General features: G+C 41.4%; 110 protein-coding genes, 6 pseudogenes, 1 CRISPR repeat array and 3 riboswitches (2 of these 120 only partly in view). Of the genes and pseudogenes, 45 read left to right on the forward strand and 71 right to left on the reverse strand.

Annotation, left to right across the window (positions count from 1 at the left end; genetic code table 11):
- Positions 1–17 carry the beginning of a uracil-DNA glycosylase gene (locus MUO15_RS11985; RefSeq protein ID WP_245029513.1) on the reverse strand. It extends 622 nt beyond the left edge of the window, so the window shows 17 of its 639 coding nt (coding positions 1–17); its start codon is at positions 15–17; the stop codon falls past the left edge of the window.
- Between the two features lie 195 nt (positions 18–212).
- Here MUO15_RS11985 and MUO15_RS11990 point away from each other — a divergent pair, with 195 nt between their 5' ends.
- Positions 213–2,363: an MMPL family transporter gene (locus MUO15_RS11990; protein WP_245029514.1), complete on the forward strand. Its 2,151-nt coding sequence runs from the start codon at positions 213–215 to the stop codon at positions 2,361–2,363.
- 41 nt (positions 2,364–2,404) lie between these two features.
- Here the strand turns inward: MUO15_RS11990 and MUO15_RS11995 are convergent, their stop codons facing one another.
- Positions 2,405–3,394, reverse strand: a complete 990-nt coding sequence (locus MUO15_RS11995) for a sodium:calcium antiporter (RefSeq protein WP_245029515.1) — start codon at positions 3,392–3,394, stop codon at positions 2,405–2,407.
- A 158-nt stretch (positions 3,395–3,552) separates the two neighbouring features.
- On the opposite strand from MUO15_RS11995, the gene MUO15_RS12000 reads away from it, so the two are divergent.
- On the forward strand, positions 3,553–3,834 hold the full coding sequence (locus tag MUO15_RS12000) for a hypothetical protein (RefSeq protein WP_245029516.1): 282 nt from the start codon (positions 3,553–3,555) through the stop codon (positions 3,832–3,834).
- A 189-nt stretch (positions 3,835–4,023) separates the two neighbouring features.
- Here the strand turns inward: MUO15_RS12000 and MUO15_RS12005 are convergent, their stop codons facing one another.
- The 12 genes from MUO15_RS12005 to MUO15_RS12060 form a co-directional block, all read right to left on the reverse strand.
- Positions 4,024–4,257 carry a hypothetical protein gene (locus MUO15_RS12005; protein WP_245029517.1) on the reverse strand — a complete coding sequence of 78 codons (234 nt, stop codon included), beginning with the start codon at positions 4,255–4,257 and terminating at the stop codon, positions 4,024–4,026.
- A 210-nt stretch (positions 4,258–4,467) separates the two neighbouring features.
- Positions 4,468–5,805 carry a copper amine oxidase gene (locus MUO15_RS12010; RefSeq protein ID WP_245029518.1) on the reverse strand — a complete coding sequence of 446 codons (1,338 nt, stop codon included), beginning with the start codon at positions 5,803–5,805 and terminating at the stop codon, positions 4,468–4,470.
- Between the two features lie 140 nt (positions 5,806–5,945).
- Positions 5,946–6,758 (reverse strand): anti-sigma factor, encoded by an 813-nt coding sequence (locus MUO15_RS12015; protein ID WP_245029519.1) that lies wholly within the window; start codon positions 6,756–6,758, stop codon positions 5,946–5,948.
- On the reverse strand, positions 6,751–7,314 hold the full coding sequence (locus tag MUO15_RS12020) for an RNA polymerase sigma factor (RefSeq protein ID WP_245029520.1): 564 nt from the start codon (positions 7,312–7,314) through the stop codon (positions 6,751–6,753). The genes MUO15_RS12015 and MUO15_RS12020 overlap by 8 nt, the downstream gene beginning before the upstream one ends.
- Positions 7,315–7,576: 262 nt before the next feature.
- Positions 7,577–9,268, reverse strand: a complete 1,692-nt coding sequence (gene acsA, locus MUO15_RS12025) for an acetate--CoA ligase (RefSeq protein ID WP_396266223.1) — start codon at positions 9,266–9,268, stop codon at positions 7,577–7,579.
- A gap of 13 nt (positions 9,269–9,281) precedes the next feature.
- A complete protein-coding gene (locus MUO15_RS12030; protein ID WP_245029521.1) occupies positions 9,282–9,995 on the reverse strand; it encodes an ABC transporter ATP-binding protein in 714 nt (237 codons plus the stop codon).
- A gap of 15 nt (positions 9,996–10,010) precedes the next feature.
- A complete protein-coding gene (locus MUO15_RS12035) occupies positions 10,011–10,844 on the reverse strand; it encodes an ABC transporter permease (RefSeq protein WP_396266224.1) in 834 nt (277 codons plus the stop codon).
- Positions 10,845–10,868: 24 nt separating this feature from the next.
- Positions 10,869–11,852 carry an aliphatic sulfonate ABC transporter substrate-binding protein gene (locus tag MUO15_RS12040; RefSeq protein ID WP_245029522.1) on the reverse strand — a complete coding sequence of 328 codons (984 nt, stop codon included), beginning with the start codon at positions 11,850–11,852 and terminating at the stop codon, positions 10,869–10,871.
- A 19-nt stretch (positions 11,853–11,871) separates the two neighbouring features.
- A complete protein-coding gene (locus MUO15_RS12045; protein WP_245029523.1) occupies positions 11,872–13,659 on the reverse strand; it encodes a PLP-dependent aspartate aminotransferase family protein in 1,788 nt (595 codons plus the stop codon).
- Positions 13,660–13,786: 127 nt separating this feature from the next.
- Positions 13,787–13,895, reverse strand: a riboswitch (SAM riboswitch).
- 61 nt (positions 13,896–13,956) lie between these two features.
- The gene (locus tag MUO15_RS12050; RefSeq protein ID WP_245029524.1) at positions 13,957–15,117 is read right to left on the reverse strand and encodes a trans-sulfuration enzyme family protein; all 1,161 of its coding nucleotides are present in this window, start codon (positions 15,115–15,117) and stop codon (positions 13,957–13,959) included.
- A gap of 72 nt (positions 15,118–15,189) precedes the next feature.
- A complete protein-coding gene (locus tag MUO15_RS12055; protein WP_245029525.1) occupies positions 15,190–15,783 on the reverse strand; it encodes an NUDIX hydrolase in 594 nt (197 codons plus the stop codon).
- A gap of 117 nt (positions 15,784–15,900) precedes the next feature.
- Positions 15,901–18,036, reverse strand: a complete 2,136-nt coding sequence (locus tag MUO15_RS12060) for a bifunctional diguanylate cyclase/phosphodiesterase (protein WP_245029526.1) — start codon at positions 18,034–18,036, stop codon at positions 15,901–15,903.
- Positions 18,037–18,161: 125 nt separating this feature from the next.
- On the opposite strand from MUO15_RS12060, the gene MUO15_RS12065 reads away from it, so the two are divergent.
- Positions 18,162–18,338: a hypothetical protein gene (locus tag MUO15_RS12065; RefSeq protein WP_245029527.1), complete on the forward strand. Its 177-nt coding sequence runs from the start codon at positions 18,162–18,164 to the stop codon at positions 18,336–18,338.
- 48 nt (positions 18,339–18,386) lie between these two features.
- On the opposite strand, the gene MUO15_RS12070 is transcribed toward MUO15_RS12065, so the two are convergent.
- Complete coding sequence (locus MUO15_RS12070; RefSeq protein ID WP_245029528.1) at positions 18,387–18,860, reverse strand: hypothetical protein; 474 nt, start codon at positions 18,858–18,860, stop codon at positions 18,387–18,389.
- Between the two features lie 87 nt (positions 18,861–18,947).
- Between MUO15_RS12070 and MUO15_RS12075 the strand changes: the two genes are divergently transcribed.
- Both MUO15_RS12075 and MUO15_RS12080 read left to right on the forward strand, forming a co-directional pair.
- On the forward strand, positions 18,948–19,646 hold the full coding sequence (locus MUO15_RS12075; protein WP_245029529.1) for a hypothetical protein: 699 nt from the start codon (positions 18,948–18,950) through the stop codon (positions 19,644–19,646).
- A 98-nt stretch (positions 19,647–19,744) separates the two neighbouring features.
- Positions 19,745–20,377 carry a hypothetical protein gene (locus MUO15_RS12080; protein ID WP_245029530.1) on the forward strand — a complete coding sequence of 211 codons (633 nt, stop codon included), beginning with the start codon at positions 19,745–19,747 and terminating at the stop codon, positions 20,375–20,377.
- Between the two features lie 21 nt (positions 20,378–20,398).
- On the opposite strand, the gene MUO15_RS12085 is transcribed toward MUO15_RS12080, so the two are convergent.
- Positions 20,399–21,184: an alpha/beta fold hydrolase gene (locus tag MUO15_RS12085; RefSeq protein WP_245029531.1), complete on the reverse strand. Its 786-nt coding sequence runs from the start codon at positions 21,182–21,184 to the stop codon at positions 20,399–20,401.
- A gap of 195 nt (positions 21,185–21,379) precedes the next feature.
- Between MUO15_RS12085 and MUO15_RS12090 the strand changes: the two genes are divergently transcribed.
- Positions 21,380–21,964, forward strand: a complete 585-nt coding sequence (locus MUO15_RS12090; RefSeq protein WP_245029532.1) for an SCO family protein — start codon at positions 21,380–21,382, stop codon at positions 21,962–21,964.
- A 281-nt stretch (positions 21,965–22,245) separates the two neighbouring features.
- Here the strand turns inward: MUO15_RS12090 and MUO15_RS12095 are convergent, their stop codons facing one another.
- Entirely contained in the window at positions 22,246–22,782 is a 537-nt protein-coding gene (locus MUO15_RS12095; protein WP_245029533.1) for an RNA polymerase sigma factor, read from the reverse strand.
- Between the two features lie 267 nt (positions 22,783–23,049).
- On the opposite strand from MUO15_RS12095, the gene MUO15_RS12100 reads away from it, so the two are divergent.
- Positions 23,050–24,330, forward strand: coding sequence for a helix-turn-helix domain-containing protein (locus tag MUO15_RS12100; RefSeq protein WP_245029534.1), 1,281 nt, complete (start codon positions 23,050–23,052; stop codon positions 24,328–24,330).
- Positions 24,331–24,343: 13 nt separating this feature from the next.
- Here MUO15_RS12100 and MUO15_RS12105 read toward each other — a convergent pair whose 3' ends face one another.
- Positions 24,344–24,904 carry a GDSL-type esterase/lipase family protein gene (locus MUO15_RS12105; protein ID WP_245029535.1) on the reverse strand — a complete coding sequence of 187 codons (561 nt, stop codon included), beginning with the start codon at positions 24,902–24,904 and terminating at the stop codon, positions 24,344–24,346.
- Between the two features lie 79 nt (positions 24,905–24,983).
- On the reverse strand, positions 24,984–25,886 hold the full coding sequence (locus MUO15_RS12110) for a DUF1002 domain-containing protein (RefSeq protein WP_245029536.1): 903 nt from the start codon (positions 25,884–25,886) through the stop codon (positions 24,984–24,986).
- Positions 25,887–26,066: 180 nt separating this feature from the next.
- On the opposite strand from MUO15_RS12110, the gene MUO15_RS12115 reads away from it, so the two are divergent.
- Both MUO15_RS12115 and MUO15_RS12120 read left to right on the forward strand, forming a co-directional pair.
- Positions 26,067–26,438 carry a DoxX family protein gene (locus tag MUO15_RS12115; RefSeq protein ID WP_245029537.1) on the forward strand — a complete coding sequence of 124 codons (372 nt, stop codon included), beginning with the start codon at positions 26,067–26,069 and terminating at the stop codon, positions 26,436–26,438.
- 60 nt (positions 26,439–26,498) lie between these two features.
- Positions 26,499–27,023 (forward strand): type 1 glutamine amidotransferase domain-containing protein, encoded by a 525-nt coding sequence (locus MUO15_RS12120; RefSeq protein WP_245029538.1) that lies wholly within the window; start codon positions 26,499–26,501, stop codon positions 27,021–27,023.
- A 209-nt stretch (positions 27,024–27,232) separates the two neighbouring features.
- On the opposite strand, the gene MUO15_RS12125 is transcribed toward MUO15_RS12120, so the two are convergent.
- The 7 genes from MUO15_RS12125 to MUO15_RS12155 form a co-directional block, all read right to left on the reverse strand.
- Positions 27,233–27,730: a GNAT family N-acetyltransferase gene (locus tag MUO15_RS12125; protein WP_245029539.1), complete on the reverse strand. Its 498-nt coding sequence runs from the start codon at positions 27,728–27,730 to the stop codon at positions 27,233–27,235.
- Positions 27,731–27,837: 107 nt separating this feature from the next.
- Positions 27,838–28,011 carry an asparagine synthase gene (locus tag MUO15_RS12130; protein ID WP_245029540.1) on the reverse strand — a complete coding sequence of 58 codons (174 nt, stop codon included), beginning with the start codon at positions 28,009–28,011 and terminating at the stop codon, positions 27,838–27,840.
- Between the two features lie 97 nt (positions 28,012–28,108).
- Positions 28,109–28,231: a manganese catalase family protein gene (locus tag MUO15_RS12135; protein WP_245029541.1), complete on the reverse strand. Its 123-nt coding sequence runs from the start codon at positions 28,229–28,231 to the stop codon at positions 28,109–28,111.
- 101 nt (positions 28,232–28,332) lie between these two features.
- Positions 28,333–29,199 carry a manganese catalase gene (locus tag MUO15_RS12140; protein WP_245029542.1) on the reverse strand — a complete coding sequence of 289 codons (867 nt, stop codon included), beginning with the start codon at positions 29,197–29,199 and terminating at the stop codon, positions 28,333–28,335.
- A 129-nt stretch (positions 29,200–29,328) separates the two neighbouring features.
- Complete coding sequence (locus MUO15_RS12145) at positions 29,329–29,883, reverse strand: spore coat protein (RefSeq protein ID WP_245029543.1); 555 nt, start codon at positions 29,881–29,883, stop codon at positions 29,329–29,331.
- A 414-nt stretch (positions 29,884–30,297) separates the two neighbouring features.
- The gene (locus MUO15_RS12150) at positions 30,298–30,855 is read right to left on the reverse strand and encodes an NAD(P)H-dependent oxidoreductase (protein ID WP_396266227.1); all 558 of its coding nucleotides are present in this window, start codon (positions 30,853–30,855) and stop codon (positions 30,298–30,300) included.
- Positions 30,856–30,955: 100 nt separating this feature from the next.
- Positions 30,956–32,116: an acyl-CoA dehydrogenase family protein gene (locus MUO15_RS12155; RefSeq protein ID WP_245029544.1), complete on the reverse strand. Its 1,161-nt coding sequence runs from the start codon at positions 32,114–32,116 to the stop codon at positions 30,956–30,958.
- A gap of 343 nt (positions 32,117–32,459) precedes the next feature.
- On the opposite strand from MUO15_RS12155, the gene ehuB reads away from it, so the two are divergent.
- The 5 genes from ehuB (at position 32,460) to MUO15_RS12180 (ending at position 37,322) form a co-directional block, all read left to right on the forward strand.
- Entirely contained in the window at positions 32,460–33,341 is an 882-nt protein-coding gene (gene ehuB, locus MUO15_RS12160) for an ectoine/hydroxyectoine ABC transporter substrate-binding protein EhuB (RefSeq protein ID WP_245029545.1), read from the forward strand.
- 112 nt (positions 33,342–33,453) lie between these two features.
- The gene (ehuC, locus tag MUO15_RS12165) at positions 33,454–34,092 is read left to right on the forward strand and encodes an ectoine/hydroxyectoine ABC transporter permease subunit EhuC (protein ID WP_318036231.1); all 639 of its coding nucleotides are present in this window, start codon (positions 33,454–33,456) and stop codon (positions 34,090–34,092) included.
- Positions 34,089–34,799, forward strand: coding sequence for an ectoine/hydroxyectoine ABC transporter permease subunit EhuD (gene ehuD, locus MUO15_RS12170; RefSeq protein ID WP_245029546.1), 711 nt, complete (start codon positions 34,089–34,091; stop codon positions 34,797–34,799). Before ehuC ends, ehuD begins: the two co-directional genes overlap by 4 nt.
- Positions 34,796–35,572, forward strand: coding sequence for an ectoine/hydroxyectoine ABC transporter ATP-binding protein EhuA (gene ehuA, locus MUO15_RS12175; protein WP_245029547.1), 777 nt, complete (start codon positions 34,796–34,798; stop codon positions 35,570–35,572). Before ehuD ends, ehuA begins: the two co-directional genes overlap by 4 nt.
- A gap of 487 nt (positions 35,573–36,059) precedes the next feature.
- A complete protein-coding gene (locus tag MUO15_RS12180) occupies positions 36,060–37,322 on the forward strand; it encodes a CYP152 family fatty-acid peroxygenase CypC (RefSeq protein ID WP_245029548.1) in 1,263 nt (420 codons plus the stop codon).
- 157 nt (positions 37,323–37,479) lie between these two features.
- Here the strand turns inward: MUO15_RS12180 and MUO15_RS12185 are convergent, their stop codons facing one another.
- On the reverse strand, positions 37,480–38,658 hold the full coding sequence (locus MUO15_RS12185) for an IS256 family transposase (RefSeq protein WP_245029549.1): 1,179 nt from the start codon (positions 38,656–38,658) through the stop codon (positions 37,480–37,482).
- A 583-nt stretch (positions 38,659–39,241) separates the two neighbouring features.
- Complete coding sequence (locus MUO15_RS12190; RefSeq protein WP_245029550.1) at positions 39,242–40,093, reverse strand: LysR family transcriptional regulator; 852 nt, start codon at positions 40,091–40,093, stop codon at positions 39,242–39,244.
- Between the two features lie 113 nt (positions 40,094–40,206).
- Between MUO15_RS12190 and MUO15_RS12195 the strand changes: the two genes are divergently transcribed.
- Positions 40,207–41,418, forward strand: coding sequence for an MFS transporter (locus tag MUO15_RS12195; RefSeq protein ID WP_245029551.1), 1,212 nt, complete (start codon positions 40,207–40,209; stop codon positions 41,416–41,418).
- A 338-nt stretch (positions 41,419–41,756) separates the two neighbouring features.
- Here MUO15_RS12195 and MUO15_RS12200 read toward each other — a convergent pair whose 3' ends face one another.
- The gene (locus tag MUO15_RS12200) at positions 41,757–42,644 is read right to left on the reverse strand and encodes a LysR family transcriptional regulator (RefSeq protein WP_245029552.1); all 888 of its coding nucleotides are present in this window, start codon (positions 42,642–42,644) and stop codon (positions 41,757–41,759) included.
- 119 nt (positions 42,645–42,763) lie between these two features.
- Here MUO15_RS12200 and MUO15_RS12205 point away from each other — a divergent pair, with 119 nt between their 5' ends.
- Both MUO15_RS12205 and MUO15_RS12210 read left to right on the forward strand, forming a co-directional pair.
- Complete coding sequence (locus MUO15_RS12205) at positions 42,764–43,768, forward strand: YeiH family protein (RefSeq protein ID WP_245029553.1); 1,005 nt, start codon at positions 42,764–42,766, stop codon at positions 43,766–43,768.
- Positions 43,769–43,793: 25 nt separating this feature from the next.
- Complete coding sequence (locus MUO15_RS12210) at positions 43,794–44,075, forward strand: GNAT family N-acetyltransferase (protein WP_245029554.1); 282 nt, start codon at positions 43,794–43,796, stop codon at positions 44,073–44,075.
- Positions 44,076–44,370: 295 nt separating this feature from the next.
- On the opposite strand, the gene MUO15_RS12215 is transcribed toward MUO15_RS12210, so the two are convergent.
- From MUO15_RS12215 to MUO15_RS12225, 3 genes are all read right to left on the reverse strand, one after another.
- Complete coding sequence (locus tag MUO15_RS12215; protein WP_245029555.1) at positions 44,371–45,525, reverse strand: AI-2E family transporter; 1,155 nt, start codon at positions 45,523–45,525, stop codon at positions 44,371–44,373.
- Positions 45,526–46,226: 701 nt separating this feature from the next.
- A complete protein-coding gene (locus tag MUO15_RS12220; protein ID WP_256464126.1) occupies positions 46,227–47,243 on the reverse strand; it encodes a thiazole biosynthesis adenylyltransferase ThiF in 1,017 nt (338 codons plus the stop codon).
- Positions 47,244–47,443: 200 nt separating this feature from the next.
- Entirely contained in the window at positions 47,444–47,596 is a 153-nt protein-coding gene (locus MUO15_RS12225) for a hypothetical protein (protein ID WP_245029556.1), read from the reverse strand.
- Between the two features lie 304 nt (positions 47,597–47,900).
- Between MUO15_RS12225 and MUO15_RS12230 the strand changes: the two genes are divergently transcribed.
- Both MUO15_RS12230 and MUO15_RS12235 read left to right on the forward strand, forming a co-directional pair.
- Positions 47,901–48,452: an NADPH-dependent FMN reductase gene (locus tag MUO15_RS12230; protein WP_245036009.1), complete on the forward strand. Its 552-nt coding sequence runs from the start codon at positions 47,901–47,903 to the stop codon at positions 48,450–48,452.
- Between the two features lie 181 nt (positions 48,453–48,633).
- Entirely contained in the window at positions 48,634–50,139 is a 1,506-nt protein-coding gene (locus MUO15_RS12235) for a UDP-N-acetylmuramoyl-L-alanyl-D-glutamate--2,6-diaminopimelate ligase (protein ID WP_245029557.1), read from the forward strand.
- A 122-nt stretch (positions 50,140–50,261) separates the two neighbouring features.
- Here the strand turns inward: MUO15_RS12235 and MUO15_RS12240 are convergent.
- Together MUO15_RS12240 and MUO15_RS12245 are read right to left on the reverse strand one after the other, a co-directional pair.
- Positions 50,262–50,408: pseudogene (locus MUO15_RS12240) on the reverse strand (4Fe-4S binding protein); the annotation flags it as partial.
- Positions 50,368–51,041, reverse strand: a pseudogene (locus MUO15_RS12245) (FAD-binding oxidoreductase). The pseudogenes MUO15_RS12240 and MUO15_RS12245, both read right to left, overlap by 41 nt.
- Before the next feature lie 130 nt (positions 51,042–51,171).
- Here MUO15_RS12245 and MUO15_RS12250 point away from each other — a divergent pair.
- The 5 genes from MUO15_RS12250 (at position 51,172) to katA (ending at position 55,621) form a co-directional block, all read left to right on the forward strand.
- A complete protein-coding gene (locus MUO15_RS12250) occupies positions 51,172–51,423 on the forward strand; it encodes a class I SAM-dependent methyltransferase (protein ID WP_245029558.1) in 252 nt (83 codons plus the stop codon).
- Positions 51,424–51,841: 418 nt separating this feature from the next.
- Positions 51,842–52,870, forward strand: coding sequence for an AimR family lysis-lysogeny pheromone receptor (locus MUO15_RS12255; RefSeq protein WP_245029559.1), 1,029 nt, complete (start codon positions 51,842–51,844; stop codon positions 52,868–52,870).
- Positions 52,871–52,881: 11 nt separating this feature from the next.
- Complete coding sequence (locus tag MUO15_RS12260) at positions 52,882–53,094, forward strand: hypothetical protein (RefSeq protein WP_245029560.1); 213 nt, start codon at positions 52,882–52,884, stop codon at positions 53,092–53,094.
- Between the two features lie 353 nt (positions 53,095–53,447).
- A complete protein-coding gene (locus tag MUO15_RS12265; protein WP_245029561.1) occupies positions 53,448–53,918 on the forward strand; it encodes a DinB family protein in 471 nt (156 codons plus the stop codon).
- A gap of 239 nt (positions 53,919–54,157) precedes the next feature.
- Positions 54,158–55,621, forward strand: a complete 1,464-nt coding sequence (katA, locus tag MUO15_RS12270; protein WP_245029562.1) for a catalase KatA — start codon at positions 54,158–54,160, stop codon at positions 55,619–55,621.
- A 79-nt stretch (positions 55,622–55,700) separates the two neighbouring features.
- Here the strand turns inward: katA and MUO15_RS12275 are convergent, their stop codons facing one another.
- Positions 55,701–56,606 (reverse strand): formate/nitrite transporter family protein, encoded by a 906-nt coding sequence (locus tag MUO15_RS12275; RefSeq protein ID WP_245029563.1) that lies wholly within the window; start codon positions 56,604–56,606, stop codon positions 55,701–55,703.
- A 121-nt stretch (positions 56,607–56,727) separates the two neighbouring features.
- Here MUO15_RS12275 and MUO15_RS12280 point away from each other — a divergent pair, with 121 nt between their 5' ends.
- Entirely contained in the window at positions 56,728–56,904 is a 177-nt protein-coding gene (locus MUO15_RS12280) for a hypothetical protein (protein WP_244751273.1), read from the forward strand.
- Between the two features lie 36 nt (positions 56,905–56,940).
- Here the strand turns inward: MUO15_RS12280 and MUO15_RS12285 are convergent, their stop codons facing one another.
- The 7 genes from MUO15_RS12285 to MUO15_RS12315 form a co-directional block, all read right to left on the reverse strand.
- On the reverse strand, positions 56,941–57,531 hold the full coding sequence (locus MUO15_RS12285; RefSeq protein WP_245029564.1) for an NADPH-dependent FMN reductase: 591 nt from the start codon (positions 57,529–57,531) through the stop codon (positions 56,941–56,943).
- Complete coding sequence (sfnG, locus tag MUO15_RS12290; RefSeq protein ID WP_245029565.1) at positions 57,528–58,616, reverse strand: dimethylsulfone monooxygenase SfnG; 1,089 nt, start codon at positions 58,614–58,616, stop codon at positions 57,528–57,530. The genes MUO15_RS12285 and sfnG overlap by 4 nt, the downstream gene beginning before the upstream one ends.
- Before the next feature lie 585 nt (positions 58,617–59,201).
- Positions 59,202–59,301: riboswitch (SAM riboswitch) on the reverse strand.
- A 227-nt stretch (positions 59,302–59,528) separates the two neighbouring features.
- Positions 59,529–59,978 (reverse strand): DUF4064 domain-containing protein, encoded by a 450-nt coding sequence (locus MUO15_RS12295; protein WP_245029566.1) that lies wholly within the window; start codon positions 59,976–59,978, stop codon positions 59,529–59,531.
- Between the two features lie 22 nt (positions 59,979–60,000).
- Positions 60,001–60,957: an ABC transporter permease gene (locus MUO15_RS12300; protein ID WP_245029567.1), complete on the reverse strand. Its 957-nt coding sequence runs from the start codon at positions 60,955–60,957 to the stop codon at positions 60,001–60,003.
- Complete coding sequence (locus tag MUO15_RS12305; protein WP_245029568.1) at positions 60,950–61,870, reverse strand: ABC transporter ATP-binding protein; 921 nt, start codon at positions 61,868–61,870, stop codon at positions 60,950–60,952. Before MUO15_RS12305 ends, MUO15_RS12300 begins: the two co-directional genes overlap by 8 nt.
- 104 nt (positions 61,871–61,974) lie before the next feature.
- Positions 61,975–64,200 (reverse strand): SCO7613 C-terminal domain-containing membrane protein, encoded by a 2,226-nt coding sequence (locus MUO15_RS12310; RefSeq protein ID WP_245029569.1) that lies wholly within the window; start codon positions 64,198–64,200, stop codon positions 61,975–61,977.
- 38 nt (positions 64,201–64,238) lie between these two features.
- Positions 64,239–65,405, reverse strand: coding sequence for a hypothetical protein (locus MUO15_RS12315; RefSeq protein WP_245029570.1), 1,167 nt, complete (start codon positions 65,403–65,405; stop codon positions 64,239–64,241).
- A 165-nt stretch (positions 65,406–65,570) separates the two neighbouring features.
- Here MUO15_RS12315 and MUO15_RS12320 point away from each other — a divergent pair, with 165 nt between their 5' ends.
- Positions 65,571–66,707 (forward strand): conserved virulence factor C family protein, encoded by a 1,137-nt coding sequence (locus MUO15_RS12320; protein ID WP_245029571.1) that lies wholly within the window; start codon positions 65,571–65,573, stop codon positions 66,705–66,707.
- A gap of 13 nt (positions 66,708–66,720) precedes the next feature.
- Positions 66,721–67,149: a BrxA/BrxB family bacilliredoxin gene (locus tag MUO15_RS12325; RefSeq protein ID WP_305853245.1), complete on the forward strand. Its 429-nt coding sequence runs from the start codon at positions 66,721–66,723 to the stop codon at positions 67,147–67,149.
- Between the two features lie 264 nt (positions 67,150–67,413).
- On the opposite strand, the gene MUO15_RS12330 is transcribed toward MUO15_RS12325, so the two are convergent.
- From MUO15_RS12330 to MUO15_RS12340, 3 genes are read right to left on the reverse strand one after another with little or no spacing between them, the layout of a single operon-like run.
- On the reverse strand, positions 67,414–68,499 hold the full coding sequence (locus tag MUO15_RS12330; protein WP_245029572.1) for a Ger(x)C family spore germination protein: 1,086 nt from the start codon (positions 68,497–68,499) through the stop codon (positions 67,414–67,416).
- A complete protein-coding gene (locus tag MUO15_RS12335; protein WP_245029573.1) occupies positions 68,489–69,607 on the reverse strand; it encodes a GerAB/ArcD/ProY family transporter in 1,119 nt (372 codons plus the stop codon). The genes MUO15_RS12330 and MUO15_RS12335 overlap by 11 nt, the downstream gene beginning before the upstream one ends.
- A complete protein-coding gene (locus MUO15_RS12340; protein ID WP_245029574.1) occupies positions 69,600–71,135 on the reverse strand; it encodes a spore germination protein in 1,536 nt (511 codons plus the stop codon). The genes MUO15_RS12335 and MUO15_RS12340 overlap by 8 nt, the downstream gene beginning before the upstream one ends.
- Before the next feature lie 466 nt (positions 71,136–71,601).
- On the opposite strand from MUO15_RS12340, the gene MUO15_RS12345 reads away from it, so the two are divergent.
- A complete protein-coding gene (locus tag MUO15_RS12345) occupies positions 71,602–72,588 on the forward strand; it encodes a DUF3231 family protein (RefSeq protein WP_245029575.1) in 987 nt (328 codons plus the stop codon).
- A gap of 330 nt (positions 72,589–72,918) precedes the next feature.
- Positions 72,919–74,580 carry an IS1182 family transposase gene (locus MUO15_RS12350; RefSeq protein ID WP_245029576.1) on the forward strand — a complete coding sequence of 554 codons (1,662 nt, stop codon included), beginning with the start codon at positions 72,919–72,921 and terminating at the stop codon, positions 74,578–74,580.
- 199 nt (positions 74,581–74,779) lie between these two features.
- On the opposite strand, the gene mscL is transcribed toward MUO15_RS12350, so the two are convergent.
- Entirely contained in the window at positions 74,780–75,262 is a 483-nt protein-coding gene (gene mscL / locus MUO15_RS12355) for a large conductance mechanosensitive channel protein MscL (protein WP_245029577.1), read from the reverse strand.
- A gap of 141 nt (positions 75,263–75,403) precedes the next feature.
- Positions 75,404–76,234: an ABC transporter ATP-binding protein gene (locus MUO15_RS12360; RefSeq protein ID WP_245029578.1), complete on the reverse strand. Its 831-nt coding sequence runs from the start codon at positions 76,232–76,234 to the stop codon at positions 75,404–75,406.
- Between the two features lie 236 nt (positions 76,235–76,470).
- On the opposite strand from MUO15_RS12360, the gene MUO15_RS12365 reads away from it, so the two are divergent.
- Positions 76,471–77,259 (forward strand): class I SAM-dependent methyltransferase, encoded by a 789-nt coding sequence (locus MUO15_RS12365; protein ID WP_245029579.1) that lies wholly within the window; start codon positions 76,471–76,473, stop codon positions 77,257–77,259.
- A 99-nt stretch (positions 77,260–77,358) separates the two neighbouring features.
- Here the strand turns inward: MUO15_RS12365 and MUO15_RS22185 are convergent.
- The 3 genes and pseudogenes from MUO15_RS22185 to MUO15_RS12380 all read right to left on the reverse strand — a co-directional run bounded on the left by MUO15_RS22185 (position 77,359) and on the right by MUO15_RS12380 (position 80,634).
- Positions 77,359–78,587: pseudogene (locus tag MUO15_RS22185) on the reverse strand (dicarboxylate/amino acid:cation symporter).
- Positions 78,588–78,683: 96 nt separating this feature from the next.
- Positions 78,684–79,937: an MFS transporter gene (locus MUO15_RS12375; protein WP_245029580.1), complete on the reverse strand. Its 1,254-nt coding sequence runs from the start codon at positions 79,935–79,937 to the stop codon at positions 78,684–78,686.
- A 76-nt stretch (positions 79,938–80,013) separates the two neighbouring features.
- The gene (locus MUO15_RS12380; protein ID WP_245029581.1) at positions 80,014–80,634 is read right to left on the reverse strand and encodes an ArsR/SmtB family transcription factor; all 621 of its coding nucleotides are present in this window, start codon (positions 80,632–80,634) and stop codon (positions 80,014–80,016) included.
- A gap of 129 nt (positions 80,635–80,763) precedes the next feature.
- Here MUO15_RS12380 and glsA point away from each other — a divergent pair, with 129 nt between their 5' ends.
- Together glsA and MUO15_RS12390 are read left to right on the forward strand one after the other, a co-directional pair.
- On the forward strand, positions 80,764–81,708 hold the full coding sequence (gene glsA / locus MUO15_RS12385; protein ID WP_245029582.1) for a glutaminase A: 945 nt from the start codon (positions 80,764–80,766) through the stop codon (positions 81,706–81,708).
- 100 nt (positions 81,709–81,808) lie between these two features.
- Positions 81,809–82,470, forward strand: a pseudogene (locus tag MUO15_RS12390) (DUF421 domain-containing protein).
- A 456-nt stretch (positions 82,471–82,926) separates the two neighbouring features.
- Here MUO15_RS12390 and MUO15_RS12395 read toward each other — a convergent pair.
- From MUO15_RS12395 to MUO15_RS12405, 3 genes are read right to left on the reverse strand one after another with little or no spacing between them, the layout of a single operon-like run.
- The gene (locus MUO15_RS12395; protein ID WP_245029583.1) at positions 82,927–83,910 is read right to left on the reverse strand and encodes an NAD(P)/FAD-dependent oxidoreductase; all 984 of its coding nucleotides are present in this window, start codon (positions 83,908–83,910) and stop codon (positions 82,927–82,929) included.
- 17 nt (positions 83,911–83,927) lie between these two features.
- Positions 83,928–84,950, reverse strand: a complete 1,023-nt coding sequence (locus tag MUO15_RS12400; RefSeq protein WP_245029584.1) for a FecCD family ABC transporter permease — start codon at positions 84,948–84,950, stop codon at positions 83,928–83,930.
- Positions 84,950–85,990, reverse strand: coding sequence for a FecCD family ABC transporter permease (locus MUO15_RS12405; RefSeq protein WP_245029585.1), 1,041 nt, complete (start codon positions 85,988–85,990; stop codon positions 84,950–84,952). Before MUO15_RS12405 ends, MUO15_RS12400 begins: the two co-directional genes overlap by 1 nt.
- Before the next feature lie 202 nt (positions 85,991–86,192).
- Between MUO15_RS12405 and MUO15_RS12410 the strand changes: the two genes are divergently transcribed.
- The gene (locus MUO15_RS12410) at positions 86,193–87,149 is read left to right on the forward strand and encodes an ABC transporter substrate-binding protein (RefSeq protein ID WP_245029586.1); all 957 of its coding nucleotides are present in this window, start codon (positions 86,193–86,195) and stop codon (positions 87,147–87,149) included.
- Positions 87,150–87,215: 66 nt separating this feature from the next.
- On the opposite strand, the gene MUO15_RS12415 is transcribed toward MUO15_RS12410, so the two are convergent.
- Positions 87,216–87,491, reverse strand: coding sequence for a GNAT family N-acetyltransferase (locus tag MUO15_RS12415; RefSeq protein ID WP_245029587.1), 276 nt, complete (start codon positions 87,489–87,491; stop codon positions 87,216–87,218).
- Positions 87,492–87,880: 389 nt separating this feature from the next.
- On the opposite strand from MUO15_RS12415, the gene MUO15_RS12420 reads away from it, so the two are divergent.
- From MUO15_RS12420 to MUO15_RS12440, 5 genes and pseudogenes are all read left to right on the forward strand, one after another.
- Positions 87,881–88,198: a PadR family transcriptional regulator gene (locus MUO15_RS12420; RefSeq protein ID WP_245036013.1), complete on the forward strand. Its 318-nt coding sequence runs from the start codon at positions 87,881–87,883 to the stop codon at positions 88,196–88,198.
- Positions 88,198–89,376: a chromate efflux transporter gene (gene chrA / locus MUO15_RS12425; protein WP_245029588.1), complete on the forward strand. Its 1,179-nt coding sequence runs from the start codon at positions 88,198–88,200 to the stop codon at positions 89,374–89,376. Before MUO15_RS12420 ends, chrA begins: the two co-directional genes overlap by 1 nt.
- 132 nt (positions 89,377–89,508) lie before the next feature.
- A pseudogene (locus MUO15_RS12430) lies at positions 89,509–92,303 on the forward strand (EAL domain-containing protein).
- Between the two features lie 17 nt (positions 92,304–92,320).
- Entirely contained in the window at positions 92,321–93,955 is a 1,635-nt protein-coding gene (locus MUO15_RS12435) for a thiamine pyrophosphate-binding protein (RefSeq protein WP_245029589.1), read from the forward strand.
- A gap of 165 nt (positions 93,956–94,120) precedes the next feature.
- Entirely contained in the window at positions 94,121–94,648 is a 528-nt protein-coding gene (locus MUO15_RS12440) for a PCYCGC domain-containing protein (RefSeq protein WP_245029590.1), read from the forward strand.
- 24 nt (positions 94,649–94,672) lie between these two features.
- Here MUO15_RS12440 and MUO15_RS12445 read toward each other — a convergent pair whose 3' ends face one another.
- The 6 genes from MUO15_RS12445 to MUO15_RS12470 form a co-directional block, all read right to left on the reverse strand.
- Positions 94,673–95,191 (reverse strand): RNA polymerase sigma factor, encoded by a 519-nt coding sequence (locus MUO15_RS12445; protein WP_245029591.1) that lies wholly within the window; start codon positions 95,189–95,191, stop codon positions 94,673–94,675.
- Positions 95,192–95,214: 23 nt separating this feature from the next.
- The gene (locus MUO15_RS12450) at positions 95,215–96,723 is read right to left on the reverse strand and encodes a lysoplasmalogenase (protein WP_245029592.1); all 1,509 of its coding nucleotides are present in this window, start codon (positions 96,721–96,723) and stop codon (positions 95,215–95,217) included.
- Positions 96,675–97,184 carry a hypothetical protein gene (locus MUO15_RS12455; protein WP_245029593.1) on the reverse strand — a complete coding sequence of 170 codons (510 nt, stop codon included), beginning with the start codon at positions 97,182–97,184 and terminating at the stop codon, positions 96,675–96,677. Before MUO15_RS12455 ends, MUO15_RS12450 begins: the two co-directional genes overlap by 49 nt.
- Positions 97,159–98,058, reverse strand: a complete 900-nt coding sequence (locus MUO15_RS12460; protein WP_245029594.1) for an ABC transporter ATP-binding protein — start codon at positions 98,056–98,058, stop codon at positions 97,159–97,161. The genes MUO15_RS12455 and MUO15_RS12460 overlap by 26 nt, the downstream gene beginning before the upstream one ends.
- Positions 98,051–98,428, reverse strand: a complete 378-nt coding sequence (locus tag MUO15_RS12465; RefSeq protein ID WP_245029595.1) for a GntR family transcriptional regulator — start codon at positions 98,426–98,428, stop codon at positions 98,051–98,053. The genes MUO15_RS12460 and MUO15_RS12465 overlap by 8 nt, the downstream gene beginning before the upstream one ends.
- A gap of 356 nt (positions 98,429–98,784) precedes the next feature.
- Positions 98,785–99,387 carry a flavin reductase family protein gene (locus MUO15_RS12470; RefSeq protein ID WP_245029597.1) on the reverse strand — a complete coding sequence of 201 codons (603 nt, stop codon included), beginning with the start codon at positions 99,385–99,387 and terminating at the stop codon, positions 98,785–98,787.
- A gap of 181 nt (positions 99,388–99,568) precedes the next feature.
- Here MUO15_RS12470 and MUO15_RS12475 point away from each other — a divergent pair, with 181 nt between their 5' ends.
- Both MUO15_RS12475 and MUO15_RS12480 read left to right on the forward strand, forming a co-directional pair.
- Positions 99,569–100,978 carry an alanine/glycine:cation symporter family protein gene (locus tag MUO15_RS12475; RefSeq protein WP_245029599.1) on the forward strand — a complete coding sequence of 470 codons (1,410 nt, stop codon included), beginning with the start codon at positions 99,569–99,571 and terminating at the stop codon, positions 100,976–100,978.
- A gap of 196 nt (positions 100,979–101,174) precedes the next feature.
- A complete protein-coding gene (locus tag MUO15_RS12480) occupies positions 101,175–101,756 on the forward strand; it encodes a CDP-alcohol phosphatidyltransferase family protein (protein WP_245029601.1) in 582 nt (193 codons plus the stop codon).
- A gap of 63 nt (positions 101,757–101,819) precedes the next feature.
- Here MUO15_RS12480 and MUO15_RS12485 read toward each other — a convergent pair whose 3' ends face one another.
- Entirely contained in the window at positions 101,820–101,969 is a 150-nt protein-coding gene (locus tag MUO15_RS12485; RefSeq protein ID WP_245029603.1) for a hypothetical protein, read from the reverse strand.
- Between the two features lie 250 nt (positions 101,970–102,219).
- Here MUO15_RS12485 and MUO15_RS12490 point away from each other — a divergent pair, with 250 nt between their 5' ends.
- The 3 genes from MUO15_RS12490 (at position 102,220) to MUO15_RS12500 (ending at position 104,664) form a co-directional block, all read left to right on the forward strand.
- The gene (locus MUO15_RS12490) at positions 102,220–102,573 is read left to right on the forward strand and encodes a hypothetical protein (RefSeq protein ID WP_245029605.1); all 354 of its coding nucleotides are present in this window, start codon (positions 102,220–102,222) and stop codon (positions 102,571–102,573) included.
- 68 nt (positions 102,574–102,641) lie between these two features.
- Positions 102,642–103,820 carry an IS256 family transposase gene (locus MUO15_RS12495; protein ID WP_245029549.1) on the forward strand — a complete coding sequence of 393 codons (1,179 nt, stop codon included), beginning with the start codon at positions 102,642–102,644 and terminating at the stop codon, positions 103,818–103,820.
- A gap of 22 nt (positions 103,821–103,842) precedes the next feature.
- On the forward strand, positions 103,843–104,664 hold the full coding sequence (locus MUO15_RS12500) for a glycoside hydrolase domain-containing protein (RefSeq protein WP_245029607.1): 822 nt from the start codon (positions 103,843–103,845) through the stop codon (positions 104,662–104,664).
- An 80-nt stretch (positions 104,665–104,744) separates the two neighbouring features.
- Here the strand turns inward: MUO15_RS12500 and thiS are convergent, their stop codons facing one another.
- The 5 genes from thiS to MUO15_RS12525 form a co-directional block, all read right to left on the reverse strand.
- Positions 104,745–104,948, reverse strand: a complete 204-nt coding sequence (thiS, locus tag MUO15_RS12505) for a sulfur carrier protein ThiS (RefSeq protein WP_245029609.1) — start codon at positions 104,946–104,948, stop codon at positions 104,745–104,747.
- Positions 104,948–105,532 carry a thiamine phosphate synthase gene (locus MUO15_RS12510; RefSeq protein ID WP_245029611.1) on the reverse strand — a complete coding sequence of 195 codons (585 nt, stop codon included), beginning with the start codon at positions 105,530–105,532 and terminating at the stop codon, positions 104,948–104,950. Before MUO15_RS12510 ends, thiS begins: the two co-directional genes overlap by 1 nt.
- Positions 105,533–105,545: 13 nt before the next feature.
- Positions 105,546–106,649 carry a 2-iminoacetate synthase ThiH gene (gene thiH / locus MUO15_RS12515; protein WP_245029613.1) on the reverse strand — a complete coding sequence of 368 codons (1,104 nt, stop codon included), beginning with the start codon at positions 106,647–106,649 and terminating at the stop codon, positions 105,546–105,548.
- Entirely contained in the window at positions 106,636–107,433 is a 798-nt protein-coding gene (locus tag MUO15_RS12520) for a thiazole synthase (protein ID WP_245029615.1), read from the reverse strand. The genes thiH and MUO15_RS12520 overlap by 14 nt, the downstream gene beginning before the upstream one ends.
- Positions 107,434–107,521: 88 nt before the next feature.
- Positions 107,522–107,625: riboswitch (TPP riboswitch) on the reverse strand.
- Positions 107,626–107,697: 72 nt separating this feature from the next.
- Positions 107,698–108,408: an SDR family NAD(P)-dependent oxidoreductase gene (locus MUO15_RS12525; protein ID WP_318036156.1), complete on the reverse strand. Its 711-nt coding sequence runs from the start codon at positions 108,406–108,408 to the stop codon at positions 107,698–107,700.
- Positions 108,409–108,619: 211 nt separating this feature from the next.
- Here MUO15_RS12525 and MUO15_RS12530 point away from each other — a divergent pair, with 211 nt between their 5' ends.
- Positions 108,620–109,030 carry an RDD family protein gene (locus MUO15_RS12530; RefSeq protein WP_245029617.1) on the forward strand — a complete coding sequence of 137 codons (411 nt, stop codon included), beginning with the start codon at positions 108,620–108,622 and terminating at the stop codon, positions 109,028–109,030.
- Between the two features lie 51 nt (positions 109,031–109,081).
- Here MUO15_RS12530 and MUO15_RS12535 read toward each other — a convergent pair whose 3' ends face one another.
- Entirely contained in the window at positions 109,082–109,660 is a 579-nt protein-coding gene (locus tag MUO15_RS12535; protein ID WP_245029619.1) for a cell wall hydrolase, read from the reverse strand.
- A gap of 158 nt (positions 109,661–109,818) precedes the next feature.
- Positions 109,819–110,142, reverse strand: coding sequence for an EamA family transporter (locus MUO15_RS12540; protein ID WP_256464127.1), 324 nt, complete (start codon positions 110,140–110,142; stop codon positions 109,819–109,821).
- A gap of 344 nt (positions 110,143–110,486) precedes the next feature.
- On the opposite strand from MUO15_RS12540, the gene MUO15_RS12545 reads away from it, so the two are divergent.
- Positions 110,487–111,017, forward strand: a complete 531-nt coding sequence (locus MUO15_RS12545; protein WP_245029623.1) for a YceI family protein — start codon at positions 110,487–110,489, stop codon at positions 111,015–111,017.
- Positions 111,018–111,284: 267 nt separating this feature from the next.
- Positions 111,285–112,045: direct repeats of the CRISPR family, unit length 36 nt; unit sequence GCCATAATTCCCCTGTAAACTTTGGTATGATACGAT.
- 151 nt (positions 112,046–112,196) lie between these two features.
- On the opposite strand, the gene cas2 is transcribed toward MUO15_RS12545, so the two are convergent.
- The 3 genes and pseudogenes from cas2 to cas9 form a co-directional block, all read right to left on the reverse strand.
- Positions 112,197–112,505 carry a CRISPR-associated endonuclease Cas2 gene (gene cas2 / locus MUO15_RS12550; RefSeq protein ID WP_245029625.1) on the reverse strand — a complete coding sequence of 103 codons (309 nt, stop codon included), beginning with the start codon at positions 112,503–112,505 and terminating at the stop codon, positions 112,197–112,199.
- Positions 112,506–112,509: 4 nt separating this feature from the next.
- A complete protein-coding gene (cas1, locus tag MUO15_RS12555; RefSeq protein WP_245029627.1) occupies positions 112,510–113,412 on the reverse strand; it encodes a type II CRISPR-associated endonuclease Cas1 in 903 nt (300 codons plus the stop codon).
- Positions 113,402–115,343, reverse strand: a pseudogene (gene cas9, locus MUO15_RS12565) (type II CRISPR RNA-guided endonuclease Cas9) (it continues 1,276 nt past the right edge of the window). The gene cas1 and the pseudogene cas9 overlap by 11 nt, the downstream one beginning before the upstream one ends.

The following is a 115,343-nucleotide window of genomic DNA, read 5'->3' on the forward strand; positions in this document are numbered from 1 at the left end:
CAATCCGGAAGTTCCATATATTCCACCTCCTTCCACCTCAGGTCATCCATAATTTGGATGACCTGAGGTGGAATTTTATTCTATTTTTAAGGTTTCCCTGTTATCGTGTGGTTTACACTTTATCGTACATCTGGGTTATTGTTTTCCAATTTCAGTGAAAGAGGGTATGATTTGTGTGGTAGATTTATTTAATAGAAGGAGTTCGATAGGTCATGAGAAAGATTGCTTCACTCATTGTCCGTGCTCATAAAATCTTGATCGCTTTTTGGATCGTGGCCGCCGTTGGTATGAGTTATTTTGCGATTCAGCTACCTTCATTATTAGCAGGGGACGGTTTTAGAACGGACGGAGAATATGAAAAAGTAGAAGACATTTTAAGTGAAACATTTGATTTCCCTTCTTCAACCCTTCTCGTTCTTTTTGAACAAGACCCTGACGAATCAAATGAAGAATTTCAATCCACCATCTCAACTAAACTAGCTGATATCGATGAGTTATCTGAGGTCTCAGCTATGCAATCACCACTTGATGATAAGTCGATGCGAAAGAAACATCTCGCCTATGCAACGATTAATTTTGACGATGAATCACTAGATATGTCGGAAGTTATTCAAAAGGTCAAAAACATTACAGAAACAAACGATAACATTACAATAACAGGAGCTCCCGTCATTTCTGAGGACATCAACAAAGCAAGCCAAAATGATTTAAAGCGCGCTGAACTCATCGGCCTGCCTTTTGCCCTGCTTATTCTGTTGATTGCCTTTGGAACAGTTGTTGCCTCTTTATTACCTCTCATTATTGGTGGTACAACAATCGTGATCGGCTTCGGCGTGCTGGCTCTCGTCGGAGGGGAAATGGATCTATCCATTTTCATCCTAAATATAGCCCCAATGATCGGACTTGCCTTAAGCATTGATTTTGCCCTGTTATTTATTAACCGCTATCGGGAAGAATTGCACAAGCAGGAAAAAGCCCCAGCTCTTATTACGACAATCGAGACAGCTGGCCGGTCAATCCTATTCTCTGCTGTTTGTGTATTTATTGGACTTGGAGCCATGAGTATCATTCGAGTAGACATTTTCACCAATATTGCGATAGGCGGCACAGTCGTAATATTGGCAGCCGTTCTCAACTCACTCACATTGCTGCCTTCCTTGCTCTATATATTAGGACCGCGCATTCATAAATGGCGCATTATTCCTTCTGAAAAAGATACAACACCACGATGGCGCAAGTTTGGCCGTGGTGTAATGAAACACCCTGTCATCATTGCTGTTGTTAGTTTGGTTATTTTGTTGATTGGGATCATTCCAGTAACAAATATGAATCTATCTATTCCCACGATCACGGCCCTGCCAGAAAGTTATGACTCAAGGGCAGCCTATGAACAGATTGATAAGGAATTTATGGGTGAAGGCAAGAGCACGGCCTATGTGATTGCTGAACGTGAAGGAGGCTGGCTTGAAGCTGATGGCTTAGAGCAAATGAAACAAATTCAAGATAAACTGAACAACCCCGACATCGTCGAATCGACTCAAACGTTATACACGACAAGTAATATTGAATCAACTGACAAACTCGCGGCTTCACTCGAACAGCCTCAGACTAGAGAACAGCTTGAACCAGCCATTAACCAATTTATTGCAGGAGACCAGTTGATGATCCCAGTCAGTCTCACGGTTACAGCGAATTCAGAAAAAGCACAAGACCTGCTTCTTGAATGGAGTACGTATGAATGGGACGTTCCCACGATGTTTGGCGGACAGCCCAAGTTCAATCAAGAAATTTACACTGAAATTTTTGACAAAATTGGCATCACCCTTGCGATTATCCTCATCTCAACATTTATCATTTTAACCATTGCGTTCAAATCAATCGTTATTCCGTTAAAAGCGATTTTAATGAACATCATTGGACTAACGTCGACCTTTGGTGTCTTAGTATGGCTCTTCCAGGGTGGACATTTTGGAATGAACGAAACAGATATTTCCTTAATCCTTCCCGTGATCGTATTCAGCCTCGTATTTGGCCTGAGCATGGACTACGAAGTGTTCCTCATTTCCCGCATCCATGAGTTTTATCAAGAAACGGGCAACAATACGACCTCAACGATTGAAGGACTTGCAAATACAAGTAAAATTATCACTTCCGCAGCATTAATTATGATCGTGATTACAGGTGCGTTTGCTTTTACAGGTGTCGTCCCCGTTAAACAAATCGGTGTTGGCTTTGCGATCGCCATCTTCATTGACGCTACAATTGTTAGATTGCTTCTCGTTCCAAGCTTAATGAAGCTGCTTGGCGACTGGAATTGGTGGCTGCCTTTTCGCAGGAAAAAGAAGCAGGTGAAATCTCATTAAGACAACAAGTGCGCTGCAGCTTGAACGGCAGCGCACTTGGCTTAATTAAGTTGGAAGACCGCGTATGTCGTCACAAAATAGCACAAGATAATTAGAAGGGAAGGCATCATGTAACTCCATGTTGATCTAGCTTTTCGGCGCGTAATACTATAAATAATAAGTAGCATAAACACAACCGAGGCTCCGCCTGTAATTAAATTTGCAGAGCTTGATTCCTTTAACAAATTCCCTTGAAGATAAATGATATCCGTAAAAGCTAAAATCATTAGGTTAAACGCATTACTTCCTATTAAAGAACTAACGCCCAAATTAAAGTTTCTAAGCTTTAATGCAATGCCTACACTTACTGCATCAGGCAACGATGTACTAATCGCCACAAGGAAAGACCCTACAAACGAGGCACCAAGACCAGTAATCACAGCAAGTCTCTCTGCAGCAACTGTTAAAATAGTACCCATGATCATAATTCCAACGGCAGCTAAAATAAAGCGATTCAACACCTGTTTATACGTATAATCTGTGTACCTGCGATTCTCCACTTTCACTTTTCGGCCCTGGTAGTCTGTCCGACGGTTTATCCACCTTGTCCCAATAAAATAGAGTAACGTCATGATGATCGTCGTATAACTTATATGATAAAAATGTGCTGGAAGAGTCAGCATTAATCCCGCCAATACAATAAGTGTCATCATAACAACAAGCCAACCGTACAGTTTACTCTCTTGCGTTGTATGATTCATGATTTGATGACGGCGATAAACAAGATCAAATACGGCAAGTCCCATTAGGTTAAATAAGTTACTGCCGATTAAATTTCCTACTGCAAGATCAGGAGAGTCTATGGCAATGGCTGTTATGCTTGACGTTAACTCAGGCAGGGAGACAGCCACACCAATGATTACTCCCATAAAGGCGGAGGAAAACTGACTTTTCTCTTTTACAGCATCTCCAAACACAGATAGCCTTGAAGCTATAAAAAATGTTGCCGCACCTGATATCAAAAATAATAATATAATCAATAAACTGCTCATCTATCTGTCTCCTCTAATGATTGTCCTGTTTTGTAAAGCTTCCCTGTATTAAACTCGTTCAAACTAAGAAAAAAACACCTGCAAAACGGTAATTTGTTTCTATATAAACTTGAAAAAAATGACACAAGAGCAGTATGATTATAATGGGGAGGTCAATTATGCCACTGCTACAAACCTTATTTATAGTTGCTCTTATCATTAGTTTATTCTTTGTAATTAAAAGAGCGAAAAAATACAAACAACGTACCGGCACTTATGGATCACTTAAGATGTACTTTTCTTCCATATGCCTTTACATGGTAGGTATCGTTTGCTTTATTGCCATCACCTTCGATCTGCTAGGTATAGGAAGCTGGATAGTAACAACCGCCTTGCTCATACTTGCCGCTTACTTCACTAGGTACCTGAATGAAGAGGAAAAGAAAAGGTACGTACCATGAGCATCGTGTATTGGATTTTTATCTTGCTCGTCGTTATAGCTACCTTTTATATCATTTTTAAAAAACTTACTCGGCAAAGTTACATCATTATTTCTGTGATTGGGATTTTATACGTTGTGATTCTCGCTTTTTCCTTTCTCTACAATTAAAATAGCCAGACCCGACTTATACTTCTCGGGTCTGGCTATTTTAATTTCCTTGTGTCGTTTCCCTACGCTGTCTATTCACGGCTTCACGTATATGATAAAGCTCAGCATACATCGCTGCCACGAATACACCAATAATACTTAGAAACATGGATAGGATGAAAACAGATCCATCAAGGTCAAAGCCAAGCACGGCACTAAATCCTACAATTGCTCCAATAATGATGCCCCAACCTGTAATGATCAATATTTTTTGAAGTGTCACCGAATAAAACAATAAACTCACCTCTCTACAAATGTCCTCTACTACATTTATACCCAAGTTCCAAGCGAACAACACATTTATGATATGTATAAACCTTCCACCTCAGGTCATCCATTTTATGGATGACCTGAGGTGGAAGGTTTTGGTTTATGACTAGAAGAAACAAAAAGGCTGCCTCCGATTAGGGGAGCACAGCCTTTTGAATCTTTCAAATCTGTTTTCTTATTGTTGTTTAGATTGTTTACGAAGGAATACTCCAGCTGCACCAACTAGTGCCAAGATGGAAGCAAAGATCCATAGGTCACCGTTTGCGGCTGTACCACCCATACCTGTTTTCGGCATGTCAGATGGCATATTCTCCATAGCAAATTTGTCTGGGAATTGGCTAACAATTCCTCCAGATAGAGCTTTAGAAGTCATAAACATATGGCCATAAGAATCTCTTAGTGTTTCATAGGCTTGCTTATAATCTTCTGCTGCATATTGATCAAACGTTCCAATTAAATAACCAACGTGTTCTTGTAGTCCACTTGATAGCACATCAGCTGGTACTTTACCATCCGTTGCTGTAGCAATGAATTTAGAGAATTCTGCACGATAATCTTCTAATGCCTGCAGTGCTTCTTCTTTTTGTTCTTCATCTCCAGCAGCTGTTCCTTTTACATACGTTACGAAGTCAGCGATGTGTCCAGACCACATTTCTTTAAATTTCTGTCCAGCTTCTTCACCATATACTGATGCAATCGCTGCAGATAGATCATCTGTATTAGCCGCTAGTGCTTCAGCAGATGCTTGGAAGTCCTCAGAACCATCTAAGCCATTTTGCATAGCCATCATAGCTAGTCCGGCATGTTCACCTAGCAGGTGGTTTAGGTTAGAACGAAGGTCAGCAGCCGGCGTAACAGCTTTTGTATTGTTGAATTTATCTGGGAACTGATTGACAATGGCTTTAGACAATCCTTTACTTACCCCATACATATGCTCGATAGCTTGACGTTCTTTAGCATAAGCTTCGTCATAATTACCTGCAACGTAAGCATCAAATGCTCCAATTAACTGATTGACATGCATTTGCAAGCCTTCAGCCAGCCCCTCAGCTTTCACTGCACCATCTGTTGCTGTTGAAATAAATTTAGAGAAGTCCTGACGATATTGTTCTAATTCATCAAGTGCTGCTTGCTTTGCTTCTTCATCCCCACTTCCAGTTGCTTTCACATAATCAACGAAATAGCCAATGTGTTCGCTCCACATATCCTGGAATTTCTGTCCCGCTTTGTCACCATAAACAGATGCGATCGCTGCAGATAAATCTTCCGTGTTGGCTGCTAAAGCATTTGCTGAAGCTTCAAAGTCTGCAGCTCCATCTGCTCCTTTTCTCATTGTTTCAACAGCTAGATACGCGTGCTCACTAAACAATTGATCTAGGCTTGCTCGTAATTCTACGGCTTCCGTTTCAACCGTTGGCATATTGTGTTCCTCAGCATTTACAACATCCATTGACGTCGGAAGTAATAGTGACACACTTAAAGGTACGGCGAAAAGTGCTTTTTTCATATCCATTTTAAAAATCTCCCCTTCTTGTTTTGGTTTATTCACTTAGCTATCGAACCCAAATTACAATTGGATCACTTTTTTCCCAAAAAAAATCAAAAAAATGCAGACAGCTGTGAAAAACTGTCTGCATACCCTAAATAATTCATTTATAATTCTGCTTGTAGGATCACTTCACCTCGAGGCGCTTGGCTTGTAGCATCAGGTTCTTTTGAAATCGCTACAGCATTCCAATCTGTACCTTCAGGAAGTTGATCCATCGCATAGGCTACGGCACCTGCACCATTTTCATTTGCCACAAATGTTCCGGCACGATGGGGTGTTTCTCCTTCAATCAACCAGACTTGATACACTTCTTCTCCTTCTAATTGCTCGAGTGACTCAGCCTGCAATGTAAGAAGGCCGCCTTGCTCTTGTTGAATCATAGACGCAGTTGCTTGAGCATCAGTTGTACCCTGCAGCTGTACTTTAGTTGTAACCTGGTCAGTACTTTGAATAGGAGTTTCCGGCTCTTCCACCGGCCCCTCACTAGCTGTTTCGTCTTCATTCATCACAGCATATAAATTCCCAGCTAATGACAGTATCAAAGCCGCGGCTAATCCTCGCAAAATCCACGGTTTTTTAGTTTTTCTCGGTTGCAACCCTTGTTCAGAGCGATCTTTTCGAGGTTCGAAGGCTACCACAGATGAATCTTCCCGATGCTCCGCTTGCTCTGAACCTTTATCGACTGTTTCATTCAATTTTTCTTCTGCAAAAACAGCATCTAACACACGACCTTTCATACCTTCCGGAGGATTGACGGGCTCTGAAGCGAACGCTAAATCTTCAGTAAGTGCACGAAGCTCAGCCAACTCTTCTTGGCAATCGCCGCAAGTTTCCAGATGCTTCTCGAATTCTTTCTCTTCAACATCTGTCAGCTGATTATTAAAATAATCAATCACTTTCTCGCATTCGTTACGCATCATGAACGCCCCCTTTCCCGTTTGTTAAGTGTGTTTTTAGATGTTTTAATGCCAGTCTAAGCCTGCCCTTGACAGTACCAAGCGGAAGATCGCATTGATCAGCTATTTCCCGTTGGCTTAATCCTTTAAAGTAAAATAAGTCCACCATTTGTTTTTGTTCATTAGATAATTCTTTCACCGCTTGCCTAACCTTATCACCTTGTTCTTTCCACTCCACTAAATCTTCAGTTGAATCTCCGACTTGTTCCGGAAGGTCCGTTTCCTCTTCCAAAGCAACCGCCTGATTTTTATTTTTACGAATGATATCAATGGCTGTGTATCTTGTGATGGTTACGATCCACGAAGAGAACTTACCCTTCGTTTCATCATATGTTGCTTTGTTCGTCCATAGTTTAATGAATACCTCTTGCAATACCTCTTCTGCTAATGTCTGATCTCCAGATAACTTAATGACAAATGAATAAAGCAGCTTCTCATATTTATCGTATATTGATTCAAGTGCTTTCTTATCGCCATCCATCATCTGGTGATAGAGCTCTAAGTCTTTATTGCTCATAGCACACTCCTTTATGGTGGATAAAGCTATCATAGCATATCAGCAACATACTTTTCTTCTATGGGAGGTATGCTATATAGCTATCGAAAAAAATCATCTTCTGGATCACTTTTCTGAAAAAATTCTTTTATGAAAACCCTGTCATGTAGGGTTTAAGACCACTTATCCATTGTACACAGGTTTAATGACTTGAAAAAAGGGAAAATTAATTGATTCACTTACATTACTTTTCACAAAACAAAAAGCAGGGTATTATCCCTGCTTACCCTGCTTGATCAATCTCACCTTTTTTCAACTCTCTTCTCAATACCTTTCCACTGATCTGAGTTTTCGGCAGCTCCTGTATGACCTCGATTTCACGCGGGGCCGAATGGGCAGCCAGACGTCCTCGCACAAATAACCGAATTTCCTCCAACAGCTCTTTGCTTTCTTTATAGTTCGGATTCAAGGCAACGAAGGCTTTGACGATTTCGCCTCGTACGGGATCTGGCTTGCCAATCACCCCAGCCTCCTTCACCGCCGGATGCTCGAGAAGCTTGCTTTCGACTTCAAATGGACCAATACGCTCGCCTGCAGAATTGATCATGTCGTCACTTCTGCCTTGGAAAAACACATAGCCTTCCTCATCTAAATAAGCGAGGTCCCCTGCTATATACCACTCTTCTCCATATGGAAAGTAAGATTTAAACTTCTCCTCATTCTTCCAAACTTCCTTCATAATGGCAGGCCAAGAAGCACGAATGGCCAAATGTCCCGTTTCGAATGGAGGTAATTCTTCTCCGCCTTCATCTAAGACAGTAACTTCTATGCCTGGAATCGGACGCCCCATCGATCCTGGTTTTATCGAACGGGTTGGCAGGTTTGCTACCAGTTGAGCGCCTGTCTCTGTCATCCACCATGTGTCATGAATTCTTAGGTTTAACGCTTCAACTCCCCAGTGGATGACTTCAGGATTCAACGGCTCGCCTACACTAAGAATGTGTCTTAATGAGGAAAGATCATATTTATTTAATGTCTTATTCCCAGCGGCCTTCAGCATACGAAAAGCTGTCGGAGCACTGTACCATACGGTCACTTGTGCCTTCTCAAGCACTTGATACCATGCCTCTGCTGAGAAGCGGCCACCGTGAATAACTGTTGTTACTCCGTTTAGTAATGGTGCAAATACTCCATATACTGTGCCCGTCACCCAGCCAGGGTGGGCCGTGCACCAATAGACATCATCGTCCTTCAAGTCGAGCACCCAGCGACCTGTTTGATACTGCTGGATCATATTTCGATGGGCATGAATAATTCCCTTTGGCTTTCCTGTAGAACCACTCGTATAATGAATATTCAAACCATCCTCAAGATCTACCCAGACCGTTTCGAACTCATCGTCCGCTTTCTCCGCTTCCTTTGTGATCGAAATGTCAGCATCTCCTGTTTCTTTATCCGTTGTAAAAATCGTCTTCAAACTTGGAATCTCTTCCCGATGGACACGAGATAGAAAGCTAGAGTCGGCTATTAAAAACTCCCCTTCGCAATCATTAATCCGGTCTCGAACAGCTTCTTCCATAAAGGCCTCAAATAACGGACCGACCACAGCACCAACGTTAATCGCAGCAAGCATAGCAATATAGCAATGCGGGTGTTTAGGTAAGAAAACAAATACAAAGTCGCCTTTCTTAACACCTGATGCTGTCAACACATTGCTCCAGCGACTCACTTCCTGCTGAAGCTCTCTATAGGTTAATGACCAATTCTCCGTTTCGGAAATATAATGAAGGGCTGTCTTCTCACCCTTTCCATTCAGTACATGCCGATCTACAGATTCATAGGTCATGTTTACTTTCCCTGTATGATACCAGCTAAATATTGGGTGGACCCGTTCCCATGAGAAAGGTTCACCTTCCATCCATTCTACGGATATATTATGACTTCCACCTCTTGGCGGCAGAATTACATCTGACATGTTACGATCCTCCTTAAACTCTAGTGAAATCCAGTTCCTGTAGAATATCTTCTTTGAGATTTGCTAAATAGGCGTCGCCTCGTCGGCGCGGCTTAGGTGTGTCTATCGAAATTTCAGATTGAATCCCACCCGGCTGTCCCCTCATAATGACAATACGATCACATAGATATAAGGCTTCATCAATATCATGCGTAACAAGCAGTGTCGTCGTATGATGCTTTTCAAAGATTGAGAGGAGTAAATCCTGTAGCTGCATCTTCGTAAACGCATCAAGTGCACTCAATGGCTCATCAAGCAATAAAATTTCAGGGCGATTCAGTAAAGAACGGGCAATCGCCACACGCTGGGCCATCCCGCCTGATAGGTCTTTAGGATAATGGTCTTCGAACCCATCAAGACCGACCGTTTGGATTAAGTCCAAAGCTTGCTCTCTGTTCTGTTTTTTCGCCACACCAAAGGTAATGTTCTCCCAAACTGAAAGCCATGGCATCAGCCTCGGCTCTTGAAACATCATTCCAAAGGCGTGCTCAGGGTTACTCACATTTGTTTCAATGTCCCCTTTATAATTTAAGTCAAGCCCGGAAAGCACGCGTAGGAGTGTACTCTTCCCACAGCCGCTCGTGCCTAAAACTCCGACAACTTCGCCTTCGGTTAACCGTATATTGACGTTCTTGAAGCCAGCCTTTCCGTTCTGGAAAACACGTGAGACTTGATTAACTGCCAGCATGATTTCTCCTCCAATCTATGATGCATTTTCAATACTGTCCTGCCACCGTAACGTTCTCATTTGAACTCGCTTGAGAATCTCATCGGATGCCTTCCCGAAGATCGCAAACAACACGATACTGCCAATCACAAGCTCCGGGGAGGAAGTGTTTTGTCCGAACACCATTAAATAGCCAAGACCTTGACTTGCGCCCAGCAATTCGGCTGCAACGACAAACATCCAGCCGAGACTAAGGCCGCTCCGCAGCCCTACTAAAAAGGAAGGTAACGCAGCAGGAAAAATGATTTTACGTATTTGTTGTAAGCTTGTGAAATGATACATACGTCCCACTTCGATCAACTTACGGTCCACCCCTTGGATACCAGAGGTCAAATTTAAATAAATCGGAAAGAATACTCCTACAGCTACCAACGTAATTTTAGAGGCTTCTCCAATACCGATCCATAAAACAAACAACGGCACCCATGCTAATGATGGGATCGCCCTTAGGGCCTGCAGCATTGGATCAAGAACCTTTTCAACGATTCTTATATAACCAGTAGCAGCCCCTAAAATGGTAGCTGCAGCCATTCCTAATAGAAAGCCTGCAAATACACGGTATAAAGTGATCGATATGTGTCCCCATAGTTCACCATCTTGGGCCATACCTGCTATTTCCTCCAGGACAACAGAGGGAGCAGGAAGCAAGTAGGGAGCTACCCACCCACTTCTTGAAGCAATCTCCCAAATGATAATGAGAACGATAGGGAGGAGACTTCCTATAAATAAATTGGATGCAAACGGGTTAAAGGTTGTTTTCTCACGGCTTTTAACTGAAGGTCTGATGGTTGTTTCTGATTGACTTGACACCTCTTCACTCCTCCCTATATTCCCTTATTCGATAACTTCTTTTGCAAAACTTGGATTTACAAGTTCGTTCGTGAGTTCTTCTATTTTCACATCTTGATCAATGATCTCTACTTCTTTCAGCACTTCACCAGCGCCTTTAACCGTTTCTTTTAAGGCTTCTCCCGGAATAGGATCGGAAAAATCGTTCCGTTCCATTTCTTTTTTAGCTACGGCTAAATCAATATTCGCTTCTTCAGCTACTATTTTTGCCGCTTCCTCAGGATTTTCAATCGTCCATTTTCTAGCCTTTTCATAGGCTTCAATAACCGTTTTCACAACTTCAGGGTGCTGTTCAGCGTACTCTGAACGTACGTTTAGCGACCCGTAGGTGTTAAAAGTAGGTTCACGGTAAAATAACTTTGCATCAGATTCGAGCTCAAGCCTTGCCATGTGCGGATCTAGCCCAGCCCATGCATCAACATTGCCTGCTGACAATGCTGCTGCACCGTCGGCATGCTGCAAGTTCACGAGTTCAATATCATCTGGTGACATCCCATGTTCTTTTAACGCTCGAACTAAGAAAATGTATGGGTCTGTTCCTAACGTGGCAGCAACCTTTTTCCCTTTTAAATCCTCAACAGAAGAAATATTGGAATCACCATTCGTGACAAGCGCTGTCCACTCGGGTTTGGAGTATAAGTACACCGACTCAACCGGTGAACCATTCGCCTTTGCCATGAGTGCCGCCGCCCCTGCAGAGGAACTAAAGTCCACACTACTTGAGTTTAGGAATTCGAGTGCCTTATTACTTCCTTGACTTAAAACGAATTCGACATCAATACCTTCTTTCTTCAGTGCTTCTTCAGCCCATCCCTTTTCCTTCAAAACGAGACTTGTCGGGGAGTAGTAGGCATAATCAAGCGTCACTTTATCAGGTTTCCCACTTTCACCTTCAGCGTTATTCGAACAACCTATTAAGGTGATAGTCAGTAACAGTGCTAGGGTGGGTAATATATATTTAGTTTTCATCCATTTGCCTCCATAAAAATTAAATTTCACATGCATAGGTATCAATCGTGCCTCTTAGGCGCTGTGCTTCCTTGTAGGTGCAACGATTGTGCACCACTTGCAGTCCCGCTTCACTAGCAATTCGCGCTGCCTCCGGTGCAATGACGCCCTCTTGCAGCCAAAAGACCCCAGGCTTCACAGTTGCTGCCTCTTTAGCAATTTCAATTGCCGCTTCAGGACTGCGGAAAATTTGAACAACGTCCACTTTGAAAGGAATTGAGCTAATGTCTGGATAGGCTTTTTCTCCTAACACCTCATCTTCCCTCGGATTAACCGGTACAATTTGGTAACCTAGACGCTGCATTTTACGTGCCAACCGGTGGCTTGGGCGAGAAGGCTTCCCGCTTAACCCAACAACAGCTAAACGCTTCGGACGAGTCACTTGTTCTCCATCCTGCTCTTCGGTTACTTGTGCAGATTGAAGCGCCCATTTGATCACACCTTCATCGTTCTCAGTAATAGCTGAGCTGCCTTCTTTCCCAGTTGCCGTCGCAATCGCACGGTCCAAGTCATTCACAAGGTCCTTCACTGACTCTAAACCAACAGATAAACGGATTAACTCTTCTGATACACCACTTGCAGCGAGATCTTCAACAGATAACTGTTGGTGTGTTGTTGAGGCAGGATGAATGATTAGTGACTTCGCATCACCTACGTTTGCTACGTGTGACCATAAAGCAATGTTGTTAATTACTTTTCGACCTGCGTCACGGCCTCCTCTGATGCCAAAATTGACAATCGAACCATAGCCACCTTCTAAGTACTTACCAGCTAGTGAATGAGCAGGGTGCTCTTTCAACCCCGGATAGGAGACCCATTCAACATCAGGATGACCTTTAAGGTATTCTGCTAGCTCTAATGCATTATCGTTATGACGCTCGATCCGCAAAGGCAACGTTTCAAGTCCTTGCAATAGTAGGAAAGCATTTTGCGGGCTTAAGCAGGCACCCAAGTCTCTCAACAATTGAACGCGTAATTTTGTTACAAAGGCTAGTGTTCCGAAATCAGAGGCATAGCGGATGCCGTTATAACTATCATCCGGCTCAGTGAAAACAGGGAATTTGCCGTTTGTCCAGTCAAATCTTCCCCCATCAACCACAACACCTCCGATGGCTGTTCCATGCCCGCCAATCCACTTCGTAGCAGAATGAACAACGATATCCGCTCCAAATTCAATCGGCTTACAGGAATAAGGTGTAGCAAATGTGTTGTCAACAATCAGTGGTACACCGTGATCATGGGCAACTGCGGAGACCTTTTCAAAATCCAATACATGAAGACTCGGGTTACCAATTGTCTCAGCAAACACAGCCTTGGTTTTATCCGTTAAAGCATTGCGGAAGTTTTCAGGATCTTCAGGATCAACAAACCTCACTTTAATGCCGTATCGCGGCAGAGTATTAGCAAACAAATTATAAGTGCCTCCATATAAATTCGATGCGGCCACAATTTCATCACCTGAGCCTGCTAGATTTAAGATTGATAGAGCAATCGCTGACATTCCTGAAGCTGTCGCCACAGAAGCAACGCCGTTTTCAAGCAAAGCCATTCTTTTTTCAAAAACATCTACCGTCGGATTCCCGATTCTTGAATATATATTTCCCGGCTCATCAAGGGCAAATAAACTTTGCGCATGATCAGTATCGTGAAACACATAAGAAGTCGTTTGATAAATCGGTACCGCTCTTGAACCTGTAGTTGGATCTGGGGATTGCCCGCCATGAAGTGAGACCGTGCTTAAATCGTAGCTTTCAAATGAGTTTGTCATTTTTACATCCTCCTAAAGTTTTTAAATAAGATTTGAATAGCAAGAGGGCATCGGGGGCCGAAATAATTTTTGAAATACAAAAAACCCCCTCTTCGATAAGAAGAGGGGGTTGAATAATCATGTCCTCCTCTTATCTCTCAGATCAGTGATCTGTAGGATTTGGCACCTTTTCAAACCGATGTTTGAAGGTTGCCGGGCTTCACAGGGCCTATTCCCTCTGCCGCTCTTGATAAGAGTACTTGCTATTTAATTTGGCTATGGTTAAGAATTATAAGGTATAACAATTGGAAAAGTCAATCATTTTTGACTATTTTCTTTTACAGATTCATGAATGGCTTCCTTGAACTGAGCTATGATGTCCGCTGACTCTTCTATTCCAATGGAAAGCCTAATAACATAATCATTGACACCAATTAGGGCACGCTCCTCATCCGTCAATGCACGGTGTGAAGTTCGGATTGGATAGGATACAGTCGTTTCTAACCCACCAAGGGTCGGCGTCAATTTAATCCACCCTAAGGATCGAAAGAATTGTTCGATATCAACTTTTTTACTAAGTTCAATCGTAACAATCGCACCGTGCCCTTGCTCTGAAACGTATTCAGGGTAAAATACTTGGTCGACTAACTCATCCTGCTGTAAAGATTCCGCCAGTGTTTGCGCATTAGCGGATTGCTGTTTCATACGTAAACCAAGTGTCTTTACACCCCGTTGAGTTAACCATGCCTCAAAAGCACTGAGATTGGCGCCAAGCGCACTCACCTTTTGCTTCGCTTTTGCCATTAACTCTTCATTTCCAACGACGATCCCCGAAGTAACGTCACTATGACCGCCGATATATTTTGTAGCACTGTGCACAACAATATCGATCCCCTTTTTATAGGGCTGTAATAAGTATGGAGTGGCAAATGTATTGTCAACCATTGTGTACAAATCGTGTTCCTTCGCGAGACTTACAAGTCCTTCTAGGTCTTCTACTCTGAGAAAAGGATTGGAGACTGACTCTGTATAGAGCAATTTCGTATTTGGTTGAATCGCCTCTTCAACCTTTTTTTTATCGGCAAATGAAACGATTGAAACTTCAAAGCCAAAGCTCGTTAGCTCTTTTGTAATCAAGTGATGGGTCCCGCCATAAAGATCTTCTGCGGCAACGATGTGATCACCGGCTTGCACAACAGAAAGGATGCCTGCCAGAATTGCCGAGGTTCCAGATGAGGCGGCGACCCCAGCTTCTGCTCCTTCAAGATTCGCAACGGTTTGACCGAGTTCTTCTGTGTTCGGATTCTTCTCACGGGAATACGAAAACGAAGCTTCTCCAGCATAATAGCTTTCTAAGTGATCTAAGTCTTTAAATGTAAAGGAAGATGTTTGGTAAATCGGAGTTGATTTACTATTTAGTGCATCTCCCTGATTTATTTTGTTGTGTACAATACGTGTATCAAATGATTGATGGCTCATAAACTCTCTCCTTTTGCACTTGAATGCATCAAAGTATATCGATCAGCACAATATTCTGTCAATCACTATAGTTTAGCGGCTGCTTAAGATAGCCTGCACAACATATTGATAATAATCAAAAGGATGGGGGCAGAAACTCGAATGAGATAAATGGAGCTCTTCGCCTGTAAAGATAGATTCAGCCTGTAAACACGGACTTTTTTTGCAAATCATACTAAGAAAATCCTCAAGGTCAATCTGAACGACATCGCCAACCTCTTCATTAATCGTCAGCTTCATATGGTTTTCATATGGGAATAAATAAATATGACAGATTTCCCGATCCTTAATCGTCTTAAACAACAACTCTTCCTTGTAAAATCCACAATAATTTAATTGGCCCGCAGCCAGCCTTAAACCAAGCTCCTCTTCAACCTCGCGCAAACCTCCACGGATGAGGCTCTCTTCTGCTGCTATGTGGCCCGCAGCCGATATATCATATAGGGATGGGAAATCTTTCTTACTATCTGCACGCTTTTGAAAATAGATCCAGCTCCGATTCTCTTCATGCTTATAAAACCAGCAATGAAAACTTTCATGCCAATCTCCATCACGGTGAACCTCCTCCCGGTCCTTCTCACCGATAGGAGTTAACCATTCACTATAGATCTTAAGCACTTCTCTCATATCCCCCACTCATTTCTAGTCATTGTCCTGAACCCGATAGATTGACCCTATTGTTAATTGTACCATATCAGTAGAAAAGTGTAGGCGCCTCAGGGTACAGCAAAAAAGCGTGAAGCACTAACATGGCCGCACGCTCGCAACAGGCAAAGGTTTACTGTAGTAATAACCTTGATAGTCATGACATCCCTTTTGGCTTAAGTATTCAATATGCTCCTCTGTTTCAACACCTTCAGCAATGATTTGCAGGTTTAAACTTTTAGCCATAGCGATAATTGCACTGACGATCGCTACATCATTCGCTTTCGAACCAATTTGCTTAATAAAAGAACGGTCAATTTTAATAGCATCAACAGGCAGGCGGCTTAAATAATTTAACGATGAAAAGCCCATACCGAAATCATCCAAGTGAACTTTAATACCCTGCGAACGCAGTTCTTCCAATACGCCAGTACTATTTTCAAAATCCCTTAAAACCATTGTCTCGGTAATTTCAATGATCAAACAGCTTGCATCAAGATTTGCCTGCTCTAATGCGTTAAAAATTTTATCCTTTACATACCGATCAGCGAATTGTTCGGCGGATAAGTTGACCGCAACACATAAATCAGGACGGTTAAATTCCAACTGCCATTTTTTCACCTGCAGACAAGCCTCCTTAAGTACCCATTCACCAATTTGAATAATTGCACCGCTTTCTTCGGCAAGACTAATAAAGTGGTCAGGCGTTAACAATCCCATTAGTGGTTGATTCCAGCGAATAAGTGCTTCGTACCCCTTGATCTCAGAAGTCAGCCCGCATACTTGTGGTTGATAATGAAGGGTGAATTCTCTCCGTTCTAATGCGTGATGCAAGGCTTGTTTACGCTGCATTTCATCAAGCATTTCGACACTCATATAGGTATTGTACAATTCGTAACGGTTTTTCCCTTTACGTTTGGCCTTATGCATGGCAGCGTCTGCATATCGCAGTAAGGTCCCTTCATCCGAAGCATCCTGAGGATAAAAGGCAACTCCGACACTCGCTGTGCTATAATATTCCTTTTGGTTAATAAAAAAAGGACGCTTCATCGAATGAATAATGTCTTCTGCCTTTTCACGGGCATGGTCCACATCTTTCCGACCTAACAGTAAAACAGCGAATTCGTCACTGCTGATTCTTGAGATTACACAATTGACCCTGGCAAAAATGCGATTTAAATGATGAGCAAATTGCTTAAGCAATTCATCTCCTCGTTCATGCCCCCACGTATCATTAATCATTTTAAAATTATCTAAGTCAATAAAGATCACTGCTAACTTTTGATGTAACTGCCTGGGATTAGCCAGCTCTTCCCTTAATAAATCTTTAAAATAGTTTCGGCTAATTAGTCCTGTCAACGAGTCAAACTGTGAAATGTGTTTTAACTCTCTCTCTGTATGGCGTTTAGATAATTCATTTCCCATTCGGTCTGCAAAAATGCGGAAAAGCGCCTTACTCATAGGACCATTCTTTTTAAGACCAACGTCCATAATCGAAAGAATTCCAATCACCTCTCGATTTGAGTTAAGAAGCGGAGCACCAAAATAACTCTCTAGTTCATTTTTCACTAACATGTCGTCATTGGGGTAAAGCTCATAAGCCCCCCTAGGTATGTAACACTCTTTGCCTTTGATTACCTCTTCACACGGCGTACCTTCTAATTGATAGGTCATTCTTTTAGAGATCCCACCTTTATGAAACATAGAGACAGCCGTAATCTGATCACGATTGCTACCAGTCAGTTCTCCTATTATGACTGTGTCAACCTGAAGCACCTTGGCTAGGTACTTCACGAGAAAATCAAAGAAGGACTGGCCCGCATTAGCTGCGAATGATTCGCCGATTTCCATCACCGATTTTTTCAGGTCTTCCAGTTCTTCTTTATAACTCGATAAAGGGAGCGATTGACCCGTATACCCGATAAATCTGCCATTTTCCGCATATAATGGTGCGATCATGTCTTCAATCCATTTATATTCACCGTTCATTTTTAGACGATAGTTCAAATGAAAGGCATCTCCTCCTGGCCGCTGAAGTAATTCCCTTACATGTTCAATATCATTAGGATGAATGACGCGACCCAAGTCGGCTAAACTATAAGAGGAACGATCTGCCAAAATCCGCTGCATTAAAGGAGCATTAATATAAATACTACAGTCCGAGTTGTTAAAAAACCAGACTGGGGTGGACAGCTGTCTTAGTATGTCCCAGGGGCGTCCAACTTTCTGAACCATTTCGTTCACCTTCTTTACTTAGGGATCATCTTTCTTCTATTATCGGAAATTCCTAATGAACCTTAAGGGGAGGTTTACAGCTAATTTGAAGAAGGGAAAGTAATTAGAGGAAGGGAGGCTTAAAGATGACTGATAAGAAACAGAATAGCGATGGAAATTCTGCGAACGAAGTTGCCAATTCATTTAAAAGACAGGCAAAATTAAGTGACGCCTTTGATCATCAGCATGAGCAAAAAGACATTGACCATGAGAAAGAATCAGATGCTTTACTTGATCATTATGCTGACGATGATAACAAATAAAAAGCTATGTCTCTTAACCGGGGACATAGCTTTTTCTCCATGCGATCTTTACAATTTCCCTCCTTGGTATTGTTCGTCATTAACATACCGTCCATTGTGAGGATTAAAAACAAACTGAATCGCATCCCCGTTTCGCATTCCATTTATTTTATAGTAGACAGCCCCTGACTTGGTTGTAAGCGTTCGTGAATACGATTTAAAGATTCTGTTCAGTTCCTCTTCTGATCTCACAACTTTCACAGCATCGTCAAAGGTATAGTCAGGGACTTTAGACCAAAATAGAAACGGCACACCTAATAAAATGAAAAAACCTAGGACAATGGCGGTGTATTTAGTTTCCTTACCTCTAAATTTCTTCCCCAATAAACCCGAAACCGCTATCATACAGGCTCCAATTAAGCCCAGAAAACAAGTAAAGGCTCCCTCGATTTTTCTAAATGGCAAAATGATATACACCATGACGGAAGCCTCAACTGCAGCAATAACGAGGATTAGCCAATAAAAACGCTTTAAGTCCTCCACTAAACTCCCCCTACCCATCTGTCTAACTATTCTGTTATTATTATAAGTAGTGAACCAAATTTTAACAAGAAAGGGTCTTCATTGTTTATGAAAAATAAAAAGTTAATAAAGTGGGCTGGAATAGCTAGTCTCCTGATTATCTTCGCTATCGCCACCCAATGGTCCATGGATGATGGAACAAAACCAATGCTTACTCATGAAACTTCCCCCGCCATGGCAGACATCGACATTCCTGACAATGTAAAAAAGGCTGAAAGTAAGGAAGAAGTAATGAAATTTTATGAGAGCCTTACACCGGGAATAACGAAAGCAAAGTCGCTTGAAATTGCTACTTCACCTAAGCAAACGTATTCAATTCCAGAACATGAAGGAAAATTGTACATAAATAACGTTTGGTATACGAGAGATGTCATTTTCATTTATTACAGCTATGACCTTAGTATGTTTGAAGCTACTGACAGCAAGGAGGAACCCATTAAAAAACTCCCAGTCGGAATTGCTGATGTTCAAATGGAAGCATTAGATGGCGACATTCCTACACAGTCATTTGGAGGACACTTAAACACGGCTCGCCCTGAGCATTCAATTGCTTACAACGGCAAGCTTCATACCTTTACAGCCATTCCGCCTATTCGTCAGAAAGATGCTGGGAATTTCCAAAGGAGAAGAGGTGTCCCTTTTAATCAGACCGTACTTACCTCATTCCATGTAGAGGTGAACGACAATCGCTACAAAACTGACGCCTCTCCCATCAATTTCACGTATGCCCCGAAGAAAGTATTTTAAAAACAGCCAAGTCTGACAAGGTCTTTCAAGATAAAGGGCTGGTTATTAAGCCAAAGAAACTCGAGGTAGGGTTGACAGATACGAGGGTTATTTTAAACATGGAACATCAATCTTTCCCTATCACCACTTCCTTCCGTGCCACATTAAAGTCGAACCATGGTGAAGAAAAAGAATTAAGGTATTTGGCACCCTATGAAGAAAATCAGAAACTGTATGTCGCTTCATTCGCACCATTTGAAAAAATTCCTGACACTGTAACACTAACGATCGAACAAGTCGGTCTACAGTCAGACCAAGACTACTCATTTACTGTAGATGTAACAGATTATAAAGAAAAAATGGGTAAAAACAACCGAGGAGAAGAGGTTAACGTAGGGAAACAAGTTGCTACCCTGTTTAATACAGATGTTTATTTAAAGAAGAAAAAGTACCATCTCCCTGATGATTCAACTTTTGTGCTGACATTTGAACCAAGGCAAGAAGACCAGGCTATTTCGCTTGTGCCCTACAATAGTTTTGCAATGGGTGTGGATCAATTAGAAAAACCTATTATAGTCGAAAACCATGAAGGCCGTGCAGATAGGTCGCATATGTATTCACCTGATCAGGAAACCCTGCATATTTCTGTTCCTGCATTATCTATTATGGGGGCAAAAGAACTGGAGGTTACCATTAATAAAGCAGCTATCGGCCAGCGAATCGATCAAGACTTTACATTTGAATTAGAGTAAAGGAATAGCCAAGTGACTACCTCACTTGGCTTTTTTTTCTGTTCCAACTTTTCGCTCGATGAAATTTATAATAGATTGATTAATAATCGGGCCGTGTGTAGCAGGAAGCTGGTGCAACGCACGATCAACGATGACTAATGTCGCATCAGGGCACTCCCTGTAGAAACAAGCATGATGATTGATCCAAACCGCCCTTTCCCCGTACATCAGTAACAGGGGCATCTCTAGTTTAGCAAGGTCATGTCGACAGTCATGTTTTAGGGCTTGCTTGTAAAATTCCCTCCACACCTCGGGATCCGATTTAGCCATATGATTCCGCAATTCTTGTTTAAATTCCGGCCGTCTAAAATGTGATTTAGAAAGCAGCATAGCAAGCGACCCTGGGCTTCTTTTCACCCATTTGATCCCCATGAAAAACTCAAACCAAAGGAAAAAGGTATCCACCTTTGGAAAAGCACCTGATAAGATAAGAGCCTTGGCCTTTTTGGGATACTGAAGCGCAAAATACTGTGCTACAGCCCCTCCTGCTGAGTAGCCTACGAGAATAATTTGTTCAATACTTAAATGATCCATTAATTGCTTTATCTCTGAAGCGAAGTCCTCCAAGCTTGGAGAGAGATCCGTTGTATCAGAATCCCCGTGCCCGCTCAAGTCAGGAAAAATCAACCGGTAATGATCAGCGAGCTCATGCTGCTGCTTGAAAACCTTTCTCCCCATACCAGGCGGGTGTATGAACAGGAGCACTTCTCCTTCCCCAATATCTTCATAAAATAACCGTTGACCAAAATGGTTTGTATAGTATGGCATACGCATCCTCCGCTGACATTTCTTAGAACGTTATTTTTTCCTAAACGCCTGCAAAGTATGCAGTAAATCACCCGTTTTTTCGAAAACTTCATGGAGATAGGAAAACAGCTCCATGATTGACTATATTAAAATTGACACTAGCTTTCACTGAGTCGTAAACTAATGGATAGAACATAGGAAGGAATGGTGTACCTTATGACATACAAGCGTTCTCTCATACTTACTATCATCATCACCACTGCTCTTATATTAGCCAGTTGCGGCACTCAAGAACTTGAAGACCCATTAAACTGGGAAATTGGCACTCTTCAGGGGACGACCCAAGCCAATGAAGAATTTTCCATCGATGACATGGAAGGTAAGGTTTGGCTCGCCGATTTTATCTTCACATCCTGTAACACAGTTTGTCCGCCAATGACCCGCAACATGGCAAAAATTCAAGATATGCTTGAAGAGGAAGGGGTAGACGCTGAGATTGTATCGTTCAGCGTTGATCCGGAAGTGGACACACCTAAGATGTTGAAGGAGTTCGGCTCAGCCCAAGGCGCTGACTTCAGCAATTGGACTTTTGTAACGGGCTATTCCCAAGATAAGATTGAAAGTTTCGCAAAGGAAAGTTTCAAAACCATCGCCCAAAAAACAGAGGGAGTCAAACAAGTATCTCACGGCTCTCAATTTTTCCTGGTTAACCAAGAAGGAAAAGTTGTAAAATACTATAAAGGTGCCACAAACGTACCTTTCGAACAAATTGTGGAAGATGCCAAGATTGTAGCCAACTAATAGAAAAAGCGCTCCATTCACTGGAGCGCTTTTCTTATGATGTAGTTCGGCTTTTCAGCTTTGACTTACTGAGGGGTTCGGATTCTAACCAAAATAAGCATAATTCTGACCAGGTAAACAAAAATTCTTCCGAAAATGAGAAGGATTCTAACTAAACCCCAATAGGTTCTTCCCAAAATGTGAAGGATTCTTACCTTTTTACCAATGATTCTGACCAGACGCTATTTCAGGAGACAGCAAGCACCAAAAACTTTCTGGCTTTACACGAGGCGAGCAGCGATTCAAGCAGAATAAACATTCTCTCTGTGCTGGACGAGCTCTTGCCCTAAATGATCGCGCGCTCGCTTCATTCTCGTTTTAAGCGTATTTTCATTCATGTGCAGCACCATAGACATCTGTTTTACAGACAAATCATTAAAATAATATAGATGTAACGCTTCATGATAATCCGGCTTTAACAGGTCTATAGCCTGATGAATATCATCATTGTCCTCCTGCTGGATCATGATATCCAAAGGGTTATGCGGATCAACTTGTGCAGCATGGAGCCATTGGTCCTCCCACGGGGTTACTTTCCGTTGTGTGTAACTGCGAAGATGGTCTTTGCACTTATTGATCATGATTCGAAACAGCCATGCTCGCACGCTATTCCCTGTTTGAAAGGAATCGAACTTTTCATAAGCTTTCAGCAATGCTTCTTGTACCATATCTTCTGCTGTCATAGCATCTTTAACATACGACCTTGCTGTTCTTAATAAAGATGGATATTCATGTTTTACTAATTCTGCAAGAGCTAGCTCTTTGTTTGTGTTTCTCACCTTTGCCCACTCCATTGTTTATCCCTTTTACTCAATCGTTCTTTCTATTTACTCTAATCGTACTACAGTTTAAAGATTTTCAAATCTTGTTATTGGACTATTATAAGTGAGTAAAAAAGCAAGTATCACTGAAAATACCATACTTAAAAATGGAATTTTCTTTATTTTTTACAGTTGTTCCAATTTCGTCATTCTTTTGGCCTATTCATAACCTGTCGAAACCTGTATGATAGATTTAGGTATTTTTTTCTAAGAGGACGTGTGCACATGGATATCGGAAGAAGAATTTCCATTTACCGTAAACGGAGCAATATGACATTACAGCAAGTTGCGGGTGGAAACCTCTCAACCGCCCATCTCAGCAAAATTGAAAATGGCTACCGCCGCCCTGGCGTACACACGCTACAACTTATTGCAGCTGCGTTCGATCTGCCAAAGGAGTTTTTTCACCATTATGAGGAAGAGGATGAGGAAGTGAATCATATCCTGGCACAATTGCAGCTATTTATTATTACTCACTTAGAGAAAGCTGCTCCCCTCATCGAAGCTATCGATGAAAATTACTATGAATATTTATCAAATGTGCATCAGGAGATTTACTTTCTTTTATTGAAGTGTGCCTATTACTGCAAGTCCAAGATGCCAATGGCTGCAACAACATTGTACGATGAATATATTGATGCCTATCTTCATGATTATTCGATTGATGCTTTACCTGTTCGCATAAAGAACACCTATCATTATTGTCAGGGGATTAGGTTCTTTCAACGCTCTGATTTTCAGAATAGCTTACATCACTACAAGAATTTCTCTTTATTGAAAAGTCCTCTCCCCGTGAAAGCAGCATTAACCTATAATCGAGCAGTTTTGTCTAACGCTCTTGAGGATTATCAAAAGGCAATTGATTACTGCAAAGAAGTCCGTACATATTATGAAAGCCTTAATCAAACAGAAGATGTAAGTATGATTCTTAATTTGCTCGGAATCATCTACTTAAATCAGAAAAAATATGACCCTGCTATGGACTATTTAAATCAAGCTGAGGATCAGGCTGAAAAGGACGAGAACCGCTATTTACTTGGGCAAATTCTTCATAATAAAGGTGTAGTGATGAGAAACTCAGGGCAAAGTGAACAGGCCTGCGTTTATCTTGAACGAGCTCTTAAACTTAAGAACTTGCAAGGAGTTTCAGCAAATAAACAAATAACCTACCACTCGTTATGTAAGGCTTATATAGAAGGAGGCCATTTGAAACAGGCTTTAAACATCTATAACACAGCGAACAGTGAGGTCAGTCTAACTTCTGATCATTACTACCTCCTTGAAGCCTTCCTTGAATATTATAAGCAAACTGGGGACATGAAAAGCTATGAAAAAAGCCTCGAAAGCTGTATTGATTATTTCGAACATGATGCAGACAAAGAACCCTTAGAAACACTTTATCAAAAGCTCGGCCACCATCTCTATCACATAGGCAAATACAAACGAGCTGCCGACTGTTACCTCGCCCACATAAAATCCACCTCAGGTCATCCAAATAATGGATGACCTGAGGTGGAAGTTAATGGATTTCCGCTTGTATGGTTTGCAGAATTTGCTTGGATACAAAGGTGTAGCCTAGTTCGCTGAAGTGGAGGCCATCTTCGCTTTTTAACATCTTTTGGTAATTCGATTCATGAACCATCAGATCAAACAAAGAAATGACAAAGGCTCCTTTCTCACAGGCCACACGTTCCACAGCACGAGCGTAGCTTTCTATCATTGCGTTCTTTCTTACTGTTTGTAGAACTTCATTAACCGGGGGCGGAGTAAGCAGAATGGTCTTACCTGGACCAATAAGTGATACGATTTTACGTAGGTTCTCCTCGTACTCCTCAATCGTAACCTTGTTGTGTTCAGCCACATCATTTGAACCAAACAATACAGTTACAAGATCGGGCTCCTGTCCTAATACATCACTTTCTATCCTTGCAAGTGCATCACGTGTGGTGTTACCTGATACACCTTCATTGAGTACAAACCATCCTGACAAATGCTGCTGAAGTATGGAAGTTAATCTGGGTGTCATATACCCTGAATTTTGCGCGGTTATACTATCTCCAAAACAGACCAGTTTTTTCATGACAACCACCTTTCCTATTCTTATCAAACATTATGAAAGCCGCTGCACCAAGCTAGGAGTAGCGGCTTCCCTCACTAAATTAACTTACAATCGAACGAAAAAAATCAGCTAACGATTGAAAAAAGCTTCGTACAGTTGATGTTAGGCTATTCCAAAAGCCTTCATCATTGACTAAGTTCTGGATTCCCCCTGCCAATTCATCAAGCTGGCTTTTCACTTGGTCAAAGTCAATATTTAAACTACGCATTTGGTCAAAAAGATCAATCAAGCGTTGACGATCTTCAGGATTTAACTCAATATTCAAGTTTTGCAGCTGTTCTTGCACAATTTGCTCTATTTCTTCTTTGGTTGCTGGATTTTGTTCAGCAATTGCCTTTTTAATTTCTGTTAGCAACTCACTTACTTGGGCTTGATCAATGCCTTCTTGATTACCTATGGAAGTGGCTACATCAAGTTCTTCACTTGCGACTTCCATCCGTTCCTTATCAAGGGCTACCCCTTTTGCATCATAGGCTTTATAAATACCTGTTAGTGCAGAATGTCCGCTAACTTTTACTGAAGAAGCTACCAGTACATCCGCATTTTCAACACCGGCCGTTAATAATGCATTGGTGTACATTTCCTTCGTTACTTCTGTGATGTTGGCCGGGGTTACGATCTCAATGTTTAGTCCTGCCCCATTATCTTGATGAATAATTTTCACAGAAGAATACATATTTGAGTTCGGGTTTCCCCCAATATAATTTGCAATGTCCTGACCTGTAACCGTGAACTCGTCCACCTGGTCATGTTGATTAGCCTTTAACAAATCAGTAACCTTGGCTTTTTGTGCATCTGTCAAAGCCTCTCCATAAACAACTATTGGCAAGCCTAGCTTTTCATTAATTCCTCCTCCACCCGTAGAGGCAGCTACCCCATTAGGAAGAACAAAACTGACCATCATAAGGAAAATGAGCACGAATAATCCAATATTTCTCTTCATTCTATCGACTCCTTTGCTAGATTCAAACTCGGTTAAAATTATGCTAAACTTAAACCTTATTATACCTATTTCTAAACATATAACATCAACTCTTCGTCTTATTTTTCGAAATTCATCATTAAACTATTCGTTAAGGGAGGAAAGCCTCACGTTTCCCTCTGTTAGAAAGGAAGAAAAGGAATGACAATCGTAAAGCAAATCGGACTTTATCTATTTGCCGCGGGACTTTTCATAGCAGGGATTACTCATTTCATCTATGACAAAGGATATGCACAAATGATTCCTGACTTTATACCTCTTAGGTTAGAGATTGTGTATATGTCTGGCAATACAGAATGGCTGCTCGCACTGCTCCTTATTTTTCCACAATCCAGACGTGCAGCCGGAATAGCTACGGCGATTTTTCTTGTCGCCGTACTTCCGGCCAATATTTATGCTGCTATTAACGGAATTCCAGCACCTTGGGAAGAAAATACAAGTATGATAGCTCTGTGGATTCGCCCCTTACTACAACCACTACTAATATGGTGGGTATTAGCCGTTTCTAAATAGTCGAAGTCATCGATTGTGTTTGGTACACTTAAATTATCACAGTCATGAGGAGGCAGCGCAGTGCGCTTACAAGAGAAAAAAATTATTCAACTCGTAAGTAAAGACTTCGAAGATTTAGAACTATGGTACCCAATACTGCGATTACAGGAGGAAGGCGCCACTGTACACCTTGTTGGAGAAAAAGCGAACGAAGAATATCCAGGTAAATACGGTGTTCCAGCCATCTCTGAATACGCTTTTGACGATATTAACCCAGCAGATTACGATGGCATTCTCGTGCCAGGAGGCTGGTCGCCTGATAAATTGCGCCGTTACGACAGCGTACTCCATATGGTTCGCCATATGGACGACCAAAAAAAACCGATCGGTGAAATTTGCCATGCTGGCTGGGTTTTGATCTCGGCAGGAATCTTAGAAGGGCGCCAAGTAACCAGTACACCTGGAATTAAAGATGATATGATTAATGCTGGAGCTACATGGCACGATGAGGCCGTAGTACAAGACGAACATATCGTTTCCGCTCGTCGTCCACCAGATCTTCCACCTTATGCAAAGGCTTTTGCTGATTTATTAGCTAAATCATAGTTACAGTTATGAAGTCCCGCCACCTTTAGGGTGCCGGGCCTTTATTTTTATATAGAAAAAAATTATTGGTTAGAGAGGAAGTTGAAACTAACTCGTATGCTCACTCTGTTCCAACCTTAATTCAAGCATACTTTTGTGATCCCTAAGATTATGTAATATCACTACCTTAACTTACCTCAAACATTGTTCCCATCGCCTATCGTTATTCATCATAAAAGCTTAGCCATATAATATTCATCGACCAAATGCTCATCAATCAGCAAAGAGTGTTTTTTCGTTCCTTCCACTTTAAACCCCATTTTCTTATATAACCCTAAGCCCGCTTCATTTTCTACAACTACCGTCAATTCCAACCGATGAATCCTATGTTCGATTGCCCACTTTTCCAAGTATGTAAAAAGTTTCGTCCCTAACCCCTTACCTCTATACCCTTTTAAAATTCCTACCACCAGATGGAGGGAGTGCTGTTGTCTTTTAGCCGAACCATTTATTGCAGCTAAGTAGCCTACAAGCCGCCCCTCCTCTTCGGCAACGATTAATGTTGAGCTTCCTTCTTTCTTCATAGCCCATATTCTCTCACGCTGCTGTTCAACTGAAGTATTTCTTTCACCCTCTTCAAACAGCATAAATGATGATTCTGCTTCAACTTGTTGGATAAGGTGTAGTAACTCCTCTGCATCTTCAGGGCAAGCTTGCCTAATATCCATTCCCAATCCTCCTCTTTAATTATGATTATCATTCATTTCTGTTTACTGTGTTCATATTCCTGCTTAAAATGAAAAAGGGTGAGCACTAAAAATGCTCACCCTTTTTCCTAACGACGGTGTTGAACTAGGTCAATGCTTCCTAATACTACGTGTGCCAGGCCGAAACCAAATACTGTGTTTGCGACCATTTTATTTGAACCCCTTCTCTGCTTCAGGGCGTAACCAGTGGCTGTGACAGCAGAACCTAATGCAGTTGGAATTAAACCCTCACGCATACTCATAGTCATTTCCCCCACATCGTAGTTAGTTGGTGTTTGACACCAGTCTTATTATCACCTTTGTCAGAGGAAATATACAGGTTATAGAGGCATACTTTTCTTAAAAAAAGAACTGTGCCATCACAGATAATTCAACATATTGACCGTCCTTGATTTCTTGAAGCTTTTCCACATTATTAGGATCTTGTTGTGCAGCCTTAGCATTATCCTGTAATTCTTTCACGTGTAAGGACACATCCTTTTAAAGGTCTTCCAAAGTACATTTCCATTAAAGAAGTCATGCTTTTATTATCAGATGTAAAATTAATATTATTCGTGCTTCTTCTACTGCTGATTAGGCTGAATTCCTCCGCCATTCTGCATGATCCTCATATCTAGCGGCGGCGTTCCGTGAATATAGGCCGGGGACGGTTTAAGTTCTGGTTTTTGACCGTTAGCCCCGGGGTTTTGAACATATTCAAATGTTCCTTTTCCATCCAACGAAGCACCATTAGCCCAACGTCCTGTGCTACTTTCTTCACCTTCAGAGAAGTTCATAAACGAGTATGCGACATCTTGTATCTCATGTTCAGTACTGAAGGTACTCGGCACGACCGCTCCTTGCGTCTGTTCTAACTCCTCAATCGCAGCCATCCACTGGTTTTGGTGCATCTTATCTCTGGCAATTAGGAAAGAAAGCATGTCCCTGACGCCAGGGTCTGTCGTCATTTCATATAGACGAACAACTTGAAGACGTCCTTGCGACTCCGCATTCAAGTTAGCTCTGAAATCTGCTAGCATGTTGCCACTCGCAATCGTATAACGAGCATTCCATGGATACCCCGCCGCATCGTTTGGCTGAGCTCCAAGTCCGTTGACGATGGCATGTTGAGGATTCATTCCTCCGAGGACCGCCTCAACGGCAGGATCTTTTGCTCCTTGCTCCTGATCATGAGCTGGAGCGCCGTCGAGTAATTGAGCAATCATGGTGGCAATCATTTCGACATGGGCGATTTCTTCTGTACCAATATCTAAGATCATATCTTTATATTTGCTCTCTGCTCTACAGTTCCATCCTTGGAAAAGGTATTGCATCATAACGGACATTTCACCATACTGGCCGCCCAGTATTTCTTGTAATTTTTTCGCATATACTGGATCTGGCTGAGAAGGCTTGGCATTATATTGAAGTTCTTTAACGTGTGAGAACATATCATATCTCCTTTTTTAAAGTTAAACACTCTTTTTATTCTTGAGTAAAAAGAGCTCTACTATCCACTACAATATCTGCCAAGATTAAAGAGACCGCCTTTTAAATAGAAGGCGGTCTTAATACTTGTTTTATTGCATAGGAACAGGAGTGAAAAAGCCAGCCATATCCTGAACACTTTCCTGTGGTGCAGGCATTAAAGGATAGTATCCTTTTTGCACCATGTACTGCCATGTTTCATAAGCATGGCGATTACTATTCAGAAATGCCTTTTCTAAAAAGTGGCGCAAGTCAGGATTGGCACACTCAACGGCTGCAGCGCCGTAGTTTTTTGCTGAGCCTTTTTGATTTAACAGGTAAGCTGTAGCAATCTCCCTATCGTTATGCGTTTGTATCTCTGTTCGTGGTTGACCAGGCTGAAAAGGTACGGTTCCAGTTGTAAAGTCAGAAAGCTTTCTAACCGGTTGATCCGGCTGGAATTTATTAATGTCTGGAGTTGTTTGACTTTGTAAAAATTCAACCTTTAAGTTGTAATCTGCTACATGTAACGGAAATTGACGTGTGAGCATATCCTTAAGCTCTGGGTCCTGTGCCTGTTGAATAAATCCTGCCATACAACCAATTGTGTTATAGCAGCCCATCGTTAATTCTGTTAAGTCATGTAGTTCATGTGAAGCTAACTGCATGTTTTCTTCCCCCTCAATGATTTTTCAAAAGCACAAGCTTATTCTGTACAATTATTATCGAATAAAACATGATCCCTTATTTTACTAACCTAGCCGCTTTTATCCTTGCCCTAGCAAGAGTGTAATGTAGTCGCCAAAATGGGACAGGCATAATAAGCTATGTAACGAGGAAAACCAAACTCTGCCCTCATCCGTTAGCAACTAACTGTACACCCATTATCCCTCCATCAATCTAAATTAAACAAAGCAATTAAGCTAAGAGGAATGAGGAAAATAATGTACTCCTAGTCAATTTTCAAAGGACTCCTATCATTATAAAAAGCAGCCCCCCACCTGGAGACTGCTCAACTGCTCTGTCTGACTTTTGTTGTTAAAATCCCTTAAACTTCTTCCGATCTTTTTTTAAAAATATCCTTAAGTTATTTCTGGAATGAAACGATTGATATGGGAGTCCAATTCTTTTTTATATTGTTCTAAATCAGGTGCTTTCTTCACATTGAAGCAGGCAAACGTTTCGATCGATTTCATCCCGGTGTATTTGTGGATAAGATGTAAGTGGAAGAGGATCTCTTCCACATTTCTTCCCTCAAAAAACTTCGAAGGATCGTTAAATGCTGAACGCGGGGCATTCCACGTTGTTGAGAACATATATCTCTTCCCATCCAACAATCCACCCGTTCCGTAATCACCTTGGTTCCCTTCGAAAAATACACCATACTCATGAACTGTATCAAAATATTTCTTAAAAAGTGCGGGAACACTATAGCAATAGATGGGGGTTTGGTAAATCACGATATCCGCCCACTTTACCTTCCCTTGTTCCTTTTTCACATTGTAGCCTTCTTGGATCACGGTTGTTTGGATCTCATATTTCTGCTTTAACTTTTCAACCATATAATTAAAAAGTGTTTGATTGAGATCTCCTTTTGAATGGTTATAATGTTCGTGTCCATTAATGATAAGTATGTTCACGCCTATCCCCCAAGCACATTTAGGTAGCTGCTTTATTCATACCCCATTATGTCACTTCCTAATAATAACAAGCATGCTCCTTTGAGGAACATGCTTGTTATTATTGATCGAGAGCTTTTCCTGCAAGCATCCTGATTACGGCATCGTCCATTGGTGGATTATGAAGTCCTGCACGTACATCTCGATAGTACTTTTCAAATGGCTGCTGTTTAGAAAGCCCCCGTCCGCCAGCAATCCGCATCGCTAAATCAACGACTTCATTTGCTGTGTTCGTAACAGCAAGCTTCACTGCAGCAAGATCTGCCCCCATTTCTGATCGCTTCTCTGGTTCCTCATCCCATTTTCTCGCCGTTGCGTACATAAAGCTATGAGCCTGCATAAGTTTCCATTCCATCTCACCAACCTTATCTCTAATGTGTCCTACTTCTGAGATCGTCGTATCAAGACTATTCGGCTGGAAGGTGGTTGCAAATTCAATGCTTTTATTTCTTGCCGCTACAGCAATCCCCAGATAACAAGCAGGTATATGCAGCAACCAGCCTTTCGGAGAAGGCTTTACTTCCCCTTTTAGTTCTACTAAATCATTCTCACTTACTTCTACCTCCTCAAGGACTAAATCATCACTTTCCGTGCCTCGCATCCCTAACGTATCCCACGTCTTATCAACATGAAGACCAGGCTGATGCCGATCCACTAAAAACCAGCCAACATTATCTAAGTCTTCAACATAGGCAGACACAATATAATAATCGAGATGATCCGCCATTGAGGCAAAAGTTTTTCTTCCTGACAACACGTACCGATCATTCCGTCTCACTGCTGTTGTTTCAGGAACTCCCCCTCTTGTCGGGCTTCCTGTTGCTGCCTCTGATGCAATGCGATTCACGACCTTTTGCTCGTTTGCTACCTCATATGCTAATCGCTCAAAAGCTTCTTCTTTCCAAGGGTTATCCTCACTTAGTTCCATCATAATCCCAAGGTGCCACCCCATCGATAAAGCGGTTGATCCATCACCTTCCGCAATGGTTTCTTGTAATAATAGAAATTCATATAGGGATAGATCTTCTCCACCATACTTAGCAGGTAAACTAAGAGATGGATATTTCTCTTGCTTGATTACTTTTAATGTTTGATCAGAAAAGGCAGCATCCCGATCCGTTTCCATCACATGGGAACGAGCTTCATCAGCAATGATGGAGGCTTTCTCAATAAGCCGACGCTGTCTCTCGTTTTTCACCAATGACTGTAATAAATCATTCACTACACTCACTCCCTCATTCCATCGTTCTTAAATCATACTAAATGAGTCGGCTTTATGCGAATCATTTTGTTTGAATGTTTATTAGAGTCTCCTCATAAGCTCTTATAAAACAAGCTCTTTACAAAACTATTACAAACTGACTACGTATTTAAAGGAAATCGGAGTTGTGGCTAATAAATTTCATGTAACAAGCATATATTCAATATAATCGGAAAATTTAGAGTTTGCTGTTTTTTTAGAACGTTGGTACGATTAGCAGTACTTATCTAGACACCCTGCCCTATGACTGAGGCACCACATCACATCTTAATACTTAAGTTTTAATAAATCCAAGGAGGTCAATATGAAGAAAAAATTATTATCAATTATTATGATTGCATTATCCGTATTACTATTAGCAGCTTGTGGATCTGAGGAAACCAACAGCAGCGGCGATAGCGGAGATTCCGCCCTTGCTAAAGTCAAGGATCAAGGCTATGTTACTGTTGGCTTTGCTAACGAAGCACCTTATGCCTATAAAGAGGGCGATGAACTTAAAGGTGTCGCAGTTGAAATTGCTAAAGCAGCCTTTGCAAATATGGGAGTAGACGAGGTTAGAGGGGAAATCGCGGAATGGAAACAACTCATTCCAGGTGTGAAGACAGGGAAATTTGATGTTATTACTGCTGCGATGGCCATTTTGCCAAACCGCTGCGAGCAGGTAGACTTCGCTATGCCAGGTATTAAATATGGTGAAGGTATGGTTGTAGAAAAAGGCAACCCTCAAGGTTTAACTAGTTATGCAGATATTGCTAGTAATGAAGATGTAACGGTTGCTGTTATGTCAGGTGCAACTGAAGTTGACTTTCTGAAAAGTGCGGGTGTAAGTGAGGGACAGATCGAAACTTATCCTGACATTGCTGCTACACTTGACGCCGTTAAAACAGGCCGTGCTCAAGCTACCACAGCAACTGAGTTAACTGTTAAGAAAGCAATGAAATCAACAGGTGGAGATTCATTAGAGTATGTGGAAGATTTCCAACAACCCGATGTAGATGGAGTTCCGAGTTATGGAGCAGCTGCCTTCGAACAAGATGCTGATGACCTTCGTGAAGCATATAATGAGGAGCTTGCGAAAATGAAAGAGAGCGGTGAGCTTGCAGAGATTGTTAATTCCGTAGAATTCTTCGGCGACGGTAATCTCATCACAGAAGACATAACAGTTGAAGAGCTTTGTAAAGGGTAAATAAAGAATCTGAAAGGCACCCGACTTCGGGTGCCTTTTTTAACAACAAAAGCGCAACTGTTTTGAAATCAAAAAGAAAGGGTGAGCTCAGATTAGCAACTATATTGATATAATACCTGTCCTATTAGAAGGGTTAGATATAACAATAACCGTATTAATCGGATCAGCTATTTTTGGCTATCTCATCGCATTCTTAGCCGGTTTCGGAAGACTTTCCAAAAACTTCATTATTCGTAACTTTACCGCGGTCTACATTGAAATATTTCGTGGCACCTCTCTTGTTGTACAATTGTTCTGGTTTTTCTATGTCCTACCAGGTCTATTAGGCATCCAACTATCCGCTTATCTTATAGGTGTGATTGTGATTGGGATGAACTATGGTGCTTATATGTCCGAAGTTGTTCGCGGCTCCATTCTGGCCGTATCTTCTGGTCAAACGGAGGCAGCAACAGCCCTGAATATGTCCCGTTTTCAGAGGATGAGGTTCGTCATCCTTCCTCAAGCCATACGCATGATGCTGCCGGAATTCGGAAATTACTTAATCCAAATGTTAAAAGCAACCTCACTCGTTTCCATTATATCGCTTTCAGATATTACGTACGTGGGCTTACTCTATCGTGATGCAAATATATCTGAAGGTGTAGCCGTATTTACGATGCTCCTCGTGATGTACTTCATCATTGCCCTGCCGCTCATCGGTTTAACACGATGGCTCGAACGCTGGGCTTCGAAAGGGGTTGCTACTGAATGACATGGGAATGGAGTACAGTTGTTGATGTTTTTCCGCACATTTTTGAAGCCATGTGGACGACCCTCGGCTTAACGATCGTCTGTTTTACGGTGGCTCTAATTGTAGGCGGTATATGGACGTTTCTGAAAAGAATAAAATTCAAGCCATTTAATTGGCTTATTAGCTTCATCATAGAGTTTATCCGTTCCACTCCACCGCTAGTACAGCTTTACTTCTTGTTTTTTGCATGGCCTTTGATTCCTTATGTCGGGGTGACGCTTGAGCCATTTACCGTTGCTGTGTTTGGACTTGGCATACACTTTAGTACGTATATTTCTGAAATTTACCGTTCAGGAATTGAAGGTGTTCCAAAAGGTCAAATAGAAGCAGCGACAGCTTTGAATTACACGACTTTTCAAAAATGGACAAAAGTTATTTTACCGCAGGCTATTCCACCCGTAATTCCGATGCTTGGAAACTATTTAATTATCATGTTCAAAGAAATTCCATTGACTATAGTCGTTGGAGTTGCTGGCATGTTAACAGCAGCTGAAGTATATGGGGTCAATAATTTCGAATACTTAGAACCCTACACACTTGTTGCCTTTTTCTTCCTGGCGATGAGTTACCCGTCAGCTCTATTTGTGCAGTGGCTTGAACGTAAGTTGAACAAACGCTATGAATCCGATAACAAGAAATCAACTAAAAAAGGAGTGACGACATCATGACTCAGCCCCTTGTAGAATACAAGGATGTTCACAAATCATTTGATGATGTGGAAGTACTAAAAGGAATTGACCTTAGTGTTGCACCTGGTGAGAAACTTGCCCTGATCGGGCCGAGTGGCTCAGGCAAAACGACCATTATCCGTATGTTAATGACGCTTGAGCAGCCAACATCTGGTTACATTACCGTTGACGGTACACCACTTTGGCATAAAGAAGTCAACGGTAATCTCGTTCCGGCTGACGAAAAACACCTCCGTCAGGTTAGAGGAAATATTGGAATGGTCTTTCAACACTTTAATCTCTTTCCTCATATGACAATCTTAAAGAATTGCACTTCAGCACCTGTCAATGTATTAGGCATTCCAAAAGAAGAGGCCGAGCAACGCGCCAAAGATATGCTGACAAAGGTTGGACTTGGTGATAAGCTCGACTCCTATCCGGCCCAATTGTCTGGGGGACAGCAGCAACGAGTAGCGATTGCCCGGGCTGTTGTGATGCGTCCTAAAGTCATGCTTTTTGATGAGGTAACTTCTGCTCTCGACCCAGAAACCGTCGGGGAAGTACTTGAAGTTATAAAAGATATTGCTGATGAAGGCGAAATGGCAATGATCCTGGTTACACACGAAATGGACTTTGCCCGTGATGTGGCTGATCGGATTGTCTTTCTTGAGAGCGGAGTCATTGCCGAACAAGGACCACCGCAGCAAATCTTAGAAAATCCTGAAAGTGAACGTCTCCAGTCATTCTTGGAACGGTTTCGCTCCACAATATAAGCGTAAAATACACTTCACTCTTTTTGGTGAATTGTCAGGCTGTCGAGAAATTCTCGACAGCCTGATTTTTTCTTTCTATCCTAATTGTATTTGGGGCTACCAGAAATAATCTGGTTGACTATAATATACGAGCGAGTCGTTTCCCCGCCACCTTTCTCCTTTTTATAAGAAAACCCATCCTCAACTTTTTATTCATCAGCTTTTCATCTGTGGTTTTTGTTATACAACACATTCTGTACCATCCTCGAACTATCCCGCGTCCTGCGAGGCATGTGCCAACATGGTACGATCTTTTAAAATCCATTTAAAATGTTCTTCGACTATGACTTTACCCCTTTCGATTCTAATCTTCCCCCCTTGCCTTTTACCAATCTAAAAGAACTGAGACCTCTAAAAGTCACATTTGTTTATAAGTGTTGTTTAACCCTTTCCATTTTGGGAATTCCTAAAACAGAATGACTTGATAAACAACAGAGGAGATAAATCTATGAGAAACTATGATAAAACCCGACGTGACAAAGGATTAGATAATAGTTTGACTTTGCTGTCTGAAGGATATCAGTTTATTCCAAATAGATGCCGTCGGTTTGATTCAGATATTTTCCAAACCCATTTATTTGCGGAAAGAGTGATCTGCATGAGTGGAAAGAATGCGGCAAAAGTTTTTTATGATACGGAACGGTTTCAAAGAAAAGGCGCGGCCCCAAAAAGAATCCAAAAGACGCTGTTTGGTGAGAACGCCATCCAAACTATGGATGGCGTCGCACATGAACACCGCAAACTCCTCTTCATGTCGCTCATGACAGCTGAAAAATTGAATCTACTTGCAGAATTAACGAAACAACAATGGCAAGACAGGGTACATTCATTGGAAAAGAAGAAAAACATAGTACTATTTGATGAAGCACAAGAGGTATTATGTTCTGCAGCCTGTCAGTGGGCAGGTGTTCCTTTAAAGAAATCGGAGATAAAACAGAGAGCATCAGACTTTTCCGACATGGTGGACGCCTTTGGAGCCGTAGGGCCGAGGCATTGGCGCGGACGTAAAGCACGAGCAAGAACAGAAAAGTGGATCAGAGGGGTGATAAGCAAAGTTCGCTCTGGTAAGTTAGGTGCAACCGAAGGGACAGCGGTATATGAAATGGCCTTCCATAAGGATTTAAAAGGAAAGCCTTTGGATAGACAAATGGCAGCTGTTGAATTAATTAATGTATTGCGGCCAATTTTAGCCATTGCTACATATATTACTTTTGGCGCTTTAGCCTTACATGACAACCCACAATACCGGAGAAAAATGAAATCGGCTGATAACGACTATATCCGAATGTTTGTTCAAGAGGTTCGTCGTTATTACCCCTTTGGGCCCTTTTTGGGTGCAAGGGTACATCGGGGATTCATCTGGAATGACTGTCATTTCAATAAAGGGCAATTGGTGCTGCTTGATATCTATGGAACAAATCATGATCCGCGTCTGTGGGAAAACCCTGACACTTTCTCACCGGATCGGTTCGAGGAGTGGAATGGAAGCCTATATGATTTAATCCCACAGGGTGGCGGTGATTACTACAAAGGGCATCGGTGCCCTGGAGAATGGGCAACTATCAAGGCTATGAGCGCAAGCATGGATTTCTTAGTAAATCATATCGATTATGACGTCTCCCCTCGTCAAGATTTGAGCTACAGTTTGGTAAGAATGCCATCGCTCCCTAAAAGTAAATTCGTAATAAGAAAGGTTAAACCAAAAGCCTGATTAACCATAAAACCTGCCTCTGGATTAGCAGGTCACTGATAAAGCCTGTGTATAGTAAAAAAGAAGATGACCCACTCCATTATTGAATAGCCGAGCGTGTTTAGGGACTGTCAATAATTTTGTGTAAATAACCATATACCTCTTCTTGTAGCTGCTGTTACTCGTTAAACATTTCTGCTATTTCAGACCTTGCTTGATCAAAACCAATGTGGCAACGTGTTGCGAAACGCTGGTTGTATTCTTCGAACTGAGTGACGAGAAATCGGTCCAGTGATTCTTCATTGGGGAACTGCTCTTTGCGCTTGCTGTATTTCTTGATCTTCTTATTGAAGGACTCGATTAAATTGGTGGAGTAGATACTCTTTCGAATGGACTTGGGGAAGTCATAAAACGTGAAAAGATCCTGGTTATCGCTAAGGGATTGAGTGACCTTCGCATATGATTTCTTCCACTTCTCTATAAATGCTTCCATCGCTTCCTCAGCCTTCTCTTTATTATCCGCACGGTAAAGGGTCTTCAGGTCTTCACATATTTCTTTTCGATCTGAAACACGGACTTTATGGGCGATATTACGGGAAACATGGACGAAACAGGTTTGGTACTTGGCCTTGGGGAACACCGAATAAATGCTTTCTTTGATCCCTTTTAATCCATCCGAAATAAAAAGGAGCACCTCCTCAACACCACGAGCTTGAATATCCTCAATTAACTCTTTCCAAACGTACGCAGATTCGGTTGGAGCAATCGTGTAAGCGAGCACCTCTTTAGATCCGTCTTCCCGAATTCCAACGGCAATATAGACAGCTTCCTTGGATACGGTATCTCGCTTGACGGGAAGAAAGGTCGCATCTAAATAAACGCATACGTAACGCTTGGATAAAGTTCGTTGGCGAAATGCTTCTACTTCTTCGCCGATCGCTTTGGTCATGTTTGAAATCGTTTGGGGCGTATAATGGTGGCCATACATTCGTTCAATCAAATTGGATACTTCGGACATGGTGACACCCTTTTGGAACATATGTATGACGAAGGACTCCAGGGTATCGTTGGTGCGCTTATAAGGAGCCACTGTTTGTTGTTTGAACTCTCCATTTCGATCACGAGGGATGGAGATCTCAAGCTCACCATACTCGGTTTTTAAGGTACGGGAATAAGAGCCGTTGCGAGAGTTTCCGGTATGAAAGCCTAGACGATCATACTTTTCGTAGTCTAAGAAGGCTGTCAATTCCGTTTGAAGCAGCGTATTCACCGCGCTTTCCAGGTGGCTGCGAAAGATTTCCGATATATCCTCTTTTTTCACTAGAGCTTGTATAATATCTGATGTAAAATGATCCATAAGGGAAGACCTCTTTTCTTTGGATTGGTTGTGGTGACTTAATTCTACAAGAAAAGGTCTTCCTTTTTCTATTTGGAAAGAATTCTATTTACACAAAATATTTTACACTCTCCGTGTTTATACAGAAATTCTATCAATTTAAATAAACTCACTATATAATGGAATACCTATAAAAATTGATCTCTTATCACAGGATTCAGCTATCACGATCTAATATGGCGGCTCCGTTCCTCTTGATGACCATAAGGGGTCGGGGGAACGGCGAGACTCCCGTGGGAACACCAGACTTGGCGAGACCCCGGGGAGGAACGACCGGGGAGACTCGGCGTTCGCCCACGGAAAGAGCGAGTCGTTTCCCAGCCACCTTTCTCTTTTTTATAACGGAACCCACCAAGAGAGCACAGATATACATGTTTTCACTCATCAGCTTGTCTATCTGAGGTCTTTGTACACAAAAAATCATACGGCCATTTCATACATAACAAAAATGCCAAATACATTTCCTTATAGAAATGAACAAACGTCACTTTTTCAGTGGCCTCTGGATCAAAGGCTGGTTTTTATTCATTTATCGATTTATAATCTACATCCACGTCTTACTTACGAGCATATTTACAAATGCATCAACCTGCGGAAGAGATCTTATTCCTTCTTTAAGACAAACCCACGTCTCTCTGGCTAAAGGCTTTCCTTCCCATTCTAACGGAATGTGCGGCAGCTCTAAAAGATCATCTGTCGCTATGCTCCTAGGCAGGACTGTCATTCCTAGACCTCTTTTCATTAACTGCTTTGCTGTTTCAAATTGATCCACTTTGATCGTGCGCCGTATTCGCAATTTTGTTTGATTCATTATCCAGCTCTCAACTAGTTTTTGATATTCAGCATCTGTTTTAAATTCAATAAACGGCCGTACAACATCACCAGCAACCTTTTTTGTGTCAAACAGGTAGAGCGGGTCACTGAACAGGTGGCTGCACGTATAGTCCGCGAGTGGTTCACCTCGAACGATACAAACATGGAAGTCTGCTGCAGACTGACGTATTTCCTCACTTACCCCTGTAATTAAATCTATGGTTACGTGAGGGTAAGCTTTTGTATAGTCTTCTAGAATGATAGGAAGGTTATGTTGACTCACAAGTGACGATACCCCAAGTGACAACGTCCCTCCCACTTTTCCTTTTGACTCCATGAGCTCATTATGTAACCGTGTTTCTTGTGAGAGCATTTTTTCTGCATGTTTGATAATTTGCTCTCCTGCTGCCGTAAGGATTAATTGCTTCGGGGTTCTAACAAAAATGTTCACTCCAAAGTAGTCTTCTATATATTTAAGTCTTTGGGTGATAGCAGGTTGTGATATAAGAACCTTTTTGGCGGTTGAACGAATTGTTTTATATTTGCACAATTGCAATAGTAATCGATAATCTTCAATCTTCATAACACATGCCCCCTATATAAGTTTTTGTTATCACTTTTCATTCTAAAACAATATTATACTTATTTCTTGAATTAGGATAGGATAAAAGTAGTTCAAAGAGGCGGGGTGATTGCATGAGTCAAATGAACACATATAAGCTTTTGGCTGGCTACTTTTTATACGAATGCGGAAGGGCAATGTATTTCGTGCTCGTCACGTGGTTTCTTTTTCAATGGACTAGGGACGCCTTATTTACCGGATTATTTGTAAGCCTCGGATTCGTCCCTGGACTTTTTTCGAATTTAGTCTTTGGTGTACTTGTAGATCAGCATAACCGCAAACGGCTTGCGAATATTGCTGGTGCAGTAAGTCTAGCCGTTTTAACTGTACTCCTTTTTCCTTTTGTTTACGGTTGGATCAATCCTTGGTGGATTATCGTTACACATATGATTCTGCAAACTACGGGTTCATTGTTCCGCCCCTCCCTTCAAGCTTTAGCTGCGGAGGTGTTTGATCACAAAGAGTTGCCAAGAGTTTTCTCGTTATCCGGATCAGCTACGATTTCTGGAAGTTTGTCAGGTGCAGCTTTAGGCGGGGTTTTCTCAAGTATATTTCCTATGCCCTTATCGCTCAGCATTGTGCTCACCTTTTACCTTGGAGCCTTTATTTCCATTTTAATCATGCATTATACCCCATCATCTCAACGTCAAAACTTGAAGAAGCAGCACTTCCTCACTGAAATGATGGGAGGATTTACCTATTTAAAAAATCACAAAATGCTCCACGGACTGTTTATGATGATGATGCTCGGCCAACTCACATTCCACACGACGTTAGGCTTTCTTTCTGTCTATACTAGCGCTTATTTAAATCATTCAGCTATAGTATATGGATTTCTTGATGTTACTTTTTCTGTTGGAGGAATTACAGCGGGACTTTTAGGGACATGGTGGTGGATGCGAATGAAAAACCAGCTGGCCATTTGGTCGTTGGCCACCGTCGGCCTTGGGCTATTCCTTTTAGGTATAACTCAAAGTGTATTTACTGCTTTTATCGGTGTGCTTTTTGTTGGTTTAGGAACGTCTTTTATAAGAGCTTTACTTCAGTCTGTTCAACAAATAGCGACCGATCAGGAGTATCACGGCCGGATGTCAAGCTTTCGGATGCTATGTAATCAAACATCTGTGGTCATTACAGGGCCTTTGTTTGGCATTATGGCCTCATCACTTGGTGCCAATACAGTATTTTTAGCACTTCTTGTTCCTGTCAGTTTCGGATTTATTTGGTCTATCTACCAATCTAGGCATCCCCTGTTCGTAGAAATTACAAAACGAAAAGTGGCATAACAATAAGGTATGTCCTTTGAAGACATACCTTATTGTTTATATGTTCGTTTCCTCATTATTAAGTACACATCTCTCTTATCTCGTCTCTTCCTTCGGTGTTTTGTAAACTTTCTCTACCTCTACTCCCAGAGTCTTCAAATATTCGACAAACTGGTCTAGGCTCTTCATATCTTCACCTCAGTATAGTGTGCAAGATTTGGCTCGAAACCACACCTATTTCGTTCCGATATTTTATCTACGTTTGGAATCATGCAAACGTTTCAGTTTTTCTCCACTTTTACCATACCCTCGTTACTGTTAATTTATTCTGCTTTTCACACATTTTTTTGAACATTTTCTTAAAGGTTGTACACTTTTTTCATCGATTCAATAAATACAGATGCATTCTTAGATAATTCTTGTTCAGCAGCTGGAATGACATAAGAGAAAAAACGTGTAGGCGGCTTGATAAATGGCAGTGCATAAATATAATCATTTGCATGTGTATGTTCTACCACCGTTTTCGATATTAAAGATAAACCGAGCCCTTGTTTAACGCCTTGAATCACTCCATGGTTACTGCCAATCGTAACCATTTTCTTTGGACGAATATTATACGACTCGAGAATAGAATCCATGACAGCCCTTGTTCCTGAACCACTCTCTCTTGAAATCCAGGTAAGGTCTTGAAGCTGATGAAAACTAACTTCCTTTTGCTTACGAATTGAATGTTCGAGAGGAATAACAACAACCATTTCATCCTCTAAGAAAGGAACAGAGTGCAATTCCCTTTCTTTCACCTGTCCTTCAACGAGTCCAATGTCCATTTCATGAAGCTGAACAGACCGATTAATCCGCTCCGTATTTTCTATTTCTATTCGTAAATTAATCTCTGGATAAAGATCGTTAAACACTTTTAACAGCCGGGGGAGGATATACTCCCCTACTGTGTAACTCGCCCCTATACGGAGGGTTCCGTGCAGTTGATTGTGGTAATCATAAACCTCTGTGCGCGATTTATCAACAACACTTAGGATTTGTCGCGCCCTGCGATGCACCAATTCTCCCGTTTGAGTCATCCGAAACCGCTTGGGGGAACGGTCAATTAACGTCGATTGATAAAAATCTTCCAAGTTTTTAATATGAAAGCTTACTGTTGGCTGGGAAAGGTTTAACATTCTCGCGGCTTTCGTAAAGCTCTCAAGTTCAATAACGGTTACATACGTTTTCAATGCTTCCAAATCCATTGATACACCCCAATGATTAATATTATTAATACTTGTGATTATAAAGTTTTATTTTACTAATGACTAGTCCCCCTCGTATAGTGTTTTTATAATCTATTTTTAATAAGAAGGTTTTAAATATGCTTGAATTTAACTATGTAAGTGCAAGGAAACCCTTGTTATTGGGGATCGGATTTACTTTCCTTCTGGCATTGGCTGGCTATGGAATTGCCCTCCTACCAGGATTGAGCCAAGTCGGTCCACTTGCCTCAGCAATAGTAATCGCCGTTTTGTACCGGCACTTTTTTGGTTACCCGGAAGCGATTCATTCAGGAATTCAGTTTTCTGCTAAAAAATTGTTACGTTTTGCTATCATATTGTTTGGTCTGAAACTTAATATAAATGTCATCATGGATGAAGGTGTACCATTGCTTCTAAGAGATCTTCTCGTCATCTTTTTTGCTATCGGTGTCATGATGCTTCTTGCATACTTGTTTAAAGCTGATCAGTCCATTTCCTTACTCATTGGCATTGGTACAGGAATATGTGGGGCATCGGCAATCGCTGCCGTTTCACCTATTTTAAAAGCAAAGGAAGAGGATACTGCTATCAGCGTAGGTATTATCTCATTCATTGGTACTGTTTTTGCCTTAATCTACACCGTCATTAGACCTTTCCTGCCAATCGATGCAGAAGCTTACGGAATGTGGGCAGGACTTGGCCTGCACGAAATAGCAAACGTGGTATTGGCTGCGGAGCCGGCTGGGGAGGACGGATTGGCTATGGCCTTGCTAGCTAAGCTGGGACGTGTATTCCTGCTCGTACCTTTGAGTATGATTCTCATTTGGTTTATGAAAAGAAAAGGGAATGGGGAAACAGATAATCAAGTATCCTTCCCTTGGTTTTTGGTAGGATTTATTATCATGAGTGTGTTAGGAAGCTATGTGCTTGGTCCTTATATTCCTGCACCTCAACCTGTTATGGATACTATCGAAACCATTACCTCCTTCACCTTGACGATGGCGATGGTTGGGCTCGGGGTAAATATAAATCTCCATGACCTGCGCAGCAAGGCCTTAAAGCCGATCCTTGCGGTTGTGATCACATCGGTCCTGTTATCTATCGTTACTTATGCAATAGTGTAGAACCTATCACTTGGAGGTGGAGCAAATGATTTCGGTATTAAACCATGAAAATGCACAGGTTGCTCAACAAATAAGAAACCTTCAACTTCCTGCCTATCAAGTGGAGGCAGAACTTCTGCAAACCGACCGTACCCCGCGACTCTATGATTCTACTGGAGATATACAATCATGCGAAGAAGCATTTGTCGGTTTGTTCCAAGGAGACATACTCGCCGGCTTTATTTCATTTAAAAGGGAAGCGAATCTGGTAGATATCCACCGGCTTGTTGTCTCCCCTAATTATTCTAGGCAAGGGATTGCGAAGTAATTGCTTACTTCATTGTTGAATAGATCCCCCCATTGGAGCAAAAATATACCCGCACAAAGGCTCTATCAAAGTCCCGGTTTCCAAAAAGGTGGCGAGATAGAAGCAGAATCTGATTTATGGATCACCCATCTTAAACGAAACTCAAAATTGTAAAGCTTAGAAGCTCCCATTTATCCCCACCTCAGGTCATCCAATATCTGGATGACCTGAGGTGGGGATAAATGGATGTGGCTCGCTTCATGTAATCTTATCCATATTCATTTCCTAAGATAAAAATAAGCCCGGGGATCCGGGCTTATTTTGGTAGTTTATATTGATATTTTTCTTCTATATGGCGATTGTATCTCAGCTGGTACCAATAGAATAAATGAACGACGAGCACTTTAAGAATCGCATAGCCTGGAATAGCTAGAATTATTCCTATTACCCCAAATAAATGTCCCGCTGTTAATAAAACGAAGATAATTGTAACGGGGTGTATGTGTAAGCTTTTGCCCATAATTTGAGGGGAAATGAATTTACCTTCCAAAAGCTGTACAGCCGTCCAAACAAAAGCAAGCTTTAACACCATAAATGGTGAAGTTACGATCGCAATGACAAGTGCTGGCATAATCGCAATCGTCGGCCCAAGGTATGGCACAACGCTCGTCACACTAGCAATAGCTGCTAGGAGTAGTGCGTAATCAAGGCCAATAATGACAAACCCAATGTACATCATGACTCCGATACAGAAGCTTACAATAATCTGTCCCTGAATATAGGCACTGAGCTGATGGTCGATCCCCTTGAACACACTAGACACTTCTGGTCTTACCTTAGGTGGCATAATTCTAAGGATCATGTTTGGGAGTTTTTCTCCATCCTTTAGAAGGTAGAACAGAATAAACGGCAACGTCACGATCGCAATGATGACACTGGTCAAAGTTGAGATGAAATTGGTAATCCCTTCAATGGTGGACGATGCATAGGAAGAGAGATCCTCCGGCAGTTGTTCGGCTAATCCACCAACATCTTTAAATAAGTTATCATAGTATCCAGCGAACATAGAATTTCTTAACCATTGGTCAATAGAGTCAGCCATTTCCATTAAATATTGAGGAAGCTCCTCAGCAAGACTCATAAACTGTTTTTCCAAAAAAGGGATAATAAGGATCAATAGTAATGTAATCATTCCGGCTACGACTACAAGTGTAATCAGAATGCCCCATATACGCTTGATACCAAATCGCTGCAGCAGCCCAATAATCGGTCGCAATAGATAATAAGCCACTACAGTTAAGATTACTGGTAAAGCAATGGTTTCCAAAAATACAATAAACGGACCAAATATAAAGGACACTTCTGTATAGACCATTATATTGACACCCACGAACAGGATAATCCCAAGTATGTATAACAAATTACGTCCGCCGAAAAAGCGAATGATCGGTGTTGAATCCCATTTGTCCATTCCCTGTCCCTCCTTTGTTAATCTCGTCCTAATTTCATTATATTTATCATTCTAGCATACCAGTGAATCTCTCCATCTAAATCCAAGATTTTGATGGAACTTCCCCTAAAAAGACTTCTTGTAGTGGTTGAGAAGGGACCGTTTTTAAAAGCAGTTATTCTTCTTATCTCGTGTGAGTTGCTCTTGGAGTTTCGTTCGAGCCAAACCTTTTCTGTTTTTATTGTAGTAGTTTTGCTTATCCAATAATTCAGAGTTATACAGTTGACGACAGATTGAAACCCAGCTCTCTAACATGACGAGTTGCTTTATACTAGAATACATTTCGTATTTTGTAATGTAAGAACACCCGCCACCACCCGAATGTATGTTTGGATCTATAGTTTACCAAACATTTCTTCATATCTCCCGATCATGCTTTTTATTATTCATAAATAAAAAGAGTCATTCATCCCCCACTAAATCCTAGATTTTGAAGGAGACTTCTGACTAAGAATGTTAAAAATCGCGCCTTAGAAAGGCACGATTCCTGTACTATCTTTTTGCTCTGCGCTTTCTCATAAATTTTTTTATGATTGGATAGATCATTGGACCATATTTAATCAAACGCTTGATCAATTTACCCATATAGTGAGACCTCCCAGCTAATTAAGCCTTTGACACTATATTTCCCCGTTGTAACAAATTTAAAACGCTCCCTACCTTCAACCTAAAATCTTATGATAGAGACGACGAGCTTCTGTAATATCTTTAGTACCATGGATAAGTACACGTCCATCTTGGAAAAAGATCATTCGATGTTTATCTGTTTGATACGATAATAAGAAGGGGTTTTGCATAACTTCTCCTTCATGCAAGTTTTCCCTTAACGCCTCAAGATCTCGTTTTTGTTTAGAGCCTGGGCGAATCTGGACTGTATCCCTCCCGCATAGAACCGCTGTTTTCATTTGATTCTCCGGTGATAAAAAAGGATAGCTTGGCTTCTCCCCACAGGACGGGCAGTCAGGCCTTTTAACGTTATCCATTTTGATTGATGTGTATTGATTGTTCCACAAATCAAATGATATCAACTTACGATGGAGTGAGTCGTAATCTTCAACAAGAATCTTCAAAGCCTCTGTCACTTGATGGGCGGTAACCATTTGAACCGCTGGACTGATTACCCCGACTGTGTCACACGTTGCTCCTCCTAGTGGGATCGATTCTAATAAGCAATGTAGACACGGGGTTTCTCCTGGTATAATCGTATAACTTAGTCCATAGCTCCCTACACATCCTCCATAAATCCAAGGAACATTATATATTTGTGAAACATCATTGATCATCATTCTTGTTTCGAAATTATCTGTCGCATCAAGGATAAGGTCTGCTTCTTGAAAAAGTTCTTCTAACTCCTCTCGCTGTGCATCCATAATATGTGCCTCTATGTAAACATCTGAATTGATTTTCCGAAGTCGTTCTTTGGCAGCAATCGCTTTTGGCATTCTTGCCTGTGCATCGTTTTCCGAAAAAAGCTGTTGTCTTTGGAGGTTGCTCATTTCAACGTAATCACGGTCAACGATGGTTAAGCTTCCGATTCCGGCCCGAACAAGCTGCTCCGCACTACTTGTTCCTAAAGCCCCTGCCCCGATAATCAAAACGCGTTTTTGCATTAACATTTGTTGTCCAGCGTCTCCAATGGGTGCGAACAATTTTTGTCTTGAATAGCGATCTTGACTCAACGGTCTCTCCCCCTCTTCTGTTTTCCTATTTATTAGTGTAGCAGAAAATGGATTCATCACGCTTAGAATATAAAAAATCAGCGCCGAATAGACAATTTTGTCTTTAAGACGCTGATCCAAGGAACGGCCTTTGGCTCATTCACTTTTATTATTTTGTTAATTTGTCCTCGCATAGCTAAAACGTCACCACTTCTTAGTCTTTATTTCCGTTTATTCTTACGGAAAGGGATTAGAAGTTTCCCGCTCATGGTCCGCTTCACTTTTGGAGCGGCCACGTTAGATTCCTTAGCCTCACCGCTATTTTTGTAATCTTCATCAAATAGCTCACGAGCCTTGGAATAAAGCATAGTCATCGTGGTGACCTCCTTTCTTATAGGCTATAAAACAATTCCCGGAGTTTTTTCAATTAAAACTAAGGAATTAAGGAAATTTTACTCCTCATAACACCAATTACGCAAGAGTTTTTTATAACCTTTTTTACCCATTTTTCGACCTTTTTTTTACAGGGCAATTTCACCTTGCTTCATAAAGAAACTTCATCATTATTATGCCCAAGAAAAGCGTATTATATGAGCAGATGACTAGCATTATATCCCCTCTTCTTCTATAATCAACAAACAAATATTTCACCGAATTTGAGGAGGATTTTCCACCATGATTAAAGTCGCCGCTCTTGTTGGGAGCATTCGAAGGGACTCATATAATATGAAGTTGACTAACTTCATTCAAGAAAGATACAAAGACCGTTTAGATATTACCATCGTGACCATTCGTGATATCGCCCATTATGACCAAGATATTGAGAATGAGGCGCCAGACTCTGTACAACGCTTTAAAAATGAATTAAGCGATGCGGATGCCTTTCTTATCGTCACCCCTGAATTCAACCATTCAATACCTGGCGTATTGAAAAATGCTTTGGATTGGTTGTCTCGTGGAAAACGTGAAATGGCCGGGAAACCTACCTTCATCGCTGGTGCCTCAATGGGTATACTTGGAACAGTAAGAGCCCAAATGCAGCTACGTCAAATTCTTAACGCACCCGGTATGGGAGCAAATATTTTGCCCGGAAATGAAATTCTCATTGGTTCTGTACAAAATAAAGTCAATGAGCACGGTCTGCTCACTGACCAGGGTACAATTGAATTCATTGATGGAGTCATTGAACAATTTGTGCTCTTTGCGGAAGCGGAGCTCATCAAGTCTTAACATTCATTCACTTAAGCCCTTTATACTGCTCAAGTATGAAGGGCTTTTTATGATCCTTGAAAATAAAAGTCATTTTCGCCGATTAAATGTTTCACAAAAACTAATTCCGGGAATATACCCCCATCACTATTTTTTAATACGTTAATCACGATTGACGTACTACATAGAAAGGGGCTAAGTAATGACCAAGACAACTATACATTTTACTCACTGCTTGAAGGAATGCAGCCTTGAAGGTCCTTCCGAACAGAAGGTCAGCTCGATTATATACGATTCAAGAGAGGCTTCAAATGGTGCAGTATTTGTTTGTATAAAAGGGGCACACCACGATGGTCACCTCTACATTGAACAAGCTCTAACCTATGGGGCTAAGGCGATCGTCGGAACAAATTCCACACTCTTACACAGCTACGCTCGCCTCTACAGTGATGTGAGCTTTATTACTGTGAACGACAGTAAGGAAGCGCTCGCTTTGTTATCTACTTCCTTTTATAACCATCCCGCCCAATCTTTATCTACTGTAGGCGTAACTGGAACGAACGGTAAAACAACTGTTACTTCTTTTGTTTACTCCATGCTCAACAGCCTATCTTACCGAACAGGTTCAATAGGAACGGCAGGAATATGGAACGACCAAAAGAGGACGAATTTCAAACAAACCGTTCCTACAACCCCTGAAGCCCCGGAAATTCACTGTGTCCTCGACCATTTCCAAGAAACGGGGATCCAAGGGGCAGTTCTCGAGTCAACATCGATAGCTCTTGACCAGAAGAGACTTTATGGTATCAACTTTAATGTTGCTGTTCACACTAATTTAACACCTGAGCACTTGGAGTTTCATGAAACGATGAAAGAATATAAGAAGGCGAAGCTCAAGCTTTTCAAACAAGCGGAATACGCTGTTGTAAATGCAGATGATACTGGTATGGCAAGGGAAATCATTGAAACATTCAATGGTCCACTTCTCACGTATGGAACTGATAAGAAAGCCGATTTCCAAGCCGAAAATATTCACGTATCTGTGCACGGGACTACTTTCACCCTACATGCGTGTGGAGAGATGCACTCCGTCAGCATTCCGGTTCATGGAAAATACAATGTGTCTAATGTATTAGCGGCAATGGCAGCATGCTACCAATTAGGGTTTTCACTCAATCGCATCCTCTCGGTTGTTACAAAAGTAGAAAGTCCGGAGGGGCGTTTTCAAATCGTGAGTAACGATGCCCCCTTTCAAATTGTCCTCGACTATGCCCATACGCCGGATGCTCTTTTACATGTGCTGCAAGCAGTCCAGCAAGTTCCCTATAAAAAACTGATTGTTATGATCACGGGAATTGGGTTACGTGATCCAGGCAAGCGTCCGCAAATGGCTAGGGAAGTAGAAGGAATAGCAGATGAGATTATCGTTAGTGTTGATCAACCTGGCTTCGCGGACCGCCAGGAAGTGGTTAACGATGTATTACAGGGGTTTACTAATCCAAATTCCAGTCACATCCATTCACTACTGCATCGCGAGCAAGCTATACACTATGCCCTTGATTTAGCTGGCGCAGACGACCTTGTTTTACTTACAGGGATAGGTTTTGGCGGCTATCAAATCATTGGTGACGAAAAGGTTCCCTATTCAGAGCATGAAGTGATTAAGCAATACTTTACCAGCAAGAAATCGTTAAAAGAGTCTGTCTAAATAAAAACCGCCAGCTTACGGAAAGCAGGCGGTTTTTATTATCCTTATTTAGCTACGGGTCCAGCTTCCATTAGCAAATCAACCAGATGTAATAACTTCCATTTGACCATTAACCCCTTATTCACTAAATTAATACGGCATCTCGAAGAATGGGTTTCCCGCTCCATCGTTTCATGTGTAGGACACGCTGGGAGGCAGTACCCGCATTGTACACAATCAAAAGTCTTATCATAGTGCACTTTCTCTCTCAGTTCTTGGAGATTGCTCACGTGCGCAACACCAACTTCTGCCCTTTTCAGGAAAAATCTTACCTGGATTCATGATGCCATTAGGATTCCAGCTCTCCTTGATCCGTTTCATCATTTCAACCCCCATTTCACCAAGCTCGCTTTCCAAAAACGGAGCCTTCATCGTACCAATTCCATGCTCACCTGATAACGTCCCACCAAGATCGATGGCTGCTTTAAAAAGTTCCTTAACAGCAAGTTCTACTCGAGCCATTTCCTCCTGCGTTTATCACATAACACATTCGGATGAAGATTCCCGTCACCTGCGTGGCCAAATATAACAACTTCCACATTGTATTTCTCTTTAATTTCCTGCAGGCGATCCATCATATCAGGGATTTTGCTCCTTGGTACCTTGGTGTCCTCCGATACTTTTGTCGGGTTAATCTTAGCAATCGCTGGAGACACTTCTTTTCTGGCATGCCAGATCTTCTCAGCCTCAGATTCAGTCTTTGGAATAACCGTCTCGGTCGCTCCTAGATCATGCATAATCCCTTCAACAAGCTTTCTCTCTATTTTCAATGCCTCTCGATGTCCGTCCAGTTCAATAATAACGATCGCATTCCCATGGACAGGCAATCCAGCAGGCTGAAAGTTTTCAACAGCGACAGACAAGCTTCCATCCTATTGTGCTGATTTACGTAATTTTTCCGAAAAAGAGTACAACAAATTTGTTACATTAAACATAGTAAAGAACTAGTCAGATGATAGTTGCAACCTTGATTTCGGACACGAATTTGATATTGTGTTATCAGTAGGTCTTCTCGAACATTTTCCCGATGAATACAAACACGAAGTTGCAGACTGGCATCGTTTTTTAAAACCTGGTGGGTATGCTGTTATGACGACCTATCATAAACAAATGCGTTCTAAGGTCGACTACAGGATTATGGCAGATGTCATGAACCACACTTACCGAGAGTTGATGACAGTGAAACAAATAGGGCTATATATGTATGAAAACAGCATTGATATACTTAAGCAACGGCTACATTAAAGTTCATAACGGGCTGGTTTTCCTGCCTAGGTGACTAGAATTCACATGTTTGATCGAAGTGCCTATCTACTGAAGTGGGCGCTTGTTTTTTTGTTCTTATTTGTCGTTTAAGCGGTCGAAACAAGGTTTATTTCACTTTTATAAAATTGATAAACCCCTATTATAGAGGCGTTTTACACACTTACTATATGGCTTCCCGCTATCTAACAAGTCGTTTATTCGGGTGCATCTTACATTTCCCGCAAGATATTTCACTCTTTTTCTACATCAATCTATCACGTTGTGTTAATGTCAAAGATTATTTCCCGGGGAATATTGTCGTTTAATAGGAAAATTTCTGTAGTATTGTCAAATCTCTTGTAATAGTAAATAATAGTTTTATACTATACCCATAGTAGAGAAAGGTTGAGGGAATACCATGGTACGTCATAAGGTTATTGAACCTAGTAGATTGAGTGAAGCCCAAATGAATGAAGTGTCAACCATTTATCATGTCTATCATGATCAACTTAGACACACTTCGAGCAAAAAGGCCGCTAAAGCTACGATGCATTACTGTCTTTCAGGCGCGCATGTAAAGACAGAGGACCAATTAGCAAGCTATGAATTCTTGTATATGAACGATTATTTTTGGGAACTGGATACTGTTCTTTCTACCCAACAGGGTGACCCAGAGATTCCATTATTATATCGTGTTCTATTAACTCGTTATTCTAAGCCTTTGACTACTGAAGATCTAAACTGGTTACAAACCTTATCGTTCAGCCACCCTTCACTAAGATGCCTGCATTTATTCACTCTTGTCTATGCCTACTATGATATAAAGCAATACACAGGATTAGATAAGTATGTAGATGAGTGCTATGATGCTCTCCTTCACGTTAACGAACCTTTATTCTACTACTATATGAAACTTAGATTTGATGAATTGCTTTTTCAGCATTATTGGAAGACAAATAATCTTCTATTAGCAAAAAAGTATATCTATAAAGTGCTTAATACAGATCTTTCACCAAGAAAACACAGTAGTATGAACCACAATCTGGCATTATGCCATCTCTACGAAGACTATGATTTAGCAATTGGCTATGCTTATACAGGGCTTAGCATTGCCAAGGAGAATAACTTAGTGAAGGCAATTAAATCTATCCAAAATTATACAATCCCCTTCATTTCAGCTTTCCATAGGAGAACACAGAATATAACAACACCTGATCCAGTTGAAACAGCTCATTTAGCTATTGCTAAGGGCGACGTAAAAACGGCAAAGTCCATTCTTTCAAAATTATCCGCATTAACCCCGTTCCAAGAAAGCTATTTAGGCTTAGCGACAAGTGATCGGGCCATGCTAAACCGGGCTCATAATCGGTTTATTAAAGAATACGGTGATCACTTTTTTGCCCAACTGCCTCTTTACTACTTGGAACGAATCAATCATACCAATTAGGAGGAATTTTTATGAAGAAATTACTTTCTGGTGCATTTTTAATGTTGATTTTACTGGGTGCTTTCGGTTCAGGCTATAGTTCCTTTGGGTATGACCCTGGCGATCCTGGCATGGGTTCTATTGAACTAGCTGCCGACCCTGGTGATCCGGGGATGGGTTCTATTTTGCTAACTGCTAGTGAAGGACCAGCGTTTATGGACCCTGGCGATCCTGGCATGGGGTAATATTAGTTATAATATAGAGGCTGCTGAGTACACGGCAGCCTCTTTTCTATGTTTTTTATAGTTAGGTAAGGTGTAAGAGCCTTGCCAGGCACATGAGGTGATTTCGACTTGGTTCGGGCGTCTTCCTCTCCCGACGTTGAATGGACGCACTTCCTTGTGGGTCTGTACCAACGTCAAATGCCCTGCTATCCGCAAGAACCAGAGAGGCGAACCGCTAGAATTGCGTGTTCAAGTGCTAAAATCAGCTAATTACACGCAAAAAGTTATAATTTCTTAGCTTCCAGACAAGGAATTCGAGAATAAGTCGGCGAATTAGAAGTTTAACTACTATATTTAAAAATGAGGTATTTCATATGAACCTATATTGCCAAGGTGCCTTTCACCAGTTGGAAGTAGTCATCGCATCGCTCTCTGAAATTATTGGACAGTTGAAAGATGAGGACTTATTTTTTCGCCCGACACAAGAGAAGTTCTCGATTGGAGAAATTCTTACACACTTAGCCATTATCCCAGCAGCAGATGGCAAAGTGCTCGAGGAAGCCACCGAGGAAGACATGATTGCTTTTTACAGTTCGGTTACGCTAACGACAACTTCAGAAATATCAGAAACCCTATATGAGCATTTCGCTTTATTAAAAACTCAATTTGAAAGTTACACAGAGCAACACCTGTTCACACAAACTACCTCGTGGTGGGGAGTGACATACACACGATATGAATGGCTTCTTGAAATTATAGCCCACATGTATCACCACCGCGGTCAGCTTCATGCGATGCTCGTTCATACCTACAACAAGGACCCCGAGGTACTATTATTCGAATAGGCCGCTTATCTTAGTAGCATTTTTTAATTGAAAATGAATACACTCAATTGATAGTTGAGACTCTTTATATCCATTATAAATATAGAACAAATCACTAAATTGTCTATAAATAGCTTCATAGAGGTTCTAGTCCACATTCGACAAATTATTTAATTATATTTATTATAAATAAATATTGATTTTTATGAGATTCATATTATAATGATTATTGTAGAATATGTTGAGAGGGGACCGAAATAATGACAGACCACAACCGTAAACCACATTTAACAAACAGTGCTGGCGCTCCCGTCGGCGACAACCAGAATTCAATCACAGCAGGTTCTAGAGGGCCTACTTTAATACAAGATGTACATCTATTAGAAAAGTTAGCACACTTTAATCGTGAACGTGTTCCTGAGCGTGTTGTACACGCCAAAGGTGCAGGAGCTCATGGCTATTTTGAAGTAACAAATGATGTTACTTCCTACACGAAAGCGAAATTTTTGGACGAAGTCGGTAAACGCACTCCAATGTTCGCCCGTTTTTCGACAGTTGCGGGTGAAAAAGGCTCCGCTGACTCTGTCCGTGACCCTCGTGGATTTGCGCTGAAGTTCTATACTGAAGATGGAAACTATGATTTGGTGGGGAACAATACTCCGGTCTTTTTCCTAAGAGATGCTATTAAATTCCCGGACTTTATTCATACGCAAAAGAGAAATCCTGCTACGAATTTGAAGGATCCGAATGCAGTGTGGGATTTCTTCTCACTTTCACCTGAGTCGCTGCATCAGGTAACGATCCTTCATTCTGACCGTGGAATTCCTGCTACATTTCGTCATATGGACGGATTCAGCAGTCATACTTTTAAATGGACGAATGCAGAAGGTGAATCCGTTTGGGTGAAATATCACTTTAAAACAGAACAAGGGATTAAAAATATAGATGAAGCTACAGGTACACGTTTAGCTGGAGAAAATCCTGATTTTCATACACAGGATCTGTATGCGGCGATCGAAAATGAGGAGTACCCTGCTTGGAAGGTCTATGTGCAAATTATGCCACTTGAAGATGCGGACACGTACCGCTTTGATCCATTTGATGTGACTAAAGTTTGGTCACATAAGGATTATCCTCTCGTTGAGGTTGGTCGTATGGTACTTGATCAAAATCCGAAGAACTTCTTTGCTGAGGTAGAGCAGGCCACGTTCTCCCCAGGTGCACTTGTTCCTGGAGTTGATGTGTCACCTGATAAGATGCTGCAGGGTCGTTTGTTCGCCTATTCTGATGCGCACCGTTATCGTGTTGGGGCAAATCATGAAGCCCTACCTATCAACCGTCCCCGTGCTCAAGTGAATAATTATCAGCGTGATGGCTTTATGCGCTTTGACGACAATGGCGGTGGGCAGCCGAATTATGAGCCGAACAGTCTTGGTGGCCCCGAGGAGCAACCTGACAGTAAACAAGCAGCTTATGAAGTGTCTGGACTTGCTGATAGTGTTAGCTATGATCATCATGACCACTACACACAAGCTGGTGACCTGTACCGCTTGTTGAGCGAGGATGAACGCACACGTCTAGTTGAAAATATTGTTGGTTCCATGAAACCCGTGGAAAGAGATGAAGTCAAACTTCGTCAAATCGAACACTTTTATAAAGCAGACCCAGAATACGGCACACGCGTAGCAGAAGGCCTTGGCCTGCACGTTCCACAAGAAGCTTAAAATTGGAATTATACCCCACCTCAGGTCATCCATAATTTGGATGACCTGAGGTGGGGAAAATATACAAAATTACATAGTTTTATTGATTGGCTTTTTTCTTTTTACGTTTACCTTGACCTAGAGAGGTTTGGATATCCTCTTTGTAGGCATAGGAAAACAGTAAGGATACTAAAATACCTCCACCAATCAAATTACCGATACTTGCCGGTATAAGATTGAGAAAAACATATTCATACCACGTGTATTGATCTGAAGCAAGAATCCCCATACTAAAGTAGCCCATGTTTGCTGCACTGTGTTGGAAGTTCCCGGCTACGAATAATACGACAGGCAGTATAGTGCCCAGCACCTTCCCGGTAAAATCCCGGGCTGCAGTTGTTAAAAAGGCAGCCATTCCGATCAACCAATTGGCCAATATACCTGACACAAGTACTTGAAACCAGCCTTTTACACCATGATCCAGAAATTTCATTTTATGATCCAAGTACATAGAAAGCTCCGAGTAGAATTCCGGTGCAAGAGAGCCCGATATTTGTATTAAAACAGCAACTAAGAAAGCGCCGATAATATTACCGATATAGGTGGCATACCAAAATCGGTAAATGCTTTTTTTCATCAGGTTCGCTTTATTAAACAAGTAAGAAGGGAGAAGGACATTAATTTCAGTGAAAAGAACAGCTCCTGAAACAAATACCATCGCATAACCTGCAGCAAAACCTAATCCCGATAGCAGATGGTAGATCCCTTTTGTCTCAACACCAACGGCTAACAATACAGAAAAGACTGCCCCAAACGTCATGAACGATCCAGCTGTCATGGCTAGTAGAAACTGGCCGCTGAATGGTTTACTTAGGTGATCTCTCCCTTTTTCCCCAAATTCATCAATAATTTGAGAAGGAATATAGAACTGACGACTTGGACGGTCAACCTTTCCATTAGATGTAACGTCTTGTTCTTTGGCTTGATTTTTCTCTTCATCAGCCATGGTATCATCCTCCAATTCTTCTGATATACCCGAATTTATAAAAGGGTAACCTGACCAGGTATATTTTTAGACCCATCGGTGCACATTACTAAACACAATACCCCTATGAAGGAGGGCTCACATGCCTAGTAGAGATAAGGTTTGTCTAGCCTGCGATGGCCGAGGATTGCTTATGGATGATGAAGAATGGCATTATACTTGTAAAATTTGTGACGGGAATGGGTTTATGCCTCAGAGTACGAATGTAGCCAACAGACAGCTAGCAGATGTTGATGAAACAAACCGCATTTTAGATTAGAAAAAGAAGGACTGGTCCGATGGCCAGCCCTTCTTTTTATGATTGATTTAATTTTTGCCTGGGAATCGAAGGCTGTTGTATTTCAATATTTCTCTTATCCAGCTGGCTGGTTAACTGAACAGCAGCACTCCCCAATTGATCCAATCGATTTAGAACATCTTGATCTAAAAGCTTACCTTCGTCAAAATGACCGTTATGGACGTACACACCGCCTGGTACGACATGTGCTCGAAAGTAATTAGCGAGGGGGTTCAATTGATGGTCAATGACTAAATAATGGTGAAAACTACCTCCAGTTGCAATAAACCCAATTGCCTTTCCCCTTAATGAGTCATTCGGGATAAGATCAAATACGTTTTTTAAAGCCCCTGTCAAGGAAGCACGGTAGACGGGTGTCCCGATAATCAGTGCGTCAGCTTCCACAATCAAATCAATCAAGGCTTTTGTGTCGCCTTCATATAGTGAAGGTTCACGTCCATCACATAACACTGTGTCATATTCCCCAAGATGGACAAGCTCAGTCACCACCTTAGGGTCGGCTGATTTAGCAGCTTCAACAGCTCGTTTTACGGAGAGCCATGTCTTGGAACTTAACGTCACGCTTCCAGACAGTCCTAATACCTTCATGCAAAAATTCCCTCAGCTTTAAGTTGCACTTCCTTATCTTTCACCAGCGGAATCACTTCTTTTCCGAATCGTTCAAGGTCTTGTTCATAATGGAAATGTGCAGTAAGAATAAGGTCGACACCTATTTTTTTTAGTTCAATAATACGGTCTGCTACCTGCTCTGCTGTCCCAATCAGCCCCGTTTTAAACCCATCATTATACTGAACGAGATCTTCATAGGATGAATTAGCCCACATGCCTTGGCTGTCTTGCGTTGATTGACCCGCTTCTTTAACAGATTGTCTAAATCCTTCGACTGCGTCTTCATCTGCGGCATGGACGATATCGTTTAACTGCTGGTATGCTTCCTCCTCAGAATCCCTCACGATCGCAAACCCATGAGCAGCAAACTTCACTTCCCTTCCTTCCTGTTGAGCCAGCTCACTTACCTCGTCTATTTGTTTTTTGAATCCTTCAAGTGTATTGCCATTCATAAAATAATAATCGGACACACGGGCAGCCATTTGCTTAGCTGCTGTCGAGTTTCCTCCTTGGAAGATCGGCAGCTCGCCACCTTGAACCGGTTTAGGTTTCGATGGTGCCTCATTTATTTTGTAAAAATCGCCACTGAACGATGCCTCCTCCTTTGTCCAAAACTCGCGGAGTACACGAATAAACTCTTCAGATCGGCGATAGCGCTCATCATGCTCAAGCCATGGTTCTCCAAACCCTGTAAACTCCTGCTTAAACCAGCCACTAACAACGTTCACAGCAGCTCTTCCATTACTAATCTGATCTAACGTTGACAGCATTTTGGCATAAACAGCTGGATGCCAAAGCCCCGGGTGAACAGCAGAGATCAACTTTAAGCGATCCGTCACTGCGGCTAGTGCCGAAGCCAGCGTAATCGCTTCAAGCTGATTCTCAGCCCCATAGCTTGCAAAGAACCTCGTCTGGAGCAAAGCTAAATCGTAATTGGATTCTTCAGCAATTTGTGCATACCTCTTATTCGCTTCAAAACTCCAATCCGTTTGCTGTGGAAGCTTCGAAACAACTAATCCTCCACTGACATTCGGAACCCAATACGCAAATTGTAAATTTCCCATTTTTCAACCGTCTCCTTTTAGTGTGTGTTCAAAAAGTTGCCAAATTAGAAGCAAGAAAGTCGAGGCAGAGTAGTTTTGAGCACCTAGGAAATCTTCCCCGAATTGGCTTCGCACGACAATGAAAAGTGTCCTTCTTTTCCAAGGAACGGACTTGCACAGGACGTGCACAACGTAGAAGTTCCACTGATGTTTTCTGATACGTGAGTAGCGAGGTAACTTCAGGTTAACTTCTTCTTCGCTACCTTGCATCGAGGAATTTCCTTCTAGATAGGCGCGTAGATGCAGGTGCTCACGCTCTTCAAAAACAAGCCAACGAAGAGATTCGCCTCTTATCATTTGGTGACTTTTTCAACAACCTCTTTTTTAAAAAGTAAAGTAGACGGACACTATACGATCATGGTACATTGAAAATAATGGTCGCTAATGTCCGCATGTACCTAAGCGCATGTATAGACTAAACGATCAGACAAGACAAAGGGTGTGGCCGCACCTTTTGTCTTTTTTTCATTCAAATAAAAAACCCTTTCCTGCTGCACGAAGCAAGAAAGGGCGTATAAGACGGAAACAACCGTACTAGAAACGTCCTTCTCATCTTCGGATACACACATCCACTGAATTTGGCACCATGCAAATGCTGGTTGCCGAGACATCGCAGGGTCAGTCCCTCCGCCTCTCTTGATAAGAAGTGTTCGCTATTTAATTGAATGATTAGACCCTATCATAATTCCTAAATGATTTCTTGTCAATCCATTATCGAAATATTTACATAATTAATAGACCTTCAAGGTTTCCCTTACCTTCTGCACCCTCATCTCTGCTAAAAACTCTCATTCAACCTTCACCCAAACCCTCAAATATACATGATACCAAAAAAAGCATAAGCAGCTGCTCATGCTTTTTTGTCGTCCCCCGTTACTCACTCGCGAAGGAACTTTCGTCATCAATCGGATTTTCTGATTTTCTTACTAAGGCAATGATTCCTGCGATTAGAAAGGCAAGTCCGCCAAACAGACCAAAGCCAATGGTACCGATTGTTGTAACGATTCCGGTAATAATTAAAATAATCCCAGCAGGCTTCGGCTTCTTATTCCCTTTAAGAAAGACAACTGCCACAATTCCAAGAATGACCGCTACTAGCGCCGAAATAATAATAATCCATGTCACCGAGGCAACACCTTCCATTATTTGATCAACTGAGATTTGAGCTTGTTCCATGTTTTGATCTTGATTCAGAATACTTTGCATATCCGCTCTCCACCCTGGATTATCTTGCACATTTAGAAAGACTAAACTTAGCACTGCTGTCAGGCCATAAATAACCAAACCAATAACTGTAAAAACGATTTCTACAATTCGCTTCATTCTACTCACGCTCCTTTAGATATTATGCGTTCGTTATATCCCGCTTAGAAAAGAAAAACCACGACAACCCAAGGAACAGGATTAAATAGGCGATCAGAACTGTCACAGAAAAGCCTAGTGTTAAATCAGATATAACTGGAGTACCCGTGAAAAACTGATTCAAATTCGTGTTGGCGAACAGGATCAACTTCGCCCACTCTTTTCCGCTAAAGAACGCTACAATTGCATTTCCAGACATCATTAGGAAAATCGCCACCCCAATCGCAAGAGAACTATTTCTGAAAATGGCAGAAACCATAAAGGCAAACGTTGCCATCATCAGCAAATTGACCGAGCTCAATACGTATTGTGATAACGTAAGCTGAAAGATTGGCGACTGTTGAATCTCCTCACCCTGCCAATACAAAAATGGTTCCGTCAAACTTTCAAACCCAAATAGGACCGAACCTATTAAAAAAGATAGCACATATAAAAATAATAGCATGGAAACCGCAAAAATAAGTACAGAAACATATTTTGATGCCAAAATCTTTGTCCGTGAAATCGGTCGTATGAGTAACAGCTTAATTGAGCCCCACTTAAACTCATTCGCAACCGTCCCTGCAGCTACAATGATCGTCAGTAAACTAATGATGGAAATATTCGCACGGTTGTCTTGCACGAAATTCCATACGTCATAGCCACCAGGCTTAATATCGTTTTCGATCCGATATTCATTCATAGCCATCGTTTGCTCGTTAAAGGGCGACGCAAACTCTTGCTCCTCCATTTGCTTTTGAAGCTGTTCGTTCTCAGCCTGAAGTTCCTGTTTCCAATCATCTCCTGTCGCTTGATTGTCATCTGTGATGGATTGATCGATCTTCATAAATACACCGAACCCGATAATAAAGACAGCAAGAACAATGTACATGACCCATGTTGCAACTTGTGAATATGTCTTCATTTGTTCATTTTTAACTAACTGGATAAAATTACTCAATGGCTCCCTCTCCAATCAAATCAAGGAATTTATCCTCTAATGTGGAACGATTCACATTCACGCTGAAGACATCAATATTTTGCTCGACAAGCTTGTTAATGATCACAGGTACCTCATCTCTCTTTATAGAAAACGTCAACTCATTCTGTTGCTGTTTGACGGAACCACCTACAAACTCTTGCAAAATCTCATAAGCATCGATGATTGGTAGAGCCTCAATGGTCACTTCCTTTTGATCGGATTGCTGCAATGCATCATGAACAGACTGGATGGAGACAAGTTCGCCATTTTTTATAATCCCGATCCGGTCACACATCATTTCCATTTCAGATAGAATGTGACTTGAAACAATGACCGCCACACCCTCTTCTTCAGCAAGTCTTCTTATGTATGAGCGGATTTCACGAATTCCTGACGGGTCAAGGCCATTCGTCGGTTCATCCAGAATGAGAATGGAAGGATTGTGGAGCAATGCCTGGGCTATACCAAGCCGCTGCCTCATTCCCAGCGAGTACTTCGACACTTTGTCCTTAATCCTTTTTTCAAGCCCAACAAGACGGATAACTTCCTGAATCCGCTCCTTGCTGATCCCCGGTACCATACGCGAGTAGTGAATAAGATTCTTCCATCCCGTCATAAATGGATACATCTCTGGATTTTCAACGATGCCGCCAACATAACGAATCGCTTTTTTAAAGTCTTTCTTTACACTATGTCCTTTTATCACGACATCTCCATCTGTCATGCTCATTAACCCAACCATCATTCGAATGGTTGTCGTCTTTCCTGCTCCATTCGGACCTAGAAAACCAAACACTTCTCCACTATAGATTTCAAAATCCAGGCCCTTTATAATTGGTTTATTACGAATTGACTTTGTCAGATTCTTTAACTGCATTACGGGTTCTGCCATATCCAACCCCCTCCCTCTCTTAACACGTCCACTTATTCTACGATCATCATTGGAACACGTTTCAAAAAATTACTATTTTTTATGAAAAGCTGATTGAATCTGTGTCAATCCCATTTCCTTAAGGAAGCCCAGAGTCGTTTAAGCTTTCTCCCCACTAGATTTTGGTCTTGTTGCTTTTGCCATTCGTTGTAGCTGGCAATGCCTATAAGCAAAAGTCCCGCTACGAGCAAGTAAAACCACCATGGCATATTGCCCCAGTACGGACGAGTTTGATAAATAACATTGAATATCAATACACCCATTCCCACGAAAAAGTAAGCCTTAATACGGAGCTGCATACCGACAATCATGGAAAGCAATGATAGACTGCCAATAATCCATGCATCCCAGATGGTATGACTGAAAATAGCATCAACCACTAAATAAGCCGAGATCCCTAACAATAAGCACAGTTGTACATAGTTAATGATTCTTCTATAATCCACCCACGTACGCTGACGCAGATAAACCATCACACCTATTAGCGGAAGAACCTCTAGTTCCGCCTGTATCAAATTAGTCCATAGCTCACTATATTCATAAATGACAAGTAAATAAGCTGGATAGATGCTTAGTACACTTAGCGTTTCAAAAATGGCTGCAGCGATTTGAATGCCCGATCTCAGTCGATTCAACATAAACCATAAACTTAGTAACAGGTATGGAACAATTTGAAGCCACACTGTCATATTCACCTGTAGAAAGGTAGCAAAAAACGGAATGTAAAGCAGGGCCACCCATGTAAAGCTGTCTAAGATGATAGAGTTCTTCTCTTTTTCAACTAAATGACTGTACATAAGCCGTCCCATTACAACCAGCACGGCAAAACTGGCAATTAACAACACGAGCATCACTTGACGGTCAATGATCATACGGTATTCTTCCCACATCGACAGGATCGCCAGTAAAGGAAGAACATTGACCCATGACCACTTTCTGTACAAGATGAAAAAGCTGGTAAGTGCCACGTAAGCAATGATCGGCACTAGATCTGCTGCTTGCAGTAAATCCGGCTGATAAATGATCGTGTACACCCCGATAAGGGAAAACGGTATGAGATACCAATCAACCCTTCTCCTCCACAAGACAGGTAATCCTAGCCAAATGAGCGATAGAACCACACTCGTAATCATAAATGAATAAGGGGCGGGTACTGCCTGAAATATGTCATAGTAGCCACCTATATTTGTAATTAGGAAGAAAAGGGTAGTAAAGCTAGCATAGAGAAAGACTTTCACTTGCCACTCCTGCCTTTTCACTAAACTGCTATAGACATACACGGCAATCGGAACTATTAGGATAAATGGAGTTAATCTCATAGAAATCGTTAGTTCTAGCAAAATGATAGCTGTAAGGATAACCATCGATCCATGAGCAAGCCAAAAGAAATACGGGTTCATATCAGGCCACTTCTTACCGCCTAAAGAACCGATGGCAATGAGTAACACCGGAGCGGCAATCATAAACATTAAAATGTCCGGTAATTCATGTAATGTCAGCAATGGAAGCAATGACACATAAAAGGCCAGCACAGTGAGTGAGACGACAATCCATAGCTGTGATACATTCGATCGGCGAACAAGCCATATAAACACAGCGATCCCTGCAGCGAGAATAATAGCCCGCATCCAATCAGCTTTAACACCTGTACCATTTAGCAAAAAGAAAATGGATAACGCATACGAAGATTGGCCGATATAAAACGTCGACATCGAAAAATCTTCTTCCTTCGCCCTGCTAAACCCTTCACTGATTGCTAATAGCAACAATCCAGTAACAGCAAAATGGGCGGCTTCTCCGTAAACATTCCGTAAGCCGTCAATGTGTTCAACAAGAAGGAAATAAACAGGAACCATTGCCGTAAACCAACTGAGAGGCTGGGCCCATACGGCCGTATCCATTACCTCCTTTACATTTGATTTCTTAAATGCCAGATAAGCCCATATTCCTAATGCAAACAACATAGCCGCCGTTTCACCATATTGATTCGTCTGAGCGGAAAAACCAATGCAAATGATCATAATAATGACTGACGTATAAAAACTACTTTCCTTAATGGGCAGGAACCACCGGTGCTTAGCCCATAGACCAAAGTAAAGTAGGAACGCACTCGCCACCGTAAACAAGAACAACTCAATACTCACAAAATCACTAACCGCTACCACCCATAACTGCCAGGCAGCAGCAAAAATAAAAACTGGCGTTAAGTACTGGAAGACCTGTTGTTTAACAAGGTAGGAAAGCACACCATAATTAAGCGCGACAATTAAGTAGGATAGAAACAGTAGCAATGAACCATCTTCAGCTTGGATAAGAATCCCCTTATAACTCACATAAATGAAGGCGAAAAATGAGATCCCCCACTCGTGTACATGAAAGCCTTGTTAACAAACGTGTGGCTTCTCCAGGCATACGCGAACCCAATGTATAACAATCCCGCCGCACCATAAACGACTAAATCAACACTCTGCAACACTGAGTGCTCAACTAACTGATATACTCCGTAAGCAAGCAGGGCAGAAAAAACAAACTGGTACTCCTTCGTTTTGTAGACAAACACCATCGCCATATAAAGGCTGGCTGTCAGCAATAAATTGAAGCTGTAGAACAGTTCATTTTCGAAAAGTACCAGCATGAGCAATGTGGATAAAATCAAGTTTGCCTGTGTATATAATGGAACCTCTGTCATAAAAAGCTGTAACTGCTTCCTTTCTTTATACTGATGGTGGAATAATAATAAAACACCATTAAACACCATAAGCAAAAGATAGAAGGCATCTACAGGCAGCTCTAAGGCACTTAAACCAAACCCAACTGTAAGGGAGGAGAAAATAAACGAAATCCATACGAATAGACGGGAATGGTGCATATAGGCATTTCGAATATATAATGGAAGCGGAAGAACTGCTCCCATCAACCCCAATACGTACCTGCCGTCGCCATATAGAGATAAGTAATTTCCGAGAAGTTCAAAATAGCCAATCGCCAGAATAACAATAGGAACTAGCATACTTCCAAGTGTCAAAAAGGCGAATGCCGTCTGTTCAATACGTAAATATTTTCTTGAAATAAAGCTTAAACCTAGGAAAAACAACGATACAAATGAGATCGAGAACACCTTCATAACTGACCCCATCTGCTCCCATTGGCTTGTCGCTAAAACTAGTCCGCTAATCAGCAAGAGAACAACACCAAGAATTAGCGACCAAGTGATATTTCGTTCCCTTACTTGTTCTCTGGTACGGACTTTCTTAGGCTTTTGCTGCTTAGCAGGTTTCTCTTTTGGCTGCGTTTCCCTCTCATCAGGGGCTGTCACTTGGGATAGAGTCTCTTGTTTAACAGCTGGTTCACTTACAGCCTGCCGACTCTTCACATAATGATCGTGTGCATCGGTTAACCGCTTATATTCATCTCTAGTTATGTATTGTTTTTCCCTCAGACCCCTTAACTCTTTACGAAACGCTGCTGCAAGTTGCTGACGAGAAAACCCATCCATTCATTCCTCCCCCTTTACCATTGTTTTCTAATTGTAATATTACGCCCACAAACAAGGATGATCAACCTGTTTTTTCCATCTAGTTTACCTTATGTGCCTAACAATGGAAGTAACCATCATTCTTTGATAAAATCAATGTAATGAATGCAGTGAGGGGGAATGAAAATGAAGATCGTGTCCATAGAGCCGACACCCAGCCCTAACTCAATGAAAATTAACTTGAATGAAGAATTACCAAACGGGGAAACCCGTAACTATAAACAGGGGGATCGTTTGGAAGCGGCCCCTGACTTCATTGCACAGCTTTTTGACATTGAAGGTGTGAAAGGTCTGTATCATGTTACAAACTTTATTGCTTTAGAACGCCACGCTAAAGTAAGCTGGGAGGCCATCCTGCCAGAGGTTCGTTCCATTTTTGGTTCAGAAGAAACGTCTGATCTTGCTCCTCAAAACAATCAAAAAACCCCTGATGATTCTTTCGGTGAGGTAAAGGTGTTTGTCCAAATGTTCCGCGGTATCCCGATGCAAGTAAAGCTTGAAGATGGCGATGAAGAGAAACGTATCGGTCTGCCGGATATGTTTATGGAAGCAGCGATGGAAGCGGCCCCTGCCTCTCCAAACATGATTATGGAGCGAAAATGGGTTGAACAAAACCCACGTTATGGCGATCCAGATGAAATCGGTGAGCAAGTGAAAGAAGAACTTACAGCCAGTTACGATACTCATCGATTGAAGACCCTGGTGAAACTTGCCTTTGAAGAAGATACGAGTGAAACAGAGTCGGCCCCCAATCAAAGAGTTTCTATCGAGGTGCTGGACGATCCTGATTGGAAAGTCCGTTATGCTGCCCTTGACAGAATGGATCCAACGATAGAAGATTTACCGGTATTAGACAAAGCGTTGGGTGATGCCAAAGCCTCGATAAGGCGTTTAGCTACGGCTTATTTAGGCATGATTGAAGAACCAGACACTCTACCGTATCTTTACAAAGCCTTAAAGGACAAAACCGTAACAGTAAGGCGAACTGCCGGAGATTGCTTGTCTGATCTCGGCTTTAAAGAAGCCATGCCTGAAATAATTAAATCCCTATCTGACAGTAACCGATTAGTCAGATGGCGTGCGGCTATGTTCCTTTATGAACTGGGGGACGAAACAGCTCTTCCTGCTTTAAAAAAGGCATCCGATGATCCCGAGTTTGAAGTCCGCATGCAAATCAATATGGCGATTGAACGAATTGAAGGCGGCGAAACAGCAAAAGGTTCCGTCTGGCACCAAATGACACAAGCTACTAAACAAAAATAATAGGAGGCTTATTATGAATCCATATGAAGCGTATATGAAAGAAATATCCCAACCGATGAGAGATGAGCTGACAAAAGCAGGTTTTTCCGAATTAACAACACCTGCATCTGTTGATGAATTCATCAGTTCAACGAAAGGAACATCCCTTGTGGTAGTCAATTCTGTGTGCGGTTGTGCAGCAGGACTAGCTCGTCCTTCCGCTAGGGAATCACTGGCTAATGAGAAAAAACCGGAACACCTTGTGACCGTCTTCGCTGGACAAGACCGTGAAGCGACAAGTCGTATGCGTGATTATTTAGAAGGCTATGAACCTTCTTCTCCATCTATGGCCTTATTAAAAGATGGACAAGTCCTTCATTTTATTCCCCGGGAAGAAATTGAAGACCATGACGTTGAAGAAATTGTAAGTAATTTAACCTCTGCTTATAACGAACATTGCTAAGGCTATCATTGCCGCTGCCTTCTAAGGTAGCGGTTTTTATTTTCCAAAAAAATTGTTAGGCTTCGTCGTTATTTCCCGGGAAATGTCTGTTAATGTGATGATATGGGTATAGTAAGGGATTCATCAGCTTGTATATCTGAGGTCTTTGTTACGCAAAAATCATACTTCCATTTTTAACATATCAAAAATGCCAAATACAGTATGTAAAAGGTTAGAAAAAGACAAAAACAGACACAATTCAGCTTCTGGAATTGTGTCTGTCTTTTATGATGAGATCCCTGTTTCAGTAATATCCAGTGTCACATTTACATCCACGGGTGTATCAGGGTATATATCGCTCCACTTCTTCATATTAACATTCCTTTTGCGGTTTTCTAACGTAATTCCAAGTCCTAGAGGATCAATATTATTCTCCTGGAATTGTTGAATCAATGCCAGACATTGTTCTTCAAAAAACTTGTTAAATTCCTTTTCCATATTACGTATACGCTTGGGATCTGAACCTTCATCCAAGTTAGAAATTTCGTTTAAGATTCCTCTCATGTCAATTTCTATCAAAAATCTGGGGTTTTCAGCCCCGCCTTCTATATAATATTCCACTTCTGAATTGATATTTTCTATCATAATCCCTTCTCCTTGGAATTGAATTTCTTGCACCCCATCGGTCACTCTTTCTTTCATCATCTTAAAGAATAAGCTCTTTGAATAAGGAATAGTAAGGGCTAACTTCGCTTCATCTAAAAAGGCAATTCCTTCTATTTTAATATGGTCCTTTGATTTTTTCAGGTAAGGGAGAAACCCGTCAATTCCATTTCCATAATAGGAATGTAAAAAGGTGTGCAAGCTAGTGTTCGGGAAGTTGCTCCGCATGTTGTGATCTATAATACCCATTATATACTTTGCAGTAGTCTCATTTTGTTCATATTTCCCTTCGATCATTCCCTGCGGTTCGCCATTTACAATTGCAAGAAGGATGTCTCTGCCGATCCGTGGATCACGAGTTATAGAATCAATGAATTTGGAAATATCGTGCTTGGCGAGTCTGTCACTAAATAGGGTGACAGCCATTTTCCCTGTAGATACTGGTTTAGATGATTTTGTCTGCAGCTTAGCATGGATATTTTTTACTGTATCTGCTGTACTTGTTAAATAGATTTCACTGGCTGCTGCTTTTTGTTCACCCTTTGTGTACTGGACAATAGCAAAAGTTCCTTTAATTTGGTTTTCATCAATATAGTCGTATCCAGCAAGTTGAACGATGGCGGCATCTTCTATACTAACATTGGGCATACAACTGGTAAGTACCATTGAAGAAGCAACTAATAAGGGAACTAACCATTTATACTTCATTTCGATTCCTCACTTTAGTTATGATCTTCGAAAGACAGAACAAGACTGGGATGTATAACAAGACATAAAGGCCGACTTGACTTGTGAAACTGTTGAGAGTGTCAATCGTATGTCGGGTTTTTAATAATCCACTCGCAACGAAGAGAATCGCACAAAACAGCCAAAGGACATATCTTTGTTTTATTTTAAACACACGTTTTGGTATACGACTTGCTCCCCACAAAGCCAAGGCTATATTCGGCAACACCACATAAAACCACATTGCTACACCGACATACTCAAAACGCTCAACAAAGGGAAACTCGACAATCTTCCACAGGGTGATCGTCCCCCAAATAACGTATTGGAGTTGTCCTTCACTGAAGTAAATAAACGAAGTAATTGCTGTGATTAAATAAATTAAAACAGTAAAAAACACCCCGAAATGTGCCCACTTTTTAGAGGCATGCGGATTTTTGATAAAAGGATAGAAAATCAACAGTAATTCGATACCGAGAAAACTTAGGATACTTTGTTTAGTAGCAGCAAGCAGCTCTGGAATACTGTGCTCAACAACAGGGTAAAGACTAGTCACATCACCCTCTAGGATCGGATAAAATTTAAGAAGTAAAATCGGAAGGCCCAAGATGACACTAATTAAGCACATGCCTGTTACCACCCGAAATCCACTAGCTACGAAGTAATATACAAGTAAGATAGTTGCAAACGAGAAAAGCCAAACTTGTAATTCTGGGAAAATCCAAACTTGGATAACCTCAATAAATGTTCTTAGAACGGTAAGCGTCAGTAAAAGAAAATAGATGCTAAAAATCAGACTGAGAAAACCACCGATATACTTACCGAAGATATTCTTATGAACCGATACAATATCTCCTTTACTGTCTTGAAGAATGTGATAGGTCATCCATAGTAGAATATGAATAAATAAGCCACCGATTAATATTGAAATCCAAGCATCAAAACCTGCATACTTGGCAATATAACTTTCAAAGCCAAGAATACCGACACCGACCTGCATAGCATGGATTAAAAAAAAGACATAGGTGGGTGTAACTAAGAAATTTTCAGGTATAGAGAGACCTTCTTTGGGCGTTGTTAGCTTATTCATCAATATCCCTCTTTCCCTTGACACGTTTTGGGTCAAAACGGGCTGAATGAACTGGACGAGTTTGCATAGGCCTTTTCTTTTGTCTGCTAAAAGGCAATCGGATAAATGCATCCTTTAAATCATTAAACCTTAGTGGATACAAGGGTGCAAAAAAGGGTCTCCCTATAGACTTTAGATTCATTAGATGTCCAATAAAGAATGCCATGCACATCGTAACACCGATTAATCCCCACATTTGTGCCCCGATGATAAACGGAAAGCGAACAAGCCGCACCGTGTTACCAATTTGATACACAGGCGTGGTAAACGAGGCAAGCGCTGCTAGCGCAACAATAATTAACAACACATTACTTGTCATACCTGCCTCAACTGCAGCAGTTCCGATAACAATACCACCAACGATACCAATCGTTTGTCCGATTTTTGTTGGAAGCCGCGCTCCCGCCTCTCGAAGTAATTCGATCGTTAATTCCAGAATGATAACCTCGAGAATCGGAGGGAACGGTATGTCAGCCCTTGAAGAAATAATTGTTGCTAGTAACTCTTGTGGTATCATCTCATGATGATAGGTTAATACCGCAACATATAAAGGCGTGCTAAGCACGGAAAATAAGATGGCCAATAGTCGAATCAAACGGAATACTGTCGCTAAATGCCAGGGTAAAAAGTAATCATCCGAGGATGAGAAGAACTCAACGATTGTTGTTGGGCAAACTAAGGCATGAGGCGAACCATCTACAACCACTCCAACTTTGCCTTCTACAAGGGTCCCAACAATACGGTCTGGTCGTTCGGTGTCTAGAAATTGCGGGAACGGCGAACTCGAATTATCCGCTATCATTTGAGTGATAAATGAACTGTCGATAATTTGGTCATATTGAACATCATTTAAACGTTGCAAAACCGTATTCACGTTCTCTTTGTTTGCTATACCATCGATGTAAACAACTGCAATGCGTGTTTTTGTTAATTTGCCAACGTTTACTTCTCTCATTGTTAATTCTGGTATCGGCAAACGTTTACGAATAAGGTTTATGTTCGTATCCAATGACTCAACAAACGCTTCCTTAGGCCCTACGACACTAAACTCTACTTCCGGAATACTAATGTTACGGCTTTTATTTTTGGTTGCAGGAATAAGAAGCGCTTCCTCATCCCCTTCCTGCATTTGAATCACGATATAGCCGCGTGTGATTTTTTCTTTTACTTCTGTCAACTGTTGTGTAATATAGATGTTCTCAACAGGCAGCCTCTCTTTTATATCTTCCAAAGACAATAACGTATGTTTTTTTAAGATAGGCAATACTGATTCATTCAGAAACTTTGAACCACTCAATGTCTTATAATAGGAAAGAACACAGCTAGTCCGACTGCTGTGTTGGTAGATAATAAAGTCCTTTGACTGCTTCAACATTTCGTATAAGTCTTGAAACGATTTCTTTTGTTCTTGACCTTGCTGTTTTAGCGTCTCTTGTGGTTGATGATTTCCCTTGCCCTTCTCCTTCTTTTTCCTCGTCCAATTAAACATTAGAAATCTCCTTATCATACAATATGTACGGTGGCAAACTAGCTCGATTGTATGAACACGTCGGTTTTAAATTGCATCCGCAAAAGTAAACGATTTGTCTGCCTTTTATCCTTTACGTAAAGGTTATAAATTATACTTTTTAGGAGAGGATAATGGTGACTTGGCTAAGAGGAGGAAGTAATGTGTTACAGATCCTTATATATATAAGTCCACTGGTTTTAATCCTATCGTTCTTTATCTCTGTGTTTTTCTTAATGGATGGATTGGCGAAGTTTTTTTTGTTTACCTATATACTTTGGATTATGACAATACCTTTCATCCTTCTTTATAGAGAAGAAGTTAAGATTAGCAAAAGAAAAGATACAGAAGACGAGATTTGGTAGACGATTCCCGTGAAAATAAACCCGGAATAGTACTGGTTATTTGGGCAAAAATAGTTAAAACCATGTAAAAGTGAGGGATTATTTTGGATAAACTACCTTTAACGGCCAATGAACTCGGAATGCTTTGGACACAGTATGTTCAAAATAGTATGGTCGACCAAATATTAAGGTATTTTTTAGAAACAGTAGAAAATGAAAAAACTAAATCTGTTATTGAAGAAACATTAGCGATCTCAATAGATACAGCTAAAGAGAGCAAACGTTTACTAGTAGAGGATGGAGCACCTGCTCCTAAGGGCTTCAATGAGCAAGATGTTGACCTTAACTCACCAAAGCTTTTTACAGATTCCTTTATGTTGACATTTATTGAACATATAGGAAAAGCGGGAGTAGCTACTAATGGACTTTCTTTAGGGTTCTCGGTTAGAAAAGATGTTAGAGACTTCCTGAGTGAAACCACCAGAAAAACGATCGATTTATTCAATCATTGCATAGACACATCGCTATCAGAAGACGTATATATCCGTGCTCCCCAGGTTGATGTTCAGAGTGAGGCAGAGTACGTGCAAGGAAAGAAATACTCAAGTCCGTTTAAAAAAAGATCGTTAAATACAGTAGAAATCTCCCACCTATTTGAGAACGTAAAAACAAATGTTATCGGTGAAAAGTTATGTACTGGATTTGCACAAACAACAAAATCACCGGAAATTAAGTCTTACCTTAAGAAAGGGAAAAAAATATCGAAAAAACATCTGAATACTTTTACGAATACCTTAAAAGAGTCAGATATCTACCCTCCTATGTCATCCAGCAGTATGGTTTCAACTTCAACAACACCGGTTTTTTCTAACCGATTAATCATTTTCCTTATGACGATGTTAAGCTCAGCTGGACAGGCTAATTACTCAGCGGGATCGAGCGCTAGTTTTCGTTACGATATCATATTTAATTACCAGAAGTTGTCTGCAGAAATTTCCTTATTCGCTAAGGATGGATTAGACCTCATGATTAAAAACGGGTGGTTAGAGGAACCAAGTCAAGCTCCAGATCGTTCGGACCTAATAAAATAAAATAACTTAAACTTAAAGAGGATTTATATTAGAAGCAATGAGATTTAATAAAAGGTTTGACTTTCTTTCTTAAGAAATCATTATAAACTTATGTAGCAGCAGTATGCCTATAAAAATTCACATTCTGACATTGAGCCGTTAGCTTTACTTCCAATAAAGAGGGTGGGACAAAACCCAGTCTCCTAAACGAAGAGTAGCCCGCCGAACAAAGTTTTTGTTCGGCGGGCTACTCTTTTATTTTAATCTAAATAAATTCTATTTTGAAAACAAAATAAGGACACACTCTGATAAAATTATAGTTACCACACAATAACCATCGGAGGTGTCCTTATGTTTAAACAGTATAACATGAATCAAGTGATTTTGCCCCTGGATTTAGAAATGAAACTCCAAGAAAATGATATCGCCTATGCCGTCCACGATCTAGTCGAACAGATTCCAAACGAAGCCTTCGCTGCTTTCTTACGGAAGACGGGCTGTCCGGCTTACCATCCCCGAATGATGATGAAAATCATTGTATGCGCCTACACGCAATCGGTTTTCTCCGGAAGGAAAATCGAAGCGCTTCTCCAAGATAGTGTCCGCATGATGTGGTTAGCTCAAGGTTATGAACCGAGCTATCGAACCATTAATCGATTCCGTGTCCACCCCGACGTGCAAGCCCTCCTCCGTGAGTGCTTTGTCCAGTTCCGTTGCCAACTTGTTCAGGAAGAGTTGATTGATGACGAAGCGATTTTCATCGATGGAACCAAGATTGAAGCCAATGCCAATAAGTTTACATTTGTCTGGCGTAAGGCTGTGGAAAATTACAACGCCAATCTGATCGAAAAGTCCAACCGCATGTATGATGAATTGGTTGAAAAGGAAATCATCCCAGAAATCGTACGGGAAAATCCGGAAGAATTATCGGTCAAAGAGCTTACAGATATAGCTGAAAGGTTGGAAGAAAAGGTCGAAGAATGGAGCCAGAAAATCGAAGAGAGCGAAGAAGTGAGCGAACGGAAACAACTTCGTTCCGAGCGCAAAGAGCCAAAGCAATCCCATAAACAGTTTCAGGATTTTGCGGCGCGCAAGCAGAAATACGAAAGCGACACGGAAATCTTTGGAGAACGAAACAGTTATTCCAAGACCGACCATGACGCCACGTTTATGCGAATGAAAGATGATTATATGAAGAACGGGCAACTGAAAGCCGGTTATAATATACAGGTGGCGACCGAAGGCCAATATGCGCTCGCTTATGATGTTTTTCCGAACCCAACGGATACGCGCACGTTCCTTCCTTTCCTGGATCACATCGAACAACACTTCTTTGAACTACCCGATCATCTTGTCGCCGATAGTGGGTATGGAAGCGAAGAAAATTATGAAGAAGTCCAGGAGAATCGCAAGCGCACGCCATTGATCACGTACAATACGTACCGCAAAGAGAAGAAGAAAAGTTTTAAAAAGAAGGCATTTCATTCAGCCAATTGGGAGTACAGCGAAGAAGATGATGCATTCATTTGTCCGAACGGAAAACAACTGACGTTCCGGTATTTTTCCCACAAGACTGATCGTTATGGCTTTGTCCGGAAGTTTAAGGTGTACGAGTGTGAAGACTGTTCCGGTTGCCCTCTCCGTAGTCAATGTACCAAGGCTAAAGAAGGCAACAATCGCAAGATCTATTACAATGAAAAATGGGAAGAACAAAAACATATGGTCAGAGAACTGCTTTCAGAAGAGAAAATGGGCGAACTTTATGGTAAACGTAAAGTCGATGTAGAACCATTTTTTGGATTTCTGAAGGCTAATTTGCGTTTCACTCGAATGTCCGTAAGGGGTCAGGAGAGTGTGAAGAATGAATTAGGATTTGCCTTCATGGCGGTGAACTTGAGAAAGTACACCGCTCAAAGGCAGCAGAGTAAGGCCAATAACTTTCCTCATTCAATAAAAAAAGGTTCCGATCATCAAAAACCGATGATCGGAACCTTTTTTATTATTTCAGGCTAGTTATGTCCCAGCCCCTTTCTGGTTTTTCTAGGTGGTTTATACTTGTTTCAGATTTTATATAAGACGTGTACATGGGGATATACCCTTCATGTTAAAATAAGGATAATGGACTGACAACCGAAAGGGGACATAACTGCATAAATAAACGCCCCTTCCATCAATAAAGACTTATCTTAGGCAAGATCTCGAATAAACCCCGTTATTTGATATGCCATCGTGGAGGTTTTTCTATACCTTCTTCTGTTAAGGTGCTTGAACAGTTTGGGCAAATAACTGCCGGTTTAGGAATGGGCATACAGCAAAAAGGACATTCCTTTTTCATCAACGATGCCATTGGGCTTTTGTGGGGCTTTCTCCAACGGTTGATTTGTCTTACGACGAGAAAGACGGCAAACAGCACGAGTAGAAACCGAATGGATGCAGTAATAAATAAGCCATAATTAATTGTTGCGGCACCAGCGGCTTTCGCTTCAGCTAAAGAAACAAAAGTTCCTCCGCTTAAACTAATGTAAAGGTTCTCAAAATTCATCTTGGTGAGAATCACACCAATTGGCGGTAACAGAATGTCGGAAACAAACGAATCAATGAACCCACCAAATGCTGCACCTAACACGACCCCCACTCCCATATCGACTGCATTCCCTCTCACCGCAAACTCACGAAATTCTTGAAATAGTTGCAATGGCCCTCCCCCCTTTCCTAGTAGCTTATGAGAATAAGGGACAAGCTATGATGTTAGAAAAAGCAGAACGGGACCGTTAAGCGGGTAATCAAAAAAACTACAAAAAAACCCTAGGCCACTATGGCTTAGGGTTTTGAACGGTTACATAAAAGCAACTACTTTTTCTTCTGTGCGATTGTTCGATTGCTCTGCTACTAAATCGTAAGTCAAACAAACCGGCCTATTTGTCCGAGGATCCGTAACGATATCTGCATCAATATGAAAGACATCCCTTAGCACACGCTTTTCAATCACTTCTTCTGGTTTACCTTCTTTGACAATTTCTCCTTTATGGATGGCCACAATATAATCAGCAAATCGAGCCGCCTGATTTAAATCATGAATCACCATCACGATTGTCCGACCTTCTTCTTTATTTAAACGTTCAAGTAATTGAAGCACCTCCAGCTGATGCGCAAGGTCTAAGTAAGTGGTCGGTTCATCTAATATGAGAATTTCTGTTTCCTGTGCCAATGCCATGGCGATCCAGACTCTTTGCCGCTGGCCACCGGATAAGGAATCGATTGAACGATTCTCAAATTCCTCCACCCCTGTAATATCAATCGCCCACTTTATTATTTCATAGTCATGTTTCGTTAGTTTACCAAAACCTTTTTGATGTGGGAAACGCCCGTAAGATACAAGCTCAGCTACAGTTAATCCGCTAGGGGCTTCAGGTGATTGAGGTAGGACGCCCATTTTTTTAGCAATTTGTTTAGAAGGTTCTTTCTTGATCGCTTTGCCATCTAAATAAACAAAGCCGCCGTTTACAGATTGGATCCTTGCAAGTGATTTCAATATGGTCGACTTACCACACCCGTTAGGCCCGATGATCGTCGTGATTTTATTTTCAGGAATATCTAAAGTCAAATCTCCCACAACTTGATGGTCACCATAAGCAATGTCGACATGTTCAGTCGTTAACTTTGCCATGCAAAAGTCCTCCCTATTTATATGTAAGCCTGTTATGATTATATTCACGATAATGAAAATCATTATCACTAAAAATTATAAAGCTTCATCGTAAGAAGTGCAAGGAAAATCACAGACCAGGTCATCCATTCATTTCCTTTCATAATGAACCGATTGACTTTGGTTATCATATTCTATTCAAATAAAATATTATCCTTATCCCCTTCTTAGGCTTACAATAGGAGTATCTTAATTTTATGGAAGAAGGCGATGGAATGTCTGAGGAAATGAAACAGCGTGTGAGGGAAACCTTTTCTAAAAATAACGAAGCTTATGTCCAAAGCAAAGTTCACAACAATCAGTCCGACTTGGATTTAGTTACGAAATGGCTCAAACCAAATGTTTCTTGGTCTGTTCTGGATATTGCTACAGGAGGAGGACATGTCGCCAGGCAATTAAGTCCATATGTGAAAACAGTGTTTGCAACTGATTTAACAGAACAGATGCTTGAGAATACGGCATCCCATCTCGCCTCATTCGATAATATTCATTATGTGATTGCGGATGCGGAGGAGTTGCCTTTTCTTCAATCCAGTTTTGATGTAGTGACTTGTAGAATTGCACCTCACCATTTCCCACATCCCGAAAAATTTATCTCAGAGGTACAGAGAGTACTTAAACAGGGCGGATACTTTTTAATGATTGATAATACAGCATCAGAAAACGATGACCTAGACCACTTCTATAATACATTAGAAAAAGTGCGGGACCAAAGCCATGTCAGGGCATTGAAAATATCTGAGTGGGAGAAACTTCTTCTTAAGTACGATCTTCAGCTGGAAGATCAATTGCAACGTAAGAAAAAGCTGCCTTTCTCAGATTGGCTTAACAGGACACTTGATAATGATGAAGATAAAAAACAAGTGGTACGCTTTGTAGAAGATGCGGAAGATCACGTGAAGGCATACTTTGCCTTTCAAAAGAAGGAAGATGAGATCATTGATTTTTCGATTGATGAGTGGATGGTCATGGCAAGAAAACTATGAACAGATGACGGCAAAAGGCTAGTAAATAAAGGAAGACCAGGTCATACATTATTTGGGGTGAAACCCAATGTAAGGATGACCTGGTCCTCTTCTTTATATTTAAGATGCTTGTTTTTTTGTTTCGCTTTTATCTACAATCATTGTACCAACGAGGTCTCCGGTTACATTTAGGGAAGTCGCTGCCATACCGAGCAGCACATCAACTCCAGCTATTAAAGCGACCACTTCTACAGGAAGACCTGCTTGAACGAGAACAGTCGCAAGTGTAATTAACCCCGCTCCAGGCACTCCAGCTGTACCGACCGAGGCTAGCGTACCCGTAAGTACGATGCCAAGCATTTGTGGAATCGTTAAATCTAACCCTACTACGTTCGCAGCAAACACTACGGAGACTCCGACACGCATAGCAGCACCATCCATATTCATCGTAGCACCTAACGGCAGACTGAATCCGTATAACCTCTCTCTAATCCCAAGTCTCTCAGCGGAACGCATCGTGACAGGAAGTGTACCTAAGCTGCTGCGAGTAACAAAGGCTGTTAACGTCGCTGTACGTGAATGTGCAAAAAATTTCTTTAGCGAAATTCCGAAGAAAAACAGGAGTACATAGTAAAGCCCATACTGCATAAGCACTCCTGCATACACAACACCTACAAACAGAAGCAATCCACTAAGAGAATCCGCCCTTGTGTCCCGATGGTCGTTGCGATTAAGGCAAAAACACCAATTGGAGCATATTCTAAAACCCAATCCATAATGCGGAACGTGGCTTCTGACCCTGCCTCAAAGGCCGTATGAAGTTTTTTACCATAGCCGCGAATTTGCGGTTTTTTAGAATCGCGCATCGAGCCTATCGCTAAGCCGAAGGCAATCGCAATAAAAATAATTTGCAGTAAGTTTAGTTCCGTAAAGGCTGTCGCCATATTTGTTGGCACAATACCAAGCAAGATGTCAACGAACGATGGTGTATCCGGGACTTCCACACTTGCACCGCCCGGGATAGAGAGCCCGATTCCCGGGTTAACCCATGACGCTATCATCAAACCAATTGTTAATGCGAGCGCCGAAGTTACTATATAAAAACCGAGTACTTTCCCACCCATACGGCCAAGCTGTTTTGGTGTTGTTTGGTTCAGGCCTGTAATGATAGTGAATAGGAGCATCGGAATAATAAGAAATTTCAGCAGGCGCAAGAACAAGTCACCAAACGGCTGCACGACATTTATAGAGGGACCAAAGGTAAACCCAGCAGCGATCCCAAAAAGAAAAGCTACGCCAATTTTCCAAATGAGTGAAACATTGCGATAAGACTTCCATAATTTAGCCATGTTGTTTCCTCCTTCTGTGATTATTTATATAACCATAACCTAGTAAGTTCGTTGGTTATATTACTACACGTTTAAAAAGGAGACAACTAATTGAACTTAATCTGCCTTTCGTAAAACAGGAAAGGATACGAACAAGCACGCCACACTGATCATCAGTGGGAAAGCACTCCAAAATAGAATGGACTGGATGGGAACTCCTAGACTAAGGATAAAAGATGCAGCTGCATAGGAAAGTGGCGTTAGTCCGAAAGATGCCGTACGAATCAGGCTCATAATTCGGCCTATTTTATCTTTATCCGTGTATTCCTGAATCATTGAAACAAGCGGTATGTTAATCGAAGGGATCAACAAACCTACAAAAATGATCGCTCCCGCTGCCATCCAAAGTGTGTTTGATTGACTGAGGATTAACACAAATACGGCTTGAGTCGCCATTAAAAAAAGGGCGTACGAACCACGTTTTCTACGAAGATTGATGACTCCCATAAGGATAGAACCAATTATCATCCCAAATGTCAGCGCACCTTGAACAAAACTGTAATCAATTGCGCTTCCTTTAAGAACTCCTTCAACGAAAATTGGCAATCCCATGAATAATGGACCTGACAAAAAGAAGTTTACAACAACCGAAATGATGAACAACGCCTTAAGCAAAGCAGAATCCCATAAATACGAGAACCCATCTTTTAAATGTTGCCAAAACCCTGCAGAAACCTCCGCCTGGACTATTCCTGCTTTTTGCGTCCTAACGAAGTAGACACAAAGTGCTGCAATAAATAAACAAGCACTGACCAGTACAAATGTCCCCCTATAACCCGCTACTCCAAGCATTATCCCCGCAAGTAACGGCCCTGAAAAAAGCGCCACCTGCATCGTTCCTTGAATAACGGAATTTGCACGCGTCAGCAGTTCAGAATCAACCACTACTGGCAAAATTGAATCACGGGCTGGGTCAAAGATTCCTCCTAATGTGCCAAATAAAACGGCATTGACCACTAGCATCCAGATCGGAAGCGGATGGACAAACACAAATTCAAAAACAAGCATCAACGCGAGAATCGCTCGGGATAAGTCAGACCAAAACATAATCCGTGCCTGATCTTTTCGATCCGAAAGCACTCCCCCTACCATCATAAAAATGATTCTCGGAACCGATAAGGAAATCAACACTACCCCCAATGCCGCTTCAAAACCTAAGTCTTGCACCACATACCATGACTGTGTAAACATAAACATCGATAGACTTAAGCTTGAGAATAGTGTTGCCACCCATAACATGACAAAGGAAAGCATTTTAAACAATGAACGTTCATTTTGCCCCGATGCACCGACTGCTTGTTTTTCCGGCACCTTTAACCACTCCTTTCTAAAATTAATTTATTCAGTAAAAATAATTTTACAGGGTCCACAAAAAGAAAAGCCTGAATCAGCTTTCTTCCTCTTCAGGCTTTTGACGATCAAACAATGGTTCGTCGACTTGAATCCCCAACGAATGGAAATAATACAGCTTCGCATCTTGCGTGGGGTTCTGTTTCTGAATTTCACTTAATTCCTCCATCAATGCAAAATATTTCTTCAGCCATGCTTTAAAGTCATCCTCTGTCGCCTTAAATTCAAATGCACCTGATAAGTACTTCCACTCCGAGGGGTCCTGTGAACCAATCTCATCATGCAACGCTTCTTCCGATGCACTCAATACACGCTTCTGGGATCGCTCAAGCATATTAATCATCATTTGGCGAACTGATTCACTCATTTCCTCTGGATGAGGAAGCAGATCACGATCCGCTACAAACCCGAGTGCTACAGACTGGTAGAACTTCTGTATAATCCCATTCTTTTCCTCCCTTTTAACAATCTGTACGAGATTATTTTTCTCAAGTTCTTTCAGATGATAATGAATACGCGCCCTTGATAGATCAAAAACTTCTGATAGTTGCTGCCCTGTCATTGGCTTTTCCATTAATCGAAGCAGCACTTGGGAACGAAACGGGTCACTTAAGGTCTTTAACTGTTCATGGGTTGTCAGCAGTTGTATGTCTTTCATAAGTAAACTCCTTTTACACGGTAAAATTTATTTAACTATATAATATACCAAATCCACGAATTGTCAAATTAATTAGGGGGAAATTAAATAAAGATATTCTTCAGTTCACTAGGTAAGGAGTAGTGTCTTATGGAACAATTATCAAATGAATACCTAAACGAAGCCATTGAAGACTGCAGACCCTATGCGGTTAATGGGAATGTGAACACTTCCCTCCCTAATTTTGATGATACATTAAGAGATAAACTGGGAGTATCCATTATGACAACTGACCAAAATGTCTACTCTGCAGGAAATTCAACTCATTGCGTTCCCATGCAAAGCACTGCAAAAGTTATTGCGCTCATGCTGGCTTTACATGATTTCGGAAAAGAACGCGTCTTTCAGGCAGTAGGCATGGAACCAACAGATGAGATGTTTAATTCCATTGGTGCCATTGAATCCCATGACAAGGTTAAACCATTTAATCCTATGGTTAACGCTGGGGCGATCGCTGTTTGTTCACTGATAAAAGGGGGGAACAATGACAATCGTTTTGATCGTTACTTACGTTTTTTAAAACAAATAACCAATAATAACGAATTGGCTATGGATGAATCCGTTTATCAAGCGGAAATAGCTAACGGCGCTCGCAATCGTTCATTGGCCTACTTCATGCAAAGCACAGGAGCGTTGATCTTCGATGTTGAGGCAGCACTAGACCTGTACTTTAGAATAAACGCAGTGATGATGAGCTGTGACGATTTTGCCAGGGTTGGACTGCTTCTAGCACGCGATGGAATCGATTCGACCGGAAAGAGATTGATCCCTCCCCACCATCTACGTACAGTGAAGGCCATCATGATGACTTCGGGTATGTATAATTCATCGGGAGAATACGCAGTTGATGCCGGATTCCCGTGTAAGAGTGGAGTTTCCGGCAGTATTATCGGGGTGGTCCCAGGTCGTATGGGCATTGGAATTGTTGGACCGGCTATTGATAAAAAAGGAAACAGTACAGCTGGAGGAGCACTTATTAAGAAATTATCTAAGGATCTGAAGTTAAATATGTTCCGTACCGAAAGTACATACTAAAATTTATATACACACCTCACTCTTTATGAAAACCCTTCAAAAGGAATTAACTTAACAAATAAATATCAACGAACAGTGTTTCAGAAAGGACGGGGTCTACATGGGTGTGTGGGAATTATTACTAAGGGTTGCACTATCATTTTTAGTACTATTCAGTTTAGCCAGAATTATGGGTCGAAAAGAAATTAGTCAGATGACCTTTTTCAACTTTGTTTCAGCCATTGCTATTGGTACCATCGCTGGAAGTCTTGCTGTTAGCCAAGATTTAAGTATCCGTAACGGGGTTATTGCATTAGTTGGATGGGCCTTTTTCACAATCGTTATTGGATTTATTGATATTAAATCTAAACAAGCTCGAAAAGTCACTTCAGGTGACCCGTTGATTGTGATTAAGGATGGGCAAATCATGGTTAACTCGCTTCGTAAGTCTCGGTTAGATATGGATACTTTAAATACAATGCTGAGGCAGCATAACACTTTTAAAATAGAGGATGTAGACTACGCCATTTTTGAAACGAATGGCAAACTCTCTGTGGTAAAAAAAGATACTAAACAGCCTCTAACCAAAGGTGATATGAATATTTTAAATACAAGATCAAGGATTTATCCAATTGCTACTGAAGTTATATCCGATGGGTCTATCAAAATTGGTTAGACGAACAACTAAAACAAGCCGGAGTGAATTCTATTTCGGATGTTTTTTATGCAGAAGTTCAGCAGGATGGTGCTCTTCATGTAGACAAAGGTGATATATTTCACTAGGTCGGGGAGTGAGATTATAGCGAACTTGCTCATAATAGGCAAACCGCTGAAAACGTGGAATCATTTATAAGCTTGGAGAAAAACGATAGTGTTTTTCAGAGAGCACTGAAAAAGTTTGTTTATAGAGAAGAAGAAGATAACCACCTACTATATATAGGTGATCTCATCTTCTTTTATTTGTCAATATGTCGAGTGGATTCCTTATTAGAATTAACAGATATCACTTTTTTCAGCGGCCTCTGTTTTTCTACAAGCTTTTTTAAATATTCGGCTGCTCTTAAAAAATGTCCCCTGGAAGTTTCTTTAGACGGCTGAACATTTTTGTATATGACCAAACATGAAAATCATACCGCTTCATAACTGCAACACTCCTCTTTTATTGGGAAAAGGAATATTTTAACATTATCTTACTTACCCTGACATTAACAGAGGAAAATTGTTGAAAGAGCAAGAAGGTTACTCAAGGTGCTTGTAAATAACTGTACTATACACCTGGGATTTCGCCTTTGGATCAATAAATGATTTGGCACTGTTGACAGCTGCCATTGCCTCATTAAATCCCGAAGCGATCAACATCGTTTTACTCGGGAAAATCGCCGCATCTCCAGCCACAAACACACCTTCAATGGATGTCGCCATATCGGTGCCTACAGGAATACGCCCCTTTTCTGTCGCAAGCCCCCATTGGTCATACAAACTCTTGTCAATCTGCAATCCTTCATAAACAAGCAGATGGTCAGTCTGAATGTATTCACCATTGGTGAGAACGACACCTGCTAGTTCCACTCCTGTACCTTCAAGCTGTTCCACTTGTGCTTCCATATGAACATGGACACCGGATTGCTTAAGTTTTTCCACATCGTTTTCATAAACGGCCTTAAACTCTGAGCCTCGATTGACGAGATGGACTGCTGAGGCCACGTCTTCTAACGCAAGTGCCCAATCGACACCAACCCTGTTCTCCGAAATCACAACGGCTTTCTGTCCTGTATATTGCATAAGATTTTGGATCGTATAATGAATGTGTTTCCCTTCATAAAGATGGCTTCCTTCTACATCCAGAGGGCGCATATCATAAGTTCCTAAACCTGAAGCAACAACCACCGTTTTGGAAAAATGCTTTTCACCAGTCAACGATGTCAACACAAATGTTCCGTCTTCTTGCTTATCGATGGCTCCAACTTTCTGTCCCATCACGAACGTAGGCTGGACGCTTAAGGCTTGTTCTTTAACGTCAGCTACGAGATCATCTCCAAGCACTCCAAGGAATCCGCCGACATCGTAAATTTTTTTCTCCGGATAGAAAAAGGACACCTTTCCGCCAAGGTCTGGCTGATATTCAATCACCTTCGTTTTCATCTCACGCATCCCACTGTAAAAAGCCGTATATAATCCTGTTGTTCCCCCACCGATAATAGTCACATCATAGAGTTCACTCATTGGCCCCGTCTCCTTTATTAGTTCGTTTTCATGAGCAGATAGATAAAATAAGGTGTGCTTACAATGGTTACGACAATACCAACTGGAATCTCTGCTGGTGCGATAATATTCTTTCCGATTGTGTCTGCAACAAGTAAAATCAAGGCACCTAGTAATGCGGTGACCGGAAGGAGTTGCTGATGTTTAGGTCCAACAATTCTTCGAGCGATGTGCGGAGCGACAAGACCGAGAAAGGCAATTCCACCAGCAGCAGCTACACACAATCCCGCTATAGCAACGGCTAATAATAGTAGAAACCGGCGCTCCCTCTCAACCCGAGCACCTAAGCCAACGGCCATTTGCTCACCCAAGTTTAAGATATTGATGACTGGGGATTTATATAGGCTGTAAATGATCAAGGCTACAATCCACGGCAACAAGGCTAATACAAAGCTCCAGCTTGATCCCCATATATCCCCGGACAGCCATACTAGCGCCTTCGTGAAATCTTGTGGGTTCATTTTAATTTGAAAAACGATCAGGGCCGCACTAAACCCAGCATTGACACCGATTCCAACGAGAATCAGCCGTACAGGATTAACCCCTTTTTTCCATGCTAAAAAGTATACAAGAATGGCCGCTGTGAATGCCCCAATCAAGGCAAATAGCGGAAGAATGTAGACACCAAGTCCACTGATACTGGCCATTGAGCTTTGAAAAAAGAAGATATAGACAACAACCGCTAAGCCAGCTCCCGTGTTGATCCCCAATATACCAGGGTCAGCCAGTTCATTTTTCGTGACTCCCTGTAAGATGGCGCCGGAAATGCCAAAGCCGGCGCCAACTAGCAACGCTAACACCATCCGTGGCAGTCGAAAGTCAAATAATACAAGCTCTTGCCTCTCATCTCCTAATCCTACTAATGTACGAATCACATCATTCGGTGCAATTTGCACAACTCCCGTATTCAAACTGACAAATAGCATCACCAGGATAAGAATGAATAAGCTGCTCATCGTCCACCAAAAACGGCTCCGGCCTTGTACGGAAAAATGTTTCATTATAACCCGCTCCTTTCTCCGCGAGCGAGATAAAGAAAGAACGGTACCCCAATACAAGCCGTAATGGCGCCAACCGGTGTTTCATACGGCGCATTAACGAGCCGGGCACCAATGTCAGCAATGACGAGAAGCAATCCGCCAAGAACAGCCGACACCGGAATAATCAAACGGTAATCCGTTCCAACGAGAAAGCGTACAATATGCGGAATCACAAGACCGACAAACCCTACGGTTCCTGCTACAGAAACAGCTGCACCCGTCAAGACAAGCACAACGATCACACCAAGGGTTTTAACGACCAGCGTGTTTTGGCCAAGCCCTTTTGACACTTCTTCTCCTAAACTTAAAATGGTTACAGCCCGCGAAATGATCAAGGCTAATAGTAAACCGACGACTCCAGCGCCTAATAACAATTGTACTGACAGCCAATTCGTACCAGATAAATCTCCGGCATACCAGAAGCTCATCTGCTTGGCCACTTGAAAGTGAAGGGAAAACGCCGAGGAAAGTGAGCTGAGCATACCACCTACAGCGACACCTGCCAGCGCAAGTTTAACTGGGGTAAGTCCACCTTTTGAAAAAGATCCAACGGCAAACACAAGAATCACCGCTATCCCTGCCCCTGCGAAGGAAGCAAATGTCATGCCAAGGTTTGTGACAGCAGGGAAAAAGATAAGCGCGATAATTAAAGCAAAGGCCGCACCGTGACTCACCCCCATAATGGAAGGAGAAGCAAGCGGGTTTCTCGTAAGCCCCTGCATAACGGCACCAGATACGGCTAAGAAGCTCCCAATAAGCGCTGCACCGATGGCTCTTGGAAGTCTTAACTCCCTAATAACCTGATGGTTGGTAAGCTCCGGATCAAATACAAAAACAGCTTGCCATACCGTCGCAAGTTTAATGTCTGTTACACCTAAGGTAACCGATAACCCTATTGATACGATAAGTGCAGCAACCCCGCAGATAAAAATAATCGCCGCACGAAAAAAACGGCTCGTTAATCCTTCTATATGAGACTTCTCTAATTCGCTCAACGTCATTCAACCCTCTCTACTTCCTACAGACAACGATCATTCTATGTAAACTAAATTGAGAATCATTATCACTTAAACCAGTATATAATTCTCTTTCTCATAATTCAAGATTTTATCCAAATACTAAAATAATAATTGACTGATTAAATGAAAATGATTATCATTATCGTAGGTGAAACGCAGATTATACATCATTAGGAGGTAAGTCATGGTTAACAAGAAAATACTTTTACTATTTAGTTTGCTATTCGTCCTGACTATCATAAGCGCTTGCGGAAGTGGGAACGGCGAAAGCTCTTCAGATGCAAGTAATGAAGAAGAAACTGCGGACAAAGAACGCACACTTGAGCATGCGTCAGGTGAGGTAACCATACCAGCCAACCCCGAGAAAATCATTGCTCCATACTTAGAAGACTCCCTTGTTGCTTTGGGTGTAACACCTGCAGCACAATGGTCGATAGGTAATGACGTTCTTGACTACCTGCAGCCACAGCTTGAAGATGTTCCGAAAATTGCCTGGGATCTGCCGCCAGAACAGGTGATTAAGCATAATCCGGACCTGCTTATTTTCAGCTCCCCATCCTCTTTGCAAAACGGAAGTTATGAAGATTACAATAAAATTGCTCCGACATACGTGTACAAAGATGAGGTAAGCTCAGACTGGAGAAAACAACTTACGCAAATGGGCGAAATTTTAAGTAAGCAAGATAAAGCCAAGCAAGCCCTCGCTGATTTTGACAAAAAGGTAGAAGAAGCTAAAGCAAGTCTGCAAGAATCCATTGGCGATGAATCCGTAGCATTTGTCTGGACAATGGGTGACCAATTTTTCGTCTTTGAAAATACTCGTTATGCTGCTGAAATTGTATACAACGAAATGGGTGTGACCCAGCCTGAATTTGTTAAAAATCTTCCTGAAGCGGAAGGTCAGTGGAACCCAATGTCACTAGAAAAGTTAGGCCAGCTCGATGCTGATCATGTTTTCTTGATTGGAAAGGAAGGCGAAGCCGGCTTTGAAACACTTAAAAGCAGTTCGGTTTGGCAGAGCACCCCTGCGGTTGAAAACGGCCAGGTCTATGTAATGAATGAACCGAGCCACTGGACAATTGATGGTGTGATTGCTCACAGTATGTCAATCGACAAAATCGTCGAAACCCTTACGAAATAAAAAAACTCCTAAAGCTAAACGGGGAAAAGCCGGATAGCTTTAGGAGTTTTTTCATATTTCATTAGATTATTTTGCTAATACGTCCTGATGGTTCTCATTTCGGTCTATTACACTCTTTGTAAAAGAGCAGAGTGGAATAATCGTTTTCCCCTCGTTACGGGCGAACTGTACAACCTCCTTAATGAGTTTCTCACCAATCCCTTCCCCGCGACGCTCCTCAGAAACAAAAGTGTGATCTACAATAAGCTGGTCACTTCCAGCGGGAACAACAGAAATCTCCGCGATAAGCTCTCCTTCTTCCTTAGCAATAAATTGGTCTCCCTTTTTTATGATATCCTTCATACGACCACCTTCCTATGCATTGATCTTCTTTTATTGATATACCCTTATATAGATGTAGGTGAACATCTGATCATATAAGAAATAGATTAGATACGCCCTAGACTAAGATGATTGAGGATTGTTCCCTAGTACAAGATAATTGTTCCCTAACACTATGCGATTGGTCCCTAACTTGGAATATTGTTCCCTAACTCATAGGGATTGTTCTTTAACGAAGGCGAATTGTTCGCTATCGAAAAGTTAATATTAATTTCACCTCTTCTCCGTCAAAAAAATTCAAACCCCTGCGAAATGTAAAGCCTACGTAAATTCTCCGAAGAAGTCATTGTCTTTTTCACTCCAATATCGTATATTGATATCGCGTTACGATATCAAAGGAGGAATGACTTATTTTACGGGACTTTTTCCTAGGATCTATTAAAATACATATCCTCTATCATGCCGATGTCGAGCCGATTTATGGTGCTTTTTTAATGGAAGAGCTTGCTTCACATGGATATGAAATCAGCCCTGGCACTCTCTACCCGACGTTAAACTCGCTGTACACAAATGGCTTGCTCCATAAATACGAGGAAACGGTAAATGGCAAGGTGAGGAAGTATTACACGATTACGGACAAAGGCCGCTTGACTCTTGAAGAAGGAAAGCAGCAGGTCCGTGAGCTTGCTCGCGAAGTTCTAAATGAAAATCATAGGAGGAATGAATGATGAATAAACCTAAGGGGACTTTATTGGAAATCTTATTAGCATCGACAAAACTTGGTTTCACATCCTTTGGCGGGCCTGTTGCCCATCTCGGCTATTTTAAAGATGAGTACATTGATCGAAAGAAGTGGCTGGATGACAAAACGTATGCCGATATTATTGCTTTGTGTCAGTTTCTCCCTGGGCCGGCAAGCAGTCAAGTCGGGATTGCAATCGGAATGCTGCGTGGGGGACTACTCGGAGGTATTATATCGTTTCTTGGATTTACCCTCCCATCCATTATCGTTTTAACCATCTTTGCACTGCTCTATCAAACATTCGACCTCGGGGACGCTGGGTTCATTAGTAGCTTGAAGGTCGTTGCAGCAGCTGTTGTCCTGCATGCATTAATTGGTTTAGGGAAGAAACTCACACCTGATAAACCGAGAATAACAATCGCAATCGCCGCAGCCACCGTCATGCTTCTGTACCCTTCCGCATGGATGCAAATTTTAATCATTATTGCAGCAGGACTTATCGGTTTAAAGCTTTTCAGCAAATTGGCTGATGCAAAAGTCACCCCTTTTCCGGTTACTTTTTCTAAAAAAGCAGGAGCTATTTCTTTAACGATTCTCATTGGACTTCTTATCGTGATGCCGATTATAGCAAATGCAACAGACCACATTCTCGTGCAGCTATTCGATACGTTTTTCCGTGTTGGATCCCTTGTATTTGGGGGCGGCCATGTCGTTTTACCGATGATCGAACGGGAAGTTGTACCAACAGGATGGCTTACGGCCAGTGAGTTTCTGGCTGGGTATGGGATGGCACAGGCTGTTCCTGGTCCATTATTTACATTTGCCAGTTATTTAGGAACAATGATTGAAGGATTTACTGGGATGATCGTTGCTACAGCTGGTATTTTTCTGCCATCCTTCTTATTCCTGATTGCTGCATTACCTTTTTTAAATGAACTAAGAAAACGTCCAGCCTTTCAAGGATTACTAATGGGTGTTAATGCCAGTGTTGTAGGGATTCTACTAGCTGCTTTTTATGATCCAGTAATTACGAGTTCCATTATGGATGGCAAAGACTTTGCACTTGCTGCAATCCTATTTGTTTGTCTGCATTTTTATAAAGTTCCAGCATGGGCAGTCGTTCTTCTCGGTGTTGGTGCAGGATACATTATTAATCTGTTATGATAGTACCAAGGCAAGTACAAATTATTCCATGTCAACGTAAATTTTCCTGATCTTTCTTGTAAAAAGGTTCTATTATATGTAAGAAAGGAGGGCATTACATTCCTAAACTACTAGGTCATTGGAGGGGTGACTGTGGCAAATGAACAAACTAGATATTCTCGCCTTGCGCAAATTACTAAATTGATTAATACCAATCTCGAGTTAAGAGAGGCCCTTGAACACGTCGTCACAGCGATCTCTGAGGAAATCGTCTCTTGTGATTCTGTAGGGATCTATTTACCTCAAGATGATGGAACGTATCGAGGTTTTGTCGGCAAGCCTGAGTTGATCAACGAGATGTCCCTGGATAGGCACGTCATAGATTTAGATATGGACCACCTTGCGAAAGAGGTGATTGAGACAAGGGAAGCCATTTATATACCAGATACATCGGTGGACGACAGGCCAGACCCGCGTAATGTTCAAGCCTTTCAAATTAAGTCATTACTTGTGCTGCCTATGTCATATGAACAAGAACTCTATGGCCTTGTATTCCTATTTGATTATGGAATCCCCATGAATCTAACAAACTCTGAAATTGAATCGATCGAGGCCTATGTGAATATGGCAGCTGTTGCCGTTAGAAATGCAAATAACTTAACTCGTAAGGAAGACCTTATTTCGGAAAAGCAGCTGCTGCTTAATGTCACCCGTGACCTCTCCCATTGTTCTACATTAAGAGAGGTTATGGACCAGTGCTTTGCCTATTTAGGTGAAGTGTTAAGCAACCCAAATATCGGGGCACATTTCCTTGACCCTGTCGCCTCCCATCATGTACAACCAGCCAGTTTAAGCAAACATAGTGATTGGGCAGAAGAAGACTGGAAGCAGACCCATTACCGATTAGGTGTTGATATTCATGAGGATCCCGTTTTTCAAGAAGTTGCTAAAACAAAGAAATCCATCCTCATCCCAGATACTCTTAACGATCCAAGGCCGAACCACGAATTATGTCTAAACTTTGGCATCAAAGGATTATATGTGATTCCGTTTGTAGCAGTCGGGGAAGTCCTTGGCATGGTAGCGATCGTAAACCTTAAGGAAAAAGGGAAAGCCTACTCTAAATCTGTCATGCAGCTTGCGGAATCGATTGTCGATGCGACAGCCCCTGTACTTTCGAACTTGCTTTATATTGAAAAGCAGGAATTGATCATCTCGGAACGAACATCTGAACTGACCACGAAGAATCAAGAGCTTGAGCATATGATTACAGAAGTCAAACAAATAAGTCGAGTGAAAGAGCTTATCTTAAATTCTGCTGGTGAAGGCATTTTCGGTCTCGATCTAGCAGGTACCATTACGTTTTGCAATCCGTCTGCTGCAAAAATTCTCGGCTATTGTGACCAACAGGAATTAATCGGGGAAACATGTGAGGAAATTTTTGATATCAAAGATCCATTCCCTTTCAACTGTTTCCCTGAGGATCACTTAAACAATAAAACAGGAAACGAGGATTACTTCTACAAAAAAGACCGGTCTAAGTTCCCAGTTGAATATGTCATCACACCACAAATCGAACATGAAAAAACGGTCGGTTACGTCATTACCTTTAAAGATGTAACCAGTCGCAAGCAAATGGAAGAGAAAATTAAGTATCACGCCTATTACGATAGTGTAACGAACATTCCTAACCGTATACTATTCAATGACAGACTAAGTCAAGCCTTAACTTTTGCTGAGCTTAACCACAGTTCCCTTGGCATCTTATTCTTAGACCTCGACCGCTTTAAGAAAATTAACGATACATTCGGTCATGCATTCGGGGATATCGTCCTAAAGAAAATAGCTGAACGTCTCACAGCCACCCTTTCTAAAGAAAACACTGTTTCTCGTCAGGGAGGTGATGAATTTATCATATTGCTGCCAAAAGTGTCTTCTGTAATGGATGCTGAGGATTGTGCTTGTGAAATTTTGAAAGCCTTTTCTGAACCTTTCTATATAAATGGACAGGAAATCACTATTAAAACAAGTATTGGTGTCAGTCTTTTTCCACAGAATGGCATCAATTCCGAGCAGCTGATCAAACACGCAGATGTCGCTATGTACAAAGCAAAAGCACTCTCGGGGACCGTTTCCAAGTTTATACCCCTGATATTGAAGACCGTTCGTTGGAAAGCATCGAACTGGAAAATGATTTGTATAAAGCGCTTGCGAACAATGAGTTTTTGTTACATTATCAGCCGAAGGTCAATACAAGTACGAGTGAAATTGTAGGAGTAGAAGCATTAATCCGCTGGCAGCGTCCCAATAAAGGCATTGTTGCTCCAAATGAATTTATCCCATTAGCCGAAGAAACAGGCCTCATTACAGATATAGGTGAATGGGTTCTTAAGAGGGCTTGTGAACAAACAAAAAGCTGGCATGACCATGGGTACACGTCAATGGCCGTTTCTGTGAACTTATCGCCGCAGCAATTTAATCAAGACGAACTCGTTCAAAGTGTCCAACAAATACTTAGAGAAACTGAACTCCCTCCCCATTGCTTAGAACTTGAGCTTACAGAGAACTTGATTATCCATAATACAAACAACACCTTAGCCACCATTCATCAATTAAAAGCTTTAGGCATTAAGATTTCTATTGACGACTTTGGAACAGGCTTTTCATCCTTAGGTTATTTGAAGGACTTCCCTGTAGACACACTGAAAATTGACAAGTCTTTCATTGATGATATTTCAACGAATGAAAACAATGCGGCAATCACGAACACTATTATTACCTTAGCAAACAGCTTGCAAATAGAAGTGATCGCTGAAGGCGTAGAAACACGGGAGCAAATCGATTTCCTTCAACAACACGGCTGCTATATGATCCAAGGTTTCTACTTTAGCCAGCCGGTCCCAGCTGATGATTTTATTCAAAGGTTTTACCATAAATCTCTTAATTGAAATGAGGATGCAAATTAATGAAAGCTATTCGCAGTGTATTGAATTACTTGCAATCTGGTAATGTCTCTTATGTCTTTGGAATTCCAGCCGGTTCTGTAAACGCGTTTTTTGATGAATTGTATGATATACCTACGATCACACCGATCGTAGCCAAGCATGAAGGTGCCGCTTCGTATATGGCTGCCGCCTATGCCAAATACTCACAGGAGCTTGCTGTCTGTATCGCAAGCAGCGGTCCTGGTGGGACAAACCTGTTGACGGGCGCAGCTAATGCGATGCGTGAGCACTTGCCTATTCTTTTCTTAACGGGTTCGGTACCAGTCAATACTGTGGGCTTGAATGCCTCCCAGGAGCTCGATGCTGTTCCTCTTTATCAACCCATAACGAAATACAGTGTGCGTGTGGATCGGGCGGAGGACTTATTGTCTGAGGTGCACAAAGCTTGTGAAATTGCACTATCTGGTGTTCCTGGACCTGTTCATGTTGCCTTGCCGATCGATGTTCAGCTTGAGGATATTCCTGATTCTTCAATGCCAGCTTTTCCTGTACGCACGCCGCTCATCCCTGACTTCCGCCAGATTGAAGAGGCTCTTCAACAACTGTCTTCGATTGACCAAGGCTACATTTTTGCGGGACAAGGAGTACGCGGATCTGTGGCAGATGTTCTAGAACTCGCTGAACGTTTGAACTGGCCAATCATCACTTCTCCTCAGGCAAAGGGACTATTCACTGATGAGCATCCCCTATTTAAAGGAGTATTCGGCTTTGCGGGTCATGAATCGGCATCTGAACTAGTCAATGAAGGAGATAAACAAGCGGTGATCGTGCTCGGATCGAGCCTTGGTGAAACAGCAACAAACAACTGGAATCCAAACATCACTAAAGATAAATTCACAATCCAGATCGATTTTGACAAGGAAGTATTCGGCCGTAAATATCCGGTTGATTTGCCTATCCTAGGTGATGTATCTATGTGTGTGTCGGAGCTTAACAATGGCTTGAAGCGAATGGGATATGATAGAAAAACGTATCATCCTCAGCCGCGCCAAGTGGAGGAAATCAATGGAGAGTACAGTACGAAAAATGTACTGCTTACCCTTCAGGAGAAACTGCCTGCTACGACACGTTATACAATCGATATTGGCGAGTTTATGTCTTATGTGATCCATCATATGAACGTACTTGACCAGGACTCCTTCGATATAAATGTTCATTTTGGTGCAATGGGAAGCGGAATCGGCAGTGCCATTGGCGCGAAATTAGCTAACCCGGAGCGTCCCACTGTCAGTATTACAGGAGACGGCTGCTTCTTCATGCATGGGATGGAGCTATTAACAGCCAAGGAATACAATATCCCCGTCTTATTTGTGATTATGAATAATGCCCGCCTTGGAATGGTGCACCATGGCCACTCTCTTCAGTATAAACGGGCTCATGAACGGTTTGCTCAGCAACCTGTTGATATTGCTGCAATGGCAAGGACGCTAGGTGTACCTAGCATGCGGGTTGATGAAATGAGCGATCTTGATGCAGAATCGATTGAGAATCTACTAAATGCCGACGGCCCGGCTATTTTAGAGGTGGCCTTGGTTGATGACCGTGTGCCGCCAATGGGCGACCGCGTCAAGTTCCTGTCCTCATTCGGAAAATAATTTGTTGGAGAAACAGGTTCACTGCAATCACCAAATAAACTGGAGGCAGACATTTGATCTGCCTCTTTTCTATGTCTAAATAACGAACTTTTTTCCATACACTTGTCCTCTGCCGCTATAACGACTAAGATAAAAGCGAGTACAACTTTGAAAGGAGATACATGAATGAAAATTAAGCTATTGATCATTACATCCTTTTTACTCGGCAGCCTGATGGCAGGTTGCTCGAGCAATCATACAGAAGAAGAAGCACAACCTTCCTCTCCACAGTCTCAATCTCAACCTCAGTCAACACAGCATTTAGAAAACCACATAGTAAATGGTGATAAGCGTGTAGAAACGCCTAGCTATGAGGTAATGCCCGATTTTTTACAAAGCAAGTCAGAGGATATTCAGCTTATTTATACATCAGCCTCCCAGCATAAAGATTTGTTAGAGCAAATTCCATGCTATTGTGGCTGTGGCGACTCAGTCGGCCATAAAAATAACTACGACTGCTTCATTCATGAAAATAAAGAAAGTGGCGCCATTGTTTGGGATGAACATGGAACGAAATGCGGGGTCTGTTTAGAGATTGCTGCTGAAGCCATGGTTGAATACCAGAACGGAAAGTCTGTAAAGGAAATTCGTGAGCAAATTGATGAGCGTTATAAAGATGGATACGCTGAACCAACCCCAACTCCAGAAGTATAAAAACCCGCCTAGGAGCGGGTTTTTTCATGCTGTTTGATTTTGTTCCACCAAGTCTGCCACCTGCTTTTTCATACAGATTCTTGCTCGGTAAAGGCGAGATTTTACGGCTGATGCAGATAGTTCTAGCCTCTCAGCAATCTCAGACTCCTTCAAATGGCCATAATATTTCAAGTAAAATACTTTTCTCAACTTCGGAGACAAGGTGCTCACCTCTCGGCGGATAGCTTCTTCCATATCTTTTTCTTCACAATGCTCTTCCACAATGGAACGTGCTTCACACTTCGGCAAAGGGAGTTCATCAATTTCCGCAACGACAACTTTCTTTTCTTTGCGTAAAAAGTCTATTGATGCTCTAGTTGCTGTCGTTGAAAGCCAAGCACCTATTTTATCAATCTTCTCGATTTGATCTATCTTTTGATAAGCTTTTATAAATGTTTCCTGAAGGATATCCTCCGCATGTTTATGATCTTTTGTTAATCGAAAGGCTGCATGATAGACTCTGTTGTAGTAAAGTTGATAGATTTTCTCAAAGTCACCGTCCATCTTTCATTACCTCTCCTTGAAAGTTATTTAAAATGGTCTGTCATCCAATTTGGAGCTTTATCTGCTTCCAATGTGGTGACCCTTGAAATTTCTTCCCCATCGAAATAAAAACCGACTAGATAGGTTCCTCCTGAAGACTCGCTGGCAGTTGAAATAGTCTCCGCGATCTTTTTCTTATCCGTTATTTCTAAACCTTTTTCGCGAATGATCGTTTGATACAAATCTTCCTCAGGTTTAAGCCCTTGATTCGTTTTAATAATTTCTATTTTGTGCACATCTTTTGCCTGGATAAACACTTGATCATACAACCCTTCGTCTTTTAACCATTGATTAAAATGGGTATAGCTTAAGGGAAGTTCAGCATGGTAAAACTCATGTCCAGCCATAACCTCAAAATTTGCTGCAAGCCCCCTCGGTTCGCTCATACTCCGAAACGTTTGACTTACTATATCCTTCTCCATAAGATTGAGAGCTTTCTTTATTTTTTCAGAATCGATTATTTGTACAGAACCTCCCCGTGAGGCAGAGGAATGGAGAGTAATTCGGTCGACTTTGGATGCCTCTACGTGCACTACATCACTCGCAAGTAATTTATACTCCTCGCTGTTATATACCTCCTCTATATATGGAATCTTTAGTTGATCCACTTGGTATTCACGAAATACCTTCTCACCATCGTTAAGTTCATAAGCTAAGAAGATTGATTGATTGCGGTTATCTTTTTCCATAGGTTCTGCTTTATCTATTAACCTCTTGTGCATCTCACGTACAGCTTCAACGTTCCCCGACTTATTGATAAAGGGAGCTTCTAGTTCAAGTTTCCTTTGGTAATCATGAAAGCTGGAACCAATGTACACATTTTTAACATCAGCCTTTTCTGGTACAGCTGATTCATATCCGCTAGCTGCAATAGGTATCGCTAAAATGAGCACGACCATCACTGCTGCATAAACTCCCATACCTTTGGGCTGCTTTACACTGAACACCCTCCAAGTTTTTTGCAGGAGCATATCAGAGATCACGAAACCGATGACCGCACCGATTGTATATCCTATATACAACCAATAATAACTAAGTTGAGAACTGCCAAAATATGCGCCTCCAAGCAGCATGAATGAAAAGGTCACACCATATTTAAAAACTGGTTTAAGCAGGTGAACAGCAAGGGCCTGGGAACCGTTCTCTAAATTACGATATTTATAGATGAATAGAGCAGCAATGTATAATAAGACAGCCATTCCTAGATAAATAAACAGACCTGTAAACGCGACAGGCAAATTTCCCTCGTCCCTATTTATCATAGCTGGCTGGTACATCAGTAGCTCAACTACTGGGGAAAACCTTTCAATTGCTTGGGCTGTCACCATTTCATCTGAGAACCCTCTCACAAAAAGCTCTAAGTTAAAAGAAATCAGCACGTAAATACCAGCGGGAAACAGCAATAAAATGTAAGTTAGTACACCTTGTACAGCCGACAATCCAGTTAATGAACCAACGAAGATACTTGTAACAAATAGAAAGGTCGAAAACACCGAAAAGACAACCATCCAGTAACTAAGACCCCGAGCGTGTAGTAATTTCCCACATCCCAGATAAAAGACGTGATCAATAGAATCAAACCTATTATTAAAATAGGGAGAAGTAAAAGGAGAATTCCTGAGAACATGTGATGGTTAAACAAGGAGCTTCTCTTAATCGGCAGACTATGAATAAAGTCACCCGCTCCTCTTACATGCACATACCTAAATAAAAAGATGGCCATCAGTACAGGTATGATTAATAACAGAATCAACTGAATACCATATAAAAACAATGGATCAAATAAGCCATTCTCCAAGTAAGTTTCCCTACTGTTTGGGCTGCTCATATCCATCATTAACTGGAGCGGCAAGATGAAAACTAGACCCGCAAAGTAAACTAAACTGACCCATCCTACATTTCTGAGATCTTGTTTAAAGATCTCCCTTTTAAACGATGATGTTTTCGATGGCATACCCTGCATCCCCCATTTCATAGATAAATATCTCTTCTAATGTTAAAGGCAGACGATCGTACAAAATAGGTGAATACCTTTCAACCGTTTTATTAATCATCTCTTCTTGTCCCCTAACTATGAGGAGATGGACACTTCCGCGCTTCTCTTGATACAAAATATCCAGTCTCCTTTGAAGCGGCCCTATAGCGGTATTTCCAAATGCCACTTGGATTTTGTGTATATCTGTTTTCAAATCATCCAGTTCTCTCTCAAGTAACACTTCGCCATTATGTAAGATTCCAATATGATCACATATATCTTCCACCTCACGCAGGTTGTGTGAAGAAATAAGCACCGTCATTTCGCGCTCAGCCACGTCCTGGATGATTAAACTTTTAATTTTTCTTCTCATTACAGCGTCCAGTCCATCAAATGGTTCATCCAAGATTAAGACATCAGGCATCGCTGACAACGACAACCAAAATGTTACCTGCCTTTGCATCCCTTTAGAAAATTGATGCACTTTTTTATTTTCATTCAAATTAAACACGTTCTTCAGCTTTTGATAACGTTCCTCATTCCAATTTGAGTACATTTCCCGGTAGTACCTTGAAAGCTGTTTTACAGTATATTGCGGAAAGAAATAAGGGGTATCCGGGATAAAAACGAGTCTATGTTTGACAGATACATTCTCAAAAATCTCTTCACCGAAAACATGGATGGATCCCGCCCCTCGCTTTAAGATTCCACTGATCAAGCGCATAACTGTTGTTTTTCCTGCACCATTCGATCCTAACAGTCCGTAAATCGATCCCTTTTCCACATGAAAACTCACATCATTTACGACCGTTTCTTTTTCAAATGACTTCGTAATATTCTTTACTTCAATCATGCGGAGTTCCCCCTTTCACTTCATCAATTAATTCGACTATTTCTTGTGCAGTCATCCCAATGTACATGGCTTCTGCAAAAAGTTTCCTTAATTCCAATCGTACTTCGGCCAACTTTTCTTTATCCCTAGATGGAGAAGCAGGGTTAACAAAACTCCCCTTCCCTTTCACAGAATAGGTGTATCCCTGTGCTTCGAGCTCACGATAAGCCTTTTGAATGGTATTCGGATTGATCGTCAATTGCTGAGCGAGTTCACGAACAGACGGAAGTTTCTCATCCTGCTGTAAGACATCATTAATAATCAGATGTTTGAGCTTCTCAACAAGCTGTTCATAGATGGGAATGCGGCTCCTTATATCTAACTCAAACATAAATACACCTCCAGGAGACATAACTGTATTAACCGTATTAGTATGTGTAGTACAGTAATAGTATATAGAACTGTCTGGCGTTTGAGAAGTACTTTTTTTATTAAAATGATAAGAGGCATCAGCATGTAGGAAGATTCGTGTTTAGGAAGAAACTTCTTGCTTTTGGGGAGAATCTTTTTGAATTTAGACAGAATCCATCTGGTTTTCGTCAGAATCATCACCAGACTTTGGTAGAATCCTTTTAATTTTGGTCAGAATCCCACCCGGTTTAGGAAGAATCCTTTTTCACATAGTCTCGGGAAGTTCTTATATACACAAAAAGCACTTGATCCTCTTAAGATTCAAGTGCTTTTAGATTACTTTGATTTCGGCAGCTTATCATTTGGCAGCCTATAAAATTCCTTAACATACGTGTAATCACCAGCCATACGTCCAACAGGAGCCAGCTTGTGAGGATCAACCTTATCTGTTTCAGTATAGATATCTTCTTGAATATGGTAGCAAACCACTTTTCCAAGAATAAGATGATTCGTTCCAATCTCGATAATCCGATCAAGCTCACACTCCATGCTTACCGGTGCTTCCTTAACTCTTGGCGGCTGAATGCTCGTACTGTTCGCCGCCTTTAAGCCAGCGACTTTAAACTCATCTTCGTCTGCTTCAAATGTTTTACTGCTTTCATACATTTGATTAGCGAGAGTTTCGGAAACGATATTGACGACGAATTGCCCTGTTTCTCTAACATTCGTTAAGGTATCCTTCGCGCGTCCTTCTGATCCTACTGAAAAACATAAGGTAATAGGGTCCATTGAAGCGACAGTGAAGAAACTGAATGGGGCCAAGTTACGTATTCCTTGATTAGAAAGACTAGAAACCCATGCAATCGGTCTTGGCACAACCGCTCCCTTAATAAGTTTGCTCATATTATGTTCATGAAACTCATCCCTTTGAATAATCATACACAACCCCCTAACACCTAAATCATAACACACCCAAATAATCCCACCTCAGGTCATCCATATTATGGATGACCTGAGGTGGGATTATTTCCTTGTTCCGACAGAAAATTCGCAAAGTTAGTTTAATTTATGTAGAATCGGGAATATGAGGTTATACCATTTTTAGAGAGGAGCCAATTTTTTGGGTGAAATTTGGAGTTTTATTGAGACAGCAGTAGCAAGTGCATCAGGATTTTTATGGACTTACCTTCTTTCCATTCTTCTTATTATCGGAGGACTTTTCCTCACGTTTCGATTAAAGTTTTTCCAATTCCGCCATTTTGGTCATGTGCTGCACCAAACAGTCGGACAAATCTTCAAGAAAAACAAGCACCCCGGCACTATTTCTCCTTTTCAGGCATTTACTTCAGCCTTGGCTTCAACTGCAGGTGCAACAAATATTGTTGGTGTGCCTCTAGCTATTGCATTAGGTGGACCTGGCGCTCTGTTTTGGATGTGGGTCGTTGCTCTAATTGGAATGGCAACAAAATATTCAGAAATTATACTTGGAATGAAATACCGGGAAAAGAATAAGGAAAACGTTTGGGTCGGAGGACCGCAATATTACATAAAAAAGGCGCTGGGATGGAAATGGGTTGCTTCCGCTTTTGCCTTTTTACTCATGATTGAATTAATCCCAAGTGTTATGGTGCAATCCAACTCAATCGCTACACAAACGGAAGGCGCTTTTGGCTGGCCTGTCTATTTAACAGGGATTATCGTATGTGCCATGATTGCAATCGTTGTGTTTGGCGGGATTAAACGGATTGCTAAAGTAACGGATAAAATCGTACCATTTATGGTACTTATTTATGTAGGTGTAGGGCTATTTGTTATTTTTGTAAATATTGAAGAAATTCCAGGTGTATTCGCCTTGATCTTTACACACGCCTTTACCCCTATTTCTGCTGCCGGAGGGTTTGCCGGTGCCGGAATTGCACAAGCCATTCGCTTTGGTGTTGCTCGCGGACTTTATTCTAATGAAGCTGGAATTGGTACAGCGCCCATCGCCCACTCCGCAGCACAAACCGACCACCCTTCCAAACAAGGCATGTGGGGGATCTTCAGTGTTTTTATTGATACAATTGTAATCTGTACAATATCAGGACTTGTTGTTTTAGTTACAGGCGCCTGGAAAGAAGTTAATGCAGAAAATTCCTCTAATATGATTAATGTCGCTTTTGGAAGTGTGTTAGGTGACGCATTTAGTGGAATCTTTGTGGCAATCTTCCTGTTGTTCTTCATTATCACAACAGTTGGTGTTCTAGTATTTTACGGGGAAAAACAAGCAGAATACCTGTTTAGCCTGAAGGGTGCAAAAGTTATGAGGGTCGTTTATATTATAGCGGCTTTTATCGGGGCTCTTGGTGGCCTTAAGTTCATTTGGCAGTTCCTTGACCTTCTTCTTGCATTTGTGGTCATAGCAAACATTATCCCGATGCTCTTCTTGCACAAAGAAATTGCTGCCATTAACGATGACTATGTCAACCGAGTATTTAAGAAAAGGACAAAAGAGAAAAAGGTACAGCTGTTCGTAGAAGAGAATGAATAACGAAGAAAAAGCTGCTTTCCCCACAGGAAGCAGCTTTTCTTTATGGAATCACCCATATCCTTCCACCTCAGGTCCTCCATAATATGGATGACCTGAGGTGGAAGGATTCCCCATGAACATGGGTTTTCCGTTCTTTCCTTGATATAATAGAGGGACCACTTCATTAGGTTATCCATAAAAGGTTTGGGGTGAATTTATGTTAGACACACATGCACGAAAATTTGTACAGCCTCCCATAGATAAAGCTGCCTTCTGGTTGTTAAAAAAGGGGCGAACGGCCAATCAAGTTACTATCCTTGCCTTCTTAATAGGAATCTCCACAAGCATCTTATATGTATTAGGTTTACCGATTATCGCCGTTATTTTCCTATGGCTATCTGGATTTTTGGATGCTGTAGACGGCACAATGGCAAGACACACGAAAACCTCTCCATTTGGCACAGTCATGGATATTACTTTTGACCGTATCGTAGAAGTCTCCATGGTTGTGGCCCTTGCCTACGTTCATCCTGAAGTGATGTGGCCGCTATTGCTCCTTAGTGTATCCATCGTAATATCGATGACCGTTTTCTTAGTGGTTGGAAACGTGTCTGAAAAATCCGGGGTTAAATCGTTTTACTACCAAGCAGGCTTCGCGGAACGGTCGGAAGGATTTATCTTGTTCAGTATCATGTTATTATTTCCAAGCATTTTATATTGGTCGACACTGACATTCTTCGCTGTTGAGTTGTTTACCGGAGTACAACGTTTTCTTGAAGCAAAAAAAATCTTAAAATAGACCTCAACTATAAAAAAGAGGTCTATTTTATTTTTCTAAAACATACGCACATCATACTGCATATTAATCTTGCTCTCTGTTAAGATACTCGTTCGGTTCTTCTCCATTTTTATCATTGTGGTTTTTAAATTGGCTAAGCCGACCATCTCGATGTTCTCCATGGTTCCTATTTTCTTTAAATTGATTGTCCACTTTCTTGTCTTTGTTCTCCATTATTTTGACTCCTTCCTAGTTGGCAGATTTGTATTAGCTTTTGAACTTTGTTTTCTTTTATTCATATGAACCAAATCCATACCAAAAAACGTCAAAAGCACTCAAGTATGCATTTGACGTTTTTTCTTTATCAAAATGGGATCAGCGCGAAATAACCATTGATTTCTCCACTATAGTCCAGTTCCATGCCAAGTCCTCACTACTATATACCTGGTTTCATAAAATGTGATGAGTGAGAGGGAGGGTTTTTGTGAGCAATAAAAAACTGTTTCCATTAGTGATAACAGCAATCACGGCTGTTATTTTTTCTATATCTATATGCTTCCTTATTGGTTCAGGTACTAGCGGATTAAATGGGCAGCAGGATGATTCAGCGGAAAGTGAAAACGCAAGCTCCGATAGCGATATTAGCAATAATGTACAAAATAACGTAAATGGTGAGCATGCAGATGTGAGCAATTCGATTGATAATCATCTAGATGACAGTAATAACAACCAACTAGAGAATAATATAACGAATAATATAAATGTTAATGTAGGTATAAATGTCACAAACAATAGAGAGTGTAAAATATTTTGTGTAAATAGAATTCTTTCCAAATAGAAAAAGGAAGACCTTTTCTTGTAGAATTAAGTCACCACAACCAATCCAAAGAAAAGAGGTCTTCCCTTATGGATCATTTTACATCAGATATTATACAAGCTCTAGTGAAAAAAGAGGATATATCGGAAATCTTTCGCAGCCACCTGGAAAGCGCGGTGAATACGCTGCTTCAAACGGAATTGACAGCCTTCTTAGACTACGAAAAGTATGATCGTCTAGGCTTTCATACCGGAAACTCTCGCAACGGCTCTTATTCCCGTACCTTAAAAACCGAGTATGGTGAGCTTGAGATCTCCATCCCTCGTGATCGAAATGGAGAGTTCAAACAACAAACAGTGGCTCCTTATAAGCGCACCAACGATACCCTGGAGTCCTTCGTCATACATATGTTCCAAAAGGGTGTCACCATGTCCGAAGTATCCAATTTGATTGAACGAATGTATGGCCACCATTATACGCCCCAAACGATTTCAAACATGACCAAAGCGATCGGCGAAGAAGTAGAAGCATTTCGCCAACGAACTTTATCCAAGCGTTACGTATGCGTTTATTTAGATGCGACCTTTCTTCCCGTCAAGCGAGATACCGTATCCAAGGAAGCTGTCTATATTGCCGTTGGAATTCGGGAAGACGGATCTAAAGAGGTGCTCGCTTACACGATTGCTCCAACCGAATCTGCGTACGTTTGGAAAGAGTTAATTGAGGATATTCAAGCTCGTGGTGTTGAGGAGGTGCTCCTTTTTATTTCGGATGGATTAAAAGGGATCAAAGAAAGCATTTATTCGGTGTTCCCCAAGGCCAAGTACCAAACCTGTTTCGTCCATGTTTCCCGTAATATCGCCCATAAAGTCCGTGTTTCAGATCGAAAAGAAATATGTGAAGACCTGAAGACCCTTTACCGTGCGGATAATAAAGAGAAGGCTGAGGAAGCGATGGAAGCATTTATAGAGAAGTGGAAGAAATCATATGCGAAGGTCACTCAATCCCTTAGCGATAACCAGGATCTTTTCACGTTTTATGACTTCCCCAAGTCCATTCGAAAGAGTATCTACTCCACCAATTTAATCGAGTCCTTCAATAAGAAGATCAAGAAATACAGCAAGCGCAAAGAGCAGTTCCCCAATGAAGAATCACTGGACCGATTTCTCGTCACTCAGTTCGAAGAATACAACCAGCGTTTCGCAACACGTTGCCACATTGGTTTTGATCAAGCAAGGTCTGAAATAGCAGAAATGTTTAACGAGTAACAGCAGCTACAAGAAGAGGTATATGGTTATTTACACAAAATTATTGACAGTCCCAAACAATATTGCTAATAACGTAAATGGGCATAAACAAGATTCTAATAACAATGACAATGAAGGGGATAATAATCAAAGTAATAATCAAGACAATAACACAGATAATACCAATGGGAATAATAACAATGAATCCAGTGGAAATGAACTTGTTTGGGGTGTCGACTCAGCAAGTCTTACTACTGACAATTTGCTGGCCTGTGTTCAAGAAAACTATGGTACACCTGAAATATGGGGACGTTATCTAGGTGATAAGGAAGGCGTTTCCACAGGAATAACACCTGAAGAAGTAGATCTACTCCATTCAAACGATATAAAAATCCTTGTCATATGGAACCACTTTACTGACGCAACAGGTTTTGAAAACGGACAGAATGTAGCTAGAGAAGCTATTCAGAAAGCTCAAGAAGATGGGGTACCCGAGGGAGTTGCCCTCTTTGCCGATATAGAACCAACTTACCCAGTAGATTCCGATTTCATTAGAGGCTGGTACCAGGTTATGAGTGAATCTGAATACAACCCTGGTATTTACGGCTCATTTGATTCTGATACACCACTATATCAGGCTTTCCAGCAAGCATCTGAAACGAATGCCGAAATCAAGGAGAACACGTACATTTGGACAGCTGTACCAAAAGTGGGGATCACCACGGAGGCAAATGCTCCAGATTACCAGCCATCTGCGCCGGAAGATGGATTAATAGCCGGTTGGCAGTATGGGATCGAGGCCCAAACGTGTAATATCGATACAAACCTGTTCAACAGTAACGTATTAGATGGTGTATTATGGTGAAATGTAACTAGATAAAGAGTAAGGGGGAGATCTCAAAAGGAAATCTCCCCCTTTTTTAATGGAGTGTACAGGAATTGAACTTAACCGCCCCCGACAAAATGGACCAATTCAATTTGGTCCCCTTTTTGTAAATGAACATCAGGGTACTGATTACGTTGAATAATGGTTTGGTTGTACTCAACAATGACCATTTGACTATCCAATTTGTAAAAATCTAAGAGATCTGTCACCGTCACAACTTTTTCAGGACAATCTAAGGGTTCTCCATTTAGTTGTATGGTCATCATGAACACCACCCTTTCTTATAAGACTGATACTGCTTCACGACATCGTCTGCATCTAACAAACCGGATATGACTGCAATCCCTGTTGCCCCCGCTTTTCTTATGTCTAAAGCATGTTCCGGGTTAATCCCGCCTATTGCAATAACCGGCAACGTAACCGAATCAGTCAGCTCAACTAACCCTTTCAACCCCTGTGGCTCCTTACCCGGTTTTGAGGATGTCGAGTAAATGTGGCCGAACATAACGTAATCCGCCCCTTCCTTTTCTGCTTGTTGAGCTTCGTTAATGGAATGCACGGACTTTCCAATTCGTAAAGAAGGAAAACAATAACGCACATCGCTTATTCTTAAGCTTTGACTCGAGAGCTGCCCACCTCCAGCACCGAAACAATGAGCTATATCCATACGGTCATTTACCACAATCCGTTCAGGTGCTGTGCCTCGGTCTCGCATCTCGAAAATTCCCAGTGAAATTTCTCTTGCAGTCTTCTGTTTTTCCCTTATATGGAAAAAGGCATCCTCGTCATGAAGCGGAGCAATTTTGTCAGCAAACTGCTTGATCGGCCATCTACCGTTGGAGATCACATGAAATTCCATTTTAAACGATTTGCCAATCTTTCATAACTGGTTGATAGCCTTTTTCATGAAGCAATTGGCGAATCTTCTTTACTGAACGTTCATCAGAAATTTCAAATTGGCTTTGTGTATTTTCCAGTTGGGCATAGCCGCCTACTTCAGTTGAGGAAGCGGCAGACATTTTCGTCACTCCAAGCGGGATCAGTTGATCACGTAATTGAGGAGTTTCACGAGTTGACAATATAATTCCTGCCCGTGGGAGGAATAACCTAAGGGCGAGCATAGCTTGAACCATATTTTGATCCGTTACATGAATTTCAGGTTGAAAACTTCCTGCATTCGGCTGTATTCTCGGAAACGAAACGCCAATTTCCGCATCTAAGTATTTGTCTTGGAGGTAACTTCCGTGTAAACCAGTGAGATAACTTTCTTTGCGCCAATCTTCAAGACCAAGCAAAGCTCCGATCGTAACAGATCTCATCCCAGCCTGACACCCTCGCTCAGGTGTATCCAAGCGATACTTGTAAAACCGCTTCGGTCCCTTCGTATGAAGATCACGATAAATTTTTTCGTCGTATGTTTCCTGAAAAACCGTCAGCGTATCAATTCCGCTCGCCACCAAGGCTTCATAATCCTCGAGGTCCATCGGCTGAACCTCGAGTCCTACTGATGAAAAATACTTTCTGAGAACCTTCATGATTTTTGTTAAGTAATCAACAGATGAATGCACACGGGATTCCCCCGAAAGGATGATAATTTGTTCAATTCCTTTCGTGGATATCGCCTGAGCTTCTTCCTCCACTTCTTCCATTGTTAAACGCCTTCTAGGAAAAACGTTCTCTACACTAAAGCTGCAATACTTACATGTGTTAACACAGTAATCGGAGACATAAAGCGGCTGAAATAGCTGCATGGTATAGCCAAAGTGCTGCACTGTGAGCTGGTGTGCCTTCTGAGCCATTTCTTCTATGTAACCTTCTGCAGCGGGCGACAATAGAGTGAAATAATCCTGATCAGTTAGAGAATCTTTTTGTAAAACTTTCTCGACATCCCTTGCCGTCACCTCATCAAATAATGAACTAAACGGCTGATCTTTCAACTTTTCATACACGTTATAGAAACTCATTATTAACCCCTCCTGTTGAAGTTAAAAATCCCGTTAGCGGTGAGGAGGCTTTTGCCTGAAAAGACGATTGCCCGGGTCCTGAAATGTAAGCCATTCTCCCTGCTCTAACCGCCATATCAAAAGCCTTCGCCATAGCCACAGGGTCCTTCGCTGTTGCAATCGCTGTATTCACAAGGACAGCATCCGAGCCCATTTCCATCGCTTCCGCTGCCTCAGAAGGTTTGCCAATCCCTGCATCTACGACAATGGGAACATCGATTTCATCAATCATAATCCGGATCATTTCCTTCATCCGAATACCCCGGTTCGAACCAATTGGAGATCCCAGCGGCATGATCGCTGCAGCCCCGGCCTCTTCCATGCGTTTCGCTGCCATTAAGTCAGGACTCATATAAGCCAGGACAACAAATCCTTCGTCTACCAAGATTTTCGTGGCTTTAATCGTCTCCTCATTATCGGGAAGAAGGTATTTTTGATCGGAAATGACCTCAATCTTGACCCAGTTTCCCATTCCGCTAGCCTTTCCAAGTCGTGCAATCCGCACCGCTTCTTCAGCCGTCCTCGCCCCTGAGGTATTCGGCATTAACGTTGCCTGCTTTGGAATATCATTAACGATATGCTTGCCAGACCCATCTAGATCCACCCGCCTAATCGCAACCGTAACAACCTGTGAATGAGACTGTTCAATCGCATCCCGCATTACACTATGGTCAGCAAATTTCCCTGTTCCTGTAAACAAACGACTTTCAAGCTCTATCCCCGCGATGACTAACGGATCTCTCATAACATCTCCCCCTCGTTAAGTTTCCATTAAAAAAAGCTCACCCGCGTTATGGGTGAGCTTCGATTTACCTTATGCAATACACGTTTACATTCAGCCTCGAAAGCTTCCCTACGCTGGTTCTAACCAAGTCAGGTTCAAAGGGTCGGAAATGTTTTCCTCTCAGCCACATGCATGGCACCCCTAGCTCTTTTCTTGTTCAATTATTGAAAACCTTTTCTTAAGGATAGCAAAACTCTTCCAGTTTGTGAACCAGTTTTTTCTTGTTCACCTCATCACACTTCCCCCAGAAATCTTCATAGACTCTCCAATGATATTCCCAGCTGTCTCAGATAATAAAAACACAATCGTATTCGCTACTTCTTCAGCAGTAGAAATCCGCCCCGAAGGAATCCCTTCTTCTGCAACCTTCAATTGCTCTTCAAAACTACGATTGTTCCGTTCGCCTTTGGAGCGAATCGACTCCCGCCCCATTTCTGTATCCACATAGCCAGGGCAAACTGCATTAACCCGAATATTGTGCTCAATCGCCTCAATTGCAAGCGACTGAGTAAACCCAGTCACCGCAAATTTCGAAGCACTATAGGCGATGTTCGCATGCGTCCCGCGCAAGCCTGATAAAGAGGATAGATTTACGATTGCCCCCTCGCTCTGAGGCTTCATCTTCTCATAAGCAAGCTGTGTCAGTAACACTGTAGAAAAATAGTTCAGCTCCATTACGTTACGAAGCTCGTCTTCCGTTAGATTGTCGAGTGTGCCTCCCCCGACCACCCCGGCTGAGTTGACAAGTCCAGTAATAGCTCCATTTGTCTGGATTGCCTCATCCACCAAATATCTCCGGCTTTCCTCGTCATTAAGTTCGGCGGTGTGAACATATACTTCTACAGAGTCATTCAACTTTTCACATTCCTTTTTAAGGTTGTTCAGCTTTTCCTCCCTTCGTCCCGTTATCGTTACGTTGGCTCCTGATCGCACCACAGCTTTTGTCGTTTCATAACCGATGCCCCGGTAGCTCCGGTAATTAGGATATGTCTGTCCTTAAGAGCTTCATTTGAAAAAATACTACTCATTCGATTTGACCTCCTTTTTATCTATGTCTTTCCATAACCTTTCTATTTATAACTGAAACCATTGCATACATTAACATGGCTACGTACAATAGTCTTATGTGACTAGAAAGGAAGATTTTATGTATCGTTCAGTAGGTTTTTGGAAACGTCTCGTAGCAGGTATTTTAGATTCTATTATTGTGATGCTCCCAATTTCCCTATTAGGAATGCTTTTATTTGGATGGGAGTTCGACAGCCCTTATTCTAACTGGATTACCCTCCCCTACTCTTTGTTCCTTCCAGTTTTATGGAAGGGGTATATTGTCGGTAAAAGAATTATGGGAATACGTATTATAAAGGTTAATGGGAATAACGTCGGAGTCGGAACGATGTTCATGCGTTTGATCGTAGGCGGACTCGTGTATGCCTTAACATTAGGAATTGGCCTCATTGTCAGTGCCTTTATGGTCGGAATCAGGGAAGACAACCGCTCTATTCATGACTTTATAGCTGGAACTTATGTTACAGAGGCAAAACCAGGCGAAGTATAAAATAAGGTAACAAAAAAAGCGAGCACATCAATGTGCTCGCTTTCTATAAAACTATCTTAGAAAAACATGATCGCCGATAACTGTTGTTACTTCTTGATCACTCAAAAACTCACTAGTCGCTTTATCAGGATTATAGAAAAACAGTGACTCACGATCATATCCCTGATAATCCAATGCCTCTTCAACAGCACGTTTAGATTCTTCACTTGCAGGCTGATTAATTGTACCATTCATTACAGGAGAGAACTGGTACCCATCATAAATCACACCATATATAGAATCAGGATACTTATCACTAGACACCCTGTTTAAAACAACCGTAGCGACCGCAACTTTACCAGCATAGCTTTCTCCTTTAGCTTCTGCTTCTACTAATCTAGCAAGCAGATCTTCTTCAGATTCACTAGGCAGAACAGGCAGTTCCAACTGCTCGTCTGGATAAATTTCATTCCTCTCCATGTTGTTCATTTCTTTAAGCTGCTGAACAGGAATTCCGTAATGATTGGCAATTTTATATAAAGACTCACCTTTTTGAACGGTATGAGTGCTGCTGTGTGCGAAAACTTGGCTTGTAAACGTCAATGAACAGGCGATTGCGACAGACACAATCATCATTCGTTTTACTATCATGATTTACCTCCTTGATGTTTAATCTTTTTACAAGGTAACACATGTATTTACAGGTTATCACTATTAATTATTTCCATTGTTTCCATGTAGGTGGGTAAATTGTTAGACCGACCAGCCTGCTCATTCATCCTTTCACTCATCACCTGAAGCTGAAACCCTTATCTTTCAGCCTTTTTTATGCCTCGCTGATTTGTGTTCAATGTTAATACTATAATTCCGAAAAGCAGTAATCCGATACCTATCCATGACACTCCTGACAAGCGTTCCCCAACGAGAAACACACCCAAGCTCCGCCAAAGCAAGGGTAACGGCTGTGATGAAGGCACAAACTTCAGCCCCTTAACGAACAGGTAATAGGCTACAGCTATCGTAAGGATACCAAGGTGAAGACTGACAGTGACCCCCTTCATACTTCCAAGCCATGAGAAATCAAACCAGAACAAAAACGGCAACAATAGTAAACCACTTAAAGTAAATACCACGTATTTATTAAAACCAAATTATAATTTAAAGGATGGCCTCTTTATAGGGGTCATTCTTTGTTATGGAAATGGACCTTATCCCAACTGTTAAGAGGTCGGCTAAAAGAAAGGTTTAAAAACATTGTACAGAAGGGAAAATAGAAGTATCAAATGCATTACTCGAATTGTTTTCACTAACATTTCAATAAATTTGATTCGAATTCGAGATATTTTTCTTGACGATGCTTGATCTGTATTGTAAAGTTACTTACATAAGGTAAGTGATTAGGGGTTATTTACTCCAACACAAAAAAAGAGAGAAATTAAGAAAATTGGTGTATCCAATAACACTAGGAGGAATAAAAATGGCAACATTAACATTAGACAAAGTACACAGCAGTTTGGCTTTTCAAATCAAGCATATGGTTGTAAGTAAAGCTAAAGGTGAATTCCAAGACTTCGATGTTGACTTCAACGGCGACCTTTCTGATCTTGAATCAGCAAGCCTTAAAGTAACAATCCCTGTAACATCTATTGATACAGGTAATGAAGACCGTGATGGTCATTTAAAAACTGGTGATTTCTTCGAAGCTGAGAAATATCCGAACATGGTTTTCCAAAGTAAATCCATTAAAAAAGTATCTGATGATGAATATGAAGTAACTGGTGATTTTACTATTAAAGGTGAGACAAATGAAGAAACATTTACTGTTGAGTATAACGGTACTTCTAAGAGTCCACTTGACGGAAGCACAGTTGCTGGATTCGCGGTTACTGGGAAAGTAAACCGTGAAGCTTATGGCATGACTTATAATGCAGCTGTTGAAACTGGCGGTATGCTTCTTGGTAAAGATGTTAAATTCGAAGGTGACTTTGAGTTTATTGTAGAAGACTAAACCATTTTAGACCCACCCATTACTTATAAAGGTATTGAGTGGGTTTGTTTTCTAAAGAGTTATTATCCTCCATTATAAAAACTTCCATATCACTATAGTAAGTGTCCGTCATTTCAGTTACTTACGATTCTTAGCGCAAGATTCAGTGTAATTATAGAAACCATCAAAGATAAAAATGAGATAATCAAGGGCAAGTGTCTACATCAGACCAATAACTCCTTTTCTTGCAATTATTGAATAAAGAGGGTACTGTCCTCGCATCTCCTTCCCATAATTCCCCTGTAAACTTTGGTATGATACGATTCCGTACAAGATGCGTGGTGTTATCCTTCTGCCATAATTCCCCTGTAAACTTTGGTATGATACGATGATTTTTTATGTACTTGATTTGGATTCCAAGCCATAATTCCCCTGTAAACTTTGGTATGATACGATTCCATACGGTGAGTTATAATGCCTAACTCGGCCATAATTCCCCTGTAAACTTTGGTATGATACGATATATTCTCCGCATTGTCGGACGTATGGCTGGCCATAATTCCCCTGTAAACTTTGGTATGATACGATTAACGGGGCTATCAAGTATATGAACCTAGTGCCATAATTCCCCTGTAAACTTTGGTATGATACGATCAAATCTGTTTTTTCGAGAGGGAAGTGACAGCCATAATTCCCCTGTAAACTTTGGTATGATACGATTGCACTTGGAAGGTACGGAAGGTATAACGGCCATAATTCCCCTGTAAACTTTGGTATGATACGATCCAAGCTATGTCGCATCGGTTTAAAGTGGTGCCATAATTCCCCTGTAAACTTTGGTATGATACGATATCACACCTTCTCGGATGAGGATCCGGAAGGCCATAATTCCCCTGTAAACTTTGGTATGATACGATCGTTAAACGATTGGAAAAGCAATCAGATGAGCCATAATTCCCCTGTAAACTTTGGTATGATACGATTTAGGGATCACATAGCCCATTGTTTCTTGAGCCATAATTCCCCTGTAAACTTTGGTATGATACGATACATGGCTTATAAACCCACTTATATCAGGGTTTTCAGAAGTTTCTTTTTCTAAAAAAAGAGCTAAGTCCAATGCATTCCCCAGGCTTTTCCCCACTTTTTCTGTGGAAATTGTACAAAAACAGAAAAAGAGCCTGCGTTGGCAAGCCCTTTTTAGAAAAAATCTGTAATATTTGAACCCACTTTTTCAACGGGAGTCTCTACCCCTAAAAGAATGTCCATTTTTTCAAATTGCCTCTCTGTAATTTTCAAAGTACGAATCGCCCCATTAACAGGAGGGACATTTTCTCTTAAACGTCTCATGTGTTTCTGTACGGCCTCTTCTCCGTTACAAACTCTATAATAGACGGAGTATTGCATCATCACATAACCATCATTCAGTAGAAACTTTCTAAACTTAGTGTAAGCTTTTCTATCCCTCTTTAACACAACAGGTAAATCAAAAAATACCATGATTCTCATAAACCTACTCATACACATGCTGCTCCAGTGCTCTTAATTCAGGTAGAACAAGCATGCTTACATCCCCGTTCCGACATGTTGCTACATAGCTTTTCATCATCAAATCCACTCCGTTAGTAATGCTTTGTTTTTCACCTTTCCAGAAGGCCGAATAGCTTAATATGTTAAATAACTTTTCTTTGATGTCCCTGGACCACTCTTCTTCCTTGTCCACGTACATGGCTACTGTAAGATCGACAAATGGCCTTAATGGCTCCATGAAATCATCAGCCAAGTTAAAAGCGTTTGTTTGGCTATCATGAAAAACACCAAGGGAAGGTGTATAACCATAACGAACCAGGGCTCTTGCCACAAGTGATCTGATCAAACTATAGCCATAGTTAAGAGAAATGTTATGCACATCCTCTCTTCTCCTTGTGAATTCGCCGCCGAATAATTGATTAAAGTAGTACTTAGCAGCATAAGCCTCACGGTTGGATCGATCCCCGGACTCTACCTGCCTTGAAATGGAATAAAGTAAATTCGCCTTATCAGATTGAAACATTAAATCTAAGCATCTAGCCTGGTTCTCTATTTTCGTCCGCACAATTTTTTGCCATACTCTTTTTTTAAAGGGTTTAGATAATCCTACTTGCATATCTAATACAGCTTTTTGCCGAGAATGTTGGTGAAAAGGTTGTAACAGGGCACTGGGAGTCCTTTTCTGATCGCAAACAATAACTTCGACATGGTGGGCAGCGCATTCACTGAGTAAAACCCCTGTTAACGTAATAGCAGGATCCTCAATTGTTAAAGTGCAAACATCCTCAATAGGAATTTGCACCGTTTCTTCCTGCTTGATGACCAATTGATGGTTCTTCACAGAAAGCTTGGCTGGATTACGAATAATGATATGTCTATACGCCATAAGCTGTTTCCTTTTGAACTTTTTGAAGATCGCCAATTGGTGTGATGTTGTATTTACTAAAATTAACAAGGGATTGGACGCCAATTCTATCTGAAAATTTACTGTCATTTTTACTTATAGAAATAGAACCTGTGGCAGTGTCAACACCCTTAAAATAAAAATAACCGCTTTTCCATTCTATAGATTCTCTTTTGGTAACCTTTGGTTTAGGCAACTCGATGTAAATAAGGTCATTTGAATACAAGCTAAACAAGTAGCTATGATTTTCAGCTTTTTTAGGCCATTTTTCATATGGTTTATACGCCGCGATAAATCGATCAGGCTGATTACCTTGTTTCACATCTGCTACATACACCGGTATTAAATAATATTTCTTGGTCTCTCTATCTTGGTAGACATCTGTCCTCGCAATACTAGCGTTATCTGCTATCATGTCTTCACCTTTAACAGATACATAGAGATTCCTTTTATCTACGATTTTCACTGAGCGAATAACTGGGGCATTCTTTATGCTTTTAGAAGGTTTGTACAATGGTTGTTCAAAGGCTTTTTCTTTATTCCCCTCAAACTCTAGATACCGTTCTTTAACTGCATTATAAGTTGCCATATCAAATTCTTTCCTATACATAGAAAAGTCCCCGTTTTTATCGAATCGAATATTTTCTAGCTTAGTCTTCGTAACCACCTGTGTGAAACCTTCCTCTGTCTTTCCCCGGTTTCTTCTAAAAGTAGACTCATGCAACTGGCCTTTAATGGATCGTTTTGGCATCCAGGACGGGAAGATGGGCATCACGGATTCTCTAAAATCGGGATCACTCTCATATAAGTCAGATTTTATGAGCGCTTCCTTCATCTGATCAGGATCTTGCTCCAATCGAACATTCAATTCATTGACAAATCCCTCCCAAGGCTGAGGGAAGTAAATATTCATCTTTTTCAAAGCCTGCTTGAAACTCTTATCCCGCTGTGTGAAGTACTCACTCACTCGCTTACGAAAAGGACGGCTCACTGCTACAATCGCTGCATCCAGAGCATGATGTAACGTGTTCGCTTTTCGATTTTTATTAAAACCCCACCGTTTTCTCATCACAGAAGTATAAGCCCATTTACCGGATATACATGTTGTTCTTTTGGATTTCCAGTGAAATGCAAGTGGGATTCGATATAGTTTTTTAAGAAACGTGTAATGTAGCGTGTATCATTTAAGTGGCGTTCACGAAATTCTTCCTCATTACGCCCATCAAAGGTTTGGTTTTTGAGATTCTTTTTCTTGCGTTTATTTACTTTTAAACTATCAACGTAGGAAACGAATTGACTCCACTGTTTCTCATCATGACCGAACCACTCATAAGGAGTTTTATTTTGTTTGTTCTGGTTCTCTTTTGATAACACCAGTACCTTGTTAGTATTACTGTCATCAAAGCTTCGGCTATATGGCAGGATATGATCGACCTGTGCGTATCCATCCTCTAGTAGCCTATCTAGTGAAACAGGTTTTCTAGAGTAGGCACATTCGCCGTTTTGTTCCTCCCACAATTTCATTTTCAAAACGTCATGGCCACGAACCTTTGACCTTTCAGGGTAAAACTCGCTAATTTTATCTTTTGCTTTATCATTTATCGAACGATTCTTGTTATAGTCTTTCTCTAACTGCTTTCTCTCTCTATATGGACGACCCATTTCACGCGCCAGCTCAATGTACAAATTCTCCGGCGAACCATACTTTTTAATAATACTGTTCAATACTTTCCTTGATTGAGTAAGTGCTCTCAATACAACTGGGTTGCGAATCTCATCCTCTGGAATAACAGGCAGCAGACGCTGTTTAGGTAGATCCTTTCGTGCTTGAAGGTTATAGCCGGCGCTTTGACATGCATCTGTATAGGATTGTCCTTTTTCCATAAAAGGAAGAATCTTGTCTAATGCCTTAA

Source organism: Halobacillus amylolyticus, from assembly GCF_022921115.1.
Lineage (GTDB): Bacteria > Bacillota > Bacilli > Bacillales > Halobacillaceae > Halobacillus_A > Halobacillus_A amylolyticus.

Excerpts from the sequence above, each read along its gene's own strand:
- cas2 (WP_245029625.1), bottom strand. The coding sequence starts at position 112,505 with ATGAGAATCATGGTATTTTTTGATTTACCTGTTGTGTTAAAGAGGGAT.
- MUO15_RS12195 (WP_245029551.1), top strand. The coding sequence starts at position 40,207 with ATGAGTCAAATGAACACATATAAGCTTTTGGCTGGCTACTTTTTATAC.
- MUO15_RS12305 (WP_245029568.1), bottom strand. The coding sequence starts at position 61,870 with ATGGCAGAACCCGTAATGCAGTTAAAGAATCTGACAAAGTCAATTCGT.
- MUO15_RS12495 (WP_245029549.1), top strand. The coding sequence starts at position 102,642 with ATGGATCATTTTACATCAGATATTATACAAGCTCTAGTGAAAAAAGAG.
- MUO15_RS12105 (WP_245029535.1), bottom strand. The coding sequence starts at position 24,904 with ATGAAAAAACTGGTCTGTTTTGGAGATAGTATAACCGCGCAAAATTCA.
- MUO15_RS12340 (WP_245029574.1), bottom strand. The coding sequence starts at position 71,135 with ATGTTTAATTGGACGAGGAAAAAGAAGGAGAAGGGCAAGGGAAATCAT.
- MUO15_RS11995 (WP_245029515.1), bottom strand. The coding sequence starts at position 3,394 with ATGAGCAGTTTATTGATTATATTATTATTTTTGATATCAGGTGCGGCA.
- MUO15_RS12130 (WP_245029540.1), bottom strand. The coding sequence starts at position 28,011 with ATGAGTATGCGTGAGGGTTTAATTCCAACTGCATTAGGTTCTGCTGTC.
- MUO15_RS12500 (WP_245029607.1), top strand. The coding sequence starts at position 103,843 with ATGGTTATTTACACAAAATTATTGACAGTCCCAAACAATATTGCTAAT.
- MUO15_RS12110 (WP_245029536.1), bottom strand. The coding sequence starts at position 25,886 with ATGAAGAGAAATATTGGATTATTCGTGCTCATTTTCCTTATGATGGTC.
- MUO15_RS12215 (WP_245029555.1), bottom strand. The coding sequence starts at position 45,525 with ATGGACAAATGGGATTCAACACCGATCATTCGCTTTTTCGGCGGACGT.
- MUO15_RS12285 (WP_245029564.1), bottom strand. The coding sequence starts at position 57,531 with ATGAAGGTATTAGGACTGTCTGGAAGCGTGACGTTAAGTTCCAAGACA.
- MUO15_RS12055 (WP_245029525.1), bottom strand. The coding sequence starts at position 15,783 with ATGAGAGAAGTGCTTAAGATCTATAGTGAATGGTTAACTCCTATCGGT.
- MUO15_RS12045 (WP_245029523.1), bottom strand. The coding sequence starts at position 13,659 with ATGACAAACTCATTTGAAAGCTACGATTTAAGCACGGTCTCACTTCAT.
- ehuB (WP_245029545.1), top strand. The coding sequence starts at position 32,460 with ATGAAGAAAAAATTATTATCAATTATTATGATTGCATTATCCGTATTA.
- MUO15_RS12225 (WP_245029556.1), bottom strand. The coding sequence starts at position 47,596 with ATGACTATGCTTTATTCCAAGGCTCGTGAGCTATTTGATGAAGATTAC.
- MUO15_RS12040 (WP_245029522.1), bottom strand. The coding sequence starts at position 11,852 with ATGAAAACTAAATATATATTACCCACCCTAGCACTGTTACTGACTATC.
- thiS (WP_245029609.1), bottom strand. The coding sequence starts at position 104,948 with ATGACCATACAACTAAATGGAGAACCCTTAGATTGTCCTGAAAAAGTT.
- MUO15_RS12485 (WP_245029603.1), bottom strand. The coding sequence starts at position 101,969 with ATGGAGAACAAAGACAAGAAAGTGGACAATCAATTTAAAGAAAATAGG.
- MUO15_RS12050 (WP_245029524.1), bottom strand. The coding sequence starts at position 15,117 with ATGAGCCATCAATCATTTGATACACGTATTGTACACAACAAAATAAAT.
- MUO15_RS12080 (WP_245029530.1), top strand. The coding sequence starts at position 19,745 with ATGGAACATCAATCTTTCCCTATCACCACTTCCTTCCGTGCCACATTA.
- MUO15_RS12180 (WP_245029548.1), top strand. The coding sequence starts at position 36,060 with ATGAGAAACTATGATAAAACCCGACGTGACAAAGGATTAGATAATAGT.
- glsA (WP_245029582.1), top strand. The coding sequence starts at position 80,764 with ATGGAACAATTATCAAATGAATACCTAAACGAAGCCATTGAAGACTGC.
- MUO15_RS12400 (WP_245029584.1), bottom strand. The coding sequence starts at position 84,950 with ATGAAACATTTTTCCGTACAAGGCCGGAGCCGTTTTTGGTGGACGATG.
- chrA (WP_245029588.1), top strand. The coding sequence starts at position 88,198 with ATGAATAAACCTAAGGGGACTTTATTGGAAATCTTATTAGCATCGACA.
- MUO15_RS12315 (WP_245029570.1), bottom strand. The coding sequence starts at position 65,405 with ATGGATGGGTTTTCTCGTCAGCAACTTGCAGCAGCGTTTCGTAAAGAG.
- MUO15_RS12140 (WP_245029542.1), bottom strand. The coding sequence starts at position 29,199 with ATGTTCTCACACGTTAAAGAACTTCAATATAATGCCAAGCCTTCTCAG.
- MUO15_RS12325 (WP_305853245.1), top strand. The coding sequence starts at position 66,721 with ATGAATCCATATGAAGCGTATATGAAAGAAATATCCCAACCGATGAGA.
- MUO15_RS12280 (WP_244751273.1), top strand. The coding sequence starts at position 56,728 with ATGCCTAGTAGAGATAAGGTTTGTCTAGCCTGCGATGGCCGAGGATTG.
- MUO15_RS12545 (WP_245029623.1), top strand. The coding sequence starts at position 110,487 with ATGGCAACATTAACATTAGACAAAGTACACAGCAGTTTGGCTTTTCAA.
- MUO15_RS11990 (WP_245029514.1), top strand. The coding sequence starts at position 213 with ATGAGAAAGATTGCTTCACTCATTGTCCGTGCTCATAAAATCTTGATC.
- MUO15_RS12255 (WP_245029559.1), top strand. The coding sequence starts at position 51,842 with ATGGTACGTCATAAGGTTATTGAACCTAGTAGATTGAGTGAAGCCCAA.
- acsA (WP_396266223.1), bottom strand. The coding sequence starts at position 9,268 with ATGTCAGATGTAATTCTGCCGCCAAGAGGTGGAAGTCATAATATATCC.
- MUO15_RS12470 (WP_245029597.1), bottom strand. The coding sequence starts at position 99,387 with ATGATTATTCAAAGGGATGAGTTTCATGAACATAATATGAGCAAACTT.
- MUO15_RS12010 (WP_245029518.1), bottom strand. The coding sequence starts at position 5,805 with ATGGATATGAAAAAAGCACTTTTCGCCGTACCTTTAAGTGTGTCACTA.
- MUO15_RS12085 (WP_245029531.1), bottom strand. The coding sequence starts at position 21,184 with ATGCCATACTATACAAACCATTTTGGTCAACGGTTATTTTATGAAGAT.
- MUO15_RS12210 (WP_245029554.1), top strand. The coding sequence starts at position 43,794 with ATGATTTCGGTATTAAACCATGAAAATGCACAGGTTGCTCAACAAATA.
- MUO15_RS12405 (WP_245029585.1), bottom strand. The coding sequence starts at position 85,990 with ATGACGTTGAGCGAATTAGAGAAGTCTCATATAGAAGGATTAACGAGC.
- MUO15_RS12395 (WP_245029583.1), bottom strand. The coding sequence starts at position 83,910 with ATGAGTGAACTCTATGATGTGACTATTATCGGTGGGGGAACAACAGGA.
- MUO15_RS12100 (WP_245029534.1), top strand. The coding sequence starts at position 23,050 with ATGGATATCGGAAGAAGAATTTCCATTTACCGTAAACGGAGCAATATG.
- MUO15_RS12415 (WP_245029587.1), bottom strand. The coding sequence starts at position 87,491 with ATGAAGGATATCATAAAAAAGGGAGACCAATTTATTGCTAAGGAAGAA.
- MUO15_RS12265 (WP_245029561.1), top strand. The coding sequence starts at position 53,448 with ATGAACCTATATTGCCAAGGTGCCTTTCACCAGTTGGAAGTAGTCATC.
- MUO15_RS12535 (WP_245029619.1), bottom strand. The coding sequence starts at position 109,660 with ATGATAGTAAAACGAATGATGATTGTGTCTGTCGCAATCGCCTGTTCA.
- MUO15_RS12435 (WP_245029589.1), top strand. The coding sequence starts at position 92,321 with ATGAAAGCTATTCGCAGTGTATTGAATTACTTGCAATCTGGTAATGTC.
- MUO15_RS12190 (WP_245029550.1), bottom strand. The coding sequence starts at position 40,093 with ATGAAGATTGAAGATTATCGATTACTATTGCAATTGTGCAAATATAAA.
- MUO15_RS12295 (WP_245029566.1), bottom strand. The coding sequence starts at position 59,978 with ATGAAGCGAATTGTAGAAATCGTTTTTACAGTTATTGGTTTGGTTATT.
- MUO15_RS12275 (WP_245029563.1), bottom strand. The coding sequence starts at position 56,606 with ATGGCTGATGAAGAGAAAAATCAAGCCAAAGAACAAGACGTTACATCT.
- MUO15_RS12125 (WP_245029539.1), bottom strand. The coding sequence starts at position 27,730 with ATGGATATTAGGCAAGCTTGCCCTGAAGATGCAGAGGAGTTACTACAC.
- MUO15_RS12115 (WP_245029537.1), top strand. The coding sequence starts at position 26,067 with ATGACAATCGTAAAGCAAATCGGACTTTATCTATTTGCCGCGGGACTT.
- MUO15_RS12145 (WP_245029543.1), bottom strand. The coding sequence starts at position 29,883 with ATGCAGTTAGCTTCACATGAACTACATGACTTAACAGAATTAACGATG.
- MUO15_RS12445 (WP_245029591.1), bottom strand. The coding sequence starts at position 95,191 with ATGGACGGTGACTTTGAGAAAATCTATCAACTTTACTACAACAGAGTC.
- MUO15_RS12455 (WP_245029593.1), bottom strand. The coding sequence starts at position 97,184 with ATGCCATCGAAAACATCATCGTTTAAAAGGGAGATCTTTAAACAAGAT.
- MUO15_RS12065 (WP_245029527.1), top strand. The coding sequence starts at position 18,162 with ATGACTGATAAGAAACAGAATAGCGATGGAAATTCTGCGAACGAAGTT.
- MUO15_RS12320 (WP_245029571.1), top strand. The coding sequence starts at position 65,571 with ATGAAGATCGTGTCCATAGAGCCGACACCCAGCCCTAACTCAATGAAA.
- MUO15_RS12260 (WP_245029560.1), top strand. The coding sequence starts at position 52,882 with ATGAAGAAATTACTTTCTGGTGCATTTTTAATGTTGATTTTACTGGGT.
- MUO15_RS12000 (WP_245029516.1), top strand. The coding sequence starts at position 3,553 with ATGCCACTGCTACAAACCTTATTTATAGTTGCTCTTATCATTAGTTTA.
- MUO15_RS12520 (WP_245029615.1), bottom strand. The coding sequence starts at position 107,433 with ATGAGAGATCCGTTAGTCATCGCGGGGATAGAGCTTGAAAGTCGTTTG.
- MUO15_RS12465 (WP_245029595.1), bottom strand. The coding sequence starts at position 98,428 with ATGTTTGAGTTAGATATAAGGAGCCGCATTCCCATCTATGAACAGCTT.
- cas1 (WP_245029627.1), bottom strand. The coding sequence starts at position 113,412 with ATGGCGTATAGACATATCATTATTCGTAATCCAGCCAAGCTTTCTGTG.
- MUO15_RS12460 (WP_245029594.1), bottom strand. The coding sequence starts at position 98,058 with ATGATTGAAGTAAAGAATATTACGAAGTCATTTGAAAAAGAAACGGTC.
- MUO15_RS12330 (WP_245029572.1), bottom strand. The coding sequence starts at position 68,499 with ATGAAGTATAAATGGTTAGTTCCCTTATTAGTTGCTTCTTCAATGGTA.
- MUO15_RS12060 (WP_245029526.1), bottom strand. The coding sequence starts at position 18,036 with ATGGTTCAGAAAGTTGGACGCCCCTGGGACATACTAAGACAGCTGTCC.
- MUO15_RS12530 (WP_245029617.1), top strand. The coding sequence starts at position 108,620 with ATGTATCGTTCAGTAGGTTTTTGGAAACGTCTCGTAGCAGGTATTTTA.
- ehuA (WP_245029547.1), top strand. The coding sequence starts at position 34,796 with ATGACTCAGCCCCTTGTAGAATACAAGGATGTTCACAAATCATTTGAT.
- MUO15_RS12440 (WP_245029590.1), top strand. The coding sequence starts at position 94,121 with ATGAAAATTAAGCTATTGATCATTACATCCTTTTTACTCGGCAGCCTG.
- MUO15_RS12365 (WP_245029579.1), top strand. The coding sequence starts at position 76,471 with ATGGAAGAAGGCGATGGAATGTCTGAGGAAATGAAACAGCGTGTGAGG.
- MUO15_RS12200 (WP_245029552.1), bottom strand. The coding sequence starts at position 42,644 with ATGGATTTGGAAGCATTGAAAACGTATGTAACCGTTATTGAACTTGAG.
- MUO15_RS12075 (WP_245029529.1), top strand. The coding sequence starts at position 18,948 with ATGAAAAATAAAAAGTTAATAAAGTGGGCTGGAATAGCTAGTCTCCTG.
- MUO15_RS12205 (WP_245029553.1), top strand. The coding sequence starts at position 42,764 with ATGCTTGAATTTAACTATGTAAGTGCAAGGAAACCCTTGTTATTGGGG.
- sfnG (WP_245029565.1), bottom strand. The coding sequence starts at position 58,616 with ATGGGAAATTTACAATTTGCGTATTGGGTTCCGAATGTCAGTGGAGGA.
- ehuD (WP_245029546.1), top strand. The coding sequence starts at position 34,089 with ATGACATGGGAATGGAGTACAGTTGTTGATGTTTTTCCGCACATTTTT.
- thiH (WP_245029613.1), bottom strand. The coding sequence starts at position 106,649 with ATGAGTTTCTATAACGTGTATGAAAAGTTGAAAGATCAGCCGTTTAGT.
- MUO15_RS12380 (WP_245029581.1), bottom strand. The coding sequence starts at position 80,634 with ATGAAAGACATACAACTGCTGACAACCCATGAACAGTTAAAGACCTTA.
- MUO15_RS12350 (WP_245029576.1), top strand. The coding sequence starts at position 72,919 with ATGTTTAAACAGTATAACATGAATCAAGTGATTTTGCCCCTGGATTTA.
- MUO15_RS12185 (WP_245029549.1), bottom strand. The coding sequence starts at position 38,658 with ATGGATCATTTTACATCAGATATTATACAAGCTCTAGTGAAAAAAGAG.
- katA (WP_245029562.1), top strand. The coding sequence starts at position 54,158 with ATGACAGACCACAACCGTAAACCACATTTAACAAACAGTGCTGGCGCT.
- MUO15_RS12480 (WP_245029601.1), top strand. The coding sequence starts at position 101,175 with ATGTTAGACACACATGCACGAAAATTTGTACAGCCTCCCATAGATAAA.
- MUO15_RS12335 (WP_245029573.1), bottom strand. The coding sequence starts at position 69,607 with ATGAATAAGCTAACAACGCCCAAAGAAGGTCTCTCTATACCTGAAAAT.
- MUO15_RS12020 (WP_245029520.1), bottom strand. The coding sequence starts at position 7,314 with ATGAGCAATAAAGACTTAGAGCTCTATCACCAGATGATGGATGGCGAT.
- MUO15_RS12410 (WP_245029586.1), top strand. The coding sequence starts at position 86,193 with ATGGTTAACAAGAAAATACTTTTACTATTTAGTTTGCTATTCGTCCTG.
- MUO15_RS12360 (WP_245029578.1), bottom strand. The coding sequence starts at position 76,234 with ATGGCAAAGTTAACGACTGAACATGTCGACATTGCTTATGGTGACCAT.
- MUO15_RS12235 (WP_245029557.1), top strand. The coding sequence starts at position 48,634 with ATGACCAAGACAACTATACATTTTACTCACTGCTTGAAGGAATGCAGC.
- MUO15_RS12015 (WP_245029519.1), bottom strand. The coding sequence starts at position 6,758 with ATGCGTAACGAATGCGAGAAAGTGATTGATTATTTTAATAATCAGCTG.
- MUO15_RS12030 (WP_245029521.1), bottom strand. The coding sequence starts at position 9,995 with ATGCTGGCAGTTAATCAAGTCTCACGTGTTTTCCAGAACGGAAAGGCT.
- MUO15_RS12090 (WP_245029532.1), top strand. The coding sequence starts at position 21,380 with ATGACATACAAGCGTTCTCTCATACTTACTATCATCATCACCACTGCT.